The organism is Hyphobacterium sp. CCMP332 (genome assembly GCF_014323565.1).
In the GTDB taxonomy this organism is placed as follows: Bacteria; Pseudomonadota; Alphaproteobacteria; order Caulobacterales; family Maricaulaceae; genus Hyphobacterium.
Window position 1 is genome coordinate 704127 of sequence record NZ_CP058669.1, and the last position, 113971, is coordinate 818097.

Annotated in this window: 116 protein-coding genes (2 of these 116 only partly in view); 64 read left to right on the forward strand and 52 right to left on the reverse strand. The window is 60.7% G+C overall.

The features are described 5' to 3' along the window. A protein-coding gene (locus HXX25_RS03610; protein ID WP_187167150.1) for an RsmB/NOP family class I SAM-dependent RNA methyltransferase crosses the window boundary here: on the forward strand, window positions 1-1065 show its 3' portion. It extends 246 nt beyond the left edge of the window; 1065 of the gene's 1311 nt are visible here — the last part of the coding sequence; its start codon lies beyond the left edge, outside the window; its stop codon occupies window positions 1063-1065. On the opposite strand, the gene HXX25_RS03615 is transcribed toward HXX25_RS03610, so the two are convergent. Further along, on the reverse strand, window positions 1062-1784 hold the full coding sequence (locus tag HXX25_RS03615) for a sterol desaturase family protein (protein WP_187167151.1): 723 nt from the start codon (window positions 1782-1784) through the stop codon (window positions 1062-1064). The two genes, HXX25_RS03610 and HXX25_RS03615, sit on opposite strands and share 4 nt — an antisense overlap. A 745-nt stretch (window positions 1785-2529) precedes the next feature. On the opposite strand from HXX25_RS03615, the gene guaA reads away from it, so the two are divergent. The 4 genes from guaA to HXX25_RS03635 all read left to right on the forward strand — a co-directional run bounded on the left by guaA (window position 2530) and on the right by HXX25_RS03635 (window position 5639). Then, on the forward strand, window positions 2530-4098 hold the full coding sequence (gene guaA / locus HXX25_RS03620) for a glutamine-hydrolyzing GMP synthase (protein ID WP_187167152.1): 1569 nt from the start codon (window positions 2530-2532) through the stop codon (window positions 4096-4098). 4 nt (window positions 4099-4102) lie between these two features. After that, the gene (locus tag HXX25_RS03625) at window positions 4103-4303 is read left to right on the forward strand and encodes a SlyX family protein (protein WP_233346861.1); all 201 of its coding nucleotides are present in this window, start codon (window positions 4103-4105) and stop codon (window positions 4301-4303) included. A gap of 329 nt (window positions 4304-4632) precedes the next feature. Beyond that, on the forward strand, window positions 4633-4842 hold the full coding sequence (locus tag HXX25_RS03630; RefSeq protein WP_187167153.1) for a cold-shock protein: 210 nt from the start codon (window positions 4633-4635) through the stop codon (window positions 4840-4842). A gap of 284 nt (window positions 4843-5126) precedes the next feature. After that, window positions 5127-5639 (forward strand): TetR/AcrR family transcriptional regulator, encoded by a 513-nt coding sequence (locus HXX25_RS03635; protein ID WP_187167154.1) that lies wholly within the window; start codon window positions 5127-5129, stop codon window positions 5637-5639. Here HXX25_RS03635 and HXX25_RS03640 read toward each other — a convergent pair. Further along, window positions 5636-6037, reverse strand: coding sequence for a hypothetical protein (locus HXX25_RS03640; protein WP_187167155.1), 402 nt, complete (start codon window positions 6035-6037; stop codon window positions 5636-5638). The two genes, HXX25_RS03635 and HXX25_RS03640, sit on opposite strands and share 4 nt — an antisense overlap. Window positions 6038-6199: 162 nt before the next feature. On the opposite strand from HXX25_RS03640, the gene HXX25_RS03645 reads away from it, so the two are divergent. Then, window positions 6200-6556: a DUF1428 domain-containing protein gene (locus HXX25_RS03645; RefSeq protein WP_187167156.1), complete on the forward strand. Its 357-nt coding sequence runs from the start codon at window positions 6200-6202 to the stop codon at window positions 6554-6556. Here the strand turns inward: HXX25_RS03645 and HXX25_RS03650 are convergent. Continuing rightward, the gene (locus HXX25_RS03650; protein ID WP_187167157.1) at window positions 6553-8073 is read right to left on the reverse strand and encodes a LytTR family DNA-binding domain-containing protein; all 1521 of its coding nucleotides are present in this window, start codon (window positions 8071-8073) and stop codon (window positions 6553-6555) included. The two genes, HXX25_RS03645 and HXX25_RS03650, sit on opposite strands and share 4 nt — an antisense overlap. Before the next feature lie 138 nt (window positions 8074-8211). Here HXX25_RS03650 and HXX25_RS03655 point away from each other — a divergent pair, with 138 nt between their 5' ends. From HXX25_RS03655 to der, 14 genes are all read left to right on the forward strand, one after another. After that, the gene (locus tag HXX25_RS03655; RefSeq protein ID WP_187167158.1) at window positions 8212-9675 is read left to right on the forward strand and encodes an alpha/beta fold hydrolase; all 1464 of its coding nucleotides are present in this window, start codon (window positions 8212-8214) and stop codon (window positions 9673-9675) included. A gap of 315 nt (window positions 9676-9990) precedes the next feature. Next, entirely contained in the window at window positions 9991-10407 is a 417-nt protein-coding gene (locus HXX25_RS03660) for a hypothetical protein (RefSeq protein WP_187167159.1), read from the forward strand. A gap of 2 nt (window positions 10408-10409) precedes the next feature. Then, window positions 10410-10943, forward strand: a complete 534-nt coding sequence (locus HXX25_RS03665; protein ID WP_187167160.1) for an RNA polymerase sigma factor — start codon at window positions 10410-10412, stop codon at window positions 10941-10943. Continuing rightward, complete coding sequence (locus tag HXX25_RS03670; RefSeq protein WP_187167161.1) at window positions 10940-11257, forward strand: hypothetical protein; 318 nt, start codon at window positions 10940-10942, stop codon at window positions 11255-11257. Before HXX25_RS03665 ends, HXX25_RS03670 begins: the two co-directional genes overlap by 4 nt. A 70-nt stretch (window positions 11258-11327) precedes the next feature. Next, entirely contained in the window at window positions 11328-11585 is a 258-nt protein-coding gene (locus tag HXX25_RS03675; RefSeq protein WP_187167162.1) for a type II toxin-antitoxin system ParD family antitoxin, read from the forward strand. Beyond that, on the forward strand, window positions 11585-11923 hold the full coding sequence (locus HXX25_RS03680) for a type II toxin-antitoxin system RelE/ParE family toxin (RefSeq protein WP_187167163.1): 339 nt from the start codon (window positions 11585-11587) through the stop codon (window positions 11921-11923). Before HXX25_RS03675 ends, HXX25_RS03680 begins: the two co-directional genes overlap by 1 nt. A 112-nt stretch (window positions 11924-12035) precedes the next feature. Beyond that, window positions 12036-12596: an NnrU family protein gene (locus HXX25_RS03685; protein WP_187167164.1), complete on the forward strand. Its 561-nt coding sequence runs from the start codon at window positions 12036-12038 to the stop codon at window positions 12594-12596. Window positions 12597-12681: 85 nt separating this feature from the next. Beyond that, the gene (locus HXX25_RS03690) at window positions 12682-13068 is read left to right on the forward strand and encodes a DUF6249 domain-containing protein (RefSeq protein ID WP_187167165.1); all 387 of its coding nucleotides are present in this window, start codon (window positions 12682-12684) and stop codon (window positions 13066-13068) included. A 15-nt stretch (window positions 13069-13083) separates the two neighbouring features. Then, entirely contained in the window at window positions 13084-13632 is a 549-nt protein-coding gene (locus HXX25_RS03695) for an RNA polymerase sigma factor (RefSeq protein WP_187167166.1), read from the forward strand. Next, a complete protein-coding gene (locus HXX25_RS03700) occupies window positions 13629-13961 on the forward strand; it encodes a hypothetical protein (protein WP_187167167.1) in 333 nt (110 codons plus the stop codon). The genes HXX25_RS03695 and HXX25_RS03700 overlap by 4 nt, the downstream gene beginning before the upstream one ends. A gap of 47 nt (window positions 13962-14008) precedes the next feature. Then, complete coding sequence (gene panB / locus HXX25_RS03705) at window positions 14009-14836, forward strand: 3-methyl-2-oxobutanoate hydroxymethyltransferase (RefSeq protein WP_187167168.1); 828 nt, start codon at window positions 14009-14011, stop codon at window positions 14834-14836. A 72-nt stretch (window positions 14837-14908) separates the two neighbouring features. Then, window positions 14909-15778, forward strand: coding sequence for a tetratricopeptide repeat protein (locus HXX25_RS03710; protein ID WP_187167169.1), 870 nt, complete (start codon window positions 14909-14911; stop codon window positions 15776-15778). Window positions 15779-15782: 4 nt separating this feature from the next. Next, window positions 15783-17150, forward strand: coding sequence for a PQQ-like beta-propeller repeat protein (locus tag HXX25_RS03715; RefSeq protein WP_187167170.1), 1368 nt, complete (start codon window positions 15783-15785; stop codon window positions 17148-17150). 4 nt (window positions 17151-17154) lie between these two features. After that, complete coding sequence (gene der / locus HXX25_RS03720) at window positions 17155-18516, forward strand: ribosome biogenesis GTPase Der (protein WP_187167171.1); 1362 nt, start codon at window positions 17155-17157, stop codon at window positions 18514-18516. A 179-nt stretch (window positions 18517-18695) separates the two neighbouring features. Here the strand turns inward: der and HXX25_RS03725 are convergent, their stop codons facing one another. The 11 genes from HXX25_RS03725 to HXX25_RS03775 all read right to left on the reverse strand — a co-directional run bounded on the left by HXX25_RS03725 (window position 18696) and on the right by HXX25_RS03775 (window position 26902). Further along, window positions 18696-19415 (reverse strand): SDR family NAD(P)-dependent oxidoreductase, encoded by a 720-nt coding sequence (locus HXX25_RS03725; protein WP_187167172.1) that lies wholly within the window; start codon window positions 19413-19415, stop codon window positions 18696-18698. Then, a complete protein-coding gene (gene purF / locus HXX25_RS03730; RefSeq protein WP_187167173.1) occupies window positions 19412-20884 on the reverse strand; it encodes an amidophosphoribosyltransferase in 1473 nt (490 codons plus the stop codon). Before purF ends, HXX25_RS03725 begins: the two co-directional genes overlap by 4 nt. Further along, a complete protein-coding gene (locus HXX25_RS03735; protein ID WP_187167174.1) occupies window positions 20881-21495 on the reverse strand; it encodes a CvpA family protein in 615 nt (204 codons plus the stop codon). Before HXX25_RS03735 ends, purF begins: the two co-directional genes overlap by 4 nt. A gap of 3 nt (window positions 21496-21498) precedes the next feature. After that, complete coding sequence (gene radA, locus HXX25_RS03740; RefSeq protein WP_187167175.1) at window positions 21499-22875, reverse strand: DNA repair protein RadA; 1377 nt, start codon at window positions 22873-22875, stop codon at window positions 21499-21501. A 61-nt stretch (window positions 22876-22936) separates the two neighbouring features. Further along, a complete protein-coding gene (locus tag HXX25_RS03745) occupies window positions 22937-24421 on the reverse strand; it encodes a replicative DNA helicase (protein WP_187167176.1) in 1485 nt (494 codons plus the stop codon). Window positions 24422-24608: 187 nt separating this feature from the next. Next, a complete protein-coding gene (gene rplI, locus HXX25_RS03750; protein WP_187167177.1) occupies window positions 24609-25250 on the reverse strand; it encodes a 50S ribosomal protein L9 in 642 nt (213 codons plus the stop codon). A gap of 11 nt (window positions 25251-25261) precedes the next feature. After that, window positions 25262-25516, reverse strand: coding sequence for a 30S ribosomal protein S18 (rpsR, locus tag HXX25_RS03755; protein ID WP_109260157.1), 255 nt, complete (start codon window positions 25514-25516; stop codon window positions 25262-25264). A gap of 16 nt (window positions 25517-25532) precedes the next feature. Then, complete coding sequence (rpsF, locus tag HXX25_RS03760; protein WP_187167178.1) at window positions 25533-25886, reverse strand: 30S ribosomal protein S6; 354 nt, start codon at window positions 25884-25886, stop codon at window positions 25533-25535. A gap of 175 nt (window positions 25887-26061) precedes the next feature. After that, complete coding sequence (locus HXX25_RS03765) at window positions 26062-26355, reverse strand: type II toxin-antitoxin system RelE/ParE family toxin (protein WP_187167179.1); 294 nt, start codon at window positions 26353-26355, stop codon at window positions 26062-26064. Beyond that, window positions 26342-26623, reverse strand: coding sequence for a type II toxin-antitoxin system Phd/YefM family antitoxin (locus tag HXX25_RS03770; protein ID WP_187167180.1), 282 nt, complete (start codon window positions 26621-26623; stop codon window positions 26342-26344). The genes HXX25_RS03765 and HXX25_RS03770 overlap by 14 nt, the downstream gene beginning before the upstream one ends. A 63-nt stretch (window positions 26624-26686) precedes the next feature. Continuing rightward, window positions 26687-26902 (reverse strand): hypothetical protein, encoded by a 216-nt coding sequence (locus HXX25_RS03775; RefSeq protein WP_187167181.1) that lies wholly within the window; start codon window positions 26900-26902, stop codon window positions 26687-26689. 153 nt (window positions 26903-27055) lie between these two features. Here HXX25_RS03775 and HXX25_RS03780 point away from each other — a divergent pair, with 153 nt between their 5' ends. The 8 genes from HXX25_RS03780 (at window position 27056) to gmk (ending at window position 33457) form a co-directional block, all read left to right on the forward strand. Beyond that, window positions 27056-27448, forward strand: a complete 393-nt coding sequence (locus HXX25_RS03780; RefSeq protein WP_187167182.1) for an STAS/SEC14 domain-containing protein — start codon at window positions 27056-27058, stop codon at window positions 27446-27448. Window positions 27449-27502: 54 nt separating this feature from the next. Further along, entirely contained in the window at window positions 27503-28453 is a 951-nt protein-coding gene (gene fabD / locus HXX25_RS03785) for an ACP S-malonyltransferase (protein ID WP_187167183.1), read from the forward strand. Continuing rightward, a complete protein-coding gene (gene fabG, locus HXX25_RS03790; RefSeq protein WP_187167184.1) occupies window positions 28453-29190 on the forward strand; it encodes a 3-oxoacyl-[acyl-carrier-protein] reductase in 738 nt (245 codons plus the stop codon). Before fabD ends, fabG begins: the two co-directional genes overlap by 1 nt. Window positions 29191-29354: 164 nt before the next feature. Next, a complete protein-coding gene (locus HXX25_RS03795) occupies window positions 29355-29591 on the forward strand; it encodes an acyl carrier protein (protein ID WP_187167185.1) in 237 nt (78 codons plus the stop codon). 11 nt (window positions 29592-29602) lie between these two features. Then, a complete protein-coding gene (gene fabF, locus HXX25_RS03800) occupies window positions 29603-30883 on the forward strand; it encodes a beta-ketoacyl-ACP synthase II (protein WP_187167186.1) in 1281 nt (426 codons plus the stop codon). Between the two features lie 9 nt (window positions 30884-30892). After that, complete coding sequence (gene mltG / locus HXX25_RS03805; protein WP_187167187.1) at window positions 30893-31924, forward strand: endolytic transglycosylase MltG; 1032 nt, start codon at window positions 30893-30895, stop codon at window positions 31922-31924. Then, window positions 31924-32805, forward strand: coding sequence for a YicC/YloC family endoribonuclease (locus HXX25_RS03810; RefSeq protein WP_187167188.1), 882 nt, complete (start codon window positions 31924-31926; stop codon window positions 32803-32805). The genes mltG and HXX25_RS03810 overlap by 1 nt, the downstream gene beginning before the upstream one ends. Further along, window positions 32795-33457 carry a guanylate kinase gene (gene gmk, locus HXX25_RS03815; protein WP_187167189.1) on the forward strand — a complete coding sequence of 221 codons (663 nt, stop codon included), beginning with the start codon at window positions 32795-32797 and terminating at the stop codon, window positions 33455-33457. Before HXX25_RS03810 ends, gmk begins: the two co-directional genes overlap by 11 nt. Window positions 33458-33586: 129 nt before the next feature. On the opposite strand, the gene rsmA is transcribed toward gmk, so the two are convergent. From rsmA to HXX25_RS03845, 6 genes are all read right to left on the reverse strand, one after another. Beyond that, window positions 33587-34435, reverse strand: a complete 849-nt coding sequence (gene rsmA / locus HXX25_RS03820; protein WP_187167190.1) for a 16S rRNA (adenine(1518)-N(6)/adenine(1519)-N(6))-dimethyltransferase RsmA — start codon at window positions 34433-34435, stop codon at window positions 33587-33589. Then, window positions 34432-35415 (reverse strand): 4-hydroxythreonine-4-phosphate dehydrogenase PdxA, encoded by a 984-nt coding sequence (gene pdxA, locus HXX25_RS03825; protein WP_187167191.1) that lies wholly within the window; start codon window positions 35413-35415, stop codon window positions 34432-34434. Before pdxA ends, rsmA begins: the two co-directional genes overlap by 4 nt. Next, window positions 35415-36689 (reverse strand): peptidylprolyl isomerase, encoded by a 1275-nt coding sequence (locus HXX25_RS03830; RefSeq protein ID WP_233346864.1) that lies wholly within the window; start codon window positions 36687-36689, stop codon window positions 35415-35417. The genes pdxA and HXX25_RS03830 overlap by 1 nt, the downstream gene beginning before the upstream one ends. A gap of 40 nt (window positions 36690-36729) precedes the next feature. Next, a complete protein-coding gene (locus HXX25_RS03835) occupies window positions 36730-38940 on the reverse strand; it encodes an LPS-assembly protein LptD (RefSeq protein ID WP_187167192.1) in 2211 nt (736 codons plus the stop codon). Between the two features lie 73 nt (window positions 38941-39013). Then, window positions 39014-40117, reverse strand: a complete 1104-nt coding sequence (locus HXX25_RS03840) for an LptF/LptG family permease (RefSeq protein WP_187167193.1) — start codon at window positions 40115-40117, stop codon at window positions 39014-39016. After that, a complete protein-coding gene (locus tag HXX25_RS03845; RefSeq protein ID WP_187167194.1) occupies window positions 40114-41235 on the reverse strand; it encodes an LptF/LptG family permease in 1122 nt (373 codons plus the stop codon). Before HXX25_RS03845 ends, HXX25_RS03840 begins: the two co-directional genes overlap by 4 nt. 119 nt (window positions 41236-41354) lie before the next feature. Here HXX25_RS03845 and HXX25_RS03850 point away from each other — a divergent pair, with 119 nt between their 5' ends. From HXX25_RS03850 to HXX25_RS03875, 6 genes are all read left to right on the forward strand, one after another. Beyond that, window positions 41355-42827, forward strand: coding sequence for a leucyl aminopeptidase (locus HXX25_RS03850; protein WP_187167195.1), 1473 nt, complete (start codon window positions 41355-41357; stop codon window positions 42825-42827). Between the two features lie 4 nt (window positions 42828-42831). Further along, on the forward strand, window positions 42832-43284 hold the full coding sequence (locus tag HXX25_RS03855; protein ID WP_187167196.1) for a DNA polymerase III subunit chi: 453 nt from the start codon (window positions 42832-42834) through the stop codon (window positions 43282-43284). 72 nt (window positions 43285-43356) lie between these two features. Further along, a complete protein-coding gene (locus tag HXX25_RS03860) occupies window positions 43357-43878 on the forward strand; it encodes a hypothetical protein (RefSeq protein WP_187167197.1) in 522 nt (173 codons plus the stop codon). Window positions 43879-43958: 80 nt separating this feature from the next. Further along, a complete protein-coding gene (locus tag HXX25_RS03865) occupies window positions 43959-44543 on the forward strand; it encodes a hypothetical protein (RefSeq protein ID WP_187167198.1) in 585 nt (194 codons plus the stop codon). Between the two features lie 14 nt (window positions 44544-44557). Continuing rightward, window positions 44558-45085 (forward strand): hypothetical protein, encoded by a 528-nt coding sequence (locus tag HXX25_RS03870; RefSeq protein ID WP_187167199.1) that lies wholly within the window; start codon window positions 44558-44560, stop codon window positions 45083-45085. Window positions 45086-45094: 9 nt separating this feature from the next. Continuing rightward, complete coding sequence (locus HXX25_RS03875) at window positions 45095-45382, forward strand: I78 family peptidase inhibitor (RefSeq protein ID WP_187167200.1); 288 nt, start codon at window positions 45095-45097, stop codon at window positions 45380-45382. A gap of 121 nt (window positions 45383-45503) precedes the next feature. Here HXX25_RS03875 and HXX25_RS03880 read toward each other — a convergent pair whose 3' ends face one another. Then, complete coding sequence (locus HXX25_RS03880; protein WP_187167201.1) at window positions 45504-47381, reverse strand: ABC-F family ATP-binding cassette domain-containing protein; 1878 nt, start codon at window positions 47379-47381, stop codon at window positions 45504-45506. Between the two features lie 180 nt (window positions 47382-47561). Here HXX25_RS03880 and HXX25_RS03885 point away from each other — a divergent pair, with 180 nt between their 5' ends. Continuing rightward, window positions 47562-48284: a DUF2268 domain-containing putative Zn-dependent protease gene (locus HXX25_RS03885; RefSeq protein WP_187167202.1), complete on the forward strand. Its 723-nt coding sequence runs from the start codon at window positions 47562-47564 to the stop codon at window positions 48282-48284. A 108-nt stretch (window positions 48285-48392) separates the two neighbouring features. Continuing rightward, complete coding sequence (ndk, locus tag HXX25_RS03890) at window positions 48393-48815, forward strand: nucleoside-diphosphate kinase (protein ID WP_187167203.1); 423 nt, start codon at window positions 48393-48395, stop codon at window positions 48813-48815. Between the two features lie 58 nt (window positions 48816-48873). Here ndk and HXX25_RS03895 read toward each other — a convergent pair whose 3' ends face one another. Together HXX25_RS03895 and arfB are read right to left on the reverse strand one after the other, a co-directional pair. Continuing rightward, window positions 48874-49254, reverse strand: a complete 381-nt coding sequence (locus HXX25_RS03895) for an endonuclease domain-containing protein (protein ID WP_187167204.1) — start codon at window positions 49252-49254, stop codon at window positions 48874-48876. A gap of 85 nt (window positions 49255-49339) precedes the next feature. Then, on the reverse strand, window positions 49340-49759 hold the full coding sequence (gene arfB, locus HXX25_RS03900) for an alternative ribosome rescue aminoacyl-tRNA hydrolase ArfB (protein WP_187167205.1): 420 nt from the start codon (window positions 49757-49759) through the stop codon (window positions 49340-49342). 81 nt (window positions 49760-49840) lie between these two features. Here arfB and HXX25_RS03905 point away from each other — a divergent pair, with 81 nt between their 5' ends. Further along, complete coding sequence (locus HXX25_RS03905; RefSeq protein ID WP_187167206.1) at window positions 49841-50134, forward strand: YkvA family protein; 294 nt, start codon at window positions 49841-49843, stop codon at window positions 50132-50134. 13 nt (window positions 50135-50147) lie between these two features. Here the strand turns inward: HXX25_RS03905 and purN are convergent, their stop codons facing one another. Continuing rightward, window positions 50148-50720 carry a phosphoribosylglycinamide formyltransferase gene (gene purN / locus HXX25_RS03910; protein WP_187167207.1) on the reverse strand — a complete coding sequence of 191 codons (573 nt, stop codon included), beginning with the start codon at window positions 50718-50720 and terminating at the stop codon, window positions 50148-50150. After that, window positions 50717-51745, reverse strand: a complete 1029-nt coding sequence (purM, locus tag HXX25_RS03915) for a phosphoribosylformylglycinamidine cyclo-ligase (RefSeq protein ID WP_187167208.1) — start codon at window positions 51743-51745, stop codon at window positions 50717-50719. Before purM ends, purN begins: the two co-directional genes overlap by 4 nt. Window positions 51746-51877: 132 nt before the next feature. Here purM and HXX25_RS03920 point away from each other — a divergent pair, with 132 nt between their 5' ends. Genes HXX25_RS03920 through HXX25_RS03935 form a run of 4 tightly spaced genes read left to right on the forward strand, consistent with a single transcriptional unit; the run spans window position 51878 to window position 57369 of the window. Then, window positions 51878-52951, forward strand: coding sequence for a DUF2066 domain-containing protein (locus tag HXX25_RS03920; RefSeq protein ID WP_187167209.1), 1074 nt, complete (start codon window positions 51878-51880; stop codon window positions 52949-52951). A gap of 13 nt (window positions 52952-52964) precedes the next feature. Beyond that, window positions 52965-53642 carry a hypothetical protein gene (locus HXX25_RS03925; protein ID WP_187167210.1) on the forward strand — a complete coding sequence of 226 codons (678 nt, stop codon included), beginning with the start codon at window positions 52965-52967 and terminating at the stop codon, window positions 53640-53642. A gap of 44 nt (window positions 53643-53686) precedes the next feature. After that, window positions 53687-55855, forward strand: coding sequence for an RNA degradosome polyphosphate kinase (locus HXX25_RS03930; protein WP_370543755.1), 2169 nt, complete (start codon window positions 53687-53689; stop codon window positions 55853-55855). Beyond that, window positions 55852-57369 carry a Ppx/GppA family phosphatase gene (locus tag HXX25_RS03935; RefSeq protein WP_187167212.1) on the forward strand — a complete coding sequence of 506 codons (1518 nt, stop codon included), beginning with the start codon at window positions 55852-55854 and terminating at the stop codon, window positions 57367-57369. Before HXX25_RS03930 ends, HXX25_RS03935 begins: the two co-directional genes overlap by 4 nt. Here HXX25_RS03935 and rnd read toward each other — a convergent pair. From rnd to HXX25_RS03955, 4 genes are read right to left on the reverse strand one after another with little or no spacing between them, the layout of a single operon-like run. After that, complete coding sequence (gene rnd, locus HXX25_RS03940; protein ID WP_187167213.1) at window positions 57366-58517, reverse strand: ribonuclease D; 1152 nt, start codon at window positions 58515-58517, stop codon at window positions 57366-57368. The genes HXX25_RS03935 and rnd overlap by 4 nt on opposite strands. Before the next feature lie 46 nt (window positions 58518-58563). Continuing rightward, entirely contained in the window at window positions 58564-59874 is a 1311-nt protein-coding gene (locus HXX25_RS03945) for an MFS transporter (RefSeq protein WP_187167214.1), read from the reverse strand. Further along, window positions 59871-60578 carry a 1-acyl-sn-glycerol-3-phosphate acyltransferase gene (locus tag HXX25_RS03950; RefSeq protein ID WP_187167215.1) on the reverse strand — a complete coding sequence of 236 codons (708 nt, stop codon included), beginning with the start codon at window positions 60576-60578 and terminating at the stop codon, window positions 59871-59873. Before HXX25_RS03950 ends, HXX25_RS03945 begins: the two co-directional genes overlap by 4 nt. Before the next feature lie 11 nt (window positions 60579-60589). After that, window positions 60590-61252, reverse strand: coding sequence for a TetR/AcrR family transcriptional regulator (locus HXX25_RS03955; protein ID WP_187167216.1), 663 nt, complete (start codon window positions 61250-61252; stop codon window positions 60590-60592). A gap of 256 nt (window positions 61253-61508) precedes the next feature. Between HXX25_RS03955 and HXX25_RS03960 the strand changes: the two genes are divergently transcribed. After that, complete coding sequence (locus tag HXX25_RS03960; protein ID WP_187167217.1) at window positions 61509-62153, forward strand: hypothetical protein; 645 nt, start codon at window positions 61509-61511, stop codon at window positions 62151-62153. A gap of 150 nt (window positions 62154-62303) precedes the next feature. Beyond that, a complete protein-coding gene (gene aspS, locus HXX25_RS03965) occupies window positions 62304-64103 on the forward strand; it encodes an aspartate--tRNA ligase (RefSeq protein ID WP_187167218.1) in 1800 nt (599 codons plus the stop codon). Here the strand turns inward: aspS and HXX25_RS03970 are convergent, their stop codons facing one another. Both HXX25_RS03970 and HXX25_RS03975 read right to left on the reverse strand, forming a co-directional pair. Continuing rightward, complete coding sequence (locus HXX25_RS03970) at window positions 64104-65471, reverse strand: pentapeptide repeat-containing protein (RefSeq protein WP_187167219.1); 1368 nt, start codon at window positions 65469-65471, stop codon at window positions 64104-64106. A gap of 71 nt (window positions 65472-65542) precedes the next feature. Next, the gene (locus HXX25_RS03975; RefSeq protein WP_187167220.1) at window positions 65543-66028 is read right to left on the reverse strand and encodes a pentapeptide repeat-containing protein; all 486 of its coding nucleotides are present in this window, start codon (window positions 66026-66028) and stop codon (window positions 65543-65545) included. 217 nt (window positions 66029-66245) lie between these two features. Between HXX25_RS03975 and HXX25_RS03980 the strand changes: the two genes are divergently transcribed. Continuing rightward, window positions 66246-68138, forward strand: a complete 1893-nt coding sequence (locus tag HXX25_RS03980) for a hypothetical protein (RefSeq protein ID WP_187167221.1) — start codon at window positions 66246-66248, stop codon at window positions 68136-68138. On the opposite strand, the gene HXX25_RS03985 is transcribed toward HXX25_RS03980, so the two are convergent. Continuing rightward, window positions 68135-70450: a hypothetical protein gene (locus HXX25_RS03985; RefSeq protein ID WP_187167222.1), complete on the reverse strand. Its 2316-nt coding sequence runs from the start codon at window positions 70448-70450 to the stop codon at window positions 68135-68137. The genes HXX25_RS03980 and HXX25_RS03985 overlap by 4 nt on opposite strands. Window positions 70451-70599: 149 nt before the next feature. Here HXX25_RS03985 and HXX25_RS03990 point away from each other — a divergent pair, with 149 nt between their 5' ends. Both HXX25_RS03990 and HXX25_RS03995 read left to right on the forward strand, forming a co-directional pair. Further along, entirely contained in the window at window positions 70600-71004 is a 405-nt protein-coding gene (locus tag HXX25_RS03990) for an NADH:ubiquinone oxidoreductase subunit NDUFA12 (protein WP_187167223.1), read from the forward strand. Between the two features lie 47 nt (window positions 71005-71051). Continuing rightward, window positions 71052-71453, forward strand: coding sequence for a DUF2155 domain-containing protein (locus tag HXX25_RS03995; protein ID WP_233346865.1), 402 nt, complete (start codon window positions 71052-71054; stop codon window positions 71451-71453). On the opposite strand, the gene aat is transcribed toward HXX25_RS03995, so the two are convergent. The 4 genes from aat to aroQ are packed head-to-tail and all read right to left on the reverse strand — an operon-like array spanning window position 71420 to window position 74402. Further along, complete coding sequence (gene aat, locus HXX25_RS04000) at window positions 71420-72070, reverse strand: leucyl/phenylalanyl-tRNA--protein transferase (protein ID WP_187167225.1); 651 nt, start codon at window positions 72068-72070, stop codon at window positions 71420-71422. The two genes, HXX25_RS03995 and aat, sit on opposite strands and share 34 nt — an antisense overlap. Window positions 72071-72073: 3 nt before the next feature. After that, window positions 72074-73423, reverse strand: coding sequence for an acetyl-CoA carboxylase biotin carboxylase subunit (gene accC, locus HXX25_RS04005; RefSeq protein ID WP_187167226.1), 1350 nt, complete (start codon window positions 73421-73423; stop codon window positions 72074-72076). A gap of 13 nt (window positions 73424-73436) precedes the next feature. Next, the gene (gene accB / locus HXX25_RS04010; protein ID WP_187167227.1) at window positions 73437-73928 is read right to left on the reverse strand and encodes an acetyl-CoA carboxylase biotin carboxyl carrier protein; all 492 of its coding nucleotides are present in this window, start codon (window positions 73926-73928) and stop codon (window positions 73437-73439) included. 39 nt (window positions 73929-73967) lie between these two features. After that, entirely contained in the window at window positions 73968-74402 is a 435-nt protein-coding gene (gene aroQ / locus HXX25_RS04015; RefSeq protein WP_187167228.1) for a type II 3-dehydroquinate dehydratase, read from the reverse strand. Between the two features lie 80 nt (window positions 74403-74482). On the opposite strand from aroQ, the gene thiS reads away from it, so the two are divergent. Both thiS and HXX25_RS04025 read left to right on the forward strand, forming a co-directional pair. Next, window positions 74483-74683, forward strand: coding sequence for a sulfur carrier protein ThiS (gene thiS / locus HXX25_RS04020; RefSeq protein ID WP_187167229.1), 201 nt, complete (start codon window positions 74483-74485; stop codon window positions 74681-74683). A gap of 2 nt (window positions 74684-74685) precedes the next feature. Then, complete coding sequence (locus HXX25_RS04025) at window positions 74686-75459, forward strand: thiazole synthase (RefSeq protein WP_187167230.1); 774 nt, start codon at window positions 74686-74688, stop codon at window positions 75457-75459. On the opposite strand, the gene HXX25_RS04030 is transcribed toward HXX25_RS04025, so the two are convergent. From HXX25_RS04030 to HXX25_RS04040, 3 genes are all read right to left on the reverse strand, one after another. After that, complete coding sequence (locus HXX25_RS04030; RefSeq protein WP_187167231.1) at window positions 75456-76223, reverse strand: DsbA family protein; 768 nt, start codon at window positions 76221-76223, stop codon at window positions 75456-75458. The two genes, HXX25_RS04025 and HXX25_RS04030, sit on opposite strands and share 4 nt — an antisense overlap. A gap of 69 nt (window positions 76224-76292) precedes the next feature. Then, window positions 76293-77663 carry a M48 family metalloprotease gene (locus HXX25_RS04035; RefSeq protein ID WP_187167232.1) on the reverse strand — a complete coding sequence of 457 codons (1371 nt, stop codon included), beginning with the start codon at window positions 77661-77663 and terminating at the stop codon, window positions 76293-76295. Window positions 77664-77757: 94 nt separating this feature from the next. Continuing rightward, window positions 77758-80331 carry a ribonuclease E/G gene (locus HXX25_RS04040; protein ID WP_187167233.1) on the reverse strand — a complete coding sequence of 858 codons (2574 nt, stop codon included), beginning with the start codon at window positions 80329-80331 and terminating at the stop codon, window positions 77758-77760. A 427-nt stretch (window positions 80332-80758) separates the two neighbouring features. On the opposite strand from HXX25_RS04040, the gene HXX25_RS04045 reads away from it, so the two are divergent. From HXX25_RS04045 to prfB, 3 genes are all read left to right on the forward strand, one after another. Further along, window positions 80759-81979, forward strand: coding sequence for an N-acetylmuramoyl-L-alanine amidase (locus tag HXX25_RS04045; protein ID WP_187167234.1), 1221 nt, complete (start codon window positions 80759-80761; stop codon window positions 81977-81979). 119 nt (window positions 81980-82098) lie between these two features. Then, complete coding sequence (locus HXX25_RS04050; RefSeq protein WP_370543756.1) at window positions 82099-84615, forward strand: penicillin-binding protein 1A; 2517 nt, start codon at window positions 82099-82101, stop codon at window positions 84613-84615. Between the two features lie 80 nt (window positions 84616-84695). Beyond that, window positions 84696-85836, forward strand: a protein-coding gene (prfB, locus tag HXX25_RS04055; protein WP_187167236.1) for a peptide chain release factor 2 whose coding sequence is annotated in 2 segments (ribosomal slippage) — window positions 84696-84764 and window positions 84766-85836 — 1140 coding nt in all. Because the reading frame shifts where the segments join, the coding sequence is not laid out codon by codon here. Window positions 85837-85872: 36 nt separating this feature from the next. Here the strand turns inward: prfB and HXX25_RS04060 are convergent. The 3 genes from HXX25_RS04060 to HXX25_RS04070 all read right to left on the reverse strand — a co-directional run bounded on the left by HXX25_RS04060 (window position 85873) and on the right by HXX25_RS04070 (window position 88269). Beyond that, entirely contained in the window at window positions 85873-86379 is a 507-nt protein-coding gene (locus HXX25_RS04060; RefSeq protein ID WP_233346866.1) for a polymer-forming cytoskeletal protein, read from the reverse strand. Between the two features lie 61 nt (window positions 86380-86440). Further along, a complete protein-coding gene (locus HXX25_RS04065) occupies window positions 86441-87655 on the reverse strand; it encodes a M23 family metallopeptidase (protein WP_233346980.1) in 1215 nt (404 codons plus the stop codon). A 140-nt stretch (window positions 87656-87795) separates the two neighbouring features. Next, window positions 87796-88269 (reverse strand): peroxiredoxin, encoded by a 474-nt coding sequence (locus HXX25_RS04070; protein WP_187167239.1) that lies wholly within the window; start codon window positions 88267-88269, stop codon window positions 87796-87798. A 99-nt stretch (window positions 88270-88368) separates the two neighbouring features. Between HXX25_RS04070 and HXX25_RS04075 the strand changes: the two genes are divergently transcribed. Then, a complete protein-coding gene (locus HXX25_RS04075) occupies window positions 88369-91902 on the forward strand; it encodes an AsmA-like C-terminal region-containing protein (RefSeq protein WP_187167240.1) in 3534 nt (1177 codons plus the stop codon). A 1-nt stretch (window position 91903) separates the two neighbouring features. Here HXX25_RS04075 and tyrS read toward each other — a convergent pair whose 3' ends face one another. Then, window positions 91904-93154 (reverse strand): tyrosine--tRNA ligase, encoded by a 1251-nt coding sequence (gene tyrS, locus HXX25_RS04080; protein WP_187167241.1) that lies wholly within the window; start codon window positions 93152-93154, stop codon window positions 91904-91906. Window positions 93155-93222: 68 nt separating this feature from the next. On the opposite strand from tyrS, the gene HXX25_RS04085 reads away from it, so the two are divergent. After that, window positions 93223-94329, forward strand: coding sequence for an anhydro-N-acetylmuramic acid kinase (locus tag HXX25_RS04085; protein WP_187167242.1), 1107 nt, complete (start codon window positions 93223-93225; stop codon window positions 94327-94329). On the opposite strand, the gene HXX25_RS04090 is transcribed toward HXX25_RS04085, so the two are convergent. Next, the gene (locus HXX25_RS04090; RefSeq protein ID WP_187167243.1) at window positions 94326-95003 is read right to left on the reverse strand and encodes an alpha/beta hydrolase; all 678 of its coding nucleotides are present in this window, start codon (window positions 95001-95003) and stop codon (window positions 94326-94328) included. The genes HXX25_RS04085 and HXX25_RS04090 overlap by 4 nt on opposite strands. Before the next feature lie 212 nt (window positions 95004-95215). Here HXX25_RS04090 and HXX25_RS04095 point away from each other — a divergent pair, with 212 nt between their 5' ends. The 11 genes from HXX25_RS04095 to HXX25_RS04140 all read left to right on the forward strand — a co-directional run bounded on the left by HXX25_RS04095 (window position 95216) and on the right by HXX25_RS04140 (window position 103788). Further along, window positions 95216-95680 (forward strand): Rrf2 family transcriptional regulator, encoded by a 465-nt coding sequence (locus HXX25_RS04095; RefSeq protein ID WP_187167244.1) that lies wholly within the window; start codon window positions 95216-95218, stop codon window positions 95678-95680. A gap of 20 nt (window positions 95681-95700) precedes the next feature. Then, the gene (locus tag HXX25_RS04100) at window positions 95701-96843 is read left to right on the forward strand and encodes a cysteine desulfurase family protein (RefSeq protein WP_187167245.1); all 1143 of its coding nucleotides are present in this window, start codon (window positions 95701-95703) and stop codon (window positions 96841-96843) included. A 13-nt stretch (window positions 96844-96856) separates the two neighbouring features. After that, entirely contained in the window at window positions 96857-97393 is a 537-nt protein-coding gene (locus HXX25_RS13465) for a hypothetical protein (protein ID WP_233346867.1), read from the forward strand. Then, entirely contained in the window at window positions 97323-98360 is a 1038-nt protein-coding gene (gene sufB, locus HXX25_RS04105; protein ID WP_233346868.1) for a Fe-S cluster assembly protein SufB, read from the forward strand. The genes HXX25_RS13465 and sufB overlap by 71 nt, the downstream gene beginning before the upstream one ends. A gap of 205 nt (window positions 98361-98565) precedes the next feature. Then, on the forward strand, window positions 98566-99186 hold the full coding sequence (locus tag HXX25_RS04110) for a hypothetical protein (RefSeq protein ID WP_187167246.1): 621 nt from the start codon (window positions 98566-98568) through the stop codon (window positions 99184-99186). Further along, entirely contained in the window at window positions 99186-99935 is a 750-nt protein-coding gene (sufC, locus tag HXX25_RS04115) for a Fe-S cluster assembly ATPase SufC (protein ID WP_187167247.1), read from the forward strand. Before HXX25_RS04110 ends, sufC begins: the two co-directional genes overlap by 1 nt. Continuing rightward, window positions 99935-101044 (forward strand): SufD family Fe-S cluster assembly protein, encoded by a 1110-nt coding sequence (locus HXX25_RS04120; RefSeq protein WP_187167248.1) that lies wholly within the window; start codon window positions 99935-99937, stop codon window positions 101042-101044. Before sufC ends, HXX25_RS04120 begins: the two co-directional genes overlap by 1 nt. After that, a complete protein-coding gene (locus tag HXX25_RS04125; RefSeq protein ID WP_187167249.1) occupies window positions 101041-102279 on the forward strand; it encodes an aminotransferase class V-fold PLP-dependent enzyme in 1239 nt (412 codons plus the stop codon). The genes HXX25_RS04120 and HXX25_RS04125 overlap by 4 nt, the downstream gene beginning before the upstream one ends. Then, entirely contained in the window at window positions 102280-102705 is a 426-nt protein-coding gene (locus tag HXX25_RS04130) for an SUF system Fe-S cluster assembly protein (protein WP_187167250.1), read from the forward strand. It begins immediately after the preceding gene. Window positions 102706-102716: 11 nt separating this feature from the next. Then, window positions 102717-103070, forward strand: a complete 354-nt coding sequence (locus HXX25_RS04135; protein ID WP_233346869.1) for an iron-sulfur cluster assembly accessory protein — start codon at window positions 102717-102719, stop codon at window positions 103068-103070. A 124-nt stretch (window positions 103071-103194) separates the two neighbouring features. Next, a complete protein-coding gene (locus HXX25_RS04140; RefSeq protein ID WP_233346871.1) occupies window positions 103195-103788 on the forward strand; it encodes a glutathione S-transferase family protein in 594 nt (197 codons plus the stop codon). Here the strand turns inward: HXX25_RS04140 and HXX25_RS04145 are convergent. The 8 genes from HXX25_RS04145 to HXX25_RS04180 all read right to left on the reverse strand — a co-directional run. Further along, window positions 103758-104486 carry a TMEM175 family protein gene (locus tag HXX25_RS04145; protein ID WP_187167253.1) on the reverse strand — a complete coding sequence of 243 codons (729 nt, stop codon included), beginning with the start codon at window positions 104484-104486 and terminating at the stop codon, window positions 103758-103760. The two genes, HXX25_RS04140 and HXX25_RS04145, sit on opposite strands and share 31 nt — an antisense overlap. A 56-nt stretch (window positions 104487-104542) precedes the next feature. Next, window positions 104543-105592, reverse strand: a complete 1050-nt coding sequence (locus tag HXX25_RS04150) for a GGDEF domain-containing protein (protein ID WP_187167254.1) — start codon at window positions 105590-105592, stop codon at window positions 104543-104545. A 109-nt stretch (window positions 105593-105701) separates the two neighbouring features. Further along, complete coding sequence (locus HXX25_RS04155; RefSeq protein WP_187167255.1) at window positions 105702-107153, reverse strand: DEAD/DEAH box helicase; 1452 nt, start codon at window positions 107151-107153, stop codon at window positions 105702-105704. Window positions 107154-107272: 119 nt separating this feature from the next. Continuing rightward, entirely contained in the window at window positions 107273-108541 is a 1269-nt protein-coding gene (locus tag HXX25_RS04160) for an amidohydrolase family protein (protein ID WP_187167256.1), read from the reverse strand. Continuing rightward, a complete protein-coding gene (locus tag HXX25_RS04165) occupies window positions 108541-109962 on the reverse strand; it encodes an amidohydrolase (RefSeq protein ID WP_187167257.1) in 1422 nt (473 codons plus the stop codon). The genes HXX25_RS04160 and HXX25_RS04165 overlap by 1 nt, the downstream gene beginning before the upstream one ends. Before the next feature lie 73 nt (window positions 109963-110035). Further along, entirely contained in the window at window positions 110036-112135 is a 2100-nt protein-coding gene (gene parE / locus HXX25_RS04170; protein ID WP_187167258.1) for a DNA topoisomerase IV subunit B, read from the reverse strand. 38 nt (window positions 112136-112173) lie between these two features. Next, the gene (locus HXX25_RS04175) at window positions 112174-112782 is read right to left on the reverse strand and encodes a hypothetical protein (protein ID WP_187167259.1); all 609 of its coding nucleotides are present in this window, start codon (window positions 112780-112782) and stop codon (window positions 112174-112176) included. Window positions 112783-112821: 39 nt separating this feature from the next. Further along, window positions 112822-113971 carry the final stretch of an autotransporter outer membrane beta-barrel domain-containing protein gene (locus tag HXX25_RS04180; RefSeq protein WP_187167260.1) on the reverse strand. The gene runs 2054 nt beyond the window's last position, so the window shows 1150 of its 3204 coding nt (coding positions 2055-3204); the start codon falls outside the window, past its right edge — the gene reads right to left on this strand; the stop codon is at window positions 112822-112824.

A 113971-nucleotide genomic window follows, 5' to 3' on the forward strand; every position in this document is an offset into this window, starting at 1 on the left:
ATGGATGTCGAGGCGCTGAAAGAACAGCTCGCCGCTGACCCGCATTCACCTGATGCGCTGACCGAAGCCGAGATCGCCGCCTTCGCGCGCGATATCTCCGATGCCCCGGCGCATATCCTCGGTGATTATCCCGAATGGCTGGCCGCCTCCATGGCGCGCGCCTTTGGCAATACGGCGGCAGAGGAGGGCGCCGGCATGGCCGATCGCGCCCCGGTCGATCTGCGCGTCAATGAATTGAAGTCCGAGCCGGAAAAAGCGCTCGCCGCCGTGCAGTCGAAAATCCCGACCGCGCGCGCTGGCGCTCTGGCGCGCTCCTGCATCCGCATCCCTCTGGACGAGGCGACGGGCAAATCCCCGCCGGCGGATGCCATCCCCGCCTATGGCAAGGGCTGGGTCGAGGTGCAGGATGAAGGCAGCCAGCTGGCCGGGCTCGCCGCGGGTGTGAAGCCGGGCGACCAGGTGCTGGATTTCTGCGCCGGCGCGGGCGGCAAAACGCTGGAGCTTTCCGCCATGACCGGCAATACCGGGCAGATACACGCCTGGGACCATGACTGGCGACGGATGAAGGCTATCTGGCCAAGACTCCAGCGGGCGGGAGTCAGAAACGTACAAGTCCATGACGGGCCGGAAGACGAGCTCTCCGGGCTGGAAGGCAAGATGGATGTCGTCTTCGTCGATGCCCCCTGCACCGGCACGGGCACCTGGCGGCGGCGTCCGGATGCGAAATGGCGGGTCTCCGAAGGCGCCCTGAATCAACGCCTCGAAGACCAGGACGAAGCGCTTGATAATGCAGCCAAATATGTCAAGCCCGGCGGGCGGCTCATCTATGTCACCTGCTCCATTCTGCCCGAAGAAAATGGCGACCGGATCGAAGCCTTCCTCACCCGATACGCGAACTTTTCCCAAAACAATTCCCGCGACGCCCTGATCGCTTCGGGCGGGCTCGCTGAGGGGGCCGCGGACGTGCTCGCCGCGTGTGAACTCGAAAGCGGTGCGCTCCAGCTCACCCCGCACCGCAGCGCCACGGACGGCTTCTTCATTGCGGTGATGGAGCGGGCGGATTAGCCGTCGACATCCCTCATCAATAGCATATCCTTGATGCGGTATTCCTTTTCAGGCGGGAAACCGCATTCAACTTCGGAATATTCAGGATTCCGCCAGGTGCCAAACACCATGTCCCACATTGGCAGGCCGTAATTAGACCGATGAAGGCCACGCTGATGATGCAGACGGTGCATTTCCGGTCGTTGCAGAATGTATCCCAGCCATTGTGGCGTATGCAGGTCCGCATGCGCCACCAGATTGAATATCGCGACCCAGAACAGGGCGAGACCCGCCATAGCTGGTGAGGCGCCGAATAGTCCATACGCTACGAGTGCATTGATAAGCGCGGCCAAAAAACTGTCTAGCGGATGAACATAGAAGGCCGTAAGGGTTTCGATCCTTGAAGGACTGTGATGGAGCTGGTGGACAACCCGCCAAAGCGTATCGGAATGATGGGTCAGACGGTGCCACCAATAGGCGATCAAGCTGGCCGTCAGGAAAACAACAAAGCTGCCGACGATGGCACCAGTCTGCGATTCCAGATCAAATACGGCGAGCGCTGAAATCTGATCGTGAAAAATAAATCCCGCGAGCACAACAACAACGATATTGGCGGCGTTGAGAGACCCGGAATACAGCCGCCACCTTTTATCGCATGCTGCGCCTGACGCCGGCGCAATCACCTCCCGCGTGAACAGGAGTACAAATAGCCCGGCGGACAGAAAATAGATCACGATCATCTGGCTTCTTTATCACGCCCGACAGGACACGCCTACGGGACACATTGTAGCTTTACCGAAGGCTTCTTCATCTCCGTGATAGAGCGGGCGGGCAAACGTCGAGATTTTGCCGCTACCGCTTGCGCCGTCATCCCTGCGAAGGCAGGGACCCAGAGCAAGGGTGAAGCTGCGAATGTCCTGCCCTCAATCTGCGCAACGTTAGCGCAGCGGCAGGTTGGCGCAGGGTGCGAGGGTGGCCAAGTCGCAACTGGGTCCCTGCCTTCGCAGGGATGACGTTGAGTTGGGCGGCTTGATTGCCTTGCGTGCTTCGAGGCTGATCTGCGATCAGCACCTCAGCATGAGGTAACAACAAACCCGTCACCCTCCGACTTGATCGGAGGGTCTCTATAACGAGATCGTCCGGTCAAGCCGGACGAAGACGGCGCAAAAAGATAATGCATCATCCTGAGGAGCGAGTGCAACAAGCCTCAAAGGAGGGTTTTCAGTGAAGAATCGGCTTGAGGATCAATGGTTTCCTCCCCTGTTTACGGGGGAGGTGGCTGACGCGAAGCGGCAGACGGAGGGGGCAAGAACACACCCGCCATTCGCCCCCCTCGTCGCTACGCGACACTCCCCCCGCAAGCGGGGGGAGAAAGAGACGCATGCCTCCCCATTTTCATGAGGACACCCCGGAATGACGGGTAAAAGACAAAGCGGGTGCAACAACAGACTCGCCTTTCGCGGTGACTCGCGCTAACCGCCTGCCATGACAGACATCACCGCCCATCATGAAAAAGTCCTGATCGTCGATTTCGGCTCCCAGGTTACCCAGCTCATCGCCCGGCGCGTGCGCGAAAGCGGCGTGTTCTGCGAGGTCCACCCCTATAACCGGGCCGATGCCGCCTTTATCGATGAATTCGATCCCAAGGCCATCATCCTGTCGGGTTCGCCGCACTCCACGCATTGGGAAAATTCCCCGCGCGCCGATGAGAGCGTCTTCACCCGCGGCCTGCCGGTTCTGGGCATCTGCTATGGCGAGCAGACCATGATGGCCCAGCTGGGCGGGGCGGTGGAAGGCAGCGAGGACAAGGAGTTCGGCCGCGCCGACATCCAGATCGTCGCCGACAGCCCGCTGTTTGAGGGCTTTGGCGGCATCGGCCATGAAGAGCGCGTCTGGATGAGCCATGGCGACCGCGTCGCCAGCCTCGCGCCCGGTTTCTCGGTGATTGCGACCTCTCACCATGCGCCCTTTGCGGCGATTGCCGATGAAGGCCGCCGGTTTTATGGCGTGCAATTCCACCCGGAAGTCGTGCACACGCCGCGCGGCGCGCTGCTCCTGCGCAACTTCACCCACAATATTGCGGGCCTGAAGGGCGACTGGACAATGGCCGCCTTCCGTGAGGAGGCGATGGCCAAGATCCGCGAGCAGGTCGGCTCCGGCCGGGTGATCTGCGGCCTTTCCGGCGGGGTGGACAGCGCCGTGGCGGCCAAGCTGATCCATGATGCCATCGGCGACCAGCTGGTCTGCGTCTTCGTCGATACCGGGCTGATGCGTCTGAACGAGGCGGAAGAAGTCGTCCGCCTGTTCCGGGACTCCTTCAACATTCCGCTCGTCCATGCCGATGAGGGCGATCTCTTCCTGGGTGAGCTGGACGGCGTCTCTGATCCGGAAGCCAAGCGCAAGACCATTGGCCGGCTCTTCATCGACGTGTTTGAAAAGCACGCCAAAGCCGCGGGCGGGGCCGATTTCCTCGCCCAGGGCACGCTCTATCCGGACGTCATCGAGAGCGTCTCATTCGATGGCGGGCCGTCTGTGACGATCAAGTCCCACCACAATGTCGGCGGCCTGCCCGAGCGCATGAATATGCAGCTGGTCGAGCCCTTGCGCGAACTCTTCAAGGACGAGGTCAGGGCGCTCGGCCGCGAGCTGGGCCTGCCCGACGGCTTTGTCCAGCGCCACCCCTTCCCGGGGCCGGGCCTCGGCATCCGCATTCCCGGCGCGGTGACGAAGGAAAAGGCCGATATTCTGCGCAAGGCCGACGCCATCTATATCGACGAGATCCGCAAGGCGGGCCTCTACAACACGATCTGGCAGGCCTTTGCCGTCCTCCTGCCGGTGCAGACCGTCGGCGTGATGGGCGATGCCCGCACCTATGACAATGTGCTGGCCCTGCGCGCCGTCACCTCCGTGGACGGCATGACAGCAGACTATTTCCCCTTCGACCACGACTTCCTCGGCCGCACGGCCACGCGCATCATCAATGAAGTGCGCGGCGTCAACCGCGTCGTCTATGACGTGACGTCCAAACCGCCCGGGACGATTGAGTGGGAGTAGGGGTGTGAGCTCTGACCGCCTCGACACCCTGGAAATGCTCGTCGCTGAACAACAGCGCACGATCGAGGATTTGTCCGACGGCCTGTTACGTCAGCAAAAAGAGCTCGACCGGCTGACGGCGCGCCTGCGCGCCTCTGACGACCGCATCGCCGAGCTCGAATCCGGCTTGCCCTCGCCGGGCAATGAGAAACCGCCGCACTGGTGAGGCCCGCTTTCAACCTTACAGATCACCGCCTTCCTCCGACTTGATCGGAGGATCTCGATCCGACTGAGACCCTCCGGTCGAGCCGGAGGGAGACGGGAAGCGAGCCTCGAAGGAGGTATCCGGTGATCTGAAAACCCGGCACAATTGATCTCTCCTTGTTGTGGCCACACTTCAGGGCTAGACACTGCCCCACGATCTTGTTTGCCGAATGATTCCGGTGTGCCTGGCACGCCATTGACTGAATTCCTTCCAAAATCGTCTTTCAGGACCCACCGGCAATCGGCCGGCCCGGGCCTGATTTCTACGTGATTGATTGAAAGGAAATCGTCATGGCTACTGGTACCGTTAAATTCTTCAATACTTCAAAAGGCTTCGGCTTCATCCAGCCAGAAGATGGCTCAACTGATGTCTTCGTGCACGCGTCCGCTGTTGAGCGCGCTGGCATGCATTCGCTCGAAGAAGGCCAAAAGGTCAGCTTCGACGTGGTTGCTGACAAAAAGTCTGGAAAGAACGCCGCGGATAATCTCCGCGAGGCTTAATCCGAGACCGGACCTGCGCGAACACCAGCGCGGCTCCCACAGTGAAAAAAGGTCGGACAATTGTCCGGCCTTTTTTTGTGCGTGGCGGTCTTGATCTGTGACCGCGCCGGGCAATGAACAATCGCCGTATCGATAAGCCCGGTCACAAAAGATGGCGCCATCTGCCACACCTGCTAGTCTGGCGTCCATGAGGGGGAAACACCGATGATCCTGCGTCGTCTGAGCCAGGGTGAACTCACCAAAGACTCACAGGCTTTGTTTTCCGAAGAGTCGTGCGCGCTTGAATGACCGATAAACGCACCGTCCTTCTCGACAAGCTGGTCGACTACGTCCTGACCAAAGGGCTGGGCGCAGCCAGCCTGCGGCCCATGGCCAAGGCGGCGGGCACGAGCGATCGTATGTTGCTTTATTATTTCAAGGACAAGGATGCGCTGATCGCCGAAGTGCTCCAGCACGGGGCCGCGCGCCTGATGGAGGTGTTCAGCGCGCCGGGTGAGCTGGAAAAACTGCCGCGCGAAGCGCTGGCGCAAAAACTCTATGGTCTGATGACCAGCCCGGATGTCTGGCCCTATGCGCGTCTCTGGCTGGAGATCGCGGCCGGAGCCGCTGGCGGCGATGACACGCTGCGCGAGATTGGCGGTGCTATTGGGCGGGGTTTTATGGAATGGGGCGGCGCCCAGCTTGATTGCGCCGAGGCAGGCCGGACCGCCGAAGCGGCCCGCCTGCTGGTCACGGTCGAAGGCATGATTTTGCTGAAAAGCCTAGGGTTGGAAGACGTCAACGCCGCCCTGCGCTAGTCGGCCTTGTTCATGAAGAAGGCGATGACGAGCCCGACGCCACCACCCCACAGGATGGTGCCTCCCGCACCGGCGTGTAGCGCGACTGTCGGACCATAAAGCTGCGGATACCAGGCCAGCGCAGCCCCGTCGCACAGAATGGCCGCTGCTGTACCGACAGAGACGCCCAGCGCGACTTGTTGGCGGCTCAGTCCGGCAATCTTCTGAAACAGGATCATGAAGGGAATCGTGCCGGGAATGATCGCGATATAGAGCAGCACCCGCGCCAGTCCGTCATAAATACCCATCGGTCCCATGAAGCGCAGCATTATGGCGGCAACGAACCAGAGGATGACACCCATCAGGGCAGATAACCAGAGTTGACGGCCAGTCAGGCCAAGGCGGGAGGCGAGATTCATTGATGAGCTCCTGTAGCGATTGCTACAGACTCTCTATCAGAATGTAGCGTTCGCTACAATAATGAATTCACGACTGCGACCGTCATCGCTGTAAATGCGCGCATCATCTCGACAAGTCGATGGTTCTCGGCGTTTATTCCTCTCCAATCAGGAGAAAACATCATGACTTATGTGGATGGTTATGTGATCGCCGTGCCGATGGCGAATAAAGAAGCCTATCGGAAAGTCGCCGAGGCCATGGTGCCTATGTTCAAGGATCACGGCGCACTCAGTGTCACCGAATGCTGGGGCGATGATGTGCCGGCGGGAGAGGTGACGTCCTTTCCAATGGCGGTGAAAGCCACAGCGGATGAAACGGTGGTGTTTTCGTGGATCACCTGGCCGGACAAGGCGACGCGCGATGTCGGCATGAAAGCGGCGATGGAAGATCCGCGCATGGCAGGTATGGACCCGGCGAACATGCCCTTTGATGGCAATCGCATGATCATGGGCGGGTTTGAAGTGATTGTGGACGCCTAGTCCGCCAACGCGCTTCGCACCCGTGGCATGATGCGACGACTGACCGGAATTTCCGCGCCTGAGGAGAGCGTCAGCGTGCCGACGCCTGATGCATCACGCACCAGTTGATCAATAAAGGCGGTGTTGACGATGTGGGAGCGATGGACCCGCAAGAAGGTGTCCGGCAGCTTGTTTTCGATCTCGTTGAGGCTGCTGGTGAACAGCGCGGATTTTCCGCCTTTGAAGTTTAGCTCGACATAATCTCCCGCCGCCTGGATGTGGGCGATGCGCGCGGTGTCGATGCGCTCCACCTTGCCCGCGCTGGTCAGTTGAAGCTGCGTCGGGTCTGATTTCTGTTGCGCCTGTTGCAGCGCCATTTCCAGCCGTTCGGCGCGTGCCGTTTGCGATTTTGCGCTGCGTCGCGCCCGGATCAGGGCGATTGCCTGTTCGAAGAACAGCACCAGCATCAACGCCGCCGCGAAATAGTAGATATAGACGTCGAGTATCCAGAACGGGTTGATCCGGAAAGCGATGCCCGTTGCCAGTAGCAGCGCCAGATAGATCATCGCGGAGCGATCACGTTTCACACCGCGCATGATCAGGCCCGGTATCGTCGCGGCAGCGGGAATGACCAACGCCATAATAGTCTTGGGATCATAGCCGGGCGTGCTGAAAATCACGCCGAGTGTAAGGACCGCCACGAGCGCGGAAATGCCCCAGCGAATTTGCCACCGCCAACCGGAAAACCGTTTCAGCACATGCGCCAGAAAAAGCAGGCCGGAGCCAGCTGCAAAGCTGGTCACGCCTATCATGCGCCAGCCATGCAAGGGATAGGCATAGCCAAAAAGGCCGCGACTGGTCTCCGTGACCAGTTGAGCGGTGATGACAAGCGCAAATAGTGTGAGAATGATCCCGGCTTCCCGGTCTTCACCCCGCACCGCGGAAACACCGAAGATGACAATGCCCAGCGTCAGAATGCCCAGATTGATCAGGGCCGGCCAATAGGCCCGGATGATCCGTTCCGTTGGGCTCGCAAAGTCGCCAAGCGCCAGAATATGTATCGGGTTTTCAAACGCGATGGGGCCGTGATGGGCCGACATCAGCAGGGCTAGCTCATTGACCCCGGCATGAAGCGCGGAGGGCGGGACAAAGATCACCGAATCCATTGCGCCGGGAATTTCGCTCGCCCTGTTCTGTCCCGGTTGTCCGTTTTGTCCCAGAAACTGGCCATCCATATGAACCGCCGTCGACATGGCGCCGGAGACGAAAAAGCCGAGTGGCCGATCCTGCGTAATTTGCTCCTGCGTCAGGGTGAGTGTTCCTGCCACCCAGATCATCCGGCCTTGGGGGTCAACATCGGCCAGGGCTGTATCCGTGCAATCAGGTGCGGTGAAGTCCGGCACCTCGCGGTCATCGCTGGCCGGGCAGACCCGTGCCGTTTCCATATCCATCCAGATCAGGGATTGGGCTTCGGCCTTTGACCCGGTCACGAGAAGGCAAAGGATGGCGAGGGGGAGGAGGATTGGAACAAATCTCATGACCCATCCTAACCCCGTTCAACGGCAAGGTCCTTCCGTTTACCGAAAAGTCACTGCCGTTCGACGTTTTGACCCCGAACCGCGCCGGAAAATCGGGCAGGCATTTCTCCGTCCACAAATGGTCGATTGGAGATTGAAATGAAAACTCTGCTGATGGCCGGTCTGGCTCTTATCGCCGCTCCCGCGCTTGCCTTGGCTCAAAGCGGCCCGCGCCCCGGCGAGGTCGAAATCGAATTCACACCGGGCAATGGCGATCCTGTCACGGCGTATCAGGGCCACTTCGAGGTGCCGGAGTATCGCGCAGATCCGAATACGCGGATGATCGAACTTGGCTATGTACGCTTTCCTGCGACAACGAATAATCCCGGTTCGCCCATCATCTATCTTTCGGGCGGGCCCGGCGGCACCGGGACAGGAACAGCCCGCGGCCCGCGTTTCCCGCTTTTCATGGATATGCGGCAACACGCCGATGTCTACGCATTCGACCAGCGGGGAACGGGCCTGTCCGATAATGACATCCCGGTTTGCGTCTCCTCCGTCGCAGACACGGTGGCGCAGGCCGTAACCGATGCAGAATGGGCTGTTTCCCGTCAACGGGCGGCGGTGGAGTGCGCAGCATTCTGGGCGGATCAGGGCATTGACCTGCGCGGCTATACGACGATGGAGAGCGTCCACGATCTGAGTGATCTGCGTCGGCACCTCGGTGCGGACCGGATTTCCCTGTGGGGGATTTCCTATGGCAGTCATCTCGCACTGGCGGCTTTGAACACGATCGACGCCGAACTGGACCGGGTGATCATCGCCAGCGCCGAAGGCTTGGATCAGACCGTCAAACTGCCTTCGCGCACTGCCGCCTATTTCCAGCGCTTGCAGGATGCAATCAATGCCCAGCCTGCCGTTGCGGCTGCCTATCCGGATGTGGTCGGCCTGATGCACCGCGTCCATGACCGGCTGGATGAAGCGCCTGTCTTACTCGACATCCCGCAGGCCGATGGCTCGACCAAAGCTTTCATGCTGCAACGCCGCGATGTGCAGGCTCTGGCCGGTGGTGCCCTCGCAGACCCGACCAATGTCGGTCTTGTTCTGGCGCTCTATTCGGAACTCGATCGTGGCGGATACGTCATCATGACCGCGCTGATTCAGCGCTTCATGGAAATTCGCGAAACCATTGATTTCAGGGCAATGCCGCTGGCGATGGATCGCGCTTCTGGCATCACGGAGGAACGCCTGGCTTTGTTCAACGCTCAGCTGCCGCAATCGCCCATCGGGGCATTCCTCAACGCGCCGATGCCACAGCTTTTGCCTGTTCTGACCGAGCTGGATCTGGGCAATAATTTTCGCACGCAATTGTCAGGAGAGACACCGGTTCTGTTGCTCACCGGAACGCTGGATGGTCGCACCTATATCGAGGGACAGGCCGAGGCGGTGCAAGGGTTGTCAAATGTTACACAGATTATGATTCACAATGCCGGACACAATCTGTTCATGCTGTCTCCAGATATTCAGAGTGTCATGCACGCCTTCATGCAGGATGAAGCGGTGGCTGATTCAGATATCTGGCTAGATGCGCCGGACTTTCTTGCCAATCCATTCGCTCAATAGCCGGCGTGGCAGGTGACTTAGTGGCGGCAAGCTCGGAGCATTGCGCTTCAACCTGATTCAGAACTTCAACTTGAATCGATACTTGAAGGGCGGACGTTTAGGCGGCCGCCCTTTTCATGTCCGGCTCTGGGCGCGAAGCTGAAAAGCGATTCTTCGTCAGGGACCTGGGAGCAGACCCGGACTCATTTTCTCATCCTGATGCGGGAAGACGGTCACCCCGAGATGCGGTTTCTTCACACCGCCTGCCTCCAATCCGGTTTCCGGTGGCCACTTGTCCTGTGAACGGCGATATTGCCGGGTCGATTGGAGGGAATCATGGATACGTTCGGCGATCTTTTTGAAAGTTACTGGTGGCTGCTTTTCCCGCTCGCCTTCTTTGTGGCCGGCGGATGGAACAGTCTGATGGGCTATCAGCGCACCAAGGCAAAGGTCGAGGTGCTCAAGGCCTATGCCCAGTCCGGCAAGGAACCGCCCGCAGAACTGATCCGTGCGCTGGAGTCGGACAACGACAAGTCTGACGGCAATTGGTCAGACGACGGCAAGGACGAAGGCAGCGGCAGCGGCGTCTTCCTGGTCGTCCTGTTTTCCGGTCTCAGCGCGGTGTTCGCCTTTGTCGGCTATTCCGGCTGGCTGGGGGATGAAACCGCGATGTATTTCGTGTCGATGATCCTCGGCGTGCTCGCCCTGGCCTTCCTCGCCTCCTCGCTCTTTGGCAAACGCCGCAAGCGCTGATCATGTCAGCGGCGAGCGACGCCGATCTGGTGAACGCTGCACGGCTTGGGTCCGATGCGGCGTTCGGACAGCTCGCCCGGCGCCACAGCGCAGCCCTGCGGAGTTTTCTCCGCGGGGTTTGCCGCGATCACGCGCTGGCAGACGATATCGCACAGGACGCCCTGATCCGCGGCTGGCAGAGGCTGGATCAGTTGCGCGATCCGGCCGCGTTCAGAAGTTGGCTGATCGGCACGGGATGGCGGCTGGCCTCGGAAGAGCGCCGCGCCACCGGCCGGCGCGCCCGGCGCGAACAGGAATGGTCGGACACACAGGACCAGATGCGGCCCGAGGGCATCAGCCTCGGCGAGAATATGGCGCTGGAGGCGGCGATGCAGGACCTCACGCCGGACCAGCGCGCCTGCATCTCCCTCTGCCTGGCAGGGGGGTGGTCGCATGGCGAAGCGGCCGAGGCACTGGACATGCCGGTCGGAACGATCAAATCTCATATCAAGCGCGGCCGGGCCAGACTGCTCGCCGTGCTGGGAGGTGACTCATGAGCGCAGAGAACAAGCTGAACGCCTTTCTTCAGGCCGATGCCGCACCGGCGCGGGATCCGGCCTTCATGGCGGATCTGGAAGGGCGCATGGCCCGCATTCGCTTTGCCGCGCAGCTGCGCCGCAATGGCATCATTGCGATTGCCGCAACCGCCATTCTCTTCGGTCTGGTGAAAGCATCGGGCCTCAGCCTTGTGGGCGCCGCGGCACAATTTGCGGCGGATATGGCGGGCACGCCGGGCCTCGCGCTCGCCGCACTCATTGTCGCAGTCGCTGTGTGGCTGCCGCGGATATTGCCGCGAAGCGCGCGCGCCTGACGGCTTGCGGGCCGGATAGACGTCGCGGCAGTATTGGCATATATTGCCAACACCCTGGCAGGAGACCGAAATGGCCACGCGCAATGTCGTCTTGACCGAATCCCAGACACGGCTGGTCGATCAGCTGGTTGCATCGGGACGGTATCAGAATGCCAGCGAAGCGCTGCGCGCTGGATTGCGGCTGCTTGAACGTGAAGAGGCTGAAATCGGTGCCCTTCAGGTCCGGCTTCAGTCCGGCCTCGACCAGGTGCGCAGCGGTGATTTCGCGGCGGGCACCGGAGAGGACGCCATTCGCCGCGCCTTTTCGAGAGCCGGGAAGCCGGCCTGATGATCCGCCGCTGGCGGCTGACACGCCAGGCGGAAGACTCCCTCGCCGAAATCGCCGACTGGACCTTTGCCACATTTGGCACCCGTCAGGCGGAGGCCTATGCCGCCGATCTGATCGGGACCTGCCGGGAGATCGCCGCGGGCCATGTTATCACCCGTTCCTGCGGACAATTGGCGGGCAGTACCGTGCCGGAGGATTTGCGCTATGTGCGTTGCGGGCAACACTATGTTGTTTTTGTTGAAGCAGCGGACCAGATCAGCATCGTCGATTTCCTGCATGTCAGGGTCGATCTGCCTGGAAAACTCGCTGCGCTCTCGAGGGCTGAGCCCGGCAGATGAAGCCGACGGGTAGTAACAGTCTTGCCACGGATATGGCCGTTCAATTTTCTGCACAAACCTCGCCAAGCCCGGCAGACTCGGACTAGTCTCACCGGGTCGAGGGGGACATGGCATGATTTTTCTGATTATCGGTCTGGTTCTGTTTCTGGGCATCCATTCCGTCCGGCTGGTGCCGGGCGGACGCAACGCCATGATATCCGGCTTCGGGCCGGGCGGGTTCAAGGTCCTCTATTCGCTGATTTCGATTGTCGGCCTCGGCCTGATCATCTTCGGCAAGATACAGGCACATCCGTCCGATATGCTATGGGAGGCGCCGGAATGGGGCCGCCTGGCGGCGCTGATTGCCGTGCCGGTATCCCTGATCCTGATTGTGGCGGCCAATACGCCCAGCCATATCCGGCGCTTTGTCCAGCACCCCATGCTGATCGGTGTTCTGCTCTGGTCCGGCTCGCATCTGGCCGCGAACAGCGAACGCGCAGCGGTTTACATGTTCGGTGCCTTTTTCGCCTGGTCACTGGTCACCCTGATCGCTGCCTTCATCCGCGGGGACCACGCGCCCGTGCCGCCCAAGGGCTGGGGAGGGGATGTCGTGGCGATCGTGATTGGCGCGCTCGTGGCCGTTCTGCTGGCGCGGTTTCACCTTTACCTCTTTGGCGTCGGCATTATCGGATAGCGCGCTGCATCCAAAACCGATCGACGATGCATCTTGATTTCGAGAAGCGCAGTTGAGCGCTTTCGAGACACGAAAGGAAATCCCCATGGGACCCGATGTACTTGCCCCTCTTACCGTTTTTGGATCCGTCGTTCTGATCGTATGGATCGTCTATCATCATGGCGCAAAAAACCGCCGCGAGGTGTTGGAAACCGTCCGCCAGGCCGCCCAGAGCGGTACCCAGCTGACGCCGGACGTCATCAAGGCCCTCGGCATGCCGCAAAAGAAAAAAGGCGGCGACATCCGCGCCGGGATCATTCTTCTGGCCATCGCGGCCGCCTTCATCACGCTCGGTTACACGATCGGTGCTGTGGAAAATGATTTCGAGGCACTCGGCATCATGGCCGGCGTGGCGTCTTTCCCGGGTTTTGTCGGCATCGCCCTGATCGTCATGGGCGTAATGTTCCGCGACAAGCCGAACGACGCCGAATAACCGGAGGACGCTGACGTGTCTCGGGGCGCATCGGACGAGGAATTGATCGCATTGGTCGTCGCCGCCAGGGACGGCGCGGCCTTTGGCGAGCTCGTCCGCCGGCACCAGGGCGTTGTGCGAGGGATGATGACCCGCATGTGTGGCAATCACGCCCTCGCAGACGATCTGGCTCAGGAAGCCTTCATCAAGGCTTTTAACAAGATCAACAGCTATACGGGCAGTGGATCCTTTCGGGGATGGCTCTGCCGGATAGCCTACAACGAATTTCTGATGTCCGCGCGAAAGCGCAAGGCAACAGACAAGGCCATGGAACGCTTCAAGCAGGATGTCGATGATGTCGAGAAGCCGCGTGACATGGGATCGGTGGTCGATCTCGACCGCGGATTGAAAACACTGAAGGAAGACGAACGGGTGTGTGTTGTGCTGTGTTATGCGAGCGGAATGTCTCATGCCGAGGCATCGGAAGCGACGGGCATGCCTCTGGGAACCGTGAAGTCACACGTTAACCGGGGACGGGAAAAGCTGAAGGCCTGGTTCGAGGCCGAGGAGGCGATGGTATCATGACCATGAATGACCCATTTGAAGATCGTCTGCGTTCCGCGTTTGCGGCCGCCGAACCCGATCACAGCGATGCCGAAGACTTTGTCCGCAAGGTGCAAGGCCGGATCAAGCGCCCCGACCGCCGCCGCGCGCTGGTTCTGGGCGGGGCCGGTTCGACCGGGTCTGCTGTGGCCGGCACCCAGCTGGAAGGTTTTTTTTCCAACCCGGACCTGCTGCCCGTGGACGGGATTGCCGGACAGGTCTTCGCCTACACCTCCCCGGAAATGCTGGCGGCCGGTATCCTCGCGATCATGATCGCCGGATTTGCAATCGTCATTCCGAAGCAGATTTAACCAGCCGGACGCTATCGCCGGAGCGGCTCTTCGGTTATGACGCCGCCATGTCTGCTCAAAACAAGATCAAACGGATCGGAGTGCCGGATATTCGTGCCCGCAAGGGCGGCGAGCCTCTGGTCTGCCTGACCGCCTATGATGCGCCGATGGCGCGCCTGCTGGACCCGCATTGCGATGTGCTTCTGGTCGGCGACAGCCTCGGCATGGTCGTCCACGGCCTCGATTCCACCATTGGCGTCACGCTCGACATGATGATCCTGCACGGTCAGGCCGTCATGCGTGCCGCAAAACAGGCGCTGGTCGTGATCGACCTGCCGTTTGGCACTTACGAAATGTCACCGGAACAAGCGTTCGAGAGTGCCTCGCGTGTGCTCGCGGAAACCGGGGCGCAGGCGGTGAAGATTGAAAGCGGCGTCTATGCCGCCGACACGATCCGCTTCCTGACGGAGCGCGGCATCCCGGTGATGGGCCATGTGGGCTTACGCCCGCAGGCGGCCCTGAATGAGGGCGGCTTCAAGGCCAAGGGCCGCGATGACATGGAACGCACCCGCGTCTTCAATGAAGCCCGCGAAGCCGATGCCGCAGGCGCCTTTGCCATTGTCATCGAGGGCGTGGCGGAAAATCTGGCGCGGGAAATCACCGGCGCGGTGAAGGCGCCGACCATCGGTATTGGCGCCTCGGCCGCCTGTGACGGGCAGATTCTGGTGACGCAGGATATGCTGGGTCTGTTCGACTGGACGCCCAAATTCGTCCGCCGCTATGCGCAATTGTCCGGTGTGGTGGAGGCGGCGGTTGAAGCCTTCGCTGCCGATGTGAAATCGCGCGCCTTTCCGGCAGATGCAGAAACCTATTCCTTCAAGCCGAAGAGCAGTTAACCGCGGTTGCCGCTGGGGCGCAGCGCGGCTAGTGTCCGGCTCCGATTGACCAGAGATAACAGGGCGTTTCCCTTGGCCGACATTTTCCACGAAGTTGAAGAAGAGCTCCGCAAGGACAAGTATAACGATCTCCTGCGCAAATGGGGGCCTTTGGCCCTTGGCGGCGCATTCGCGATTGTTGTGACCGCTGCGGCCTGGCAAGGCTGGGACTACTGGCAGACCCAACGGTCACATGCCATGTCGGATCGTTATTTTGCGGCGCTGGAACTGGTTGAGGACGAGCGCCTGACCGAAGCCGATCTCGCCTTGCAGCAGATTTCCGAAGACAGCGCGAGCGGATATGCGGCCCTGGCGCTTATGCAGCGCGGTGAACTCGCGCTTCAGGGCGGTGATGCCGCAACGGCCGGCTATTTCTTCGAGCAGGCGGCGGACCGGTTTTCGACAGTCGCCTTCTCCGATCTGGCGCACGTCAAGGCGGCGATGGCCCAGTTCGAGGAATTGTCGATCGACGATCTGCAGAACCGTCTTGGTGACATGATGCAGCCGGAGCGCCCGTATCGCCTTCTGGCGATGGAAGTGATCGCGGCGAAAGCCTTTGCCGAAGGCGACCTTGATCGCGCCCATACCGAATACAGTGCGATTGCCGGCGATATTGACGGCCTCGCTCTTCCGGTGTCGCAACGCGCGCAAGCCGCCGTTGATCTGATCGAGCGCCTTCAGCAACAGGCAGCTCTGGATAGCCCGGTGACGGACGACGCCATGACGATGCCGGCACTGCCGGACACACCGGATGTCGATCCGGCGACTTTTGATCTGGGAGATGTGCTGGACCGCGTCGATGAAGAGACCGGCACGCTGACGACCGACAGCCCGCAATTGCCGGACGCTACCAGCTTGCTGGACACGAATGACAATGACTCTGCCGAAGACGGACAGGACTAAGCTGATGACATTTTCGAACCCGGGCCGGTATTTCCTGCTGGCCTCTCTGGCCTTCCTTGCCGGTTGTTCCACCATTCAGGACACGGCCGCTCAGATCAATCCCTTCGTTCTTCTGGAGGAAGAGGATCCCGAACGGCCACCCGAAGACGAACGCGTCTCCATCCTGTCCTTCGAGCAATCCTTGCAGGCCGACCCCGACGCAGCCGCGACGCCCGTTGAGCTGCCCACCGCCTATCGCAACACCATCTGGGCGCAGCCGGATGGCTATCCGACCCACGCCATGCAGCACACCCAGGCGACCGGAAATCTGGACGTTCTTTTCCGCAACCGGTTTGGCGAGGGCTCGGATCGCTCCAGCCGGATCAATGCCCGGCCGGTTTTTGCCGATGGCCGCGTTTACGCCATGGACGGTCGCGGCCGTGTCTTTGCTCTGGATCCCGAATCCGGTTCACAAATCTGGGAGGCCCGCCTGCGGTCCGGCTTCCGCAATGACCGCACAACATTCGGCGGCGGCCTCGCTTTTGACGGCGGCCGGCTCTTTGCGCACAACGGCAATCGTTTCATTGCAGCGCTGGATGCCGCCACGGGCGCCGAAATCTGGCGTACGGAATCCCTGACGCCTTTCCATTCCGCTCCGACAGCGGTCAACGGCATGATCTTTGTGTCGACCGATGACAATGAGCTTTACGCGATCGAGCAGGACTCCGGTGATATCGTCTGGAATCATCAGGGCATCTCCGAACCGGCGCGCCTTCTGACGTCACCGAGCGCGGCCGTGCTGGGTGAAACCGTGGTGGTGCCCTATGCCTCCGGCGAGCTCGTGGCGCTGCGTATCCAGAACGGCAATCCGATCTGGACAGATGCGCTGACCCGCACGGGCGGCCTGACCCCGATTTCCGCGATCAATGACGTGGCGGGCAGCCCCGTGATCGTCGATGATTTCGTCTATGCCATGAGCCATTCCGGCATTCTTGCGGCGTTCAACCTGCGGACGGGTGAGCGTCTCTGGACCCAGCCGGCGGGTGGATTGCATGCCCCGTGGGTGGCCGGCAACTATCTTTTCCTCGTGACGTCTGACGGCGAAGTCGTCTGTGTCGAGCGCGTCACCGGCGCCATCCAGTGGATCACCCAGCTGCAGCAGTTTGAAAGCGAACGCCGCCGCCGCGACCGTATCGCATGGTCAGGCCCGATCATGGCGGGTGGGCGTCTGGTTCTGGCCGGATCGCATGGCCGCGCCGTCATTCTGTCGGCAATTGATGGCAGTATTCAGCGAGACGTCAATCTGGGTGGTCCGGTCTTTGTCGCCCCGATCATCGTCAATGAAACGATCTATGTCGTGACCGATGAGGCACGTCTGGTCGCGCTGCGATAACGATATGGCTGTCCCCACAATTGCGGTGGTGGGCCGCCCGAATGTCGGCAAGTCGACGCTTTTCAACCGGCTTGCAGGCAAACCACTGGCCATCGTCGATGACATGCCGGGCGTCACACGCGACCGGCGCGAAGCGCATGGCCGCCTCGGTGACATTCCCTTGCGGATCATCGACACGGCCGGCTTTGACGACGCCGACGCCACCAAGCTCGGCACCGATATGCGCGCCCAGACAGAGCTCGCTCTGGCCGATGCCGATGTCTGCCTCTTCGTCATTGATGCGCGTGAAGGCGTTACCGCGCTGGATGAGGCGTTCGCCGATGTAATCCGCCGCTCCGGCACGAAGGTTGTGCTGGTCGCCAACAAGGCGGAAGGCCGTGCCGGTCTGGTCGGGATATCGGAAAGTTATGCGCTGGGCTTTGGCGAGCCGGTCGGATTTTCGGCCTCGCACGGCGACGGCATTGGCGATCTTTATGCCGCCGTTGGTGAAGCGCTGGGCGATTTTGAAAATCTCAAGGATGATCGCAGCGAGGAACCGCCGCTGCGGATCGCGGTCATTGGCCGCCCGAATGCGGGTAAGTCCACGCTGATCAATTCGCTCATCGGACAGGATCGCCTCATCACCGGTCCGGAAGCCGGTGTGACGCGGGATGCCATTGCCGTCGACTGGTTCTGGGACGGGCGGCGCGTGCGCCTCCACGACACGGCCGGGCTCCGCAAGAAGGGCAAGGTCAGTGACCGGCTGGAGCGGATGAGCGTTGCCGACACGCTGCGGGCCATCAAGTTTGCCGAAATCGTGCTTTTGCTGACCGATTCCGAACACCCGTTCGAAAAGCAGGACCTGACGCTGGCCGATCTGGTCCTGCGCGAGGGGCGGGGCCTGGTCATGGTGCTGGCGAAATGGGATCTCGTCTCCAACCGCCATGCCGCCCTGAAGGAGCTTCAGTACGAATTTGAACGCCTGCTGCCACAGGCCAAGGGCGCGCCCTTGGTGCCGGTCTCGGCGCTGAAGATGAAGGGGCTGGACGACATCATGCCGGCGGTCACCCGCTTGCACAAGGACTGGTCCGCCAAGATCAAGACCCGCGATCTCAATGACTGGCTGCAGGAGATGACGGCCCGGCATCCGCCGCCCGCCGTCAACGGCCGCCGCATCAAGCCGCGCTATCTGACGCAAACGAAATCACGCCCGCCGACCTTCGTTTTGATGTGTTCGCGCGCGGCGGACCTGCCGGAAAGTTACAAGCGCTATCTGGTCAACGGTCTGCGCGAAGCCTTCGACATGCCGGGCGTACCGATCCGCCTGATCGTGAAAGCCGGCAAGAACCCCTATACCGATGGCGCCCGCGGCGGCAGCGGGAACTAGTTTTGGTTCATTTCAGCTCACTAAAATAAAAACAAGATCAGGTTTGAATTAAAGGCCTCCTTCGAGGCTCGCTAACGCGAGCGCCTCAGGATGAGGTGTTTTGCAAATTCAAACTTACCTCATGCTGAGGTGCCGACCATTGGTCGGCCTCGAAGCACGACGGACCGAGAAAGCGGGAACTAGCTCTCGCTCGGAAAGTCCACCCATTCGCGGTGGCGCGTATTTTCCGGAGACACCAGCGACAGGACGAGCGGCACCAGCGCTTCGGGCGGGGGCAGAGCATCGCGGTCTTCACTGGGGAAGGCCTTCTTGCGCATGGCCGTCCGCATCGGGCCCGGATTGACCAGGTTGATCCGCAGATCGGACGTGTTGTGCTCGTCCGCCCAGGACATGACCAGCGCATCCAGTGCCGCCTTGCTGGCGGCATAGGGCGCCCAATAGGCGCGGCAGGATTTCGAGGCGCCGGATGTCAGGAATACGGCCCGGCCAGCCTCGGATTTGAGCAATAGCGGCTCGAAAGCCCGGATCAGACGGGCCGGGGCGATCGCATTCACGCCCATGACTTCATTCCAGGTTTTCGCCGTCACCTGATAGGCCGGCGTGAGTTCGCCGAGCTGACCGGCGGCCGCGACCAGAATGTCCAGCCGCCCCCAACGCTCGTTGATAACTTCCGACAGCTTTTCAATGCCTTCCGGATCCATCTGATCCAGCGGCACCAGCGTGCATTTGCCGCCCGCAGCCTTGATCTCGTCGTCCAGTTCTTCCAGCCCGCCCTGCGTGCGCGCTGTGGCGATCACATGCGCGCCGTCTTTGGCCAGACCAACCGCGATAGCGCGGCCAATACCGCGGGATGCGCCGGTGACCAGCGCAATCTTGTCATTCAACATCGGATTACTCATGCATCGACCAGCAGGGAAAGCTGCCGGTCCTTGTCGGAGGCCGCGCGCTCATGGTCGAGCAGGCGGGTCGGATACTGGCCGGTGAAGTAGTGATCGGCCATTTGCGGGGTTTTGTCGTTGCGCGCCTCGCCGAGCACAGCCTGATAGAGGCCGTTGATCGATAGGAAGCCGAGACTGTCGGCTTTCAGCGCGCGCGCCATTTCCTCGCAATTGAGAGCGGAGGCCATCAACTCGTCCGTGCGCGGCATATCAATGCCGTAGAAATCCGGGCTGACAATAGGCGGGCAGGCGGAGCGGAAATGCACTTCTGTCGCGCCGGCATCGCGCATCATGTCGACAATCTTCCGCGAGGTCGTGCCGCGCACGATGGAATCGTCCACCAGAAGCACGCGTTTTCCCGCGATGACGGACCGGTTGGCCGAGTGTTTGCGGCGGACGCCGAGATCACGCTTCGCCTGGGTCGGCTGAATGAAGGTCCGGCCGACATAGTGACCCCGGATAATGCCCATCTCGTACGGTACGCCGGCCGCTTGCGCATAGCCCAGAGCCGCGGGAACGCCGCTATCGGGCACCGGAATGACGACGTCCACATCCGCCGGGGCATCCCGGAAGAGCTGACGCCCCATTTCCTTGCGGGCTTCATAGACGCTGATCCCGGAAATGATCGAATCCGGGCGGGCAAAATAGATGTATTCGAACGCGCACGGCCGGGAGGGCTGAACCGGCGCAAAGCGTTCCGACTTGATCCCGTCCTCGCTGACGACAATGGCTTCGCCCGGTTCGATGTCGCGGATATATTTCGCTCCGATCACATCGAGTGCGCAGGTTTCAGATGCGAGGATGACCGCGCCGTCCAGATCGCCCAGCACCAGAGGCCGGATCCCGAACGGGTCGCGCGCCGCGACCAGCTTGCCATTGACCAGAGCGACAAGGGCAAAAGCCCCTTCGATCTGCTTCAGAGCCGACAGGAAGCGCTTGGACGCGCTGGTGCGTTCCGAACGCGCGGCGATCTGCAGAATGACTTCCGTGTCGCTGGTAGACTGGAAAATGGCCCCGCTGGCGACCAGATCATTCCGCAGCGTGCGCGAATTGGTGAGATTGCCGTTATGCGCCACGGCTATGCCGCCGCCACGGACATCGGCATAGAGCGGCTGAATATTGCGTGTGATCGTCGCGCCCTGCGTGGAATAGCGCACATGGCCGATGCCCACGGACCCCGGCAGGCGGTGATGGGTTTCGCCATCGGCAAAATGTTCGCCGACCAGTCCCATATGCCGTTCCGCATAAACCCGCGATCCGTCATGGGTGACGATGCCGCAGCTTTCCTGCCCGCGGTGTTGCAGGGCATGAAGACCCAGCGCGATCAGCAGTGCTGAATCAGCTGCGCCATACACGGCGAAAACGCCGCATTCTTCCCGCATATGGTCCGAAGCCGGATCATAGGCGAGGGGGGGAGCCGGAAATATCATCCGTCATCATCCTCACTGGCATTGCCAATTAATTCATCAAGCCGATTGCGGTCGCGGTCTTCATACGATCCTTCGTCCGGACTGTCCGGAATTTCTGCTGGTGATATGGGATCACTCCGGCCGATTTGCGAATCCCCCGGCGCAAGCGATTGCAGCAATCGGGCGGATGTATTCACCAGCGGATAGAGCCGCGCATCTGTCAGCTGACCCGGCGGCTGACCCTGATTGGCCAGACTCGCAATGATCAGGAAGAAGCCGAGCGCCAGCAATGCCCGCGCAATGCCGAAGAAAAACCCCAGCATGCGATCGAGAAATCCGACGTCGTCGCCGCGTTTGACATTGGCGCGCATCGGCGCGGTCAGGAAGCTGACGGCCATGAAAACCAGCGCAAACACCACCGCGAGCGTGATCAGATTGGCCATCCATCCCGACGGTACGAAATCATCGGCCAGTGTTACAAAGAGCGGTCGGCTCCACAGTGCCGCAATGGCGGCGACAATGGCAGCCGTCATCGACAGGGCTTCGCTGACGAAACCACGCACCAGCGCGTGATAGGCCGACGCTCCGATGAAGAGGAGGATGGCGCCATCGATCGGGGTCAGGCCGCCCATTCGTTATTCCTCCAGCTGCCAGGCGCTGATCGTGGCCACAAGATCAGCGACGCCGCCCAGTCCACGCACGGAAACGGGTGCATGTCCCTCGCTGGCGGCCAGCGGGGCGAGCGCCTGTAAAAAACCGAGTTTCGCTGCTTCTTTCAAACGCGCCTCACTCCGGCCTACGGCCCGAATATCACCCGAAAGGCTCATCTCGCCAAATACCACGGCATCCACGGGCAAGGGCGCGTTGAGCGCAGAGGAGATAATCGCCGCCGCTACGGCCACATCCGCCGCCGGTTCGCCGATCTTCAAGCCCCCTGCAACATTCAGATAAACGTCACGCCCGCCAAATGAAAGCCCGCATCGCGCTTCGAGGACGGCAAGCACCATGGAAAGGCGTCCGGAATCCCACCCCACAACGGTTCGGCGCGGTGTGCCCAGCGGCGAAGCCGCCACCAGCGCCTGGATTTCGGTCAGGACGGGGCGTGTGCCTTCCATACCGGCAAAGACCGCCGCCCCCGGTGTCTGGTTGCCGCGGTCATTGAGAAAAAGGGCGGAGGGGTTTTCAACTTCCTGCAGTCCGGCTTCGCCCATCTCGAAGACGCCGATCTCGTCAGTCGGACCAAAGCGGTTCTTGACCGCCCGCAGTATCCGGAACTGGTGTCCGCGCTCGCCTTCAAAATACAGGACGGCATCCACCATGTGTTCGACGACGCGTGGCCCGGCAATTTGCCCGTCCTTGGTCACATGCCCGACCAGCACGACCGCACTGCCCGATTTCTTGGCAAAGCGCACCAGCTCCTGAGCACAGGCGCGGACCTGCGCCACCGTGCCGGGCGCGGCAGCCAGCTGATCGGTCCACAGGGTCTGGATGGAATCGATAATAGCGATCTGCGGCTTTTCGGCTTTCAGCCCGTCGAGAATGTTTTCCAGATTGGTTTCCGCGGCCAGCGCCACCGGCGCATCCGCCAGACCCAGACGCCGCGCCCGCCGCCGGACCTGATCCACGGCCTCTTCGCCGGAGATATAGATGGTGCTGACATTATTGTTGGCGAGATTGGCGACGGCCTGCAGGAGGAGCGTGGACTTGCCAATGCCGGGATCGCCACCCACCAGCAGGGCCGAGCCGGGCACAATGCCGCCGCCGCAAACGCGATCGAACTCGGCAATGCGGCTTTCATGACGCGGCAACTCGCCGCCATCTCCATCCAGCGTGACCAGCTCCAGACGCCCGCGGCGTCCGGCCTTTTTTGTCTTGGCCGCTGTGCCGACAGGCGCCGAAGCGACCTCCTCGATCAGCGTATTCCAGGACCCGCAATCATCGCAGCGGCCGGCCCATTTCGCATGAACAGAGCCACAAGACTGACAGACATACTGATTGTCGGCACGCGCCATAACGAATCATCTCTCCCGAACGGGTGTCAGTGTCCGTTCCACCTTTCGCATCCGCAAGGCGCTAGTGCGCCGCCCCGTCATAGCGGTCATCGCGAATGCGGTCGGAGAATTTCGTCCGTGCACCATCAAAGGCCAGTTCGACTGTGCCAATCGGGCCGTGACGCTGCTTGCCGATAATGACTTCGGCATTGCGTTCAATCTGGCGGAATTCCTCTTCCCAGGCGAGATATTCCGGCGTGCCTTCGGTCGGCTTCTCGCGTTCCTTGTAATAGGCCTCGCGGTAAACGAACATCACCACGTCCGCATCCTGCTCGATCGAGCCGGATTCGCGGAGGTCAGACAATTGCGGCTTCTTGTCCTCGCGTTGCTCCACCTGGCGCGAGAGCTGGGACAGGGCGATCACCGGAACGGATAATTCCTTGGCCAGCGCCTTCAGCGCCTGCGTTACTTCCGAGACTTCCTGAACCCGGCCCTGACTGGCCTTGTTGGCGGACGCTGTCACCAGTTGCAGATAGTCGACCACGATGACGTCCAGCCCGTGCAGGCGTTTCAGGCGACGGGCCCGGGCGCACAGCGCACCAATGGACAGGCCACCGGTATCGTCGATGTAGAAGGGTAGGCTCTGGATATCGAGCACCGCATCGCGAATTTCTTCATACTGGGCCGGGTCGATATCGCCGCGGCGGATCTGATAACCGGGAATGCCGGTATAATCCGCGATCAGACGCGTCGCCAGCTGTTCCGCGCTCATCTCCAGAGAGAAGAAGCCGACCACGCCGCCGCTTTCCGTTTTCTTCGCGCCATCGGGCATCGTCTGATACTGGTAGGCGCGCGCGATCGAGAAGGCGATATTGGTCGCCAGCGCCGTCTTCCCCATGGAGGGGCGGCCGGCGAGAATGATCAGATCGGACGAGTGCAGACCGCCAAGTTTGGCATCCATCGCCTTGAGGCCGGAGGATATGCCCGACAGCCCGCCTTCGCGCTCATAAGCCGCTGCGGCCATGTTCACGGATTCCGTCAGCGCGTCCTTGAAGCTGATGAAGCCGCGCTGATTACCGCCGGTTTCCGCCAGCTCGAACAGCTTGCGTTCGGCGCTCTCGATCAGATGCCGCGCATGGGTGTCCGGCGTCGCGTCGGTGGCCTCGTGCGAGAGCTCCGCACTGACCCGGATCAGCGCGCGCCGCAGCGCCAGATCATAGATGAGCTGGGCATATTCAATGGCCGCAACCGCGTCCGAGGCACTCTCCAGCAAGAGCGCCAGATAGGAGGCGCCGCCGATCTCCTTCAGACCGCCATCGCGCTCGAAATCCGATTTAAGAACGATGGCATCTGCCAGTGCGCCGCGCTGGATACGATCTGAAATCGCCTGAAAGATACGGCCATGAACCGGGTCATAGAAATGCTCGGCACGAAGCCAGTCACTGACCCGGTGCAGCACTTCATTGTCATACATGAGCGCACCCAGAAACGCCTGCTCGGCCTCGATATTGTGAGGGGCCGCGTCGGTTCCGGTGTCGTCCGGATGGGGGAGGTCATGTATCGCCATGAGTGATGTCTTAACGATGTCTTAAGGCGCGACAAGCGCGCGTTTGGAGTTGACATTGGGGTTTTTCAGATCGCCAACAGGAAACTGCACGACTGTGGATAACTCGAGTCGTGAGTATCTGTCAGGCGCAAGAAAAAAGGCGGGCCAAGCGACCCGCCTTTGATCCGTGCAAGGATAGAGAAAAGGCTTACGCCTTGTCGTCTTCCCCGGCTGCTTCTGCCTCGGCTTCCGCCTCGATTTCAGCATTTTCTTCAGCCGCGATCAGATCTTCCGGCTCGGCACCGGCTTCAAACAGTTCGGCCGCCTGGGCTTCGGCAATGGCGCGATCTTCGTCAGCCTGCGCTGCGATCACGTCTTCACCCAAGGCCTGACGCTCGGCTTCGTCTTTGGTCCGTGCGATATTGATCGTCACGGTGATCGTCACTTCCGGGTGCAGCTTGATTTCGATGTCATGCAGACCCAGCGTTTTGATCGGGACGTTCAGAACGACCATGGAGCGGCCAACCTTGACGGCATCCGTGGACACAATGTCGGCAATGTCACGGCTCGTGACCGAGCCATAAAGCTGGCCGGTTTCGCCTGCCTGACGGATCATGATGAAGGATTCTCCATCAATGCCCTCAGCCGACTTGGCCGCTTCATCGCGACGTTCTGCGTTGCGCTTTTCAAGGATTTCGCGTTGCGCTTCGAAACGCTTGCGATTGGCTTCGTTGGCACGAAGCGCCTTTTCCTGCGGCAGAAGATAGTTGCGGGCGAAGCCGGCTTTCACCGTCACTTCGTCGCCAATACCGCCCAGTGTTCCGACGCGTTCAAGAAGAATAACTTGCATCGTCTCTCTCCTTAATCGACCGCGTAGGGCAGGATTGCCATCTGGCGGGAGCGCTTGATGGCGCGGGCCAGTTCACGTTGCTTCTTGGCCGAAACAGCGGTGATGCGGGCCGGGACGATCTTGCCCTTTTCCGACATGTAGCGCTGCAGCAGCTTGGGATCCTTGTAGTCGATCGCCGGCGCATGTTCGCCAGAGAACGGACAGACTTTCCGGCGGCGCTGGAATGGGCGGCGGGCCGGAATATTGGAAATATTCAGATCAGACATGTGTGTCTCCCTTCGCCTAGCGACGCTGTTCCCGGCGGCGCCGGTCGTCTTTTTTGGACAGGATGGCAGATTGCTCTTCCGTGTGCGCATCGACCTTCACCGTCATGTGACGGATCACGTCGTCCGACAGGCGCTGACGGCGGTCGAGCTCGTTGAGCACGTCGCCATTGGCGTCGATGTCGATCAGGCCGTAATGGCCCTTGCGGTGCTTGTTCACGCGGTAGGCGAGGTTGCGAAGACCCCAGTATTCGGTCTTGCCGACTTTGCCGCCTTTTTCCTCGATGAGGGTTTTGAGCTCTTCGGTCAGAGACTCAACCTGCGCCGGAGAAATGTCCGGACGCGCAATGAATACATGCTCATACAGAGCCATGTCGGTACTCCCTTCTCTCATGAATGCGGCGCGGATCAACCGAAGGGTCGGGATGATCTGCGGTGGCTCCTTTTCCCATGCGCCCGATGCGCACGTTACAGACGGGAGAAAGGACCGCATTCGTTCGAAGCCGGGCGTATAGGGGAAAGCCTGTGGCAAGGCAAGTGGGGAAGGGCTATTCGCGCAGCCGGTCGGGCAATTGGCTGAAATGCAGGATCGCCCGGATCAGTACACGATCAGCTTCGATGGAATAATATACGACATGATGGGCGATGATGAGTTTGCGGACGATATCATCGCCGATCATTATTTCCGGCGCTCCTTCGGGCCATTCCATAGCCTGTTCGATGCGTTGAAGCAGCTCACCTACATATTTATCGGCCTGCTGGGCACCCCAGTTAAGGATCGTATAGCGGCCGATGTCTTTGATATTGGCCCGGGCGCGCTCCGAATACTCAACTTTCGGCATCTAACTTGGCCTGTTCGAGCATTTCCCTGACCTCGGCGTGAACCTGTTCCATGGGAATTGTCCACCCGGCGTCGATATCACGCTGGCTTTCCGCCAGCATGTCCCGCAAGGCCCGTTCCTTTTGCGCTTGAACGATCTCGTAATCGGCTTCGGACACGACATAGGAGGAGCCCCGCCCGTGCTTTTCGATCCGCACCGGCCCGCGCTGGGCATCATCCAGCAATTGCCCGAACTTGTTCTTGGCTTCCGTCGCGGTGTAGGTCTTCATGGGCTTTGTCCAGAATAGCTAATTTAGCTAAAATAGCTTAAAATCGAAACACGATCAACGCCGTCATGAATCTTGTGAAGCATCCGCCTCCTCGCACCACCGTCCGTCCCAATGCCAGATGCCGCCGCGCTCCACGCAGCGCTCGGGCGGGTTCTGCCACCAGGCGATGGCCATCAGCACCGCCGAGCCGATCACGAAGAAGATCGCGGCGTAGAGGAAACGGCGGGCGAGGGGAGACCGGGTGCGCATGCCCGAATGCTGACGCATTTCCTGCTGCACACAAGCCTTGCCGTGCGGGCCGGGATCGGGCGATAGGCGCGGCCGCGGGCTGCAACCTTCACATGCTGGGCGGCAGCGGGGGCAATCTGTTAGTCTTTTGGTGCCGGGGGAGGGGCGCCAGCCGGTTTTTGATCCTGTGAAGGGATGACACTGATGCCCTGTACCATTCGATACCTGCCTGAACACAATGTCTTCGAAATGCGCACCCACGGCAAAATGACCGTGGACGAGATTGCCGCCTATATTCCCGACTGCATGGCGCGGCCGGAATGGAATGAAGATAGCCAGATCCTCGGCATTGCCAGTGCGGACGCCGATTTCAGCGATTTCACAATTCAGGGCTATAGTGATGTCCTCATACCGGCGATGGTGCAGGCGCGGGCGGGCAAGTACAAGGGATTGAAAGAAGCCATTCTGGTCGAAAAAGACCTCGATCTGGCCATTATCAAACTGTTCGAAATGATGGCCACCAGCGGGCCGGATCTGAAATGCTGCGTCTTCCGGGACCGCGATGAGGCCATCGCCTGGCTGACCTCCGGCGATTGATTAAACCGGCTGCGCTGTTTATCGAGTCCCTGCATGAAGTTGAGGGAGCACGCCATGACATTGGCATTCGTATTTCCGGGACAGGGCTCGCAGGCCGTGGGCATGGGCACGGAGCTGGCCGGAGCCTTTCCGGCAGCGCAGGACGTGCTTGACGAAGTCGACGAGGCGCTGGGCCAGAAACTCTCTCACCTGATGGCGGATGGTCCGATTGAAGACCTCACCCTGACAGAGAATGCCCAGCCGGCCATCATGGCCGCGTCTCTGGCTGTGATGCGGGTTCTGGAAACCCAGTTCAAGATAGATGTGTCCGCCGCAAAATTTGTCGCCGGGCACAGCCTCGGTGAATATTCCGCACTGGCGGCGGCCGGCTCGCTGTCCATCACCGATGCGGCCAGGCTGCTGAAGCTGCGCGGCAAGTCCATGCAGGCCGCCGTTCCGGTGGGCGAGGGGGCAATGGCCGCCCTGATCGGTGCCGAAATGGACACCGCCGAAGCGGCCGCAGCAGCGGGCGCTGAACATGGCGTCTGCCAGGTCGCCAATGATAATGCGCCGGGCCAGATCGTTATTTCCGGTGCCAAAGCCGCCGTCGATGCCGCCATTGCCTATGCCCAGTCGCAAGGCGTCAAACGCGCCATGACCCTGCCGGTTTCCGCACCCTTTCACTGCACGCTGATGCAGCCGGCCGCCGATGCCATGGCTGCAGCATTGGCCGCAGCAAAAATCAATGCGCCGCGCGTTCCGGTCGTCGTCAATGTGCGCGCCGCGCCGGAGAGCGACCCGGACACGATCCGCCAGCTTCTGGTCGAACAGGTGACGGGCCGCGTCCGTTGGCGCGAGAGTGTGCAATGGATGGCGGGCGAGGGCGGTATTACGGAATTTGCGGAAGCGGGCGGGAAAGTCCTGTCCGGCATGCTGCGCCGCACCGCACCGGATGCGAGTGGAACGCCGCTCATCACCCCTGAAAATCTGGAAGCCTTCGCCGCTTCCCTCAAAGGAGCCAACTGATGTTCTCACTGGATGGAAAAACCGCGCTGGTGACCGGCGCAACGGGCGGCATTGGCGGGGCGATTGCCAGGGCCCTGCATGCGCAAGGTGCAACGGTTACGATTTCCGGCACGCGTCAGGAAAAGCTCGACGAATTGAAAGCCGAGCTGGGTGAGCGGGTTCACGCTATTGCCTGTAATCTCGGCGATGGAGCGGCGGTCGATGCGCTGCCCAAACAGGCCGCAGAGGCCATGGGTGGTCTCGATATCCTTGTCGCCAATGCCGGCATCACCAAGGACGGCCTGTTGATGCGCATGAAGGACGAGGACTGGGAGCAGGTCCTGAAGATCAATCTGGAAAGCTATTTCCGCCTCTCGCGCGCGGCCATGCGCGGCATGATGAAGGCGCGCTTTGGCCGCATCATCGGGATCACCTCCGTGGTCGGCGTGATGGGCAATCCGGGACAGGCAAATTATTGCGCCTCCAAGGCGGGCATGATCGGCTTTTCCAAATCTCTGGCCCAGGAAGTCGCGGCGCGCGGCGTCACCGTAAACTGTGTGGCCCCCGGCTTTATTGCCTCTCCAATGACCGATGCACTGAACGAGCAGCAACGCGAGGCCATCCTCTCGAAAATCCCGGCCAATGATCTCGGCTCGGGCGAGGATATTGCTGCAGCAGTGGCGTATCTCGCGAGTGATGAGGCGCATTACGTCACGGGCCAGACCTTGCACGTCAATGGCGGCATGGCCATGATCTGATAACGTCCGGGCAGAGCAAGGCGCAGAGCGTCTGGTCAAGCTCGATTTTGCGTGCTAACTGCCCGGCACCATTTATTTCGGGGGAGAGGCGTCTGTACTCGGCGCTTCACGGCTCGCCCGGCCCCGCTTAAGGTTTCACGAAGGATTGCAGAAGGGAATCGCTTATGTCCGACGTTCTTGCCCGCGTTAAAAAAATTGTTGTCGAGCACCTCGACGTTGAAGAAGACAAGGTCACGGAAGCCGCGTCTTTCATCGACGATCTCGGCGCTGACTCTCTCGACAATGTCGAGCTGGTCATGGCGTTCGAGGAAGAGTTCGACATTGAAATCCCGGATGATGCTGCAGAGCATATCTCGACGGTTGGTGCTGCTGTGAAATTCATCAGCGAGAAAACCGGCTAGTCTCGGATATCATGCGCCGCGTTGTTGTTACCGGACTGGGAATCGTTTCGCCGCTGGGATGCGGAGTCGAGCCTGTCTGGAAGCGGCTTTTATCCGGACAATCGGGCGTAAAGCCCATTGAACATTTTGATGCCAGCGATCTCGCAAGCCGGATCGCTGGCATTGTTCCACGCAAGGATGGCCGGGGCGGCGGTGCGGATGATCCGCATGCCTTTGATCCCGATGCCACCATGGCGCCGCGTGAACAAAAGCGCATCGACGAATTCATTCTCTACGGCATTGCTGCGGCCGATCAGGCCATCGCACATTCCGGCTGGAAAGCCGAAACCGATGAACAGGCTGAACGCGCCGGCGTGATGATCGGGTCCGGCACGGGCGGGCTGAGCACCATCTATGAAACATCGGTCCTCCTGAATGAGCGCGGACCGCGCAAGATTTCGCCTTTCGTGATTCCCGGCATCATCATCAATCTGATTTCCGGCCAGGTCTCGATCCGGCACGGGCTGAAAGGCCCGAACCACTCTGTCGTCACGGCCTGTTCCACCGGCGCGCATGCCATTGGCGATGCCGCGCGGATGATCAAATACGGCGATGCTGACATGATGGTCGCGGGCGGCGCGGAAGCCGCCATCTGCCGCCTCGGCGTGGCCAGCTTCGTGGCGGCCCGCGCCATGTCAACCGGCTTCAATGACACGCCGGAGAAGGCCTCGCGCCCTTATGACAAAGATCGCGACGGCTTTGTCATGGGCGAGGGTGCGGGCGTGCTCGTGCTGGAAGAATATGAAAGCGCAAAAGCGCGCGGCGCGACCATCTATGCAGAGGTCGCGGGTTATGGCCTGTCCGGCGATGCCTTCCACATCACCGCCCCGGCGGAAGACGGCAATGGCGGCTATCGCTCCATGCGCGCCGCGCTCAAGGATGCCGGGATGGAGCCGTCAGATATCGATTACGTCAACGCCCATGGCACCTCGACCCCCAAGGGTGACGAGATCGAACTCAAGGCGGTGGAGCGTCTGTTTGGCGATGCGGCGGGCGATATCGTCATGTCCTCGACGAAGTCCTCCATCGGCCACCTTCTGGGCGCAGCGGGGGCGGTCGAGGCGATCTTCTCCATTCTCGCCATTCGAGATGGCATGTGTCCGCCGACGCTCAATCTTGACAATCCCTCCGTCGAGACCCCGATCAATCTCGCGCCGCATACGGCGGTGAAGAAGCCCGTGAAAGCGGCCCTGTCCAATTCCTTCGGATTCGGCGGCACGAATGCGTCTGTCATCTTCCGCGCTGTCGATTGATCCGCGGCGATGAGCGAGCAAAAGCCGAAAAAGAAATCCTCCGGCCTGTTGGGCAAAATCCTGCTCTGGCTGCTGGTCCTGATTGTTGTGGGCGCAATCGCCGTCGCCGCGAGCGCCTGGTTCAGCTGGCAATGGCTTCAAAACGAGGTGGCCGATAGCGGCCCCGCAGAGACCGAAACCGTGCTGACCCTGCCACGCGGAGCAGGCCTGATCGCCATCGCCAACCAGCTGGAACGCGAAGGTGTCATCGAGGATGCGCAAATCTTCCGGCTCTGGGTCACGATCGACGGTGGCGACCGTGATCTGCAGGCCGGGGAATACGCCATCCCGGCCCGATCGAGCATGCTCGACATCTATGATCAGCTCCGCGAGGGCGAGACGCTGTCCTATCCGGTGACCGTGCCGGAGGGCCGCACTAGTGCGATGATCGTCCGGATACTCGAAGACTCCGATGTGCTCACCGGCGCAATTGCGGAGACACCGCCCGAAGGCACGCTCCTGCCGGAGACCTATTTCGTGCAACGCGGCACATCCCGTCAGGATGTCCTGGATCGCATGCGCGCCGACCAGCAAGCCCTGCTGGATCAGCTCTGGGCCGGGCGCGCAGAGGATCTGCCGTTCGAGACGATTGAAGAGGCCATTATCCTCGCTTCCGTGGTGGAGAAAGAAACCGGCATCGCCTCGGAGCGTCCGCTCGTGGCCTCTGTCTTCGTCAATCGCCTGCGCCGGGGCATGCGGCTGGAAAGCGACCCGACCATTATTTACGGCATCACCGGCGGCGAACCGCTGGGCCGCGGGATACGTCGATCCGAACTGGATAATGCGAACAATCCCTACAACACCTATTTCGTCGATGGCCTGCCGCCGACGCCGATTGCCAATCCGGGGCGTGATGCCATTGCCGCCGTCCTCAACCCGCCCGAATCCGATTATCTCTTCTTCGTGGCGGACGGAACAGGCGGGCACGCCTTTGCCGCCACCTATCGCGAACACCAGCGGAATGTGGCGAACTGGCGCCGCATCGAAAGGGAGCGTCGCTGATGGCCCGGCTTTCCGGAATGACAGGCTTTGCCCGTGCCAGCGGGCAGTTGGCGCAATGGACCTTCATTTGGGAATTGAAGAGCGTGAATGGCAAGGGGCTGGAGGTGCGCTTTCGCACACCGCCCGGCTATGACGCGCTGGAGCAGGCAGCGCGCGAGCGCGCCAAGGCGACCTTCTCGCGCGGAAACATCCAGGCCAGCCTGACCCTGTCACGCGATCAGTCCGACGGCGCGATTGCCATCGACACGGCGCGTCTGGAAGGACTGATTGCGGCAAGCCGTGACTATGTTGCCCGCGGCGATGTCAGCCCACCGAGCTTTGACGGCCTGCTGGCGATCAAGGGTGTGCTCAGATCCGAGGAGGAGGCCAGCGAGGACGATGCCGAGGCCCTGCACGGTGCCATTCTCGTTTCTTTCGACGAAGCCCTCGCAGCGCTGAACGCGGCGCGCCGGGAGGAGGGGGCTGCCCTGTCTGGAATCCTGATCACCGTGCTGGACGAAATTGTGGCGTTTCGCGAACAGGCCGCCAGTCTGGCGGTGACCCGGCCCGACATGATCCGCGACCGGTTCCGCGCCAAGCTGCAGGACTTTCTCGACAGCGATATTCCCGAGGAACGTCTGGCCCAGGAAGCGGCCATGCTGGCGGTCAAGGCCGATATTCGCGAGGAACTGGATCGCCTCACGGCCCATATCGACAGCGCCCGTGATCTGTTGGCGCAAGGTTCCCCTGTGGGGCGCAAGCTGGATTTCCTGTCTCAGGAGTTCAATCGCGAGGTCAACACGCTATGCTCCAAGTCCGGCGATTCGGAGCTGACCCGTATCGGGTTGGCGCTGAAGGCGGCCGTGGATCAGTTCCGGGAGCAGATACAGAATGTCGAATAGCCGACCGTCCGCGCCGCGATTTCGTGGCGGCCGCCGTGGCATGATGCTGGTTCTGTCCAGCCCGTCCGGTGCCGGTAAGACGACCCTCTCCAAACGCCTGATCATGCATAATCCCGACGTTGTCCTGTCCGTTTCGGCCACAACGCGCCCGGCGCGGCCCGGCGAGGTCGACGGTGAGGATTATTTCTTCACCGATCATGCCGCCTTCGAAAAGCAGATCGCCGAGGACGGTTTCTTCGAGCACGCCAGGGTTTTTGACCATTATTACGGCACGCCGAAAGACGCGGTCGAGGAGGCCCTGTCAGTGGGCCGCGACGTGGTCTTCGACATTGACTGGCAAGGCGCCCAGCAGCTGGCCAAAAAGGCGCCGCGCGATGTTGTCCGGGTCTTCATCCTGCCGCCGTCGCTGAAGCTTCTGGAAGACCGTCTGCGCAAGCGGGCGCAGGACTCCGAAGAGACCATCAATGGCCGCATGGAACGCGCTGAAGCGGAAATCTCCCATTGGGAAGAATATGACTATGTCATCGTCAATGAGGACTTTTCCGGCGCTCTCGAAGAACTCGAAATGATCCTGCGCGCCGAACGCCTGCGCCGGACGCGCCGCCCGTGGCTGCGCGGTTTCGTCAAGGAATTGATGAAAGAGCGGGGCTAAACCTTGCGTGCTTCGAGGCTGACCTGCGGTCAGCACCTCAGCATGAGGTGGGCACATGAATTCACCTCACCCTGAGGTGTGACCCCGGATTTTATCCGGGGGAGCCTCGAAGGGCGAGGTGCAAGACCCTTAGCCTCTCGCCGCCCGCCACGCCTTTGCCAATGCAAAAAAACCGTCCGGCGGAATGGTTTCCGCCCGCGCACCGGGATCAATACCGGCGGCCGTCAACAAGGTTTCCGATGAGGTGTTGGCCCGGCCCGCGGCCACGCCGAGGCTTTTGCGCAGCGTCTTGCGCCGCTGGCCAAAGGCGCTCTCGGTAACCGCTTCCACTGCGGCAAGATCGGTAAAGCGCTGACCCTCTGGCAGCGGCTCGACAACGATCACTGCGCTTTCCACCTTCGGCGGCGGCGTAAAGGCCCGCGCCGGAGCTTTCAGGACGATGCGCGCCCTGGCCACCGCTGCTGTCAGAATGGCCAGCCGTCCGTAGGACTTGGATCCGACCGGCGCGACGATGCGTTCGGCGACTTCCTTCTGGAACATCAGGACCAGACGCCGCCAGAAAACGGGGTCCGCCTTGAGCCATTTGATGAAGAGCGGCGTGCCGACATTATAGGGCAGGTTGGAGGCGATAATGGCCGGGCCATCGCCAATGATGGCCGCTTCGTCCACTTTCAGCGCATCCCCTTCGATGATCTCGAACGGCGTCGCGTAGTATTCGCCGGTGGCTTCCAGCGCCGGAATGAAGCGCCGGTCCATCTCGATGGCGACCATCCGTTTCGGTCCCAGTTCCAGCAAGGGACGGGTCAGTCCGCCGGGGCCGGGGCCGACCTCGATCAGGGTGACATCGGAGACGTCTTCGCACAGGCTGGCGATCTTTCCCGTCAGGTTGAGATCGAGAAGGAAATGCTGACCAAAGGATTTGTCCGCGCGCAATCCGTATTCCGCGATCATGTCGCGCAGGGGCGGGGGCGTGGTCATGCCGCGCGCCGTGCGGCCATATCGGCGGCCAGACGGATGGCGGCGATCAGGCTGTCAGCCCGCGCCACGCCTTTGCCGGCGATGTCGAATCCGGTGCCGTGATCCGGCGAGGTCCGGATCACCGGCAGGCCAAGCGTCACATTCACGCCGCCCCAGAAATCCAGCGCCTTGAACGGGATCAGACCCTGATCGTGATAGAGGCAGATCGCGGCATCGTATTTCGCGCGCGCTTCTTCATGGAACATGGCATCCGGCGGCAGCGGGCCAACAATATCAATGCCTTCATCGCGCAGCGCATTCGCGGCGGGTTCTATAATGGTGATCTCCTCCCGCCCGAGCGAGCCGCCTTCACCGGCATGCGGGTTCAGGCCTGCCAGCGCCAGCCGGGGGGCCTTGATGCCGAAATCCTGTTGCAGGGTGTAGGCGGTGACGCGGGCGGTGTGGATGATGGTCTCCGCATTCAGACCGGAAATCGCTTCTTTCAGCGAGGTATGGATACTGACGAGGGCGACCCGCAATTGCTTTCCGGCCAGCATCATCACCGGACCGCGCGGCCCGGACTGTTTGAGATTTTGCGTCAGCATGGCCACAAATTCGGTATGGCCGGGATGCTTGAATCCCGCCGCATACAGCACGGATTTCGATATCGGATTGGTCACAAGGCCGGAGGCGAGGCCGCTGGCAGACATCTCGACTGCCATTTCGATGGACGAAAGGATCGCCGCCGCATGCGCGCTATCCGCTGCGCCCGGAATGGCCGGCTTTCGAAGCAGGACCGGCAGGACCGGCAAGGCCGAGGAAAAGATATCAGCGGCTTGCGTCGGGCTCTGAATGACTTTGACCGGGCTATCATAGAGCGCGGGATCACCGATCACGAAAAACGCGGGCCCGCCGTCCTTTAGTGCATTCCAGGCGACGGTCGTGATCTCGGGACCGACCCCGGCCGGATCGCCCATCGTCAGCGCCAGTGGCGCCGTCATTAGCGGATTTCGATCGTCGAATCGCGACGCAGGTCGCGCAACCAGCGGCGCGACAGCATGGAAAGCTGCTGATTGCGCAGCTGACGTTCGATATCGTCACGGCTGGGAACGCCCGGACCACCAATGGCGCGGTCACAGACAAAATAGACCTGCCGGCCGGCAGCCGATTCCAGCACCCCGGTATTCTCGCCGACGGCGAGGCCGGACAGCGGGTCGGCGACCTGCGGCAGCAGGGCATCGAGGGAAATCTGTCCGAGACGGGAAGAGAAGGCACCGTCGACATCTTCAATCGCAGCATCAATCTGATCGCAATTGGAAATCCGGGAAATCGCACGTTGAAGGGCGGCGACCGAGTCATCATTCACCCGGCTGGTCGGCATGGTAACCTGGACCAGATCATACATGATCGAGGTCGTGCCTTCGCGCTGGTCGATGAGGGCAATGATCATCAATCCACCCGGTACACGGAATGGACGCGAAAGCTGGCCCGGCTGCAGGGCTTGAGCGACCTGTGCGACTTCAGGGCGCATCTGGCCGGTCAGGAGCCAGCCGATTTCCCCGCCATTGGCGGCAGAGGGCGCATCCGAGAATTGCTGGGCGACGGCCTGGAACGGCGCGCCCTGGCTGAGCTGCGTCATCACCGCAACTGCGCGCTGCTGGGCTTGGCCTTCATCGGAGGAGACCGGGATCTCCAGGAAAATCTCGGCCAGCCGGTATTGCGGTTCGGAGGCAGATTCGGCAACGCGTTCCAGCGTGCCCTCAATCTGCTGGGTCGAGATCCGGATACGGCTATTGTATCGGCCGCCCACCAGAATCTGCCAGGCGATTTCGGCTTCCAGCTGACGGCGGAGTGTCGAAACGGCAATACCGCTTTGCGCCAGATCGCGCTCGATCTGAGCCGGATCTGTATCGTTCTGGACGGCGATATTCTGGATGGCGGCATCGACCTCGGCCGGGTCAACCGCGACTTCATATTCCACAGCCGCTTGTAATTGCAGGGTTTCATCGACCAGAGACCGGATCGCCTGATCCTGAATCCGGCCCAGCGCTTCCGGCGTGGGCTCAACCCCCGCAGAGGCAATGATCAACCGCATGCGGTCGCGCACATCCACAGTCGTGATGGGATAATCATTCACCAGAGCGGCAATGCCCTCAATTTGCTGGGCGTGGGCGCAGGCGCTGCCAACTGCGGAGAGCGCCAGGGCAATTGAGGCGGTTAAAAATCGTTTCATCATCAAGGCCGATTGTTTCTGGTCCGGTTCGAAAATACTCATACGCGCGCGCGGCGCAACGATGCCACGCTTCTCATGGCAGTTATTCGGAGCCAATACCACCAAGCGTGAACAGCGTAACGCGGAATTGGATCGATTCCGACGGGCCGAGATTGCCGATATTCAGGTTTTCGCGCTGATAGACGACTTCGAAGTCTGTGCAGAAGTCGCGATAGCGGAAGCCGATCTCCTGACGCCGGTTGACACCCTGATCCATGTCACGTTGCAGATTGTAGACAAGGCTCCAGTCGTCGGTCAGCCGGGTTTGGGACACCAGCTGGAGTTCCTCGCTGGTGCCAAGACGGTTCAGGGAATCGTCAAAGCTGAAATAGCGGATCTGTCCGGAAACCCGATCACCATAATAGGAGGCCACCAGATCAATGCGGTTCAGCGTGCCATCATCGGCATCGACGCGCGTCCGGGCCATGATGCCGAAGGAGCCCAGATCGATCTCTCCGGCAACGATGATGTCGGAATCATCCTCGAACAGGCCGCTATTGGTGGCGAAGACCGGATCGCCGTCGATGCGGCGGCTCTGGCCGATAAAGCCGCGCAATTGATTGCCATCGCCCCAGAAGGTTGTTGAACGCAGGCCATAGGTCAGCCGTGTGCCGCTTTCCCAGAGATCATAGCCCGCCGCGCGGTTGTGATCGAAGAGCAGGGTTTCGTCGAGCTCGGCCGTTCGGCTGTCCTCATTGATGATACGGGCCGATTCGCTGTCATCGGAAGCGACCAATGCCTGCACCATGGGTTCCAGAATGGTATCTGTTGCGCCGCTGGTATTGATCAGCGGCCAGCTCAACTCGGCGCCGGCATAGCCCAGAAAACGCCCGAAGGAGTCTGCGGTCACGGCGTTGCCCGGCAAAACGCCCGGAACATCCGAGAAGCTGTAATAATCGGCTCGCCCGGCGGCGAATGGTTCAAACACCAGTCCGCCCGGTGAGATGAACTGGGCCTGCCAGTCCACGGAGGCAGAGGCGCGCTGATAATCGACGCCATCATTTCGCGTCAGGACGGCGGTCGACGCAATCGTCCTCAGTCGGCCGAAATGTTCGCCTGCCGCCGTTGTCAAACGCAATTCGCCCAAGGGCGCCATGACCGGAAGCCGGTCATCGATTTCAAATTCACGCAGGCTTTGCACGCCGGACGCAATGACTTCGGCATAGTAGGTGTCGGTTCGGCCGCTGACATAAATCTGATTCATCAAACGGCGCGGGGCGGGCTGGATGATGCCTGGATATTCCTCATAGTTTTCAGAGATGTCGTAGGTGCGAAGATGGAAATCGTCCGAGGCCAGCTGGACGCCGAAGCCCCAGACCCAGTTTTCGGAAATGTCAAACCGACCGCCGCCAAAGATGTGCCAGCGATGCTCGGCATCATTCAACTTGTTACCGTCGCTATCGAGATCACGTTCATTCGTATAGCTGGTCTCGAACTCCAGATCGCCCGACCAGAAGCGGCGGCGGTATTGCAGTTCCACCAGGGGATTGGCATTGGCCATGGCGCGCGGTGTGAGGGTCAGATCCTGATGCGGCGAGATCACCCAGTAATAGGGCTGGCCGTAAAACGCCCCCAGACGCGATGACAGGCCGAATTCGGGAAACAGCAAGCCGGAACGGCGTTCTGATGACGGATCGGCGTGGGCGAAGGTCGGGGCATAGGCCACGGGCACGCCGAGTACTTCCAGTCGCACATCACGGTAATAGATCATTTCAGCTTCGGTATCCTGCACGGCGCGGGCGGCGCGCAGACGCCAGGTCGGCGCATCCCCGCCTTCTTCAAAGCGGCAGGCGGTGTAATAGGCGTTGGTCAGTTCCAGCGAGCCATTGGCGCGGCGCACGGCAAAGGCGGCAGCGGCGCGTCCATTATTCTCCAGCAAGGTGGAAAACCCGACGGCCAGACCTTCGCCCAGCGCGTCGTCCAGCTCGATTTCGTCGGCATATTGCGGCGGGGCATTGTCAGAGAAAATGGCAACATTTCCGCGCGCGATCACGCGGTTGGATCCGGGCCGGTATTCCAGCTCGTCGGCCTCCACGGTGCGGCCATTCTGACGTGCAACAACATTGCCGCGCGCAATATAGCTGCCGGCTTCCCGGTTTTCGATCAGCGTATCGGCTTCGATATAGACCGGTTGTTCGCCGGTACCGGACAGAAGTCCGCCGTCAGTATCCTGCGTCACCGCGCAAATGGCGGCGTCGGCTATGCCGGGAATGAGAGCGCTGGCACAAACCGCAGCGAGAAGCAGGGACCGCATACTAGACTCCTTCGGGGTGGGCCGGTGTCCAACCCGCATAAACACTTATACCGCGCGCGTCCACGCCGCGCTGCTAACCATCTTCTGTCGAGGCGATATAGGCAAGGGCCAGCAAGGTGGTGATCAACGGTGCCGCCCAGGCCGCCGTGAGCGGTGGCAGCGTGCCATTCTCACCCAGAGTGCGCAAAACCTCCTGCACGAAATAGACAAGAAAACCCGCTGCGCCCCCTGTCAGGGCGAACGCCGCCGCGCCGCCGAGCCGGTACAGCCGGAGCGTGGCCGCGGCTGCAATCAGGCTCGCCGCAATCAGGGTCAGGGGCAGGGTCAGCAAACCCTGCCAGCGAAGGACAAAGCGCTCGGCAGCAAGGCCGGAGGCTTCCGCCGAGGCAATCAGGCCCGGCAAATCCCAGAAAGACACGCCACGCGGCGACCGGATGCGTTCAAACAGGGATTGCCGGTCAATACTGGTTGGCAAGGAGACCGCGCCAATCTCGACCGGCTCGGCACCCGGAGTGCGCTCGACGGCCTCTTCCAGTGTCCAGAAACCGGCGGTCAGTTGCGCCGAGGAGGCGGATATACGGCGGTCCAGTTCCGGCCGGCCTGTCTCACTGGTCGTGTAGAAGTGGAAAACAGGGGCGTCCAGCTCGCGGGCATTTTCTTCCAGCTGCCGGGCATTGATGACGATGAAGCCGTCATTCGTCGTCTCCCGGAGCCAGACGGTTTGCGCCTGCGGCATGGCCGCCTGCACCTGTGTCAGCATATCCCGGCGGGCCTCGAACTGGGCATTCAGGGCTGACCCGATCGGATTGAGCAAGGTGGCGGCCAGGACGCCGAAGACAAGGGCAATGATGACTGCGGGAGAAACAATGCGCCAGGCCGAATAGCCCGAAGCGCGCATGACAATCAGCTCGCTGCGCCGGTTGAGCCGGAAGAGCGCGAACAGAACACCGAACAGGAAAATGAAAGGCAGCGTCTCCTCGACCAGCAGGGGCGCGCGCATCAGCGTCAGGATCAAAAGATCAAAGGCCGAGACATCGACCCGCGTACCGACGGCGCGCGATTGTTCCACAAAGTCGACCAGCAGAATGATCGTTGTCACAACGCCGGCCGCGACAAAAATCCCGAACAGGATCTGGACCGCCAGATAGCGGGCAAGGCGAGAGCGAAGCGGGTTCAAGCGCCCGCTCCAACCGGTTCGGCGGCGGCGCGCGGTTGGCCGCGTCTCCGCCAGATCAGCACCAGCGCGCCGATCATCACCACAAGCGGGATGGCATACTGGACAAGATTATAGCCAGGATCGTCCGTCGCAGCTGATTGGGCTGCAAAACCGGCCAACCGCACGGTCAGTGCTATACTGACGGCGATAATCACATTGCGGGAATTGCCCAGCCGCGAGTGCGTACCCGCCATGAACGCCGCCGCAGCAATCAGCGCGAGCGCGATATTGTAGAGCGGGGCGGACATTCGATAGTGCGCTTCCGCCAGCAGGCGTTCCGTGCCCCGGGCGCGGGAGAGGGCCGAGGAGTCCGGATAAAAGAGCTCATGCAGAAAGAGGTCGGATTCCTTGAAGAAGAAAATCAGCTGCGGGTCGACGAAATCGCCCAGATCGAATTCATACCGGTCGAAGGTCAGAAAGCTCAGCTCTCCGAATTCATCGACCTGTTGCACATTGCCGTCAATCAACACCATCGTCGGGCGTACTTCGCCGCGCACAATGACGCCTTCGCGGGCTGCATAGGTGGAGACATCGTCCGGATCACGGGAATCGTGGATGAAGATATCCGCCATGCGGCCACTGCCATCGGCTTCGCGGGCATAAAGCGTCACGCCTGCCGCCAGGTTGGCGAACTCGCCGGGGCGAACGAGGCTGGCGGCGACATCCGTGCGCAGCTCGTAAACGCTACGCCGCATTTCCTGATAGGCGAGGGGCTGGACGAAGAGATTGACGCCGAGATTGAGCATGGCCGCCAGAACCGCCAGCCGGATCACCGGCGACAGGACGCCCCAGCGTGACAGGCCCGCCGCGGATGCGACGGTCGCTTCCGAATCCGCATAAAGGCGCGACAGGCCCGCCAGCACGGCGATGAAAAGCGCGAAGGGCGACAGAAGCGCGACGAGTTGCGGCAAGGCCAGCAAGGTCACCTTGATGAAAGTAAAGGCGGTTTCGCGGTAATTCGAGATGAATTCGATATTCGTGAGACTCTGGGTCAGCAAGGCCAGCGCCGCAAACGCAGAGGCGGCGGTGACAAAGGGCATCAACAATTGCCGGAACATATAGCGCTGAACGAGAATCATCGGGCCTGCAGACTCATGCGGTTGTGGCCTTCTATAACACCCTGCGATCGGATACCACTTCGGCGACACAGCTTCGCACACCCATTCGGGGTGTGGCGATCCACAACAGAGGGTGAGGCATGAAAATCAAGTTTGCAGACGCTCCCGCCAAGGGTTCGATTGCGGTTCCGGCTTTTGAGAAGGCGGCCCTGTCCGATACGGCCAAGACCGTTGATACAGCGACCGCAGGCGCGCTGACCCGCGCCATCAAATCCTCCCGTTTCAAGGGCGGGGCCGGTGAGGCGCTGGTGATCAATGCGCCGTCCGGTATCGAAGCCGATCGTATCGTCGTGTTCGGCGTTGGCAGCAAGAAGACGGACGGTAATGCGCTGGAACAGGCCGGGGCCGGTCTGGTCAAGGCGCTGCTGACCACGGGCGAAAAGGAACTTCACGTCCATCTGGAAGGCATTGCCGATGCCGAAGGCGCATCGCGTTTCGCGCTGGGCGGCATGATGGCAGCCTACCGTTTCGACAAATTCCGCACCAAGCTGGCCGAAGACAAGAAGCCGTCGCTGAAATCCGTGACCATCTCGGCGGATGATCAGAAAGCCGCCAAGGCCGCCTGGAAAGACTGGTCGGCAGTGGCTGAAGGCGTCTATCTCGCCCGTGACCTCGTCAACGAGCCGTCCAACTTCCTGCGCCCGCCGGACTATGCCAAGCGCATCGAGAAGCTCGCCGATACCGGTCTTGAAATCGAAATCCTCGGCGAAAAGGAAATGACCAAGCTGGGCATGCACTCGCTGCTGGGTGTGGGGCAGGGCTCGGTTGCCGAGAGCAAGATCGCCATCATGAAATGGAATGGCGGCAAGAAGGGCGACAAGCCGCTCTGCTTTGTCGGCAAGGGCGTCACTTTCGACACCGGCGGCATCTCGCTCAAGCCGGGCGCCGGCATGGACGAAATGAAGGGCGATATGGGCGGCTCGGCTGCCGTTGTCGGTCTGATGACCACACTTGCCAACCGCAAGGCCAAGGTGAATGCGGTCGGCCTGGTCGGGCTCGTGGAAAACATGCCCGACGGCGACGCACAGCGTCCGGGCGATGTGGTTACCTCCATGTCCGGCCAGACCATCGAAATTCTCAATACCGATGCGGAAGGCCGCCTCGTTCTGGCCGATGTGCTCTGGTATGCGCAGAAAGAATATGATCCGGAATTCATCATTGATCTGGCCACACTGACCGGGGCGATCCTGATCGCGCTGGGTCATGAGCATGCGGGCATTTTCTCGAACTCCGACAAGCTGTCTGACCAATTGTCCAAGGCTGGTCTGGCGTCGGACGAGAAAGTCTGGCGTCTGCCGATCGGTCCGGAATATGACCGCCAGATCGACAGCCCCATTGCCGACATGAAGAATATCGGCGAGGGCCGCCTGGCCGGGTCCATCACCGCGGCGCAATTCCTCCAGCGCTTCGTCAACGACAAGCCCTGGGTCCATATTGACATTGCCGGCTCCGGCATGTGGTCGGGTGCCAAGGATGCGCGTCTGCCGACCTTCGGCACGGGCTATGGCGTGCGCCTTCTGGACCGCTTCGTGCGGGACAATTACGAGGGCTAGGTAAATGGCCGGCGAGCTGTGGTTCTACCATCTTGAGCGAACCACGCTCGCCGATGCCTTGCCGGAATTGCTGGAAAAGACGCTTGAAAAGGGCTGGCGCGCTCTGGTGCGCACCGGCCATGCCGATCATATCAAGGCGCTGGAATCGACGCTGTGGACCGCGAAGGAAGACAGCTTCCTCGCCCACGGCCGCGCCGACGAACCGGATCCGGACCGCCAGCCCATTCTTCTATCGCTCACCGAAGACAATCTGAACAAGGCGCAAATCCTGTTTGCACTGGATGGTGTGGATGTCGAGAACCCCGACGGGTTCGAGCGCGTCTGCGTCATGTTCGATGCCAGTGACGAGCCAGCGATTGCCGCCTCCCGCGCGCTCTGGAAACAAGCCAAGGCGGACGGGCGCTCCATCGCCTATTGGCAGCAATCCATTGAAGGGCGCTGGGAAAAGAAGGCCTAGGCTTTCTCGCCAAATTGTAAGTTGTAACGATCGCCTGCTTCCGGCAAGCCTCGAACAGGATCGGGGGCGAAGATGAAACATTTCATTCCATTATTGGCATTGCTGGCCGCCGCCTGCGGGCCCGGCGCGCCGCGCGAAGGCTCCATAGAGTATTTCGCCGAGGAAACGCGCGCGGCCATTCTGGCCCGCGACATGGATTTCTTCCGCGCCCACGGGGTCAGCGAGTGGCATTTCGAGGGCGACGGCTTTGCCGAGCCGGTCGAGGCATGGCTCTACGATGATACGTGGCTGGCCGGGCGGGAGGGCGATGATCGCTATACGTCCGTGGCATCGATCCTCGCACAGGAAGGCGGGGTCGAACTCATCCGCAGTCATCGCAATTTCAACGAGGACGGGCTCCGCACCGATCTGATCATCTTCTTCACCGGCGAGGATTTCTGGGATCATCACCCGGTCAACGACTACATGATCGGCTTTGCCATCGTCGAAGTGGTGCAACTGGACGGAGAATGGGTGTATATTGATCCCTTCTTTGCGTCGCTCCGAGGCCACTGGCTGCGTAGCGACTATGACCAGCCTCTGGAAGCACTTTGAGACTTTAAGTTTCAAGCTTAAGCTCGCGCCGGAACGACGCATGGATTGCGGATATTTTTCAGTGTCGAGGTAAAGCCCCCATGAACTCGCTTATTTTGCTGTTGATGTTCAGCGGTCAGTCAATGGGACTGACGCATGATGCCAGACTAGAATCATTTTTGGCCGAAACAGGCCGGGCCATCGTTGAGCGAAATGATGATTTCTTTACCCAAGATGATGAGCTCGACTTGCTGGCTGCCGAAACTCGCAGGGCCGTCCTTGAGCGGGATTATGAGTTCTTCCGGGCAAACGGTGCTGGGGAAGAGAGCTTCAGGATAGAGTTCAACAATCACTCACGGGATTTAGACGATACCGTTGTGGCAAGTTATGTCCCGTCGTTGGAAGGCTGGCTTTACCAGGGTAACAGCAATCGCCGTCCAGTCGCGGATATCCTGGCCAACCCCGACGTGAATGTTCGCATTGTTCGGCGTTACGGCGGTCTCGTGGACGACAATTTTGTTATGTTCATTTACTTTATTGGTGACGAATTGGCAGACATCGATGTGGTCGACGGTTACATGCAAACCTACTGCGTAACGCTGGTCTATGAGGTGATTGGTTTTCGCGCTTTCAGCTTCCCCCTGTTTCAATTTGAATCCGGCCACCCTTTTAAAGATGACAATTGAAGGAAGCCCAACGCATGAAACATCTGGTTTCCCTTCGGACTCTGACGGTGGTGATTGCGGCGAGCCCGGCCAATGCTAGAGCGCAAACACCCGACAATACTTTCGCAGAACAGACCCGGCAGGCCGTATTGAGCCGCGACTATGCTTTCTTCGGTGATCGGTTTTCCGACGTGGAAAGCTTTGCCGTTGAGCCGGCAAGCGATACCGTGGACAGTGACGGCGTTGCCGTCACGGGCTTTTCGGCTTCGGTCGCCGACTGGATTTATGAAGGTGGGCCGGACCGGAGGTCGGCCGAGGCGATTCTCTCCAGCCCGGACCTACGAATGGAATTGCTGGAAAACTGGATACAGTCAGAAAACCCGGACGAGGTCGTTCATCTGATCATTTATTATACGGGTGAGTTCGAAGATATTGATTGGGTCGCTGATTACATGCAGCGCTTTTGTGTGACGGAAGTATCGCTTGAGGCTGGGCAATGGCGATTTCGCCATTCGCTGTTCAGATCAGAATCGGGCCATCCATTTGTCGGAGACTATGGCTAGGATGAATTCATGAAAAAATATCTCGCTCTTGTTCCGATCCTCGCACTCGCCGCCTGTGCGACGCCGCAACCCGCCGAGCCCGGGATCGAGACGCCGGTGCTAGGCGAGGGCGGATGCGATGCCGAAATGCTGTTCTATCTGGTCGGCCAGGATATCAACGAGATCGATGTCGCCACCCTGCCGCAACCTCGCCGTATCATCCCGCCGGGCACGGCCGTGACGATGGATTACCGCGCCGATCGTACGAATATTGAACTCGATGATGGGGACCGCGTCGTGCGCGTCTATTGCGGGTAGGCCTTGCGTGGTTCGAGGCTCGCCTGCGGCGAGCACCTCACCATGAGGTAAGTTTGTTCTCCACCCACCTCATCCTGAGGTGCGATCCCGGATCGAGTCCGGGAGAGCCTCGAAGGACGGCTTAACTCTCCGCCGCTTCCAGCTTCTCCATCGCGTCGAGCCAGTTTGTCTCGGCGGCGTCAATCAGCTCGACAGCCTTTGCGCGTTTGACCTGAAGATCGGTCGCGGTTTTCGGGTCTTTTTCATAAAGCCCTGGAGCGGCGAGACCCCTGTCGATGGTCTCCAGAATACCGCGCAGACGCTCGGCTTCCTTTTCCCATTTGCGCGCTTCCAGTTTCAAGGGCTTGATCGCATCGCGCTGACTGGCCTTGTCGCGGCGGCGTTCCGATTTCTCGTCCGTGGCAGTGCGCGTTCGCGTGCCGCGGCTCTCCTTCGGCGCCTTGCCGGTGACCAGAAGGCGATAATCCTCCATATCGCCGTCATAGGGCTCGATGCCGCCATCGGCACACAGCCAGAGCCGGTCCACGCAGCTTTCCACCAGATGCCGGTCGTGCGCGATCAGGATCACCGCGCCGTCATAGGTGTTGATGGCATCGATCAGGGCGGCGCGCGCATCCATATCCAGATGGTTGGTGGGCTCATCGAGGATCAGAAGGTGCGGCCCGTCAAACACGATCAGATTGAGCAACAGGCGGGCCTTCTCGCCGCCGGATAATTGCTTTGCTTTGGTTTCCTGCAAATGGATGGGCAGGCCGAAACGGGCCAGACGCGCGCGGCGCTGGGCTTCGGTGGCATCCGGCATCCGGTCCAGTACATGGTCGTAGGCGGATTTTTCCGGCGGCAGCACATCCATCTGATGCTGGGCAAAGAAGGCGGTCTGGATTTTCTTGTGACGGCGGAAATGGCCCTGCATCGGCTCCAGCCGTCCCGCCAGCAGTTTGGCAAAGGTCGACTTGCCCGAGCCATTGCGGCCGAGCAGGGCGATGCGGTCATCCGGGTCTATGCGCAGATTGAGCCCGCGCAGGATGGGCTTGCCGGGCTCATAGCCGAGATCCAGCCCCTCGATCCGCATCAGGGGCGGGGCCATCTGTTTTTGCGGGGCCGGAAATTCGAACGGCGAGACCGGATCATCGACGATAGTCGCAACGGGTTGCATCTTTTCCAGGCGTTTGACCCGGCTTTGCGCCTGTTTGGCCTTGCTGGCCTTGGCCTTGAAGCGGTCGACAAAGCTTTGCAGGTGACGGCGCTCATCGTCCTGCTTGGCCTTCAGCTTCATCTGCAGGCGCTGATTTTCCGCCAGCTGGCGCTCGAAGACGTCATAGCCGCCTTCATAGATGCCGATCTTCTTCACCCGCAAATGCGCGATCTTGTCCATGGCATTCAGAAGGTCGCGGTCGTGAGAGATGACCAGCGCCGCACCGGGGAAGGTTTTGAGATAGCTTTCCAGCCAGATCGCGCCTTCCAGATCGAGATAATTGGTCGGCTCATCCAGCAGCAGGAGATCCGGCTGGGCGAAGAGGGTCGCGGCCAGAGCCACGCGCATGCGCCAGCCACCGGAAAATTCCGAACACGGCCGCAATTGTTCCGCGGCGGTAAAGCCGAGTCCTGACAGGATAATGCCCGCGCGCGCTTCGGCGGAATGGGCTTCGATATCCGCCAGCCGAGTCTGGATGTCGGCGATGCGGGTGGGATCGGTGGCGGTTTCCGCTTCGGCCAGAAGGTCGGCGCGTTCGGTATCGGCGGCGAGCACCACCTCCATCAGGCTTTCCGGACCGCCCGGCACTTCCTGATCCACCGTGCCGACGCGCGCGCCCTTGCGGATGCGGACATCGCCGCTTTCGGCCGCGAAGGTACCCTTGATCACCCGGAACAGGGTCGACTTGCCCGAACCATTGCGGCCCACCAGCCCCATGCGGCAGCGTGGCGGCAGATGAAACGTCGCCTGATCAATCAGCAGGCGGCCTTCCATCCGGCAGGTGAGGTTGTTGACGTGTAACATGGCGCATTGCGGGTAGCCGAGCGCGCAGCGCCATGCAAGCGGCAGGCTCGGGGGCTTCCTCCATTTGGATGCAAGCAAATTGCGGGATTGTCAGCCTGACCATCCCGCTACCGGTGGCCGGGGCCGCGGGGCAAGACGGTCCGGCGCTTGGGGGTGCACAAGAAAAACAAAGGAAAATCCATGTTGATCCTTGCCGCAGGTGCCGCTTTGGCGCTGATCCAGGCCGCCGACCCGGTCGCCACCGAATTCCAGTCCAACGAATACCACACCTTCACCGACGCCGAGATGAGCCTGATCGACGATGTACTCGACGCCACGCATGCCGAGGTCGAGGCCGTCTTCCCGGAACTGGCCGACACGATCTCCGTGACGGTCATGCCGGTTCAACGCCCGGCGCTGGATGCGCTCGGCGGAGTCACGGGCCGCGCCGAGCGGCCGGACGAGCTGATCATCGAGGTGTCCGTCACCTATCCCGGCGGCATCGAGGCGGCCATCGAGAACGGCCTGCGCGCCACGGTCGCGCACGAGTTGCACCATACGGTCCGCGGCTGGCTGATGCAGGGCAATCATTTCGGTCACGGTATCCAGATAGCTGTTATCAATGAAGGCCTCGCAACGGTGTTTGCCGAGGAGCTGACAGGTGAAACCAACCCGTCCGACCTTCCGCCGGCAAACGTCTCGGACTGGGCGCTGGAAGTCCTCGCCCTGCCGCAGCGGTCCGACTACGCGCAATGGATGTTCGTGCATCCGGATGGGCGCGAAGCGATCGGTTATCGCACCGGCCGCTGGGTGGTCCGTCAGGCGATGGCGAATTCCGGCTTGGATATCAGCGAACTAAGCGACCTGACACCGGCGGCAGTTTGGGCACTGGCCGGATTCGATTGGGATCGGGTGATGCGCTAGCCGCGTGGAGTCGTGACGAGCCGCGCACCCGGCTTCACAAGGAGCGAAAGCGCCTCTATAAGCCCGCGCGACTCGTCAAACCTCCCCGAACGCTACGGAGTTTCTCAAATGACCACGCAACGCACATTCTCGATCATCAAACCCGACGCCACCGCGCGCAATCTGACCGGCAAGATCAACGCCGTCATCGAAGGTGCCGGCCTGCGCATCATCGCGCAAAAGCGCATCCACATGAGCAAGGAGCAGGCTGAAGGCTTCTATGGCGTTCACAAGGAACGTCCCTTCTTCAACGACCTTGTCAGCTTCATGATCTCCGGCCCGGTCGTCGTGCAGGTGCTCGAAGGTGAGAACGCCATCGCGAAATACCGCGAAGTCATGGGCGCCACCAACCCGGAAAATGCCGATGAAGGCACGATCCGCAAGATGTTCGCCGAATCCATCGAAGCCAATTCGGTGCACGGCTCCGACGCCCCGGAAACCGCGGCAGAAGAAATCAAATTCTTCTTCTCCGACGAAGAAATCGTCGGGTAGAGTAGAACGAGCGCTAACCAGATTCCCTCTCCCTTGAGGGAGAGGGGGAGGATGGCTTTCATTCCTGAAAGCCGTCCTCAGGGTGAGGGGGTTGCTGGACGTGCTGCAACGCTCGCAATGCATCCGCGACCTGGTCATAAACGCCGTCCATGGCTTCATGGACGTCAATGTTCCAAAATCGGATCACTGTCCTTCCAGCCGCTTCCAGCTTGAGTGTCCGGGCGTCATCCTCGGCATTTTCGAAATGCTGCCCGCCATCGACCTCGATGATCAGCTTCACTTCAGAGCAAGCGAATTCAGCGATATGGCCTTCGACGGGTTGCTGCCGCCGGAATTTGAATCCCAGTGGCCGCTCGCGCAGCATGTTCCACACCTTGCGCTCTGCATGCGTTGCTTCGCGGCGTAGTCGCCGGGCGAGCGGTGTTAGACGTTCAGGCACTGGCGAAGGTTATCACAAAGACCCCTCACCCTAACCTTCTCCCTGAAGGGAGAGGGAAATAGCGCCGGGCTTTTTGTTTGCGGGACTAATCCTCCCGTCCCGGTTTGCGCCGCATCGCCTTTTTCTGCCCCTGCTTGGCCTTGGCCTCCTTGACCTTCCGGATCGACGACAGCGAGGGACGCGAAGCCTTGCGCGGCTTGGGCCGGTGCGAGGCCTTGAGGATCAGCTCCGCCAGTTTCTGACGCGCCGCCGCGCGGTTGCGCTCCTGCGATCGTGATCCGTCCGCCTCGATCACCAGCACCCCGTCCTTGGTCAGGCGGCGTCCGGCGACCCGCCTCAGGCGGAATTTGATCTCGGCAGACAGGCTGGGTGAGCTGGCGGCATCAAAGCGCAGCTGCACGGCCGAGGACGTCTTGTTGACATGCTGCCCGCCCGGACCGGAGGCGCGCACAAACCGCTCCTCCAGCTCGCTTTCATCGATGAATATGGCGTCGGTGATCTGCATGACGTCTCTGCCGGCTTTCCTATTTCTGCCTCAATTGGGCCTACCCTGTGCCGGGCTAAAGCGATCCGCAAGGAGCCCGTCATGGATCATGCCCGTCATTTCAGTGCCGGTAAATTCACCTCCAAGCTGAAGCATATCAGCGGTGTGGGGCAATTGGTCGACCAGGCCAGCTCGCTTTACGGCCTGCTGCGGGATCCCGAAACCCCGCGCTGGGTGAAAGCAACCTGCCTCAGCGCGCTGGGCTATCTCATCCTGCCGACCGATGCCGTGTCCGATTTCATTCCCGTGGCGGGCTATATCGATGATGCCGGCATGATCAGCGCGGCCATCGCGGCGCTGGGGAGTCAATGGCAGAAAAAGCAGGCGGCGCAATAGGCTAACGCGTTCGCTACGCCTGCGAGACAAGTCTCAGCAAGCAATCCGGATAGAGCGTGTGCTCGGCTTCGCGCACCCTGTCCTCCAGCGTCTCCGCCGTATCGCCGGGCAAAACGGGCACGCGCGCCTGACCGATAATCTCCCCCGCATCCATCTCCGGCACCACATAATGCACCGTGCAACCCGCCTCGGCATCACCGGCATCGAGCGCGCGCTGATGCGTTTTCAGGCCGGGATATTTCGGCAAAAGCGAGGGGTGGATATTGATCAGCTTGCCCGCCCATTTTTCGACGAAGCCGGGAGTCAGCAAACGCATGAAGCCGGCAAGGCAGATCAGGTCGGGCTGCGCTGCCGATAGTTCGGCATCCAGCGCTGCATCAAACGCCTCACGGGCCTCATATTGCGTATGATCGATAACGGCATGTGGAAGGCCCTCGGCGCGGGCATAGTCCAGCCCCGCCGCATCCGGGCGGTTGGAGAGGATCAGCACAGGTTTCGCCGGAAAATCCGGTGAGGCCATCGCCTCGCACAGTGCGCGCATATTGCTGCCGCGCCCGGAAATCAGGATGGCAACGCGCTTTGTCACTTGGCGACGAGTTGCCCGCACACGAAGGCGTCTTCGCCCGCATCATGCAATGCCACGGTGATCGCTTCGGCATCATCAGCCGCCACGGCCAGCAGCATGCCGATACCGCCATTGAAGGCCCGGCGCATTTCGCTTTCGTCGATCCCGCCAGTCTCGGCCAGCCAGTCGAACACGGCCGGGCGTTGCCAGCTGGAATAGTCCAGCTCGAAGCCCAGATGATCCGGCAGCATGCGCGGCGGATTTTCGATCAGCCCGCCACCGGTGATATGGGCGAGACCTTTGACAAGGCCTTCCTTGATCAGCGGCACAACGGATTTGATGTAGAGTTTTGTCGGCGTCAGCAGAGCTTCGCCTACTGACTGGCCGGGCGCAAACGGCGCATCATCCGTCCATGTCAGCCCGGACATCTCCACCACCTTGCGGATCAGCGAATAGCCATTGGAATGCGGCCCGGAGGAGGCCAGCCCGATCAGAACATCACCGGCCTGCATGTCATCGAGCCGCGGCAGGAGCGAGCCGCGTTCGGCAGCGCCAACGACAAATCCGGCGAGATCGAAATCATCGCCCGAATACATGCCGGGCATTTCCGCCGTTTCGCCGCCAATCAGCGCACAGCCCGACTGACGGCAGCCTTCGGCAATCCCGGCGACAATGGCTTCGCCGCGTACGGGGTCGAGCTTGCCGGTCGCGAAATAGTCCAGGAAAAACAGGGGCTCCGCACCCTGCGCCAGAACGTCATTGGCACACATGGCGACGAGATCAATGCCGATTGTGTCAAACCGTCCGGTTTCAATCGCGATGCGCAATTTTGTGCCCACCCCGTCCGTGCCGGAGACCAGGATCGGATCTTCATAGCCTGCCGCTTTCAGATCGAATGCGCCGCCAAATCCGCCGAGAGCGACCTCTGCGCCCGGACGGGCCGTCGACTTGGCGTGCGGCTTGATCCGGTCGACCAGCGCGTCCCCGGCATCAATGTCCACTCCGGCGTCGGCATAGGTCAGGCTGTTGCGGCGTTTGTCGGTCATGGCAGGCGCTTTCCTGAGTCGTTCGGGAGCTACTTCTCCCCAAAAGGCAGTTTTCGCGCAAGACGCGGGCTTCACCGCGCGCGTAAGGCGGGTATAACGGGGGATATATCCGAATGCGAAGAGGAACGCGCCATGATGCGTCAGATTTTTGCAGCCATTGCCGCGCTTACCGTCTGGACCGGCCTTGCCGCTGCCGACTCACCCTACACAGTTGTGGGCGTGCCGATTGATGCCACGGCCTCAAATGCTCTGGAAGCCCAGACACTTGCCATGCAGAACGGGCAGGTGGCCGCCGTCCGGGCGCTGGTTGAACGCCTGACCCTGCCGGAAGATCGAGCACTGGTGCCGGACATCAGCAATGATCAGGCCGCCATGATGATTGGCGGACTTCAGGTCCGCAACGAGCAACGCAGCGCCACGCGCTATCTCGGCGAGCTCACCGTCACCTTTGATCCGCGCGCCGTGCGCAGCTGGCTCAACGGGCTGGGCGTTCCCTTTGTCGAGGGGCAGGCCCGCGAGATTCTGGTGCTGCCGGTCCTGCAGACCGGCAATGGCTACTGGCTCTGGAATTCCACCAATTCCGAGACCGGCGAGACCAACGAAAATCCCTGGCTGATGGAATGGCGCACAGGCGGCTATCAACACGCCCTCTCTCCGGTCAGCGCGCCGTCCGGCGATGCGGGCCGCATGCTGATTGATGGTGCCGGCGCCGCACAGATGAATGAGGACCAGCTGCGTTCTGTCGCGCAGGCCTACGGCGTGTCGCGTGTGGCGGTCATGATTGCCAATCGCTCCGAAGGCGGTATTCGCGTTGACGGGCGTCTGTTTTCCTTTGATGGCAGCGGTGAGGTGACCAGCCTGTCCATCCCGACCATGGCGGCTCAGACCTACCGCACGGCGGCGCGCCGATTTGTCAGTGCGCTTGAAGCGGACTGGAAAGCGGAAGCCATTGTGCGCGGCGGCATGGCGGAAACCCTCACCGTGACCGTGCTCTATAATTCGCTCGCCGAATGGCAGCGTTTGCAAAACGCTCTGACCGGTGCGTCTCTGATCAGTTCGGCCCAGCTGGATGCCATCGCGCCGACCGGCGCCATGATGACGCTGCAATATCGCGGAGCCATGAGCCAGCTGCAACGCGAACTTGATGCCCGCGGTGCCCGCCTGATGGAAGATGCCGAGCTCGGCCTTGTGGTGCGTTCGCGCTAGAAAGTGAATACCAATGGGTGAACAGCTCGCGCTCGGCCTTCCGCCTCGTGAGGACTACAGCGCGGAAAGCTTCGTCGATGGCGAAGCCAATGCCTCTGCCCGCTGGGCGCTGGCGGGCTGGCGGGCATGGCCCGGCCGGGTATTGGTGCTTTACGGTCCTCCGGGCACGGGCAAGACCCATCTGACCCATATGTGGGCGCGCGAAAGCGGCGGTCTCGTATTGAGCGGCCGCGATCTGGCGAATGCGCTGGAGGGCCTGCCGGACGCAAAGCCTGTCGCGATCGAGGATGCCGATCGCTTTGCCGATCGGGCAGCCCTGTTTCATCTGATGAACCGGGCGCAGCGCGAAACCATTCCAGCGCTGCTTTTGACGGCGCGTGAAGCTCCGGCCCGCTGGCAGACTGATATTCCGGACCTGCAATCGCGGCTGAAAGCGGTCTCGACCGCCGAGCTGCAGGAGCCCGATGACGCCTTGCTGGCGCGCTTGTTGAAGAAGCTCTTCAAGGATCGGCAATCGCCGCTCGTGGAGGGTCTGATTGACTATCTTCTGCCGCGAATGGAGCGTTCGGTTGAAGGTGCGCGGCGTCTGGTGGACGAGCTGGATCGCGAAGCGCTGGCGCGCCGCACCACGATCAATCGCGGTGTTGCACGGCGCGTGCTGGACGAACAGGGCGCGGTTGGAGAGGATTGATGGGCGTTATTCCGGGCACGGCCTCGTCCGAATCGAGTGAAAGTATGATCATGGATGGCCAGCCGTCAGAATTGTCAGCGTCGACCGACCGGTTCTTGAACCGCGAATTGTCGTGGCTGCAATTCAACATGCGTGTTCTGGAAGAGGCCGCCAACAAGGATCATCCGGTTCTGGAGCGGCTGCGCTTTTTGTCGATTTCGGCCAGCAATCTGGATGAATTCTACATGGTCCGCGTGGCGGCCTGCCGGGCGCAGGTTCGCAATGGCGTCAACACGCCCTCCATAGATGGCCTGACCCCGGCCGAACAGCTGAAGCGGATCCATCAGTTCGCGGGCGAATTGATGGATGAACAGCTGATCCGCTGGCGGCAGCTGAAAAACGAACTGGGCCGTGCCGGCGTCAAATTGCTGAGCGAGACCGAGATTTCAAAGCAGGACAAGAATTGGCTGTCCGAGGATTTTCTCCAGCACATATTGCCGGTCATCACCCCGTTGGCCATTGATCCGGCTCACCCGTTTCCATTTATCCCCAATCTCGGCTTTTCGTTGGTCCTGAAGCTGCGCCGTCAATCCGACCGCAAATTGATGACGGCGTTGGTGCCGATGCCTAACGGGGTCAAGCGCTTCATTGAACTGCCAGATCGCCGCTTCAACAAGGCGGGTAAGCCGATCAAGCGCTATGTGGCGCTGGAAACCGTGCTGACGCTCTTCCTCGACAATCTGTTTCCGGGACATGACCTGGAAGGGAAGGGCACATTCCGGATCATTCGTGACAGCGATATCGAGATCGAGGAAGAAGCCGAGGATCTTGTTCGGGAATTCGAGCAGCTTCTGAAAGAGCGCCGTCGTGGTCAGCTCGTCCGGCTGAAACTCGATGCCGGTATGCCCGAGGATCTCAAACGCTTTATCGCCGGGCATCTGAAGGCGGATAGCGCAGACACGATCGAGGTCGATGGCATTCTGGGCATGGCCCAGCTTTCCCAGCTGATCCCCGAGGATCGCAATGACCTCGCCTTCGAGCCCTATGAACCGCGCTTTCCCGAGCGTATCAAGGACCATGGCGGCGATTGCTTCGCAGCCATCCGGGCCAAGGATATTCTGGTTCACCACCCCTATGAGAGTTTTGACGTGGTGGTGCAATTCCTGCGTCAGGCGGCCGCCGACCCCGAAGTCGTGGCGATCAAGCAAACGCTCTATCGCACTTCCAAGAATTCGCCGATTGTCGCCGCCCTGATCGAAGCGGCAGAAAGCGGCAAGAACGTAACCGCATTGGTCGAACTGAAGGCCCGCTTCGATGAAGAGGCCAATCTCAAATGGGCGCGCGATCTGGAGCGCGCCGGCGTTCAGGTCGTCTACGGGTTTATCGAATACAAAACCCACGCCAAGATCAGTCTTGTGGTCCGCCGCGAGGCCGGGGAGCTCCAGACCTATGCGCATTTCGGCACCGGCAATTACCACCCCATCACCGCCAAGGTTTATACGGATTTGTCGCTGTTTACGGCCGACCCGGCCTTTGGCCGTGATGCCGGGCGTATCTTCAACTATGTCACCGGTTATGCGCGTCCGGAAAACCTCGAACGCCTGTCGATCTCGCCGATCGGCATGAAGGAATTCCTGATCCGGCATATCGACCGGGAGATCGAGAATGCCCGTGCCGGAAAAGCATCCGGCATCTGGGCCAAGCTCAACTCCATCACCCACCCCGAAATCATTGATGCGCTCTACCGGGCCAGTCAGGCCGGCGTCCGGTGCGAGCTCGTCGTGCGCGGCATTTGCTGTCTTCGCCCCGGAATGCCGGGCCTGTCGGACAATATCCGCGTCAAATCCATTGTCGGGCGGTTTCTGGAACATTCGCGCATTGTCTGCTTTGCCAACGGCGCGGACATGCCAAGTCCGGCAACGAAAGTGTTCATCTCTTCGGCCGACTGGATGCCGCGCAATCTTGATCGCCGGGTAGAGGTGCTCACGCCCATCCAGAACCCGACCGTCCATCGCCAGATTCTGGACCAGATCATGGTCGCCAATCTCAACGATGATGACCAGAGCTGGTATATGCAGGCCAATGGCGAATACGAGCGCGTGGATACCGGCGACCTCAACAAGCGTTTCTCGGCGCATGATTATTTCATGACCAATCCGAGCCTGTCGGGCCGCGGACAGGCCTTAAAAAATGATCAGCCGCTGACCTTGCCGTATTCAGGTCCGCGTCTTTGACCCGACCGTGTAAAATTCTCACCGGCGAGAATGCCGTAGAGCATGATCTTGCTGTCATCGATATCGGCTCCAATTCGGTCCGCCTGGTGCATTTCCGTATTGAGGGCCGCGCGCTCTGGCCGGTTTTCAACGAGAAGACCAGCGCGGGCCTCGGCAAAGGGGTTGGCGAGACCGGCAAGTTGAACCCTGAAGGGGTGGAGGCGGCCTTACGCACGTTGCGCCGCTTTGCCATTCTGCTGGATGCCAAAGGGGTTAGCGACCGGATCGTGCTCGCGACGGCCGCTGTGCGCGATGCGAAGGACGGACCGCAATTCATCAAGCGCGCGAAAAAAGAGGCAGGCGTCGATATCGCCGTGCTGTCGGGCGCCGAGGAAGCGCATCTGGCGGGCATGGGCGTGATTGCCGGCGCGCCGGACGCGACAGGTGCCGCTGCTGATTTGGGCGGGTCGAGTCTGGAAATCGTGCCGGTTTCGCGTGGAATGCCCGGCGAGGGGATCACCCTGCCGCTGGGACCGCTGGCGGCGCCGGATAATCTGATGCTTGATCGCAAGGCCGCGAAAGCCTGGATCGACAGGATATTGAAACCGGCGACACCGGTTCTGAAGCAATGCGGCGACACGCTCTATGCCGTTGGCGGCTCATGGCGCGCGCTGGCGCATCTCGCCATTGCCGAAGCGGACTATCCCTTGCGCGTCATTCATCAATTCCAGCTCAGCCGGATGGCGGCCAGGGAGATTGCGGATCTGGCTTCCCGGCTCAGCGTGGTCTCTCTGACCGGCATCCCCGGTATTTCCGCGCGCCGCGCCGCCATGCTGCCCTATGCCGGGCTGTTGCTGAAACGCCTGATGAAGAAGGGCAAGTTCAATCGCGTGGTCTTTTCCGCTTTCGGGGTCAGGGAGGGCGCGGTCTTCAATACCCTGCCCGAAGCGGTGCGGGGTGTGGACCCGCTCCTGTCCGGCGCTGAAGCCGTTGCGCGCCCGGCGGCTCCCAGTCCGGGCTTTGGCCGGGCAATTGCCAATTGGCTGGAGCCGGTCTTTGTCGAACGCGATACGATTTTCGGCAATCGCAGCCCGTTGATCCGCGCTGCCGCTGCGCGGCTCTGCGATGTCGGGGCGCGCCATCACCCGGATCACCGCGCCGCACTGGCGCAGGAATTGGCCCTCTATGCACCTTTCGCCGGCATCGCGCATGCCGAGCGGGCCTATATGGGGCTGGCGCTGTACCATCGATATGATGGCAAGAAAGCCCCGGCGGATGACCGCGTCTTCCTGCATTTGCTGGATGAGGAAACCCGCCAATGGGCATTGGCCTATGGTTTGGGCTTGAGGTTCTCGGCGGCGCTGTCAGGACGCTCGGAAGCCTTGCTCAGCCGGTTCTCGCTGTCATGCCATGATCGCCGCCTTGTCCTCAGCGCGCCGCAAGCCGACGCTGATCTGGTGGTGGAACGCGCGCGTTATCGCTTCGAGCAACTCGCTGAATCGCTGGATCTGGAACCGGTGGTAAAGAGCCTTTAGAGCCGCTTTCCGACGACCTTGCCTTTTTCCAGAACCAGCCCGATCTTGCCGTGCTTGAGGGCGAGGGCCGCCTCGCCAAACAGCTCGCGCCGCCAGCCCTTCAGCGCCGGAACATCGGCGGTGTCGCTGGTGGCGATCGCTTCCAGATCGGGCACCGTAGCAATCAGCCGTGACGCCACATCGGCCTCTTCGGCAACCAGTTTCAGCAGGACTTTCAGCAATTCAACGATCGCGCTGGCACCTTCGGGACGCCGGGGCGGTGGCGGCACATCCGGCGCATAGGCTTTCGGATCGGCCAGCGCCGGGGCCAGCTTTTCGATCAGGCGCTGGGCCGGGGCCGAGCGCTCGAAGCCGCGCGGCAAAGCGCGCATGCCTGTAAGATCGTCGGGCTTGGTCGGGGCCGCATGAGCGATCTCATAGAGGCCTTCATCCTTGACGATGCGCTGTCGTGGAATGTCGCGGGTCTGCGCCTCTTCCTCGCGCCAGGCCGCAGCCGCTTTCAGCCCGGCCAGCCATTTAGGACTATTCTTGCGAACCTTCAGCCGTTGCCAGGCATTTTCCGGATGCTGTTCATAAGTCGCCGGATTGGTCAGGATCGCCATTTCCTCGGCCACCCAGCTGATCCGTCCGGCCTTTTCCAGCCGGTCGCGCAGGATCGGATACATGTCGCGCAAATGCGTCACATCGGCGAGCGCATAGCCCGATTGCGCCGGTGTCAGCGGACGCCGCGCCCAGTCGGTAAACCGCGAACCCTTGTCGATCGGATGCTTCAGCAGCGCCATGACCAGCTTGTCATAGGCAATTGAATCGCCGAGTCCGAGCGCCATTGCGGCGACCTGGCTGTCGAAAATCGGTGCCGGGATCATCCCGTCAGCCATGTGATAGAAAATTTCCAGATCCTGACGCGGCGCGTGGAAGACCTTCATGATCCGGTCGTCCGCCAGAACGTCGTAGAAGGGCTCCAGATCAATCCCCTCGGCGAGGGGATCGATGAGCACTTCGGTTTTGCCGCCGGCCGCCTGGATCAGGCAGAGCTGGGGCCAGAAGGTGCTTTCGCGTATGAATTCGGTGTCCACTGCAATGAAGTCACATTGCACCAGCGCATCACACGCGGCCTCGAGTTCCTGGTTCGTTGTAATCAGTTTCATCGAGACCGCGTTTAAACGCCTTCGCTCAACTTGGCGAGAGGCCTGTTCAGCCCGCTTCCTGCTTCAATTTGCGATGCCAGTAGAGCGTATAGAGGGCGATCATGGCGCTGATCGCTGCAACCAGCAGGAAGGCAGCCGGAATGGGCAAGGTGAGGGCCAGAACGGCGGGCAGGGCGAAATTGCCAATCGTGGCGGCACCCGCATTCAGAATGCTGCCAACCGACAGCAGCCGGCCGCGCAATTCCTGGGGCGCACGGCGTTGGGCCATGGCCTGTAACGGCACGACAAACAGACCGGCCGACACGGCGGCGAACACCAGATCGCCAAGGATGCGCCAATTGGCAGGATCCGCGATGAAGGCAGACACGCCCATCAGGGCAGCATCATCGGCCAGAACCGGCCGGTTCATCGTATAGAGCGCGATGTCGGTCGGGAATACGACAAGGCCGATGGCTCCGATGACACTGAAGATCAGCGCATTGCCCCGGCCGCTCAGCGCGCCGCAGAGAATGGCGCCCAGTGCGCCGCCAATCGTGAAGGAGGCATTGAACAGCGAGAGCACATTCTGATCGCCGCCCAGAACGCCGGAGGTAAAGGTCGGCATGACCGAGAATACAATCGCCGCGCCCAGCATCCAGAACCAGGCCACGCCCAGCATGGGCCGCAAAACGCGCGGATAGTCACCGGCAAAACGAAGCACACGCCAGGTCTCGCCGACAAAGTTCCAGCTCATTTTCATGTCGGGATTGGCGGCCGGAATGGATGGCAATTGCCGGATGCTGACCCAGCCCAAAATGGCAACCCCCACCAGAATGCCGCCAACAATCATCGCCCCCTGATGGGATCCGGCGAGTAATGTGCCAACCACGATCCCCAGCAGGATCGACATGTTCAGAGATCCGGAAAGGAAGGCATTGCCCGGCACCAATTCATGATCTTCCAGAAGATTGGGCAGGGCCGCATTCTTGGTCGGCGCGAAGAAGGCGGACTGCATGCCCATGAAGAACAGGGTGACCACCAGCAAAATGCCCGATTGCAGGAAAAACCCGACCGCAGCCAGCAGCATCAGCCAGATTTCCGCGAACTTCGTGAAACGTAGAATGCGCGTCCGGTCGTATTTGTCGGCCACGCGCCCGGCGATGGCAGAGAATAGGAACATGGCCAGCGTGAAGGCGGTGGCGGCCGTCGGGTTCATCCATTCCTCGCCGCGGCCAAGAAGCGTCAGCGAGCTGTAGGTCGCCAGCGAGATCAGTGAAAAGCGGAACAGATTATCGTTGAAGGCCCCCAGCGACTGGGCGACGAGCATGGGCCAGTAGCGGCGTTGACCGATCAGGCTGACAGCGATTTTTGCGCTCATGATTGCGCCTCCTCTTCAAGTTGGCGCGACCGCGCTTCAACTGTGGTTTCCAGCGTGGCCATGAAGCTGACCCCGTCAAGCTTGGGCGAGATCGGTTCCATGAATTCGATGATGGCGGTGCCGGGATGTTTGGCCCATTCCTGCTGGGCCCAGAAACAACCCAGATTGGTCGCGACCGGCACGACCGGGCGGTTCAGGCTGGTCGCGAGGCGATAGACGCCCTTGCGATAGGGTTTGCCGGTGCCGACGGGCGTGAGATGTCCTTCCGGATAGATCAGGATGGGGCGGGTTTCGTCTTGTGAGCGCGTGATGCCGTCATTCAAGGATTCGAGCGCTTTGCGGCCGCCATTATTGTTGACCACGATGGCCCCGGCGCGTTTCAGCACCCAGCCGATCAGCGGGAATTTCAGCATGTGATCCCCGACCACGAAATTTACATTGCCGGTCTTGGCGATCATCACGATGCCATCGCCCCAGGACTGGTGCTTGGCGGCGATGATGACCGCCTTGTTCTTTGGCCGCTGTCCGCGCACCTCGACCCTGATGCCGCAAATGACGCGCATCATCAGGACGACGAGGCGGCAATAGGACCGCACGCCATGCATCAGAAAGAATTTGCCGGGGATCAGGGCGAGAATGGCGCAAAGCACGCCGTACAGGCCGGAGACCGTCCAGTAGAGGATGTTGAAGATTGTCGAGCGCATGGGAAGTCTCCTTATGCGGCCTTCAGAACGGCCATGACGCCGTCGGTGAACGTATCGATGAGGTCGGTAAGGGGCGTCGTGATGCGGCCATAGAGGCGATATTCCGCCGCCTGCATGACCACGCCGAGCGCCATCGCCGATTTCAGTTCCGGATCGCCCTTGGGAATGTCGCCCGCACCCATGGCCGCCTCGATACGGCGTGCCATCAGGGAGGAGGGGTCGGCTCCGCCATCGCCGGCGCGCGCCAGCACGGTGTTGCGGGCGGTGAGGTGATAGGCGAAGGCGGCAGGGTCCTGCTCGGCCAGCTCGCAATAGGCGGTGACCATGGCGCGCACGGTCGCTTCCAGCCCGTCATGAGGCGAGACGTTCTCTTGCAGCATGGCCAGCAGATTGGCGTGGATCGCCTGGAACAATGTGTGTGCCAGCGATTCCTTGCTGTCGAAATGGCGATACATCGCCCCGTCGGAAATGTCGCACGCCCTGGCGATTTCCTTGATCGAGACGCCATCGACACCTTGTGCGGCAAACAGTTTCAACGCCGCACGCTCGATTCGCGCCTTGGTCGACCCCGGCTTTCCGGTAATACCGATACCGTCCGGGCCGCGCTCCAGAAGGGTTTTGTCGAGATAGGTTTCCATTTTTCTGGCCTCCAGAAGGGGTATGTGATCGTTCATTCACAATCTGGATAATCGACCCTGGAAAAGATTGCAAGTGAATAATCACTTACATTCTGGATATTCTCAATTTGGGTTTCTGGGAGAGGGGCTGTGATCAGGTGGACAAGCGAATTTCGCGAACTTTCCACGCCGATGGAAGCAGCAGGAAATTCGGTGCGTGCGATAAGAGTTGACCCGCAAACGAGGCCTCGGGCAATATTGGATGTGTCGGGGGACTTTCGCCTGATAAGTTCAGATAATTCAGGAACCTCCAATGTTGTCCACGCAGTCGCTACGAACGCCCCTGTTTTCCCTGTCGGCTTTGACCGTCATCGCCATGACGCCTCCGCTCAATGCGCAAGAGATCACGGTCACGCCTGCGCCAGAGGTTTCTGCCTTGATGGCCGTCTGCACCCCGATCGATGCCCAGGGACCGGCCATTCGCGATCACATGATGGAGCGCGGATGGACTTCCGTTCCGTCCGAGGATCAAGCCACCGTTATCCCGGCTTTCAGCGCCGCGCTTTTCTGGTCGTTCATGCCGGATCTGCCGCCAACGGCCCGTGAGGCAAATTTTGACCGGCTGATCGCGGGCGTGACCGGCGCGGTCAATTCGGAAACATCCAGCTTCCTGTCCCATAACGGTGAGTACGTGCTGCTTTTGTGGAATGGCGACAGCCTGTCTTGCATCTGGGCCGGGCCTCAGACCGACGCCATCGACACGCTGGCTGTCCAGCTGGGCGGATTTCCGGCAAGCGACGGTGTCACGACAGCCGGTATCCAACAGCGCGTCGAGGCGGGTGGGCGCGAATGGGCGCGCGGCATGTCCGTCGGGCGCACGCCAGTGGACGATTTGCCGGCAGCCGTGGCCGGAAGCACGATCACCGATTCCGCCCGGCTCGACAGGTCACCGCTCTGACGCGCCGCACGCTGATTCCATTTTCGGACCTGTTCCCGTCTTACGCGCACTTGGACCGGCCCGAAACACACCCCAATTCTTGACAACAGGCGGGCTTCTCCGCCATGTCGCGCCGATCAAATTCACGCGCTTTCCGGAACGGATTTCACCATGCACGCTTACCGCTCGCACACTTGCGCCCAGCTTCGCGCCAGCGACGTTGACACCACGGCCCGGATTTCCGGCTGGATCCATCGCAAACGTGACCATGGCGGCCTGCTCTTCATCGATTTGCGCGACCATTACGGCCTGACCCAGTGTGTGCTGGAGCCGGAAAGCCCGCACTTTGAATTGCTGGAGCGCGCGCGCGTTGAAAGCGTGGTCACCATCACAGGCAAGGTCGTGGCGCGGTCTTCCGAGGCGATCAATCCGAACCTTCCCACGGGTGAGATCGAATTGCGCGTCGAAGACGTCGCCGTCCAGTCGGCCGCCGAAGAATTGCCGATGCCGGTGTTCGGCGAGCCGGAATGGGCCGAGGAAGTGCGCCTGAAATACCGATTCCTCGATCTGCGCCGCGAAACGCTGCATTCCAACATCATGAGCCGCGTGGCGATCATTCGCGCCATGCGCGACAAGATGGCGGCGGCCGGTTTCTTCGAATTCGCCACGCCTATCCTGACGGCCTCGTCACCCGAAGGCGCCCGCGACTTCCTCGTGCCCAGCCGCATCCATCCGGGCGAATTCTACGCCCTGCCGCAGGCCCCGCAGCAATACAAGCAATTGCTGATGGTCTCCGGCTTTGACCGCTATTTCCAGATCGCACCCTGCTTCCGGGATGAAGATCCGCGCGCAGACCGTCTGCCGGGTGAATTCTACCAGCTCGATGTCGAGATGAGCTTCGTTGAAGAAGAAGACGTCTTCACGACGATGGAGCCGGTTATCCGCTCCGTCTTCGAGGACTTTGCCAACGGCAAGCCGGTGACCGCCGACTTGCCGCGCATTCCCTACGATGTTGCCATGGCCAAATATGGCAGCGACAAGCCGGATCTGCGTAACCCGATCGAGATGCAGAATGTGACCGAGCATTTCGCCGGCTCCGGCTTCAAGATTTTCGCCGGCATGATCGAGAAGAACCCGAAAGTGGAAGTCTGGGCGATCCCGGGGCCATCTGGTGGCTCTCGTGCGTTCTGCGACCGGATGAATGCCTGGGCGCAGAAAGAAGGTCAGCCGGGACTGGGCTATATCTTCTTCCGCGACGGAGAGGGTGCCGGTCCGGTCGCCAAGAATATCGGTGAAGATCGCACCGCGGCGATCCGCAATCAGCTCGGTCTGGACGATGGCGACGCCGTCTTCTTTGTCGCCGGTGTACCAAAAGACTTTGTCAGCTTTGCCGGCAAGGCGCGGGATCGCGTGGGCGCGGAGCTGAATCTGGTCGACCAGGACCGCTTCGCCCTGGCGTGGATTGTCGACTTCCCGATGTATGAGTGGGATGAAGACCACAAGAAGATCGATTTCTCGCACAACCCCTTCTCCATGCCCAAGGGCGGCATGGCGGCACTGGAAGCCGCCGAGGCCGAAGGCACGGATGCCTTGCTGGCGCTGAAAGCCCAGCAATACGACCTGGTCTGTAACGGGTTTGAAATCGCGTCCGGCTCTATCCGGAATCACATTCCGGAGACCATGATCAAGGCCTTCGGCATCACCGGCCTCGGTCCGGACGTGGTGAAGGAGCGCTTTGGTGCACTCTATCGCGCCTTCAAATATGGCGCGCCGCCGCACGGCGGTATGGCCGCCGGCGTGGACCGCATCGTCATGTTGCTCGTTGGTGCGAAAAATCTGCGCGAAGTCTGCGTCTTCCCGATGAACCAGCAGGCCGCAGATTTGCTGATGAATGCGCCGGCGAAAGCCGACCCGGCGCAGCTGAAGGAACTCAGCCTTCGCGTGGTCGCTCAGGACCCCAAAAAGAGCTGATCAATTCGGGTCTGAAGGTTCGGGCATTTCGCCCGGACCCTTCGGGCCGAGCGGGTCGACAGGCGCTTCGGGCCGGGACGGTGTGCTCGGCGGTGCCGGCATTTCAAAAACCCAGCGATACCGGCCATTCAGCTGATAGCGATTGCCGTCAATGACGACAGATCCGCTATTGGCATTGCCGGAGATGATGTCGGCATCTTCACGATAGACCAGCCGCTCTCCGGAGTTGCGCACAACCCGCAACAGATCCGGGTTGTCGCGCAATTGCTCGACGATTAGGGCGCGCTGTTGCTGGAGTTCTGCCTCGGCGGATTCGACCTCTTCCATGCGCCGTTCGGCCGCCTGCATCATCTCTTCGCGTATTTCGGCATCAACATGTTGCGTGGCAACCTGAGCCTCGGCGATAGCTCTGCGGGTCATTTCCAGCGCTTCGCGGGTGACCTCGAATTCTGCAATGGCGCGTGCCTGCTCTTCGCGGATCAGCTCCAGTCGAACGACGCCGTCGCCCCGCGGTGCGGCGGGGCTGGCCTCATTGATCCGCCGCTGCGATACGGTGAAGGTCAGGGTCTGGGGCCGGTTGCCGGAAGACGCAGCCTCCATCGGCAATTCGCCGCAATCAGACAATTCCAGCCCTTCGGGCAGGCGGCTCTCGGCATCCCGGCAGGCGTCCTGCACGGCATCCGGCGTCAGTCCTCGGACATCAATCAGAATCGCACCGGCCAACCGGGCGCCACTCAGATTGGCACCTTCGAAATTCGCCTCGGTCAGATGTGCGCCTGACAGGTCGGCACCGCGCATGTCCGCGCCGACAAAAAACACATTATGACCGTGTGAATTGCGCAGAATGGCTCCCGGCAATCGCGCATCGGTGAAGTCGGCCTCGTCCAGAATTGCCGCATCAAACCGGGCATTGAACAGCCGCGCCGAGCTGAAGTCAGCGCGGCTGAGATCGGTTTCGATAAAGCTGGCCAGAATCATCAATGAACGTGTCAGGTCGGCATCCGCCATGTCAGACGCATCAAAGCGGACCCGTTCGCCCCGGGAATGAGAAAAATCCGCGCCCTGAAGGGATGATCCGTGAAAAATCACACCGGACAATCGGGACCGCGTAAAATCTGCCGCGTTCAATTGCGATCCCATGAAGCGGGACTCGACAATGACGGACTGGGTCAGATTCGCGCCATCAAAATCGGCATCGACAAACAGGGCGCCGAGAATTTCCGCCCCGTAGAGGTTTTCCCGCGCAAGCTCGCAACTGCGGCATTCACCTGAAATCGTGATGGTTCTGTGCGGATGTTCGTCGCCTGCAAGGGCAGACCCCGCCAGAAGGCCAAACAAAGCCAGAAGAGAGAGGGTAATTTTTTTCACGGGTTAAGGAAGTAGAGCAATTTCAGCAAAAATTCGACTTAAATCGCTGTAAGTCATCGGTTAGCTGACGGTTAGCAAACCGGAATACGCAAGCCGGCCGGAAGCCGTGTCTCCTGATCCCCGCAGGCCGTGTCCAGTTGCGCTTGTGTCAGGCCCCCGACCCGCTCCATTTCGGCGCCGGAGAGAATAGCGCCGGTCAGATCCGCACCTGCAAAGTTGGCGCTGCCGAAATAGGCACCGACCAGATTGGCGTTTTGCAGATTGGCGTGGGCGAAACTCGCCCCTGTGAAGCGTCCCCCGAACAGATCCGACACCGACAGGTCAGCGCGGCTGAAATTGGCCCCGTTCATGGTGGAGAGACTGAGATTCGCCTGCCGCAGGCGAGCGCCCGACAGGTTCACGTTCGGCAGGTCCCGATAGGCCAGGTCGGCCTGAAACAGATTACATCCCGCACAGGACGAGCCGGCCTGCACACGGGCAATCTCGCCGGCGTTCTGGCCCATGGCCGGTGCTGCGAGCGTAACGATGGCGGCGGCGATGAGTGCAAGGCGTTTCATTCTGGATCGCTCCCTTCAGGATTTCGCCTGAGACGTGCAAGCCCGGTGCCGGACTCAACTCCCGCATTATTACCGGAATTCGTTGAGTTAATTCTTAATCCGTGTCATTTCAGGGAATAGGGGGAAATCCATGAGTCAGCTTTTGCGGGAATTGCAGCGCCGGAACGTCATCCGCGTGGCCAGACTTGGCTGTTCCCCGCTGAAGGCCCATTAACGGATGGGACGGTTTCTGCTCGAGCTCAAACGCCGGAATGTGTACCGGTTTGCCGCCGGGTATCTGGCGGTGGCCTGGGTGACATTCGAGGTGGTGCAGGGTGTCGAGGGCGCCGCCGGCCTGCCGGTCTGGGCCGATAGCGTGGCGCTGATCCTTCTGGTGGCCGCATTCCCGGTCGTCCTGTTCGTTGCCTGGACGTTCGAATTGACGCCGGACGGCATACGCGCCACGCGCCGCCTTGATGCCGATGAAGCCGAGGCATTGCCGCCACCGCGCCCCATCGATTATGTGATGATGGGCGGTATTGTGCTGTTTGCAGGCTTGCTCGCCTGGCAGCCCGTCAGCCACACGATTCGCACCGGCGCACCACCTCTGGCGCGCAATGACAGCGAGGTGAACATTGTAACCCCCGCTGCCGGCACAGCCACCCAGGCGAGTGAATTGGTGCCGCCAGTGCCGCCGGAACTTTCCGTTGCCGTATTGCCCTTTCTGCCCTTCACCGATGACCGGGATGATGCCTATTTTGCCGATGGCCTGACCGAGGAAATTCTGAATTCCCTGGCAGCTTTGCCGGATCTGCGCGTGACGTCGCGAACCTCGGCTTTCCAGTTTCGCGGCCGCGACCTGCCGTCCATTCCGGAAATCGCGGCCAGCCTCGGCGTCGCGCATGTCATGGAAGGATCGGTCCGCCGGTCCGGTGAACAGGTTCGCATCACCGTGCAGCTGATCCGCGCATCCGACGATGTTCATCTTTGGTCCCAGACCTATGACCGGACCATGGAGAATGTTTTCGAGATACAGGAAGACATCGCTGAGAATGTCGCGGCCGTGCTTGATGTCGTGCTCAGCGAAGAAAACCGCCGCCAGATGCGCAATTCCGGAACGCGCAATATCGATGCCTTCATCGCATTCCAGCAGGGCCAGCGCCTGTGGGACCGGGCGCACGAGGAGGAGGACACCAATCGCTTTCTCGAACAGGCAGATGCGTTTTTTGCCCGCGCCACCGAACTCGCGCCGGATTTCTCCGAAGCCTATCTCCTGCAGAGCGACTGGTACGGTCATCTTCTCAGCGAGGGCACGCTGGCCGACGATGAGGCGGCGCGTGAGCAGGCGCGGGCCCGCCACGGTGAATTGCTGCAGCTCGCCTATGATACGGCGACCAGTGACGCAAGGCGCGCCATCGCCTCGGTGAATGACCTGTTATTTGCTGACAACTGGACCTATGCCAGCGAAACGCTAGAGCTGGCGGTCACGTCGGACATCTGTGCCCATGACAACTGGACCCAGGATTTCGCCTATCTCTACGGCAATCTGGACCAGCGCCTGGCCTATGCTGCCCGGCTGGTCGCCTGCGATCCGCTCAACCCCTTAACCCGGCTCTATTATGGCAACACGCTCCTCGTGCGCGGCGATTTTAATGCGGCCCTCGAATGGGCCGAGGATTTGAGCGCGCGCGGCATGGATTATGAGGCGGAAGTGATCGGCTTTGATGCGCTCCTGGGCCTCGGCTTGCTGGATGAGGCCGAGGCTCAACTGCAGCCGCACTGGGAATGGGAATCGCTCCGGCTGGCCGCCCGCCGCGGCGGCGATACGGCCAGAGAGGCGCTGACGCCATTCCTGTCCGAGGACGCTGACTGGTTCAATCTCATTCTGCTGGCCTGGATGGGCGACACGGAGGCAGCCAACGCCGTGGCGGCCGAAATCGACGCCCGGCCCTATGGTTATCTTGATCTGATGACCGCCATCGATTCCTGCCGATGCGGCGCGCCCTTTGATCGCGATGCGGTTCCGGATTTTTCACGCCGTCTGGCTCAGGGCGGTTTCGACTGGCCGCCGGAAGGCGATCTGGGCTTTCCACGCGTCCCGTTCGGTCGTGTCGAAGTAATTGAAAACTAGCCGCTATTGCTGCCGCTGATCTTGGTCCACCCGCAGGCCTGACAATCCAGAGTGCCGTCATTCAGGCGCGCAACGGTGAAGTGCCCGCATTCCGGGCAGGGATCGCCATCATAGCTGTCAGGCGGCAGGACGTCCTGCGCGATCGGCGCCTCGGCCTCCCGCTCGTCCGCCTTGGCCTTGCGCATATCCGCCGTCAGCATGACCACATTGTCGGGCAGCTGGCCGCGTGAAAAGCCCTTGGAAATATAGCGCAGCGCGTCTTCCTGCAGCGTTTTCTCCCGGGCGACACCGCGGCCGATCCCGCCAGTCATGTCCGGCTGGACCTCGGCCAGATCATTGCGCCCCAGATAGGACACGGCCAGTTCACGGAAGAGATAGTCGAGGATGGAGGTGGCATGGCGGATGGAGTCATTGCCTTCCACCTCGCCGGCGGGCTCGAAGCGCGTGAAGACGAAGGCATCGACGAATTCCTCCAGCGGCACGCCATATTGCAGGGCGATGGAAATCGCGATGGCGAAATTGTTCATCAGCGAACGGAAGGCCGCGCCTTCCTTGTGCATGTCGATGAAGATTTCACCCAGCTCGCCGCTGTCGAATTCGCCGGTGTGCAGATAGACCTTGTGGCCGCCGACGGTCGCTTTCTGGATATAGCCCTTGCGGCGATCCGGCATTTTGCGGCGATTGACCGGCTTCTCGACGATCTTCTCGATGATTTTTTCAACGATCCGTTCTTCGCCGGGCTCCAGGTCTTCGTCAATCTCGTCCAGAAGGCCCGTCAGACCGGCTCCCTGATGCTCGATCTTCAGGCTCGAAAGCCCGGCCTTGCCAGCCTGCCGCATCAGGCGGGCGACCTGATCCGGCCCGGCATCAGCCGGAAGTGTGAGGATGGCGGGGGCCGGTCCGTTGATGTCAGCTTCCAGAGCTGCTGCGAGCGCGATCACGGCGTCCGGTGCAGGGCGCGCAAAAGCGGTCATGGCGCCCTTGTCAGTCAGGCCGAGGCCAAGGTGTTTCAATCCGGTGATGACGCTCGGTCGCAATTCCCGGCCGGTGGCGGTCTGCACCAGAACGTCATTCAGGGGCGCGATGCCGCGCGAATCCGCCTCCATCAGACGCGCGACGACGCCCTCGGGCTCTATCGCGGAAATGGTGACGCGTGCGCCCGCGGCCAACATCGCCGCCCGGGCGATATCGGCGGCGAGGTTGCGCGCTTCATCGCTGTCATAGGGGAGGCCAAGCTGCGCAAACAATGCGGCAAAGCCGGTCAGTGAGATCGTGCCGGCGGGGGCCGATTTCCGGGCGCCTACGCGCAGGGCGCCGGCCCAGAGCGCGATGGTCTTGCCGATGGCTTTCATATCCGTGCCGAACAGCGGCAGGTTCAGATAAAGGACAGGTCCCGGTGAGGGGCGTTCGCCCGCAAACCGAAATTCCGGCGCGCCAAAGCTCCAGACCGATTGGGCAATCTGGTTCCACCATGTGCGCGCTGCGGTCTCCGTGCCGTCATGGAAGGCCCAGACCGCATCATCAGCTTCGGCTTCCAGAAGCGTGGCCGGAATCTGCAGCACCGGGGCAGGCGGCGTTACCGATGGCACAAATCCGAGATCCGGCTCGTCAAACTCGCCCTGACGCGCCAGAGCGAGCGCATGCTCGATGGCTTCATCGGGCGCACCGTCGCGTCTGGCGGCCTGCAGAGCGCGCTTCAGCGCCGGATTTTGCGCCGGATCAAGACAGTCCTCGGCCTCTCCGGCGCATTGCGCCACGGCATGACCAATCGCCATCAGCCGGTCACGCAGAACGCGCGCGCCGACATCACTGACGGCCGCTTTGAGGCGGGCATTGCTGATATCCTGAGGCAGAGACCGGGCTTCGCCGCTATCAGCAGCCACCGGCAGGATTTTCTCACCTGCATCCAGCGCCGGAATGGCATCGCCATAGGCGATATCAACGCCTGCATGCTGGATGAGTTCAGAGGCGGGCAGTATGCGGCGCGCCAGAAGATCCGATTTGAGGGCGGCGTGGATGGCCGCGTCTTTCATTGGTGCGGCAAAATGCACGGCAATACGGTCAAAAACCGCCTCGGCATCGCGTTCCGGGGCGCCGTCGGTGCCGACCGGGCTGCGCTTGCGCAAGATGTCAGGGCCCTTTGTGCCGGGCTTCATCCGGGATTCGACAGGCCGGGCAATGGTGCAGAGCTCGGCCAGAGCGGCGGCTGCGCTGACATTCCAGTCCTCCGGCGCCCGCAGGGCATCGCCCGTCCCGCCATCCGGGTCTGCAATATCAAATGTTGAAAAAACCGGTGTCTTTGTCTTGGCCATGGCCGCCCCGCCGCATCAAGAGAATCAGTTACATCAGGTGAAAGCATACGCGCCGGAGGGGAACTGCCCAATGGACACACAGCGCACTGGACCTATCGGGTGTGGATAGGCATATTCTGGCCCGACTCTGACCCTTGAAGGATCGCGGGATGCTCGGCTTTATCGGAAAAATTTTCGCCTGGTGGGATGATGCGACGCCCGGCACCTATCTGACGCTATTCGCCAAAGGCGCCACAAAAGTTGGCGAGGATGAATTCGGCAACAGGTATTTCGAGGAAAAGAAGGCGACCGGTTCCGACGGCCGCATCCGCCGTTATGTGGTTTACAACGGTTATGCCGATGCCAGCCGCGTTCCGATGGCCTGGCATGGCTGGCTGCATCACACCTATGAAGATGCGCCCACCGGCGATGAGGCCGCCTATGCTTGGGAAAAGGGCCACGAGCCGAATCTGACGGGCACACTGCATGCCTACAAGCCGGCCGGCGCGTTGTCGCGCGGCGGAAAGCGGCAGGCCAATAGCGCTGATTATGAAAGCTGGTCGCCTGAGGGGTGAGCTGGCTCGACGTGGACGCCGCTTCGCGGCATCATGATGGAATGTCTGTGATCAAACGTCTTCTCCTTTGTGTCCTTCTTGCCTTGCCGCTGGCCTCTGCGGGGGCGCAGCAGGACAATCAGCGCTCCAGCCTGCCGGGAAGTGTTCTGGTGATGCGCGGTCTCGACAAGGTTACGGCGCGGACGGTCGATTTTGAAATCCCGATCGGCGAGGAATATCAATTCGGATCCCTGACAATCCTGCCGCGCTATTGCCGGGAACGTCCGCCGGAAGAAACTCCTGAGATTTTTGTCTTCGTCGAGGTGTTCGAACGCCGCGCCGAAGATGGCGGTATCATCGAGGATGGCGGAGACCGGATATTCTCTGGCTGGATGTTTGCGTCCAATCCGGCGCTCAATCCGCTGGAGCACCCGGTCTACGACGTCTGGCCGATCGACTGCAGGGCATAGTCGCCGCTGGCGCCTTCGGGCATCTTGAAAAAATCCGCTTCCTGCGCCACCGCGACCGCCAGCCGTTCACGGTAGACTTCGGCGGGCACTTCTTCCGTGCCGAACTGGCTGAGATGATCGGTCATGAATTGCGCATCCAGCAATGTGAAGCCGCCCGTTTTCAATCGCGCGACCAGATGCACGAGCGCGACCTTCGAAGCATCGGTGGCATACGAAAACATGCTCTCGCCGAAAAACGCGGCCCCGAGAGACACGCCATAGAGCCCGCCTGCGAGCTGGCCGTTGATCCGGCATTCGACGGAATGCGCGTGACCCATATTGTGGAGCTCTGAATAGAGCCAGCGGATGGGCCCGTTGATCCAGGTCTGCCGGCGATCCGGAGCGGGCGCGGCGCAGGCGGCCACGACCGCGTCGAAGTCCTGATTGATCGTGATGGCAAACTTGTCCTGCCGGACCGTACGCCGTAATCGCCGGGGCAGGTGAAATCCCTCCAGCGGGATATTAGCGCGTTCCGGCGGCTCGATCAGATACAGGCGCGGGTCGTCAGCGGAATCCGCCATCGGAAAGACGCCGGTACGATAGCAGTCGAGTAATTCGCCCGGTCCGAAGCCCGGCATGGTCTAGCCCCTGGCGCGGTCTGCGAGCCAGTTTTCCAGCCAGCGGATATGATAATCGCCTGACAGGAACGCCTCTTCCTCCAGCAGTGCCAGATGCAGGGGCTTCGTCGTCTTGATGCCGCCGATGACCATTTCTTCCAGAGACCGCTTGAGGCGCAGCAAGGCTTCTTCGCGGGTCTTGCCATGGACGATCAGCTTGCCGATCAGGCTGTCATAATAGGGCGGAATGGAATAGCCGGCATACAGCCCGCTATCGAGGCGCACGCCGAGCCCGCCCGGAGCATGAAACTCCGTCACCTTGCCCGGTGATGGCGCAAAGGTTTCCGGGTCTTCCGCATTGATGCGGCATTCGATCGCCCAGCCCTCAAAGGTGATGTCTTCCTGCGTGTAGCCCAGCTTTTCGCCCGCGGCGATGCGGATCTGCTCGCGCACCAGGTCCAGCCCGGTAATTGCTTCGGTGACGGGATGCTCGACCTGAAGGCGGGTATTCATTTCGATGAAATAGAATTCGCCATTCTCGTAGAGATATTCGATCGTGCCGGCGCCGCGATAGCCGATCGCCGCGACGGCATCGCGTGTGACGCGTCCGATCTTCTCGCGCTGTTCCGGCGTCAGGGCCGGTGAGGGGGCTTCTTCGAGAATTTTCTGATGCCGGCGCTGCAGCGAGCAATCGCGCTCGCCCAGATGGACGACATTGCCATGTGTGTCGGCGAGAATCTGGATCTCGATATGGCGGGGCTGTCCCAGATATTTTTCCAGATAGACGGCACCATCGCCAAAGGCGGCTTCCGCCTCGCGCGAGGCAGTTTCAACGGCTTCACGGAAATCCTTGGCCGTATTCGCGACCTTCATGCCGCGTCCGCCGCCGCCCGCCGCAGCCTTGACCAGGACCGGATAGCCGATCCCGTCCGCGACTTTGCGGGCTTCGTCGATATCGCTGATACCGCCGTCAGAGCCGGGCACGACCGGAATGCCGGCCTCTTTCACGGCCTGCTTGGCGGCAATCTTGTCGCCCATCAGCCGGATGTGATCCGCCGTCGGGCCAATAAAGACCAGGCCGTGCGCTTCGACGATCTCGGCAAAACGGGCGTTTTCCGAAAGGAAGCCATAGCCCGGGTGCACAGCCTGTGCGCCGGTAATCTCGCACGCGGCAATGATTTGCGGAATATTCAGATAGGATTGCGAGGCGGGGTTGGGACCGACGCAGACACTTTCATCCGCCAGCCGAACATGCATGGCGTCCCGATCAGCCTCCGAATGGATCGCGACGGTCTTGATACCCATTTCGCGACAGGCGCGGTGCACCCGGAGCGCGATTTCGCCGCGATTGGCGATGAGGATTTTTTCAAACATCAGGTCTCGCCGATCAATCGATCACAAAGAGGGCTTCGCCGAATTCGACCGGCTGGCCATCTTCCACCAGCATGGCCGACAGCTTGCCGGATTTGGGTGCAATAATCGGATTGAAGGTTTTCATCGCTTCAACCAGCAGTATCGTGTCGCCCTCCTTCACGGCATCGCCGACATTGAAGAAGGCATCCGCATCCGGGTTGGGGCGAATATAAACCGTGCCGACCATCGGCGAAGGCGTCGCATTGGCGGGCGCTTCGCTTGCGCTTGGCGCCGGAGAAGCGGCCGCAGCAGGGGCCGCCGCGGGAGCGGGCGCAGCGGCTGGTGCTGCCATGACCTGTTGAACAGGTGCAGCGGTCAGCGTGCGCGCAACGCGCAGACGCAGATCGCCGCGTTCGACCTCGATCTCGGTCAATTCGGTATCGCGCAGAATGTCGGCAAGCTCCCGCACCAGTTTCGGATCGAATGCGGATGCGGATTTCGCACCGGACTTGGAAGACGTGGTCATGCGTTTTTCGTCCCTCGGCTCGGATTCGGTAGGCGTGTTCTAGATCAGACTGGCGGCAATCTCCACCGCCTCGACATAACCCGCCGCACCGCGTCCTGCGATTGTTCTGGTCGCGACAAGACCCACGAAGGAATGATGCCGGAATGGCTCCCGCGTGGACGGATCGCTGATATGCACTTCTATGACGGGTATGGAAACCGCCTTTAAAGCGTCATGTAAAGCAATGGATGTATGCGTATAGGCGGCCGGATTGATGATCAGAGCCGCGAATCCCTCGCGGGATTCGTGAATCCAGTCGACCAGAACGCCTTCGTGATTCGATTGCCGGAAATCAATCTCCAGCCCGTGAGGCGAGGCCGCCGTAACGCACATGGACTTGATGTCGGCCAGGGTTTCGTGGCCGTAGATCTCCGGCTCGCGGCTGCCGAGCAGGTTCAGATTCGGCCCGTTGAGGATCATCAGTCTGGCTGCCATGAATGCGCCTTGCCCCTTGACGTGGAGGCCGCGTTCTACGACCTCCTGACAGAAGAATTCAAGTAGGCGAGGCGGTTGGCGTGAAACTGACCATCAATGGCGAGATTCAGGACTTTGCAGACGGGCTGACCATTTCCGGCCTGGTTGAAGTGCTTGGATTGCACCCTAAAAAGGTGGCCATTGAACGCAATCTGGAAGTCGTGCCCAAATCCCTGCACCCGGAAACCGTGCTCGCCGATGGCGACCGGATCGAAATCGTCCAGTTCGTGGGCGGAGGATAATCATGGAAGATACCCCCCTTGTTGTCGCCGGCCGGACGCTGAAATCGCGCCTCATCATCGGCACCGGAAAATACGAGACCTATGAGCAGAATGCGCGGGCGCTGGAAGCGTCGGGCGCCGAGATGATCACCGTCGCCGTGCGGCGCGTAAATCTCACCGATCGGGACCAGCCCATGCTGGTCGACTTCATCGATCCGGAAAAATACATTTTCCTTCCCAATACCGCCGGCTGTTTTACCGGTGAAGACGCTGTCCGCACGCTGCGTCTGGCGCGGGAGGCCGGGGGATGGGATCTGGTGAAGCTGGAAGTCCTGTCAGACCCGAAACACCTCTATCCCGACATGGAAGAAACGCTCCGGGCCGCGAAATTGCTGATCAGGGACGGCTTTCAGGTCATGGTCTATTGTTCGGACGATCCGGTCTACGCAAAGAAACTCGAAGAGGCGGGCTGTTGTGCGATCATGCCGCTTGGCGCGCCGATCGGCTCCGGGCTGGGTATCCAGAACCCGGTCAATATCCGCCTGATCATCGAAGAAGCAAAAGTGCCGGTCATCGTCGATGCCGGAGTCGGCACGGCCTCGGACGCGGCTGTGGCAATGGAACTGGGCTGTGACGGTGTGCTGATGAATACGGCCATCGCCGAAGCCAAAGACCCCATCCGCATGGCGTCAGCGATGAAGCATGCCGTGATTGCGGGCCGCGAAGCCTATCTGGCCGGCCGTATGCCGAAAAAACGCTATGCTGATCCGTCCAGTCCGCTCAGCGGGTTGATCTAGCCGCCCTGGCGAACGCGGCTCAGCTCCGCCGCCAGCAACTCATCCAGCATATCGCGGTTGGCGCCCGGAACGGCGCGGCCATTGATGATGAAGAAGGGCGTGCCTTCGGCCCCGATGGCCCGTCCGAGGGCATAGACCTGTTCGATATGTTGCTGGATCGCCGGGTCATCCATGTCTTCCAGCATCTGCGGGACATTGACACCGGCGAGGCGGGCAAAATTCTCGATCCGGCCCTGAGGCAAGGGGCCGCTGGATTGCACCATGGCGGTATGGAAGCGCCAGTAGACATCCTCGCCCTGACGCAGGGCGGCGAGAGCGGCGCGGGCTGCAACGCGGGATTCCTCGCCAAGGATCGGGTATTCCTTGAACACAAAGCGGATCTGGTCGCCATAGGCCTGACGGGCTTCTGCCACCCATTCCGATGCAATCCGGCAATAGCCGCACTTGTAGTCCATGAATTCCACGATCACGATCGGCGCATCGTCCGGGCCAATCGAAGGGTCGCGCGCATCGCTGTAGATGAGGTCGGCATTGGCGCGGATGGCCGAAGACGTTGCTTCGCTTTCGCGCTGACGGGCACGACGTTGCAGCTCGATCAGGGCTTCTTCGATGATTTCGGGGTTTTCGAGAATATAGTCGCCGATCATGCTCTCGATTTCGGCGCGTTCGGCCTCGGTGAATTCACTGTCAGACTGGGCTGTGGCCGGTGCCGCAAAAACAAGCATCGCAAACAGGCCGGTCAAGGCGGCAAAAAACGCTTTCATCAAACTTCCCCGAAATTGGTCCAGAACCGTATCTAGCGTTCCTGCTCGGCCGTGCCAATGACGATGCTGTTACCGGTTCAAGCCCAGGCGCCGTTCGCGGCGTTCTCCGGGGGCGGGCGCACTGGCCTGAGCGACGCCGATGAGCTCGTTGGCGCGATACCAGTCCGGCGTACCGCGTTCCAGTTGCGGTGCGGCGCGCACGGCAAATTGCAGGGCCCGCCCGCTATTGCCGAGGGCATAGGATTGTTCCGCGATGGCCAGCTGCGCCCGGGCGGTATCGCCGTTGCGTTCATGCACAATCGACAATTGGTACCAGGCAAAGGAATTGTCCGGCTCGATATCGAGCGCGACACGTAAATGCTGGCCCGCATCTTCCAGATAGGCATCATCGTCTGTTGCAATCATCGACATGGCCAGATTGATCCGCAAAAGCGGCGCTTGCGGCATCAGATCGACCGATTGCTGGTGGTACTGGATGGATTCAGCGGCGTGCCCGCTTTCAAACAGCATCTGGCCATAGAGTTCATAGAAAAACGGATTGTCCGGCTCTTCGGCAATCAGCGATTCGATTTCCTCGCGGGCCTCGGCCATGCGGGCATCATGGTAATAGGCGACGGAACGGGCATAGCGCGCCGGCAGGCTCTGATCCGATTCCGGATAACGGTAGAAGACATGACCCGGTTCAGCCATGAAGCCGTAGATTTTCGCTTGCAGCCGCTCAAGGCGCGCAATCTCTTCCGGGCTTTCGGGCTGATCGGCATAGGGAGATCGCGCCACGGCCTCTCTCAGCGCGGCCACGCGGGCCGAGGAGAGCGGGTGGGTCCGGAAATAGGGATAGCGGCGGGCCGGGCTGAAGGCTTCCTGATAGCGAAAGCGCTCGAAGAATTCCATCAGGCCTTCGGCGGAGTTACCGGTTTCTTCCAGAAAACGTATAGCAGCCTGATCAGCCGCCGATTCCTGTGTCCTTGTGTAGGTAAAGAATTGCAGGGCCCCGAATTGCTGGCTGGACGCCATCAAGGCACCGGCTGCACCGCCTTCACCGGCAAAGGCCGCCAGAACACCCAGGCCGAGCGTCGCAAACATCGGAATGGCGGCCTGGTTCATGGCTTCGCCGGTGCGCGCAAGGTGCGCCCCGGCAATGTGTCCGGTTTCATGCGCCAGAACGCCCTTGATCTGGAGCGGGTCGGTCGCTTCCAGAATGGTGCCGGTATGCATGAAGATATTCTGTCCGCCCGTGACGAAGGCATTGATGGCCGGGTCGGCGATAATGTAGAGGCCCACATCGCTGGGTTCGAGGCCGGCTGCGACCAGAAACGGGTCGGTATAATCGCGCAGCATTATTTCGATTTCGGTATCGCGGATCAGGCTCTGGGCCGTGGCCGAGCCTGAAAACCCGAAGACTGAGACAATTCCGGCGAAAAAAGCGATCAGGGCACGCATACAATTATCCTTCGAACAGCCCCCGCTGAACCCGAACTCTAGCACATGCAACGGATGGACCAAGTCCTATCCGTTGCCCCTGATGTGCGAAATGTCAGCCGCCAAAGAGCTTGGCACCCTTCTGCCACCAGCCTGAACGCTTGGGTGCATTGTCCTTTGCGTCCTTTTCGGCAGGTGCCGACTCGGCGGGAGAATCGGCCATTTCATCAGCCTTGGCCTCGGCTTTCGGTTCGGCCTTGGCGGCGGGCTTTTTGGCCGCACGGCGCGGCTTTGGCTTGTCCTCGGGCGCTGACTCGTCCGCCGGGGTTTCCGCCTTGGCTTTTGCGGCTGCGGTTTTCCGGGGCGCACGCTTGGGCTTGGGCTTCTCGTCTCCGGCGTCAGCCGGAGTCTCGTCTGCCGCCGAATCGGTTGCGGTCGCTTTGCCCTCGGCAACGGCGTCCGGCTTCTTGCGCGGCTTGCGCGTGCGCTTCGGCTTGGCATCGGCTTTTGGACCGGCATCCGCCTCAGGGGCTTCCGCAGCGGCATCGGCCGGCGCGTCCGTCTTTTTGCGGCGTGTCCGGCGCTTTGGCTTGTCGGCTTCCGCGGGTTCCGTTGGCAGGGCCACCGCTTCGGCGGCCGGATCGATCACCGCCATGCCCGCGGGTGCCTCGGCGATATCCGTGGCCTCGTTGGAGTCGGGTTGGCCTTCCTGGTTGGTGTTGGCATCGCCCTGTTCATTGCCACGACCGCGACGCCGGCCCCGTCCACCCCGGCGGCCACGGCGACGGCGCTTGCGCGGCTGACCGTTCTCGTCAAGCTCGGGACGTGCGGCGGGCCTGGCCTCGCCATCATCATCGCTGTCTTCGCCATCCGCTTCAGCAGCCGCCTGATTTTCCGTCGAGGCAGCTCCATCATCTTCTGTCCGGCGCCGGCGGCGACCGCGGCGACGGCGGCCATCGCCCTCATTGCCGCTGTCTTCGACCGGCGTGTCTTCCGGCTCGGAAACAGGGACCGGCGTATGCTGGGTAATCGGAGCCGCTTCAACTTCGGGTTCATCAGAGCGATCGCGTGCCTCAATGACCTCGACATTGCAGTCGGGCGGAATGAGGTCCGGATCAGCGCCGATGAGAACGCGGAAATCATAGCGCTGTTCGAGCGCCAGAACATGATCGCGCTTTTCGTTCAGCAGATAGAGCGCCACATCGGTCGGCAAGGTGATACGCACCTTGGCGGCGCGTTTGCGGGCCCCTTCTTCTTCAAGGGCGCGGAGCGCGACCAGTGCGCTGGAGGACGGCGTCCGCTGATAGCCTTTGCCGCCACAATGCGGGCAGGTCTTGGTCGAGCCTTCCAGAATGGAGGTCCGGCGGCGCTGACGGGAAATTTCCATCAGGCCAAACTGGGAAATCCGGCCCATCTGGAGCCGGGCCCGGTCCTTCTTCATCGCATCTTTCATGCGCTTTTCGACAGCCCGGATATTCCGGTTTTCTTCCATATCGATGAAGTCGATAACAACCAGACCTGCCAGATCGCGCAGGCGCATCTGGCGCGCGGCCTCATCGGCCGCTTCCAGATTGGTCTTCAGGGCGGTGTCTTCGATATTGCGTTCCTTGGTGGAACGCCCGGAGTTCACATCGATCGCCACCAGGGCTTCGGTCTGGTGGATCACCAGATAGCCACCCGATTTCAGCTGCGTCTCGGCATTATACGCCGACTCCAGCTGGTCCTCGACATGATGCCGGACAAAGAGCGGCATCGGTTCTTTATACTGCTGGACCTTGGAAGCATGCGACGGCATCAGGAGCTTCATGAAGCCCTTGGCATCCTTATAGCCTTCCTCGCCCTCGACCAGCACGATCTCGACATCACGGTCATACATGTCGCGGATGGCGCGGCGAACGAGGTCACCTTCCTCGTAAACAAGGGCAGGGGCCACCGATTCCAGCGTCTTGGCGCGGATGTCGTCCCAGACGCGGCGCAGATAATCGTGGTCACGGCGGATTTCCGCCTTGGTGCGGCTGGCGCCGGCGGTGCGGACGATCAGGCCCATACCGGTCGGTAGGTCCAGCTCGTTGGTAATTTCCTTCAGGCGCTTGCGATCACTGCCATTGGCGATCTTGCGGGAAATCCCGCCACCGCGAGGTGTGTTCGGCATCAGCACGCAATAACGGCCGGCGAGCGACAGATAGGTGGTCAGCGCTGCGCCCTTATTGCCGCGCTCTTCCTTGGCGACCTGGACCAGCAGCACCTGGCGGCGCTTGATAACTTCCTGAATCTTGTATTTCCGGAAGAAATTCCGGCGTTTGCGGGCAACGGCCTCGACTTCGACATCGGCGTCGTCTTCCGCGCCGTCTTCGCCTTCCGTCTCGTCGGCCTCATCAGCCTCAGCCATCGCTTCTTCGACAGCTTTTTCTTCCTCTGCCTGCAAGGCGAGGCGATCCTCATGAGGGATCTGATAATAATCCGGATGGATTTCGTTGAAGGCGAGGAAGCCGTGGCGATTTCCGCCATATTCTACAAAGGCCGCTTGCAGAGAAGGCTCTACGCGCGTGACTTTTGCCAGATAGATGTTTCCGCGGATGGGTTTCTTGGCCGCGGATTCGAAATCAAACTCCTCGACGCGGGACCCTTCGACGATGGCGACGCGAGTCTCTTCCGAGTGACTCGCATCGATCAGCATTTTCTTTGACATGCAAATTTGCTCCTGCACGCATCCCAAGTGGACGCGGCGGCGCGGCGCAGCAGACAGACCCGTCTGTATCAGATTGTAGGGGCTGGAAAATCGGCGCGACGCGCATGTTAAACTTTCCTGGTGTGAGGGGCTCCTGATGAGCCGCCTCACGGACGGTTCGGGCGCAGGCCGCAACAGATTTGGCCTGCGGGATGAAGTGCGTTTTGGCGGACATCCGCCTCGGCGCGTTCCGGACCGGGACCTCAGTCAGGCGGCGCAAGCGCTTCACCTTCCGGAACTTTTCACAACATGCCCGAAAGCGTCCGCAATGGAAAGCATTTGATCAGCAAGCCGGAATTACGGCTGTCGTCAACGAAACGTCAATGCAAACGGGGTAACACTGGAAAAAAGCCGTGCACCGAATCACGGCGTTTGCGATGGTGGTGTCATGGGCAGAACGTCCTCATTCCTGATTTCGCTCCTGATGTGGGGCTTGGCTGTCGGCGCGGCGGCAGACGCGCGAGATGCGTCTGAAATCCGTCAGGTCCGCTTTGGCGGCGATGATGGCGAGACCCGTATCGTAGTAGAGCTGTCCTCGGAAATGGAATTCCGCGCCTTCACGGTCTCTGATCCATCCATGCGCCTGGTCGTTGATCTGCCCCGCGCTGCCTGGTCGGTTTCGGGGCTCGAGACCGGTGAGGGACTGGGATATGGTCTCGTTGAAGACTTCCGCTTCTTCGACCGGTCCGCCAATGCGTCTCGCATTGTATTTGAGCTTGATGGCCCGTCTGTGATCACCGGGCAATTCGGCATTCCCGCGAATGCCGACAATCCCCATCATCGTCTGGTGGTTGATCTGCGACGGGTCGAATCGGTTCAGGCTGAGGCAGAGGCCGGATTTCCCGAAGCCTCAAATCTCAGCCAGCTGATCGCCGAACGTGTCGAGGCCGTTTACGTTCCGCCACCGCGCGAGCGCCGCGTTATCGTGCTGGATGCCGGCCACGGAGGCCATGACCCGGGTGCGCTCGGGGCGGCTGGAGCCGAGGAGGCCGATGTGACTCTTGCGGCGGCGCGCGAACTGCAGCGTCAGCTCGAAGCGACCGGTCGTTATGTTGTCTACATGACCCGGAACAATGACACCTATCCGTCGTGGGAAGAGCGGGTCGGTGTTATGGCCGAACAGCGCGCTGACCTGTTCCTGTCCATTCATGCCGATTCCTCACCGAGCGCTCAGACGCGGGGGGCCGCAGTCTACACGCTCAACGACCGTGCCGAGAGCCGGGCGCGACGGATTGCACGGCAGGGTGCGAACCACACAAATCTTGTTGAAGTGAATAATATCCTTGTCGAGCTGGAGCTGCGCGAAAAGCGCAATCAGTCTGCCGCGTTTGCCGAAGTCATGCTCCAGCACCTCGCAGAGGCCGGGCCTCTGCTTCAGAACCCGCATCGTCAGGCCAATCTCTTTGTTCTGCTTGACCCGCGTGTGCCGGCAGTGCTTCTGGAAATGGGTTTCATGACCAATGCTGCCGATCTTGCCAATATGCGTTCGGAGCGCGCGCGCGCGCGCCAGATGGCCGCCGTGCTGAGTGCCATTGATGCCTACTTCGAGCGGAATGAGGAGCCGGGACGCAATCCGGTACGGGCTGCACAGCTGACGCCCATTCCCTGATACGCCTGAGACGATAAACGGCTTTCGTTCCATTGCAGGCTTCGCCATAATGTTGACAACAGACGAAGCAATACAACCGGTCTGACGGGAGCGGCATGAAACTCTTTACCTGGCGAAATATGTTCCGCGCGATCATCTGGGGCGGTGGAGCGGCAGTGGCCGCCGGACTGATAGGTCTGGTGGTCATCGTTGTTTATGTGGCGCGTGTCTCCCAGGATTTGCCTGATTACACGCAGCTCGCAGAATACGAGCCGCCGGTCACCAGCCGCGTGCATGCCGGTGATGGTCGGCTGATTGCCGAATTCGCGCGCGAACGCCGGATATTTGTGCCGATTGATCGCATTCCACCAACCCTGTCCAACGCCTTCCTGGCTGCTGAAGATGCCCATTTCTATGAGCATGGCGGGCTGGACTTCCTCGGCATTGTCCGCGCCACGATCAACAATATCGGCAATGTATTGCGCGATGACCGGTTGGAGGGTGCATCGACGATCACCCAGCAGGTGGCCAAGAACTTCCTTTTGTCGTCCGACCAGCGTCTGGAACGCAAGGTCCGGGAAATGATTCTCGCGCGCCGGATTGAGCGTGCCTTCGAGAAGGACGAAATTCTCGAACTGTATCTGAACGAGATCTATTTCGGCCGCCGCTCCTACGGCGTTGCGGCGGCGGCCATGAATTATTTCGGCAAGTCGCTGGATGAGCTCACCCTGGCCGAGACGGCTTTCCTGGCCGCGGTCGTCAACGGCCCGTCGCGCTTCCACCCGATCCGTCATCCGGAACGTACTCTGGACCGGCGCAACTGGGTGCTGTCGCGCATGGCGGCAGAAGGCTTCATCACGCAGGAAGAGGCCGAGGAGGCCGCCCGCGAACCGATGCAGGTCATCGAGCGCTTCAGCGGTGAAGAATATGTCGCGGCCGAATATTTCGTCGAGGAAGCCCGTCGCCAAATGTTCGATACCTATGGCGACGATCAGCTTTACAATGGCGGTCTGTCGATCCGCACCACACTGGATACAAGATTGCAGCTGGCCGCGCGCAACGCGCTCCGCAGCGGTCTGGAAGACTATGACCGCCGTCATGGTTATCGCGGCGCGCTCGGTCAGATCGAGGCCGGTGAGGGCTGGGCCGAGCGTCTGGACGCTTTCGAGGGAACCCCGCCCGATATCAATGAAGGCTGGATGCCCGCAGTCGTGCTGGAAGTGTCGGACGACAGTGTGCGTATCGGATATCTGATCCAGCCGGAGGATGACGGCAACAATTTCATCGACGTTGAAAATCAGGAGACGGAAGAGGATGCCGCCCCGGAACCGGCCGAAGGCATAATCGCCCTGTCGGAGCTGGAATGGGCGCGGCAATCCCTCGAGGATGGCCTGATGGGCCCCACGATCAACCGGCCGTCAGATGTGCTGTCGGTGGGCGATGTTATCCTGACCGAAGCCCTTCTCGATGAAGATGGCAATGCGGCGGGCTTTGGCCTGCGGCAGGTGCCGGCGGTCAATGGGGGTCTGCTTGCGTTGGATCCGCACACAGGCCGCGTGCTGGCCATGGCGGGCGGATATTCTTTCCGGCAAAGCCAGTTCAACCGAACGACACAGGCGCGGCGTCAGCCGGGCTCGTCCTTCAAGCCCTTTGTTTATGCGGCGGCGCTGGACAATGGCTATACGCCGGTCTCGATGATCCTGGATGCGCCCTTTGTGGCCTCAGGCGGACCGGATCTGCGCTTCTATCGGCCGCAGAACTATTCCGAACGTTTCTACGGCATGTCGACGCTCCGCCTCGGACTGGAATTGTCGCGGAATGTCATGACTGTGCGCCTGGCGCAGGAAATGGGCATGGAACCCATTGCCGAATATGGCGAGCGTTTTGGCATCTATGATGATCTTGAACCGGTTCTGGCCATGTCGCTCGGGGCCGGGGAGACCACGCTCTGGCGTCTGGTGACCGCCTATGGCGCACTGGTGAATGGCGGGGCGCGAATCGAGCCCACCATTATCGACCGCGTGCAGGACCGCGACGGGAATACCATCTATGTGCATGACCCACGCGCAAGCGACGAATACGACGTCGATGAGTGGCAACCGCGTATGGACGAACCGGAAGTGCCCGAACTGGGCGAGGAAGTCATCAGCCCGGTAACGGCTTATCAGGTGGTCCACATACTTGAAGGCGCCGTTCAGCGCGGCACGGGCACGGCCTTGAGATCGCTCGGGCGCCCGCTGGCGGGTAAAACCGGTACGACAAATGATTTCCGCGACGCCTGGTTTGTCGGCTTTGGCCCGGACATTGTCGTTGGCGCTTATGTCGGCTTTGATTCGCCCCAGCAAATGGGCGCGGGCGAGGCCGGGGGTCGGGTGGCGACACCCATCGTGCGTGATTTCCTCGAAGTGGCCCTGCAGAACTATCCTGTCGCGCCCTTCCGCGTGCCCGAGGGCGTCAGCCTGGTGCCGATTGATGCGCGCACCGGAGAGCCGTCCGTGCTCGGCCGCCCGGGGACCATTCTGGAGGCGTTCCAGCCGGGAACCGAACCCAGCCGCAGCGGGAATAACCAGGAAACCGGGCTGACCTTTACCGGTAGCACCGTGCCTGGAGACGCAGACGACGAGTCCACCGACGAGGATCTGGGCGGAATTTACTGACTTTCTGAAATGACGCAGTTGCCCGCTTGATAGAGCGGGGCGCTACGGCTATCCGGAAGACTGAAACGGGGAAATGATCCATGCGCGCCGATGTGCAAAAACTGTCAGACGAAATCGAGCGGTCCGTAGGACTGCTGAGGAGGCGTCTTTGACTGGCCTACAGCGGAAAAACGGTTCGACGAATTAAGCGCCCGCGCGGAACATCCCTCATTCTGGGATGATCCCGTCAAGGCTCAGGCCCTGATGCGCGAGCGCAACAAGCTGGAATCATCCATGAAGGTGATCCAGGAGCTTGAATCCGAACTCTCGGACAATGCGGAACTGGCTGAGCTGGCCGAAGCCGATGGTGATGACGAGTTGATGGCGGAAGCCATTTCGGCGCTGGAAAAGGCCCGCGAGCGGGCCGCCCGTGCGGAACTGGAAGCACTGCTCTCAGGCGAAGCCGACGGCAATGATGCCTACATCGAAATCCATCCTGGTGCCGGGGGCACAGAGGCGACGGACTGGGCCGAGATGTTGCAGCGCATGTATATGCGGTGGGCCAATGCGTCGGGCTACAAGGTCGAGGTGATCGAGGAGCAGGCCGGCGAGGAAGCCGGCATCAAGTCGACGACGCTTCTGATCAAGGGCGAGAATGCCTATGGCTGGCTGAAAACCGAAGCCGGCGTCCATCGTCTGGTGCGGATTTCGCCCTTCGACTCCAATGCGCGCCGTCATACGAGCTTTGCCAGCGTCTGGGCCTATCCGCTGGTGGATGACACGATCGAGGTCGACATTCCCGAGAGCGAGGTTCGCACCGACACTTATCGCGCTTCCGGGGCAGGCGGCCAGCACATCAACAAGACCGATAGCGCTGTGCGCCTGACCTACACGCCACGCGGAGAAACCGATCCGATAGTGGTGCAATGTCAGAATGACCGCTCCCAGCACAAGAACCGCGCTACGGCCTGGAACATGCTGCGCGCGCGGGTCTACGAACTGGAATTGCAGAAACGGGAAGCGGCAGCCCAGGCCGAAGCCGATTCAAAGACCGAGATCGGCTGGGGACGGCAGATACGCTCCTATGTCCTGCAACCCTATCAGATGGTCAAGGATTTGCGGACCAATGTCGAAACCTCCAATACGCAAGGCGTGCTGGATGGTGACCTGGATCAGTTCATGGCTGCGGCCCTGGCTGCGCAGCTGGGCGAAAGCGCAGACGAAAACGCCGCCGACGATTAGTCAGCGGCGGTTTCAATCAGAAAGTCAATTTGTGGCTCAGGCCGAGCTTTTTGCCTTCGGCAGATCCAGTGATGGATTGTTGGTCGAGTCGCTGGTCTTCGGCGGTGACGACGGCGCGCTGCTGCTCGACGAAGATGGCGGCGGCGCTGATGCGCTGGAACCGGCGGATGGTGCGGCAGAAGCCGGGGCTTTTGCGCCTGGGGCTTTACCCGCATCAGCGACCGGATCCGACGAATGGCGGCAATGGCCGTCAAAGAAAGCACCGCTTTCCATCGACAGGGCGGAATGGACGATATCGCCTTCAATGCGCGCGGTCGCCGCGAGTTGGACCTGACGTGCGCGAATGGAGCCCTTCACCTTGCCGCGAACGATCACGGTCTCGGCAATGACTTCACCGTCAACGGAGGCTTCTTCGCCAATGGTCAATGACCCGGCGCGGATATCACCTTCGACGGAACCGTCCAGCTGAACTTCGCCTTCGGAGGTGATGGAGCCTTGAAGCACCATATCGGCGCTGATGATGGAGGGAGCTTTCGATTTCATGGCGGACCTTTTGACGGGGGAAGGTTGAGGGGCGCTGACAGCGCCGTCTGACGAATTATCTTTAGTTCTGTTGAACATATTGTCCGGCTCTCAGGAAGCGTTCAGGGTCAAGCGTTTGGCGATTATTCCAGACTTCATAATGCAAATGCGTGCTCGTGCTTCGGCCGGTTGAGCCCATGCGGCCCACCTGCTGTCCGGCACGAACCGTATCGCCACGTCTCACCTCTATCGAGGAAAGGTGAGCAAAACGCGTCATGAAGCCATAGCCATGGTCAATTTCTACAGTGCGACCATAACCCGAGCGCCAGCCAGCGTAAACGACGCGGCCCGGCCCCGTTGCATAGATGGGAGTGCGGTATTCCGCAGAAACAAAATCCTGCCCGGAATGATAGGCCGGCCGGCCCGTGAAGGGATCCATCCGGGGGCCGTAATCGCTGGTTTCACGATATTCGCCCCGGATCGGCACGCCCAGCGGCAGGGCCATCACGGCAGTTTCGATTTCGCGGGCTTCGATCAGCCGCGTTGCAATACGGGCAACTCGCGCAGAAAACGCGTCATCCATATCCAGTTCGGCACCAAAAGCCGAGCTGGCGATCGACAGGAAGGGACCGCCGCTTTCTTCACTGTCGCGGTTTTCCGCGAGAACATCATCCAGGCGAAGCCCGGTCAGTCGAAGAACAGCGCGAAGGTTTTCAAGCCGCGCCTCGGCGGCGTCCTCGGCTTCCGCAAGCACGACATCCTGTTGCTGGATCAAGGAGACAACCCGGTCTTCCGGCTCGTTCGGGGCGTTATGCTCTGACAGGGTCAGCTCTTCCCGCGCTCTTCGCGGTGTCGGATCTGCGGGTGTTGCCGCCATGAGAAGACGGCCGCCATCCAGAGCCGGCGAGGGATCGTATTCGTCTCCGTCAATATCCTCGACCAGCTGGATCAGCTGGCTGAGTGTTTCATGCCGTGACTGGAATTCATTGGCGGTCGAGCGAAATTCCTCGACCTGGGATTCAAACATGGCCTGCGTCGCGGCTTCATTCGCCATCGCTTCGCTGACCATGCGGGAAGATTCTATGCGGACGCGGTCCATGGCGGCGCTCTGTTGAGACATCTGGTAGCCATGGAAGGCGACGGAAATCGTGGTGAAGCACAGCCAGCCGGTCAGGACCACGACGCTGGTCAGGGCCCCGACCTGCATCGATGTTGTCAGCTCGAAATATCGAACCTGCCCGTCACTGCGATGGTAGATCTGGCGTCCCGGAAACCATTGTTCCGCCAAATCCCACACCTTCTGAAATACCCCAGAAATCATTTAACTGGTCCGCACCTGCGCTTGGCCACCCCGACCTGCTCGGGCATAGGACACGATCACGTCCTACTTATCAATATTTCGTTATGCAATCAGCGCGCCAAATAACACACGCAAATTCAGTCAGAAAGCGATTGTGCTGCGGCGAGAACGTCCGCTGCATGGCCCTTTACTTTGACCTTTGGCCAGATATTTCGAATTAAACCTTGCGAATCAATCAGAAAGGTTGCGCGCTGGATTCCCATATATTTGCGGCCATACAGGCTCTTCTCGACCCAGACGCCGTAGTCCTCGGTCACCTTGCCATCCAGATCAGCGCCCAGGATCACGTCCAGTTCATTCTTGGTCTTGAAATTATCGTGCCGTTTGACGCTGTCGCGTGACACACCGACGACAACGGCATTCGCGGCATCGAAGTCTTTTTTCAGCGCAGAGAAGTCGATGGCCTCGGTTGTGCATCCCGGCGTGGAGTCTTTGGGATAGAAATAAAGGACAACCGTTTTGCCCGCGAGTTCCGACAATCTGACTTCACCGCCACCATCCGTTGGCATATGGAATTCTGGGGCTTTCATGCCTTCGCTTAACGTGCTCATTTACTGTCCTCCTGTTTCCGCCGGGTGCAATGCCCGTCTCACTGTCTTACAAGATTTGGAGCCGACGACAGCCCCGCTGACTGCACGAGATGTGTCCTTATGATCAGGCGTTCCTTCCGGTTCCTTGTGATTTACGCGCTGGAAGCGATTGCCGTTCTGTTTGCCGTGACATTGTTTGCTGGCGGAGCTTTGATCTGGCGGTTGTCGCAAGGCCCGATGGAACTCGATTTCCTTTTGGCGGATGCGCAGTCGCGTCTGGCTGAGGCATTCGAGGGCGACCTTGTTTCGCTAACGTCTCTGGAAGCGCGTTTCGATACCGATTCAGGATTGTTGATCATTGCGGCACGCGAAGTGACCGTCGCGGAGACGGGCGGAAACCTGATCACCCGCGCACCCCTTATAGAAGCCGGGTTCGGACTTGATGCCTTGCTTAATGGCCAGATTGCCCCGACCAGCGTCACGATCGAGGGTGGGGCGGTCTCTATTGTCCGCCGAGCAGATGGGGCGGTGGGTGCTGGCCTGGGATCGCCGGCGCGGGTTGCTGAAGATGCGCGCCCCGCCGGTAGCGATCGTAATGTCGATGCCGTACTCGAACTCCTCCGCAATCCCGATGACAATGCACTGCTCGGACGTCTGACACGTGTGTCTATTCATTCGGCATCGGTCCGTGTTGTCGATGAGGTCAATGAACTGGACTGGTATATCGATCAGGCCGAATTGCGGCTCGATCGCGACACCACACGGCTTCAGGCCGAACTGTCGGGCCGGTTTGCCACAACCGCCGGGTTTGCCCCCGTCGCCATGCGCCTTGAAGCGGGCGCTGATCTCAACACATTCCTGTTTGAAGCGCGGGCCGAGAATCTGTCACCACGCGCGATCGCGCCGCTTTTCGGTCCCTTTGCCAGGGCGGGGGACATCAATGCGCCGATTTCCGTTGAAATGTTCGCCAGCGCGTCGCGGAGCGAGGGTATCCGCGCCGCCAGCCTGAATTTGAATGTTGGCGCGGGGCAGTTGGGGCGCGGCCCATCGGCGCAGGCTATTCGCGGGCTGACGGCCATTATCGAATACGAGCCGATTGATGGCGCGATCAGGATCAACGAACTGAACATTGATGCAGACCGTCTGACGACGCGGATGACCGGGCGTATCTTCGATATGCGCGAGTTTGACGATGCCTTTCCGCGGCGATGGAATTACGATCTCAGCATTGGCCCCGGGCGGCTGGATCTCGGCGGCGTCTTCGAAGCGCCGCCGGAATGGGCCGGCGTTGAACTTTCCGGCCAGATGAATGCCCGTAATATCGAGATCAGCTTTGAGCGCCTCGATGCCGAGATCGGACCCATCACGGCGCGGCTGATCGGCTTGGCCCGATTGCGTCAGGTGGAAGACGGAAGCTGGCTGCCCGATATCCAGTTGACAGGCCCTGTGGAGGGAGATGTGCCGCCGGATCTGGTCTTGCGCTACTGGCCAGTGGAACTTGCCGATGGCGCCCGCCGCTGGATTGAAGAGTCGATCATTTCGGCGAGGGTTTTTGATGCCCATCTGGAGTTGGATCTGAACGCAGAAGCGCTCGTCGAAAAGCGTCTTGCCGATGAGAGAATGACGCTCACCTTCGGTTTCGAAGACGCCGCCTTCCGCTATATCTCGACGATGACGCCGATGACGCGGGCCCGCGGCCGGGCGACGCTGTTCGGCAATTCCTTTGTTCTGAACCTGGACCGCGGCTTCATCGGCGAAACGCCGGTTCGCAATGGTTATGTCGATATTCCCTATCTTAATCCCCGTGGCGCGCTGGCAACATTCGGCGGTGAAGCCACGGCGGGCGCTCAAGCGGTTCTCGCGCTGATTGACGAGCCGCCGCTGAATCTGGTGTCGAGCTATGGGCTTGATCCGCAGGCCGTTACCGGCCAGGGCGACGTGCAGTTCGAAATCCAGCGTCCCATGCTGGAAGATGTCCCTGTTGAAGATATCGGTTTTGATATTCGCGCCGAGTTTGCCGATGTCTCGATGGACACCGGCATCCGCGATCTCGTTCTGTCCAATGGTGACGTGCTTGTTACCGCCACACCACAAGCCCTGGAAATCTCTGGCACGGCTGAACTGGCGGGAACAGAGGCCCGAATTCGTTGGGTCGAAAGCCTCGGTCTGCCTGACGGCGAACCCTCTACCGCGCTGGAGATGGATGCGCGTCTGGATCCGGTGACGCTGGACCGTTTGGGCATTCCACTGCGCCGCTATCTGGATGGAAGTATCGATGTTCGCCTCCAGACACTTGGCGAGGCATTTGCGTTTGACACCGTGACGATGGCCGCTGATTTGCGCGCAGCTCGGGTTGAATGGCCCGGCGGGTTGTTCATCAAACCGGACGGCGAGCCGGCACTTGCCGAGGCCGAATTGCGCTTTGACGATACCGGCACTGTGAACATCGAACGATTCCTGATGGAGGCGGACGGTCTGTCGGCGGCAGCATCAGCACAATTCGGCAGTGATGGACGCCTTCTGGCGGCGGATGTGTCGCGCCTGTTTCTGGACGGATTTGTTGATGCGGCGGGCAGTGCCACCCGCCCGCAGGGGCCTGATGGTCCGCTGGCCTTCACCCTGACCGGCCCGTTTTTCAATGCGACGGACTTGTTGCCGGGCTTGACGGATTTCTCGGGTGCTGGCGGCGCGCCGCCTCCGCTCGGTCTGTCTGTTGTTTTTGACGCGGTGCAGGTGACGGATGCGACGCGCTATAACGACGTGCGTCTGGACTGGCAGTCCGACGCGGCAGAGGGCGAGTTGCTGACTGTCCGGGCCAATACACCGGCGGGTGATTTTGCCCTCGATCTTGCCTCGGAAATTGGCGGACGGCGGGAAATTGCTTTGAATACGGCTGATTTTGGCGAGTTTCTGCGGCTGCTGGATCTGTATGACAATGTGGCGGGCGGCACGCTCAGCGTGACGGGCTCCACGCCGCCGCCGGGAACACAGGGGCGCACCGAATTTCATATCGAGTCCGGCGCTTTCAACCTGATCCGGATGCCGGTTCTCGCCCGGGTGCTGGCAGCGGGCTCGCTGCCCGGGCTGGCGGCGCTGCTCAGTGGTGACGAGGGCATCTCCTTTGATGTGCTTCAGGCGGACATCGTGATTGAAGACGGCAATATCAACATTTCCGAGGCGCGCGCGAATGGCCCCTCGCTGGGGGTCACCACGGACGGCACCATCAATATGGTCGAGGATCGCCTGGCTCTGGATGGTGTGCTCGCCCCGTCCTATGGTCTCAATTCCTTCGTCGGAAATCTGCCGCTTGTGGGGGAGGTGCTGGTATCGCGTCCGGGCGAAGGCGTTATCGGCATCACGTTCTCGGCGGAAGGGCCATTCGATCAACCGACGGTCATCGCCAATCCGCTCTCTGTCCTTGCACCGGGCCTGCTGCGCCGCCTGTTTGAAGGCTCCGCAGCTGATCGCGAGCGCGCGCGTCAAGCTGAGGAAGATAACATCGAAAACGCGGCCCCGGTTGAAACCTTGCCCGAAGCAATGCCGGAATCCGAACCCGCTATTCAGCCGGATGCCGGTGACGGCGAGCCCGAGATCACGCTTGAACCACAGGGCGATGCTGCGGACGAAACCACGGACGACGGGCCGGATAACTAGGTCAGGCGAGCTTTCCCAGCGCGTGGCGCTTTTTCCCGGCGGACACCTTGATCGCGCCATCCACCAGGTCCTTCGTTGTCACGACGGCTTGTGGGTCGGCCACGACCTCGCCATTCACCCGGACACCGCCGCCCTTGACCAGACGTTTGGCTTCGCCGTTGGAATCAGCAAATCCGGCTCCGGTGAGCAGAGAGAGCACCGGAACGCCGTCTGAAAGCGCTGCAGTGTCGATTTCGAATGACGGCAAGGCGCCGCCGCTGCCGCCGGACGCAAAGGTAGCCCTCGCGGTTTCCTCTGCCTCTTTCGCCGCCTTTGCACCATGCAGCATGGCGGTGGCTTCGTTGGCAAGGCGGACCTTGACCTGATTGAGCTCGGCGCCTTCGGCTGTTTCCAGCTCTGCGATCTCGCCCAGCGGGACATCGGTGAAGAGCCGCAGGAAGCGGCCGACATCGGCATCCTCGGTATTGCGCCAGAATTGCCAGTATTCGTAGGGGCTGAGACGGTCATCATTCAGCCAGACGGCACCGGATTCGCTCTTGCCCATCTTCGCGCCGGACGCTGTGGTGATCAGCGGTGTGGTAAAACCGAAGACCGGCTTCTGATCGATCCGCCGGCAAAGCTCGACACCATTGATAATATTGCCCCATTGGTCGCCGCCGCCGAGCTGCAGCGTGCAATTATAGCGGCGTGACAATTCCAGGAAATCGACCGCCTGCAAGAGCATGTAGTTGAATTCGAGGAAGGTGAGCGGCTGTTCGCGCTCCAGCCGCAATTTCACGGATTCAAACGTCATCATGCGGTTGATGGTAAAATGGGGGCCGTATTCGCGCAGAAATTCCAGATAGCCGAATTTGGAAAGCCACTCGTCATTGTCGACCACGATCGCATCGGTGGGCCCGTCGCCGATGGTCAGCAGTTTGCCGAAGGCCTTCAGAATCCCGACCTTGTTCGCAGCAATGTCTGCGTCTGTCTGCATCTTGCGCGACTGGTCCTTGCCCGACGGATCGCCGATCTTGGTGGTACCGGTGCCTACAAGAATGATCGGTTTGTGCCCCGCCTGTTGCATGCGGCGCAGCATCATGATCTGCACGAGGGAGCCGACATGAAGGGAGTCAGCCGTGATATCAAAGCCGATATAGCCTGTGACCGGCTGGCTTGCGGCCGCCTCATCGAGCCCCTCTATGTCAGTCGCCTGATTGAGATATCCGCGGGAAACCAGCGTTTTGATAAGATCGGACTTGTATTCGGTCATGGCTTCGGCCTGATTAGGGGTTGGCCGCGTCTTTTAGCGGCGCTTTACCGAACCCGGAAGGGGGCAGCATGTATCGCGTGATCGGATTGATGAGTGGCACGTCTCTGGACGGCGTCGATGCGGCGCTGATTGAGACCGATGGCGGCCTGTGGATCACCCCGGTGGCCGGCGCCGAGCAGCCTTATTCAAAGGCTGAACGCGCGCGCCTGCAAGCCGCCGTCGATGCGGCGCTCAAGTGGAAGTTTGAAGGTCCGGAACCGGCCGAATTCGCCGACGCGGAAACAGCCCTGACCGAGGCGCATGCGCGCGCTGTGGAAGGTGTCATCGCGGCAGCAGGGCTGACAGCCGGTGATATCGATCTGGTCGGCTTTCATGGCCAGACGGTTTTGCATCGCGCGCCAAACACAGAGCGCAAGGGTGCCACACGTCAGATTGGTGATGGCGAAGCGCTGGCCAGGCAATTGGGGATTGATGTCGTCTATGATCTGCGCAGCGCGGATGTCGCGGCCGGTGGCCACGGCGCACCTCTGGCGACGCTCTATCATGATGCCTTGTTCAAACGCGACAAGCTGGACGGTCCGGTCGCGGTTCTGAATCTGGGCGGTGTCGCCAACGTGTCCTGGCTGGGCGAGGGGGATCCGGTTGCCTTTGATACCGGGCCCGCCAGTGGCCTTCTCGACGCCTGGTGCGAAGAAACGATTGGCGAAACCTGTGACCGTAACGGTGCTCTGGCGGCGCGTGGCACGGTCGACGAATCCGCGCTGTCCACTTTGATGGCGCATCCCTATTTTGCGCTGACCCCGCCCAAATCGCTGGATCGCTGGGATTTCTCGCTGGATCCGGTGCGCGGCCTGTCGCCGGAAGACGGAGCGGCCACGCTGACGGCCTTCACGGCCCAGACGGTGGCCGATGCGATTTCCGGGATGGGACAGCCGCAACGCATTCTGGCGACCGGGGGCGGCCGCAAGAACCCGGTCATGACGGCTGCCATCGCCGAGCGGCTGGGCCATGCCGTCGAGCCGGTCGAAGCGGTGAACTGGAATGGCGATCTCATGGAGGCGCAGGCCTTTGCCTGGCTGGCCGTGAGGTCACTGAAGGGATTGCCGCTCAGCCTGCCGTCGACAACCGGTGTCCCGGTGCCGGTGACAGGTGGACGTCTGGCGAAAGCGGCCTAGCGGCGCGGACGAACCGCCTTGCGTTCCTCGAAGACGAGGGGCAGGCGGCGGTCGAGATAGGCCTCGATCCGCTGTTCCAGTTCTTCAAGATGATTGGCGAACATGTGGCCGGCACCCGGCACTTCCTCGCGCTCGATCACAATGCCCTTCTGGACCCGGACCTTGCTCATCATGCGTTCCATGTCGTCATAGGGCACGATCTTGTCGTCCGAGCCGTGAATGATGATGCCGGACGCGGGGCAGGGAGCGAGGAAGTTGAAATCATACATATTGGTGGGCGGGGCCACCGAGATGAAACCACCCACTTCCGGGCGGCGCATCAAAAGCTGCATGCCGACCCAGGCACCGAAGGAATGGCCGGCGACCCAGCTGAAAGGGGCATTGCTGTTATAGGCCTGCACCCAGTCGAGCACGGTGGCCGCATCTGACAACTCGCCCAGACCCTGATCATAGCTGCCCTGGCTGCGGCCGACACCGCGGAAATTGAACCGCAGAGTCGCAAAGCCGCGCTTGCGGAAAATGTCATACATCATCACCGAGGTATGGTTTTCCATATTGCCACCACCCAGCGGGTGCGCATGGCAGATAAGGGCGATGGGCGCATTGCTTTCTTCACCCGGTGAATAGCGGCCTTCAAGGCGCCCTTCCGGGCCGGGGATGATGACGTCAGGCATGGCGATATCGCCTTTCTTTTTCAATTCCCATGTTGCCAACGCGGTTTATCAACTGCAATCAGCAAAAAACTTCATGTTTGCGGGCGAGGAAAAGTTGACTAAAACACTCGGAGATCTACGTCCCACTGCGTTATGGTCCAGCCGCCCTGGCTAAGATGGCGCGTGATAACACAAGCCACCTTGTAAATGCGAGGGTTTTGGGGAGTGAAGACATGAAGTTAAGCACTAAAGGCCGATATGCGGTTATGGCAATGGCAGATCTGGCCCGCAAATCCGTGCGGAGGCCGGTGACTCTGGCCGACATCGCCTCGCGTCAATCCATTTCGTTATCCTATCTCGAACAATTGTTCGCCCGGCTGCGTAAAGCCGAGCTGGTCGAATCGGTTCGCGGTCCCGGCGGCGGATATTCATTGGCCCGGGCGGCCGAGGAAATCCGCATTTTCGATATCATGTCGGCGGTCGATGAAAGCGTCGACGTTACACGCTGCGAAGGTGAGGCCAAGGGCTGTATGGATGACGGCCGCCGCTGTATCACCCATGATCTGTGGGATGAGTTGAGTCGTCATATTTACCTGTTTCTCGGCTCCATTACGTTGGAAGACGTTATAGCCGGACGGGTCATGGGCTCCGCTCGCGGCGCGAATGAACATGCGGCAGACGCAATCGCCGCCGAATAAGCGAGGACACAAGGCAGAAAATGGCAGTCTATCTCGATCATAATGCGACAACGCCGGTGCGCCCCGAGGCGCGCCAGGCTCTGCTCGACGCCATGGATCGCGGTGGAAATGCGTCTGCCGTTCATACGTCCGGACGTGGTGCGCGCGCGATTCTTGAACATGCGCGCCTGTCGATTGCCCGGTCTGTCTGCGCCCAGCCGAATGACATCATCTTCACCGCCGGCGGCACCGAAGCCGACAATCTGGCGATCGAGGGGGCCGTGCGCGGTGGCGGGGTGACCCGCATCATCCACACGGTCAGCGAACACGAAGCCGTGGCCCGTTATGCGGAGACCACGGACCGTCCGGTCGAGCTGTGGCCGATCCGGCGGGACGGCATTGCTGATCTCGACTGGCTGAAAGCGCGTCTGGCCGAACTGGGTGAGGGTGAAACCGTTCTGGTCTGCCTGCATGCGGCCAATAACGAGACCGGCGTGATCCAGCCCTTTGCCGAGGCCGGGCAGATGATCCGCGAAGCGGGCGGGCTGTTCCACATTGATGCCGTGCAGGCGCTCGGCAAAATCCCCTTCGATTTTGCCGCCTCCGGCGCCCATTATGCGGCGGTTTCGGCACACAAGGTCGGCGGGCCGCAGGGGGTGGGGGCTTTAATCCTCGCCTGCGACGCCCCATTTAGTGTTCCCAAGCGGGGTGGTGGTCAGGAAAAGGGCCGCCGCTCTGGCACGGAAAACGTGCCGGGGGCCTATGCCTTCGCCAAGGCGCTGGAGGCCTGTCTGGCCGATCCTGACAAGTGGAAGCAGATCGAAATCTGGCGTGACCGGCTTGAATCGCAATTGCAGGAAATGGACCCAAGTATCTGTTTCCTTGGCAAGAATGCGCCGCGCACGCCGAACACATCGGCCATCTGCCTGCCGGGCTGGGAAGGTGGCATGCAGGTCATCGCGCTGGATCTGTCCGGCATTTGCGTCAGTTCCGGCTCGGCCTGTTCATCGGGCAAGACCGGCGTGTCGAAGACATGGTCGTCGATGATGTGCGAGAAGACGGCCAATTGCACGATTCGTGTCAGCCTGGGCTGGAATTCGACCGAAGCGGATGTCGAAGCCTTTGTGAAGGCCTGGTCAGCGGAATTTGCGCGGGTCAAACCGCGTCTCAAGGAAATCGCCTGAGCGAAAGAAAATCATGGTAGCGGTCAAGGAAACCATCGCAGACGTCAAACGTCTGGAAGCGGACAAGTACAAGTACGGCTTCACCACCGAGGTGGAGCAGGAACGTGCGCCGAAAGGCCTGTCCGAAGACACGATCCGCTATATTCCGCCAAGGAAGCGAGCGCCCCAATGGATGCTCGACTGGCGGCTGGAGGCCTACAAGCGCTGGCTGGAAATGCGCGAGCCGGACTGGGCCAAGGTTAATTATCCGAAGATCGATTATCAGGACATCTATTATTACGCCGAGCCATCCTCGGGTGCGAAATACGAGTCCATCGATGATGTGCCGCCGGAAATCCTTGCTGACTTTGAACGCCTGGGCATTCCGTTGCGAGAGCAGGAAGTTTTGCTGGGCGTTGCGGGTGCAGCTGAAACCGCGGCCGAAGCGCGCGAGAAGCCGCGCGTGGCGGTCGATGCGGTGTTCGATCAGTGTTTCGGTCGTGACCACCTTCAAGGAAGAGCTGTCGAAGGCCGGCGTGATCTTCATGTCGATCTCCGAAGCGATGCGTGAGTATCCGGAACTGGTGCAGAAATATCTCGGCACCGTGGTTCCGGTCACCGACAATACTACGCCACGCTCAATGCGGCAGTGTTTACCGATGGGTCTTTGTCTACGTGCCCAAGGGCGTTCGCTGCCCGATGGAGCTGTCGACCTATTTCCGCATCAATGCGAGAAGAACACCGGTCAGTTCGAGCGCACTCTGATCATCGCCGAAGATGGCGCCTATGTGTCCTATCTCGAGGGCTGCACAGCGCCGCAGCGCGATGAGAACCAGCTGCATGCCGCCGTGGTCGAGCTGATCGCCATGGATGACGCCGAGATAAAGTACTCGACGGTGCAGAACTGGTATCCGGGCGACAAGGACGGCAAGGGCGGGATCTACAATTTCGTCACCAAGCGGGGCGATTGCCGCGGCAAGAACTCGAAAATCTCCTGGACCCAGGTCGAGACCGGTTCAGCGATCACCTGGAAGTACCCTTCGTGCATTTTGCGTGGCGACGGCTCGCGCGGAGAGTTCTACTCGATTGCGGTGTCGAACGGCTATCAGCAGATCGATTCGGGCACCAAGATGATCCATCTGGGCAAGAACACCTCGAGCCGGATTATCTCCAAGGGCATCTCGGCGGGCCATTCGTCCAACACCTATCGCGGCCAGGTCTCGGCCCACCGCAAGGCGTCGAATGCGCGCAATTTCACCCAGTGTGACAGCCTGCTGATAGGTGATCAGTGCGGCGCGCACACGGTGCCCTACATCGAGGCGAAGAACTCGACGGCTCAGTTCGAGCATGAAGCGACCACCTCGAAGATCGCCGAGGATCAGCTCTTCTATGCCCGCCAGCGCGGTCTCGACGAGGAGACTGCCACAGCCCTGCTCGTGAACGGTTTTGTCCGCGAAGTGCTTCAGGAACTGCCGATGGAGTTTGCGGTGGAAGCCCAGCAATTGCTCAAGGTTTCGCTCGAAGGGAGTGTGGGATGATGGTTTGCCGCGCTTCTACTCACCGTCATCGCCCGGCTTGTCCGGGTGATCTCGAGATCCCCCGAATAAATCGGGCGATGACGGATTGGGTGTACAGCAAACTCTACCCGCGTCCCTCGGGCTCGACCCGAGGGTCCATCAATAATGATCGATGGATACCCGGGTCAGGCCCGGGTACCCCGGTTATGGATGGGAGCGCTTCATCATGATCGAACTCGCACTCGCGGCAGCGCTGATGGCGCAGGACGCAGGTCTGCCGTCATGCAGCGAGCTGGAAAGCGGCACGCCCCACCAGAATTGCTCGCTGCAAACAGTGGGCGATCACGCCTTTATCCTCACCTTCGAATTCTCGCCGCTGGATGATCGCCGTGAGATGATTGATGCGACGGTGCGATATGCCGACGGTATGCTGGCCCAGACGATGAGCTATGCCACGGAAAGCTTTTTCTACCCCAGCCTGATCGATCTGAATGGTGACGGCATGGAAGAATTGCTCGTTCCGCTGGAAACCGGCAACGTCAACACGACCTACAGCCTCGCCATAGGCACGGAATACGGCTTTGAATGGACGTCCTACGAGCTGAATGGCTATGGCGTGGACCCGCTTGGCGACGGCATGTTCAAGGTCTCGGCGCGCGGCAGCGCGATTGCGCACTATGTCGAGTTTTACCGCATGGACGGCACCGTGCTTGAGAATCTCGCCTCGATTGAACTGAGCTATGACGGCGTAGAAACCGAGGATGACGGACCCAATTGCCGCCTGACAAATGGCGGCGAAGATTTAGGAGAGGCGCACTATTGCGGCCTCGCAATGGATAATCAGTAATGCTTGAGATCACAAACCTCCACGCGACTGTCGGTGACGACAAGCCGATCCTGAAAGGCTTGGACCTGTCCGTGCCCAAGGGCGAGGTGCACGCCATTATGGGCCCGAACGGCTCGGGCAAATCGACCCTGTCCTATGTGCTGACCGGCCGGAATGGCTATGAAGTGACGGACGGCACGATCATTTACGATGGCGAGGATGTCGCCGATATGGCGCCGGAAGAACGGGCGGCCAAAGGCCTCTTCCTGTCCTTCCAGTATCCGGTGGAAATCCCCGGCGTGCCGACCCTGACCTTCATGAAGGAAGCGCTGAACGCGCAGCGCCGCGCCCGTGGAGAGGATGAAATGTCCGCACCCGATTTCATGAAGCATGTCCGGGAAAAGGCAAAGCTTCTAAATATTTCTGGCGATATGTTAAAGCGGCCTGTGAATGTCGGCTTCTCGGGCGGCGAAAAGAAACGCTTGGAGATTCTGCAGGCCGCTGTTCTGGAGCCGCGTTTCCTCATTTTGGATGAAACCGATAGCGGGCTGGACATTGACGCGCTGAAAGTTGTCTCCGATGGCGTCAATGCCCTGCGCGCTCCGGAGCGCGGCATGCTGGTCATTACCCACTATCAACGCCTGCTGGATCACATCGCCCCCGACGTCGTCCATGTGATGAGCGACGGGAAGATCGTGGCATCCGGCGGCCCGGAGCTCGCAAAGGAGCTGGAGGCCGAAGGCTACGATAAATATGTGAGGGCGGCCTGATGGCTGTACTGGAACCGACAAATACGCTGGATCAGGTATTAGCCCCGTTCAAGGGTGCTACCGGCTGGCGCGGTGAATTTGCGAAACGTCTGAAAAAGGACGGTTTGCCGACAAAGCGCGATGAGGACTGGAAATGGTCGGATGTGGCGCGGGCCACCAAGGGCATAACCGGCTATGGCAAGGTTCAGTTCCGGTCGTCGGTCAATCCGGAGTGGACCGAAGTGCGCCGCTCGGCCAGCCAGGACTTCTTTGCCAATCTGCTGGCTTTCGCCGGTGTGATGAATGTCACCTATTTCGAGCCCCGGAATTTGACCGTGCTCGATCTCGATTTCCGTGCCACACGCGGGGTGTCGCAGGCCGCCGCCTCCATTGTCGGCGCGGCGGGCAATAATATCCGCGTGCATGAACACTATTCTTCCGAGGAACAGGCATTCAGCGCCATCGGCGTAGATTATGTGGTCGGGCCGGGCGCGCGCGTCGAACGCGTCATCCTTATTGATGAAGCGCCCAAATCCGTTCTGCTCCTGTCGAGCGGCGTCACGCTGCACGAGACCGGTGAATTCATCCAGACCGTTGTCACCCAGGGCGGCAAGCTGGTGCGTCACGAAACCCAGCTGCATTCCGCTGGCAAGGGCGCCAAGGCGACGCTGAACGGCGCGTATCTGGTCGGAAAGGGCGCCCACGCTGACCTGACTACACGGGTCAAGATGCATGGGCCCGGCGGTACGCTGTCCCAGCTGACCAAGGGCATCGCCTATGGCGGGGGTCATGGCGTCTTCCAGGGCAAAATCCATGTCGATCAGGCGGCCCAGAAAACCGACGCGAAAATGACCCACAAGGGTATGATCATCGACGAGAAATCCGAGATTGATGCCAAGCCCGAGCTGGAAATCTATGCCGATGATGTCGAGTGCGCGCATGGCAATGCCATCGGCACGCTGGATGAAATGGCGCTCTTCTACATGCAGCAGCGCGGCCTGCCGGAAGCCGAGGCCCGACGCCTGCTGGTGGAAAGCTTCCTCGACGAAACACTCGCTGAAATCTCGCATGAAAAAACGGCCGGGACGATCCGCGGCCTGATGTCGAAACGCTTGAAGGACCTAGTATGACCGCACACACGCCCATAAAGGCGCTGGATATCGCGGCGATCCGGTCGGAATTTCCGATCCTGAAGCGCGAGATCAATGGCAAGCCACTGGTCTATCTCGACAATGCTGCCTCGGCCCAGAAGCCGGAAGCCGTGATCGAGGCGGTCGCCGACGTCTATCGCCATTCCTATGCCAATGTGCATCGCGGCCTGCATACGCTCGCCAATGAGGCCACAGAGGCGTTTGAAGGCGCACGGGGCAAGATCGCATCCTTCCTGGGTGCGGACCGCGCTGAGCAGATCGTCCTGACCCGCGGAGCGACCGAAGCCATCAATCTCGTCGCCAATTCCTTCGGGCAAACCCTGAGCGAAGGCGACGAGATCATCATCAGCCAGATGGAGCACCACGCCAACATCGTTCCCTGGCAGCTGGCCGCAGAGCGCAGCGGCGCGGTCGTGAAATGGTGCCCCGTCACGGAGACCGGCGAGCTGGATTATGACGCGCTGGCCGGGCTGATGAGCGCGAAAACGAAGCTCGTCGCCATGGTGCACATGTCCAACGTGCTGGGCACGGCAAATGATGCGGCCCGTATCGTGCAGCTGGCCCATGACAATGGCGCGGCCGTGCTGCTCGATGGCTCCCAGTCCGCTGTCCATATGCTGGTCGATGTCGCCGAGCTGGGCTGTGATTTCTTCGTCTTTACCGGCCACAAGCTTTATGGTCCGTCCGGCGCAGGTGCGTTGTATGCGTCCGGCGACTGGCTGGATCGCCTGCCGCCCTGGCAGGGCGGCGGTGAAATGATCGCCGATGTCTATGAGGACCGGTCGACCTGGGCGGATGTCCCGCACAAATTCGAGGCCGGAACGCCCGCCATCGCTGATGTGATCGGACTGGGCGCTGCGATCGACTGGGTGGGCCGCTTTGACCGCATCGCCGTGATGGAGCATGAGCGCGCCTTGCTCGACCGCGCCACCCGCGGCGTCGCCGCCATGGACGGCGTAAAGCTTATCGGCACAGCGCAGGACAAGGGCGCGATCCTGTCTTTCGCCATGGAGGGGGCTCACGCCCACGATTTGGCGCAATTGCTGGACAAGTATGGCGTCGCCGTACGCGCCGGCCATCACTGTGCCCAACCGCTGATGCGCCGCTTTGGAGTCGACTCCACTGTGCGCGCCAGTTTCGCCATTTACAACACAACCGACGAAGTCGATGCCTTTCTCGAGGCATTGAAAAAAGCGAAAAGCTTCCTCATCTAGATGACTGATATGACAGATAATGCCCGCGATATGATTGACCTGTCTGCCAGGCCGAATGCCGACCCGGTGACGGAAGCGCCGTCCGCGCCTTCTGCACCGTCCAGCATCCCGGCCGACGAGCTGGAACGGATCACAGCAGACGTCGTCGAGGCCATGAAAACCGTGTTCGATCCGGAAATCCCGGTCGACATTTACGAGCTGGGTCTGATCTACAAGGTTGATCTCGACGATGACCGCACCATGCACATCACCATGACGCTGACCGCCCCGGGTTGCCCGGTGGCCGGCGAAATGCCGATGTGGGTCCACGACGCGGCTCAGGCCGTGAAAGGCGTGGAGCGCGTAAAGGTCGACCTCGTCTTCGAACCGCCCTGGACGCCGGATCGTATGACCGATGAAGCGCGGCTTGCGCTGAACATGCTATAGGCAAAATGAAAATGACCCAGAAACAGGCCCTCACCATTTCCGAAACTGCCGCCGCGCGTGTCAAGGACATCATGGCCTCGCGCGGCGCGGGGTATCTGCGCGTGGGCGTCAAGAAGGGCGGCTGCGCCGGTATGGAATATGTGATGGACTACATCACGGCCCCTGAACCGCTGGACGAGATCGTCGAGGACAAGGGGGTGACCATCGTCGTGGATGCGACATCGCTCCTGTTTCTCCTCGGGTCGGAAATTCATTGGGATGTCACGCCGATTTCCTCGAAATTCGTTTTCCGCAATCCGAACGAGACCGATGCCTGTGGCTGCGGTGAAAGTGTCACGCTCGTTCCGGCCCAGCAGGCGTCCTGAGAGACCTCTGCTTGAATGCTGTTAAAAGGCATTCGCCGCAGGGCCCGTTTCGAATTAAGTAGATGGATGTGCGGAGGTTAGCTGAGCCTTGCGCCGAGTTGAGGGATGTCCATTGAAACTTCTGATGACCGAAACCTCCCCCTATGCGCGGAAGTGCCGGATGCTGATCCGCGAACAGGGCCTGACCGCGCGGATCGAGGAAGTGGAAGCCTTGCCGCTGGATGATCCCGACGATTTGCTGTCCAGCAATCCGCTGGGCAAGGTCCCGGCGCTGATCCGCGACGGTGCGACCTCTCTGGTCGACAGTCCGTTGATCTGTGAATACATCGACAGCCTCAATGAAGACCGCTGGATCCCGAAATCCGGGACGTCGCGCTGGCGGGTTCTGCGCTTTCAGGCCATTGCCGACGGCATTCTCGATCTCGCCGTGGGCCGCCGCGTGGAGATGACGCGTCCAGAGGACAAGCGTTTCGACTTCTGGATCGAGCGTCAGGAGAACGGCATACGCCGCTCGCTCGACCTGCTGGAATCCGAAGCCGACAAATTTGCCGGCGGCTTTGATCTGGGCGGAATGGCGATTGCTGTTGCGCTTGGCTATCTCGATTTCCGCTATCCGGAGAGCGAATGGCGGACCGGCCGCGATCGTTTGACGGCCTTTCATGAAAAATGGGCGGAACGCCCGTCCTATCAGTCGACAGAGCCACCCGCCGCGGCCTGAACCGCATCCGCCCGCTGTCGGGCGCGCCGCGTCAGAAAGATCATTACTGGACCGATCAGGAAATAGACGCAGCCGCCCATGGGCGAGAACTGATCCGGCAGGAGCAGGGCGGTCAGTGCAGCGAGGCCTGAAATGGCAATGGCGGCCAGCCCCTGATGAACTTCCAGTCGCGTCAATATGCGTTCTGCCGGGCTCAGTTCCAGATCATCCGCGCGTTTCAGTGCATGCGCGTAGAGCAGGGCAAAAACGCCAAAGACCGCTGCATATCCCAGCGCATAGATTACGATAAACCACTGGACCTGTTCGAGCGGCAGCACCGCGGCGATTTCCGCTCCGGACCGGTAGTATCCGGTGAAGAAATTCACCAGGAAAAGCGCCAAGAATTTCAGCGGATAGGCGAAGATCATGATCAGAAACAGCACGACGGCGTTCAGGAGCACTGTCGGGCCATCATCTAGCCCATAGCGACGATGAAAGGCGTGGTGCTTGGACCAGATCAAAAGGACGAGCGCGAAACACATCGCGACTGCGATCGCCTCCCGCCACAGGCTGATCAGATTATCGAAAGTGGTCGGAACCGATGACGCGACAATCAGCGTCAGCGACAGGGCGAATACAATGTCGGAGAAGTTCTCGACCCGCGTGACGTCGCGTCCGCGCCAGACAAAATGCGTCTCGGAGGAGGAGTGTTTGGTCAAGGAAAAAGCCCCGGCTGGTTACCGGGGCTCAGACTAAAGTGAAATTCTCTTTGTCGCTAGGCGGCAGACTTGACGCTGTTCGACGTTTCCGTCGTGACGCGGTTGCGGCCAGCCTTTTTCGATTTGTAAAGATTGGCATCCGCGCGTTCGATCAATTCTTCGATGGCTTCGCCATGCCGGTAGGTCGCAACGCCCAGAGAGATTGTGATATTCCCGAGATCTTCACTCGTTGATTTTCGCAGCAGGCGTTTACCTTCGACCGTCATGCGGATTTTCTCGGCAACGGCATTGGCTTCCATCAGGCTGGATTTCGGCATCACGACCGCGAATTCCTCGCCGCCATAGCGCGCCACCGTATGCGTGTCGCCGGCATTACGGGTCATGCAGCCAGCAACAAAGCGGATGATCTGATCGCCCGTTTGATGGCCCCAGGTATCGTTGAACCGTTTGAAGTGGTCGATGTCGCAAAGAATAAGGCACATGGATTCATTGTTTGAATCAGCAGACCGGCGGCCCTTGCGCAGCATTTCGTCAAACCGCTTGCGGTTGGCAATGCCGGTGAGGGCGTCGGTCATGGATTCTTCGCGGACCCGCTCGAGGTTCGAGCGCAGCTTGACCACTTCGCTCGACGTCTCATGCAAGCGCCGCTCGAGTTCGCGCGACCGTTCCTGCATCCGATTGGTTGCCGCCACCAGAGACTGGACCACGCTGCGAACCTGTGACGGATCGGCGTTTTCGTCGAACGCGCCCTCGGCACCGGCGAGTGTCTCGCCATATTCCGCCGTGTGCTGTTCGGCCGCTTTCAGGGTTTCGCGGACCTGGGCCAGTTCTTTGCCCATTGCGCCGGAGCTGGCCATAACCGCTTCCTGGATTTTGGCGATGGCGAAGTGTTCGTCATACATCCGGTCGCAGAAAGTCTGATTGAAGGGTTCGCCCTTTTCGAGGCGCGCCGTCATGGCATCACACAGTTCAGGGATGGAGTCGGATGCGAAACTGGAGAACACCGCATAGTTTTCCGGTGTCGGCGCGACGTCATACCGCTCCATCATTTCGAGCGTTTCTTTCGCGAGTGTGCGACCTTCTGGTCCTTGCAATCGTCCGTTCACGGCCAACCCCTTGATATCCGGCTTCACGGTGAAGCGCGACAGAATCGCGATTCGAGTTGCATTAAATATGGATCAGAAACGGAAAGAAGCGGTAAACAGCAAAGGGAAATCAGCCTTCGATGTTGAAAAAAGCGGGCACGTCGTTGCCAAAGCCTTTGAACCGATCGCCATCCTGTTGCGCGTTTCGTCCGGACCGTTCGCGCCGGGGCGCAGGCTTGTCCGGCTTTTGCGCGGGCTTCGGGGCCGAATGGTTCTTGTCACGGTTGGAAACCGGTTCGGCTTTCGCGGGCGCGTCTGCTTCGACGCTAACGGTTTGATCTTTCCTGGGGCGGCGGCCTCGGCGGGAACGGCCGGCTGGCTTTTCCTCTGCGTCGTCGGCTTCAGGCTCTGCAGGCGATGCCGGCGCGGCTTTGGCAGGTGCGGAATGACCTGATTTGCCAAAATCCACCGCTTCGATTTTCTTGCCCAGCATTTTCTCGACAGCTGCGAGATTTTTCTCGTCTGCCGGTCCCACAATCGTTACCGCTTCGCCTGCAAGGCCCGCGCGGCCCGTTCGGCCAATGCGGTGGACATAGTCCTCGGCATTGTGCGGTACATCAAAGTTGAAGACGTGGCTCACCGCCGGAATATCCAAGCCACGGGCCGCGACATCGCTGGCCACAAGGAAGCGGAGCTTGTCGGACTTGAAGTCATCCAGCGTCTTGGTGCGTGTAGACTGATCGAGGTCGCCGTGAATCGGAGCGGCTGACAGGCCATGCTTGACCAGAGAGCGGGCGACAATGTCGACATCGCGCTTGCGGTTACAGAAGATGATGCCGTTCTTGACGCCGTCGCGATCAAGCGCCTTGCGGAGCATGTCGCGCTTGGCGGCGGGCGTTTTGTCTTTTACCCGCGCCTGAAGCTGGGTGATGGTTGTGGCGGTTGAGGCCTGACGCGAGACTTCGACGCGTTCCGGTTCGTGCATGAAACGGTCAACCAGTGACTTGATTTCCGGCGGCATGGTGGCCGAGAAAAATAGGGTCTGGCGTTTGGCAGGCAGGGTTTTCAGAATGCGCTCGATGTCCGGAATGAAGCCCATATCCAGCATCCGGTCGGCTTCATCGATCACCAGAATCTGGACGCCGTTCAGCAAAACCTTGCCACGCTCGAACTGGTCGAGCAGGCGGCCCGGTGTCGCGATCACGACATCGGCACCCTTGTTCAGGATTTCTTCCTGCGGGCCAAAGGCTACGCCGCCGATCAGCAGGACTTTCGTCAGCTTTGTATTCTTGGCGTAATTGTCAAAGTTTTCGGCGATCTGGGCCGCCAGTTCCCGCGTCGGTGACAGAATCAGCGAGCGGGGCATACGCGCCTTTGCGCGGCCCTTGGACAGGCGTTCGATCAGGGGCAGAGTGAAGGATGCCGTTTTTCCGGTGCCGGTCTGGGCAATGCCGAGAACGTCCTTGCCGGCCAATGCGTGTGGAATGGCGCCCGCCTGAATAGGGGTTGGCGCTTTGTAGCCAACTGCATCTAGGGCATCGAGTAGTTTCTGGCCGAGGCCAAGGTCCGAAAAGGATGTCATGAATTAGGTATCTAGCCGTCCAAAAAGGGTTACGGTCGCGCCTCAAACAGAAACGCGACCGTCCATAAAGTTGGCGGCACCATACGAATGGCGCCGGTTGTGTCAATCAGTGTGACCCTTTAGTCGCGATATCCAAAGGGCGTTGTGTCTTCCATGTCAGTATAGCGATCCCGCAAGCGGGTCTGACGAGACGTCAAATCCGTGTCCTCGCCATCTATGATGACGTGTGTCGGGGCCGACATCACCTCCAGCGGATCACCGTCCCAGACGACCACATCCGCCATATAACCCGCAGCCAGAGCGCCATACTGGTCACCCACGCCATAGATTTCGGCCGGCGTCAGTGTAATGGCCCGGAAAGCGGCATCCCAGGAAACGCCATTGGTCACGGCGTTACCGGCATGTTGCGGCAGCAGGCGGGCATTGAAATATCCGTCTGCGGTTTGCGTTGTGTAGGCGACCGTAACGCCGGCCTGATCGAGACGCGCGGCTGATTCCAGTGTAGAGCCCAGTGCATCGAAAGAGGAGGGCAGGTTGCGCATGGGATCCATCAATACCGGGATTCCCGACGCGGCCAGTTCCTCGGCCACCATCCACGCTTCGGCACCGCCTGATATCACGAGGCGCAGAGGGGCATTTTCCGCCGCGAACCGGATCGCCCTTCGGATGTCTGTCGCCCGGTCAACTTCAAGGATGAGCGGAATACGTCCGCGGACCACATCGACCAGTGCCGCTGCGTCATAGCGGTTCAGCGCATCGCCATGACCGGACGCATAGCGGCCCGGATAGGCGCGGGCATCACCGAATGCCGCTTCCAGATAGGCCCAGGCCGCAGAGCGTGATCCGCCTGCTGTACCGGCACCGGACTGGCTGAGATCGGCAAAGACGAAACTTTGCGTCTCGAACAGGGCATCCATGTCTCCGCTGGCATTCCCCAGAGCGCCCAGACCCGCGAACAGGTTGGAACCGGTCGACGGAACGACGGCAAAACGGGTGATGCCTTCCATCCGCGATGTGGCGAGATAGGTGCCATTCGGATTGAAACTGTCGGCGACATCCAGCGCGACAGAGAAATCGCTGCTCGAGGCCGAGGCATCATTTGTGGCATCTTCGAGTGCCACTTCGATCAGGCCCAGCTGGGTATACGGCGCAAAAATGCCGGGTGTGATCCAGCCACCATTGGCATCAATTGTCTCGATGCCATCCGGCACCTCGATATCGGCACCCACAGAGACGATAACGCCATCGCGGATCAATACGCCGCCAGATGATATCTGTCCCTGATCGGTATTGGTGACGATCCGGCCATTCAAAATGGCGAGATCCTGTGCCGTCGCGGCGCTGGTCAGTGCCGCTCCGGCGGCGAGAAGTGTAACGAGCGTTCTCATCAGTCGTCTCCCTCACCAATCTGTCCGAGGTCAAAATCGCTGACCGGTTGCACGCCATTGGCGCGGTCATACATCAATGCACCGTCGATAAAGACCTCATCCGCCTGTGCGTAGGTGGAGAAGGGGTGGGCCGACCAGATTACCAGATCGGCGCGCTTGCCCACTTCCAGAGAGCCGGTCTCATCAGCAATCCCCAATGCCTGTGCGGGGTTTGATGTGAACCAGGCGACCGCCTCGGCATCGGAGATTTCAAGTCCCATACGACGGCCATCGGACAGAGCCTTCGCGACCTCCTGATTGAGCCTTTGAATGCCCAGCGCATCATCCGAATGGATCATCGCGCAGGCGCCGTTGGCGTGGGTGAGGGCGAGGTTTTCGCGGATCGTATCATAAGCTTCCATCTTGAAGCCGCCCCAGTCTGCCCAGACAGCAGCGCAAATGCCGGCTTCCGCGAGAAGGTCGGGAATCTGATAGGCTTCCACAGCGTGGTGGAAGGTTGTGACCTGGTAGTCGAATTCCTGGCTGAGATCGATGATCTGTGCCATCTGGTCGGCACGATAGCAGTGCATCTGAACCAGAATTTCGCCTTCCAGAACCCCCATCATGGTCTCGAGCTCGAGATCACGGGTCGGCGGAGAATTGTTTTCGGGATCGTCCCAGTATTCATGCCAGCTGTCGCGATAGTCGGCTGCCCGGATCCAGTTGGCACGGTAACCGGCCATATTGCCCATATCCGTCGCCGGAGAAGTATTCCGGTTGCCATAGACGCGCGACGGATTTTCACCGCACGCCATTTTCAATGTGTAAGGCGCGCCCGGGAATTTCATGTCCTGCACCGTCCGGCCCGCGACATTGCGAAGCGTGACGCCGCGACCGCCGAACAGATTGCCGGAGCCCGGCAGGACGTGAAGCGTGGTGACGCCGCCCGCCAGTGCCCGGGCAAATCCGGGGTCCTGGGGCCAGACCGAGTGCTCAGCCCAGACTTCGGACGTATTCGGTTGCGTCAGTTCATTGCCGTCAGAATGTGCATCGACTTGCGGCGAGGGATAATCGCCCAGATGGGAGTGAATATCGATGACGCCGGGTGTGATGTACCGGCCTTCCGCATTGATCACAATCGCGCCTTCGGGCGCTTCCAGGCCCTGTCCAACGGCGGAAATCCGGCCATTTTCCAGCAGGATGTCGCCACTATCGATCTGGTTGCCCGCGCCATCAAAAATGGTCGCGCCGGTAATCAGCGTGGTTTCGCCCTGTGGGGGTGAATAGGTTGAGGGGTAGGGATCGAGATCAACGCGAACGATGTCTGTCGCCGCGTCATCATCCGCGTCCGCACTGCCGGCGCCGCTATCCTGACCGCCCGAGCAGGCCGCCAATAATCCCGTGGCCAGCACAGCTGTCCATCGCTTCCAGTCCAGTGACATTATTTTTCCATCCCCTTTTTGAATTCATACTTTGAACGCGCATTGCCATTGAAACGGGTGCAGCGGCGTTGAGTCAAACGTCCAGTTCGGTTTCGGCAAATTGCGGCGCGTGATCCTGAATATACTGGAAGCGCAGTTCCGCTTTCTTGCCCATCAGTGTCTCCACCAGATCGGCAAAGGCCGGACGTCCCGAGGCCTCGAACGTAATGCGTGCCATCTGGCGTACAGACGGGTCCATTGTCGTTGATTTCAGCTGCGCCGGCGTCATTTCGCCCAGACCCTTGAAGCGGCCGATATCAACCTTTGCCCCGGTCTTGAATTCCGTTTTCAGAAGCGTTTCGCGATGCGCTTCGTCCCGGGCATAGACCGTCTTCGAGCCTTGCGTCAGACGATAGAGCGGCGGTTGAGCCAGATAGAGGCGGCCCGCTTCGATCAGGCGCGGCATGGCCGTATAGAAGAAGGTTATCAGAAGAGCCGCAATGTGCGCACCGTCCACATCGGCGTCGGTCATGATGATAATGCGCTCATAGCGCAAATCGTCCGGATTGAATTTCGCACCGGTCTGGACGCCCAGCGCCAGAAGAAGATCGCTGATCTCCTGATTGGCCGCCATCTTGTCAGCTGTCGCCGATGCCACATTCAGGATTTTCCCGCGCAGGGGCAGGATGGCCTGGGTTTTCCGGTCGCGCGCCTGTTTGGCAGAGCCACCAGCCGAATCGCCCTCGACCAGGAAAAGTTCGGTATTGTCAGAACCGGCTCTGGAACAGTCGGCGAGTTTGCCGGGTAGGCGCAAACGGCGCGACGCGGTTTGCCGCTTGACCTGCTTTTCCTTGCGGCGGCGCATGCGGTCTTCCGCGCGCTCGATGACCCAGGACAGGAGGATGTCGGCTTCTTTCGGCGCGCCGCCAAGCCAGTGATCAAACCGGTCGCGCACGGAATTTTCGACGATTCGGGTCGCTTCTGCGGTTGCAAGGCGATCCTTGGTCTGCCCCTGGAATTCAGGATCGTGAATAAAAACAGACACCAGCGCACCGGCGCCGCCCATCACGTCTTCCGGCGTAATGAGATTGCCTTTCTTGACTCCGGCCAGTTCGGCATAGGCGCGCAGGCCCTTTGTCAGCGCGTTGCGCAAGCCCTGCTCATGCGAGCCACCCTGAGGCGTTGGCACGGTATTGCAGAAGGACTGAACAAAGCCGTCCGCATCGCCAAAGCCGACGAGCGACCAGCTCACAGCCCATTCGACGGCACCGTGACCGGCTTCCTTTTCGATACGCCCGGCAAACTGGGATTGCGTCACCTGACTTTTCTTGCCGACGATCTCCGTCAACCGGTCTGACAATCCGCCCGGGAAATTGAGAACCGCCTGTGTTGGCGTATCTGTGCCGGCGACCAGTTCGGGATCGCAGGACCAGCGGATTTCAACGCCGCGGCGCAGGAAGGCTTTCGACCTTGCCATGGCAAACAGGCGTGCTGGTTTCAGCGTGGCCCGGCCATGGAAAATATCATCATCGGGTTTGAATCTGACGCTTGTGCCGCGCCGGTTTGGTGCCGCGCCGACTTTCTCCAGCTTGCCGATAGGTATCCCGCGCTCGAAAATCTGCCGCCAGAGCGTTTTTTCGCGGGCGACCTCCACTTCCAGCCGCTCGGAAAGCGCATTGACCACGGCCGCGCCGACTCCGTGAAGGCCGCCTGCGGTTTTATAGGACTTGTCGGAGAACTTGCCGCCCGCATGGAGCGTGGTGAAGACCACTTCCAGAGCGGATTTATCCTTGAATTTCGGGTGCGGTCCTGTGGGGATGCCGCGTCCATTGTCGGTGACGTTGACAAATCCGTCGGCATCGAGGCGGACTTCGATCCGGTCAGCCCAGCTGGCGACGACTTCATCCATGGAGTTGTCGAGCACTTCGGCAAACAGATGATGCAGGGCGCGCTCATCCGTGCCGCCAATATACATGCCCGGCCGGCGGCGAACGGCTTCCAGCCCTTCAAGCACCTCGATCGAGTCCGCATCATAAGCGGCCCCTCCCGGATTGGGTGCCGGACCGTCCGATGACATCGCGACAGGCTTCCCGGAGGGCGTTGCCGCGGGCTGGTTGTCAACGCTTTCAGCCGGCTTTTTGGCCGGCGGCGTCGGGGCAGAAAACAGGTCGTCTTGTTCAGGTTTGGCGCTCATTCGGCGATATTGCCCGAGTCGCAAACAGAAGGGGAGATTTAGAACACTCCCAGGAAGCGCCGATTCAGCCGGCGGCGGCAGTGCGAGATCTGGCTGTCATAGCGGGCGGCATCCGTGGCCACCTGATCTGCGGCGCGATTGAGCCAGCTGATATTGCGGTAGCTGCCATTATTATAGCCCGTATGGCCCTGATGATAGGCGAGGTATTGGCTGCGCGCATCCGTTGCCGCGATGCCGGACAGGCGTCCGCTCATATGTCCGTACCAACCGATAAAATCGACCGCATCGCCAAAATCATCCCGGTCCGCGAAACGCCGGCCGGTCTCTTCGCGATACCAGTCCCATGTGCCGTCCAGGGCTTGGGCATATCCGTAAGCGGATGAGGGGCGGCGGCCCGGAATGAAGCCCAATAAGCGTTGCCGGGCAGGGCGCGCATTGGCATCGAATGAGGATTCGCGTTTCAGAATAGCCAGCTGAATGCCCGGCGAAATGCCCCAGCGGTCTTCGCTCTGGCGAAGGTCGCGCCACCAGGCGCGATTGTCCTCGAGGATCAGACAGGCGTCATGCGTCTGTTCCGGCGGCGCGTGGCCGCACCCGGCAAGAACGCCTGTGATCAGGCAAAAGAGAAGGGCACGCAATGACTGCATGCCCCTTCTTTGACAGAAAGACGGTTAACCGCCGGTTTCCTAGAAGACCAGCCGTAGGACCAATCGGGCCGTGTGACGCACAAAGCCATCCCGCAGGTCGGCATCGTAATCAAACGAGAAGGTCGAATAATCTGAACCGGCCTGAAGGGCAAAACCGACAATGAACCCGCTGCCCGGCAGATCTTCGGACCGGAAGGAGAATTCATTGTTATAGCCGGCAAAGCGGGCGTTTGTGATCATCGGATCGCCGCTGAAGTCGTTGCGATAGCCAACCCGCATTTGCGGCGACCACCAGCTGGACGGCGAACCATAGAGCCCACCGACTGTAAAGCTGGCCGTCGAGGAGAAGGTCGAGCTTTCCCGATCATCCACGATCAGATCAATCCCGGCACCACCACCGGTTTCGGAGTAAGCGCTTTCATAAAGGCGCAGATAGTCGACGGACAGGGACGGACGTGCATACCAGCGGCCCATCTCGAAATCGCGAGCAAATCGCGCAGATGCGGCGTAATGATAGCCGGTCCAGTCCGCAATCGAGGTCTGGTCGAAAACGCCAATCAGCACCCGGCGCTCGGTCTCGAAACTGTCGACACCCGCGCCGGCGTAGAATTCACCGGCAAAAGCGCCGCCGAAATCGACACCGCCATAGACGCCCAACTGACCGGTCAGAGCCGTCATGGGCTGGTCAACACCATTGGATTCTTCAATCTCGCTGGCCGCGCCGACAAAATTCACACCCACAGCATAGAAGGGGCCCATCGGACGATCGACGCCACCCGCAATCCCGACGCCTTGTCCGCGGTATCCCGGGCCAAAGGAGGTTTGCTCCCGATCCGCAAAATAGCCGAATTCCTGCACCCAGATGCCGCCGGTTCCGTCCGGGCTGCGCCGGGCCGAGTCAAGTCGGCTTGAGAGGGCACCAATCGCACTGTCATTACTGGCGACAGCGAACTGGATGGCGCTGGCCGCATATTCCGGCAGAAGCTGGTCATAGGCTTCAAAGAAATCGGTTGAATTGCTCAGCGAGGCGAAAGCGGCACCCAGACGATCATTTTCTGACCAGGCTGTGAAGGCGGCATCATAAGCGGCCGCTCGGTTTTCATGCATACCCAGCTCGTCAGTTGTCTTCCTGCGGAGCGTCAGGACCAGCTGGTTAGGGTTGCTCGCATCGCGCGCCAGGGTTGTATTA

Coding starts and splice junctions, on each gene's coding strand:
- HXX25_RS04130 (WP_187167250.1), top strand. CDS start 102,280: ATGACTGATATGACAGATAATGCCCGCGATATGATTGACCTGTCTGCC.
- HXX25_RS13465 (WP_233346867.1), top strand. CDS start 96,857: ATGGTAGCGGTCAAGGAAACCATCGCAGACGTCAAACGTCTGGAAGCG.
- HXX25_RS03745 (WP_187167176.1), bottom strand. CDS start 24,421: ATGGCGATACATGACCTCCCCCATCCGGACGACACCGGAACCGACGCG.
- HXX25_RS03770 (WP_187167180.1), bottom strand. CDS start 26,623: ATGAAGACCTACACCGCGACGGAAGCCAAGAACAAGTTCGGGCAATTG.
- rnd (WP_187167213.1), bottom strand. CDS start 58,517: ATGAAACTGATTACAACGAACCAGGAACTCGAGGCCGCGTGTGATGCG.
- panB (WP_187167168.1), top strand. CDS start 14,009: ATGTCTGCTCAAAACAAGATCAAACGGATCGGAGTGCCGGATATTCGT.
- HXX25_RS03880 (WP_187167201.1), bottom strand. CDS start 47,381: ATGTTACACGTCAACAACCTCACCTGCCGGATGGAAGGCCGCCTGCTG.
- der (WP_187167171.1), top strand. CDS start 17,155: ATGGCTGTCCCCACAATTGCGGTGGTGGGCCGCCCGAATGTCGGCAAG.
- HXX25_RS03905 (WP_187167206.1), top strand. CDS start 49,841: ATGGATCATGCCCGTCATTTCAGTGCCGGTAAATTCACCTCCAAGCTG.
- HXX25_RS03615 (WP_187167151.1), bottom strand. CDS start 1,784: ATGATCGTGATCTATTTTCTGTCCGCCGGGCTATTTGTACTCCTGTTC.
- purF (WP_187167173.1), bottom strand. CDS start 20,884: ATGATATTTCCGGCTCCCCCCCTCGCCTATGATCCGGCTTCGGACCAT.
- HXX25_RS03870 (WP_187167199.1), top strand. CDS start 44,558: ATGAAACATCTGGTTTCCCTTCGGACTCTGACGGTGGTGATTGCGGCG.
- HXX25_RS03650 (WP_187167157.1), bottom strand. CDS start 8,073: ATGAGATTTGTTCCAATCCTCCTCCCCCTCGCCATCCTTTGCCTTCTC.
- HXX25_RS04085 (WP_187167242.1), top strand. CDS start 93,223: ATGTATCGCGTGATCGGATTGATGAGTGGCACGTCTCTGGACGGCGTC.
- purM (WP_187167208.1), bottom strand. CDS start 51,745: ATGACCGACAAACGCCGCAACAGCCTGACCTATGCCGACGCCGGAGTG.
- HXX25_RS03660 (WP_187167159.1), top strand. CDS start 9,991: ATGGATACGTTCGGCGATCTTTTTGAAAGTTACTGGTGGCTGCTTTTC.
- HXX25_RS03655 (WP_187167158.1), top strand. CDS start 8,212: ATGAAAACTCTGCTGATGGCCGGTCTGGCTCTTATCGCCGCTCCCGCG.
- HXX25_RS04090 (WP_187167243.1), bottom strand. CDS start 95,003: ATGCCTGACGTCATCATCCCCGGCCCGGAAGGGCGCCTTGAAGGCCGC.
- HXX25_RS04175 (WP_187167259.1), bottom strand. CDS start 112,782: ATGCAGTCATTGCGTGCCCTTCTCTTTTGCCTGATCACAGGCGTTCTT.
- HXX25_RS03640 (WP_187167155.1), bottom strand. CDS start 6,037: ATGAATCTCGCCTCCCGCCTTGGCCTGACTGGCCGTCAACTCTGGTTA.
- HXX25_RS03765 (WP_187167179.1), bottom strand. CDS start 26,355: ATGCCGAAAGTTGAGTATTCGGAGCGCGCCCGGGCCAATATCAAAGAC.
- gmk (WP_187167189.1), top strand. CDS start 32,795: ATGTCGAATAGCCGACCGTCCGCGCCGCGATTTCGTGGCGGCCGCCGT.
- accC (WP_187167226.1), bottom strand. CDS start 73,423: ATGTTTGAAAAAATCCTCATCGCCAATCGCGGCGAAATCGCGCTCCGG.
- HXX25_RS04070 (WP_187167239.1), bottom strand. CDS start 88,269: ATGAGCACGTTAAGCGAAGGCATGAAAGCCCCAGAATTCCATATGCCA.
- HXX25_RS04050 (WP_370543756.1), top strand. CDS start 82,099: ATGTTCCGCGCGATCATCTGGGGCGGTGGAGCGGCAGTGGCCGCCGGA.
- HXX25_RS03865 (WP_187167198.1), top strand. CDS start 43,959: ATGAACTCGCTTATTTTGCTGTTGATGTTCAGCGGTCAGTCAATGGGA.
- rpsR (WP_109260157.1), bottom strand. CDS start 25,516: ATGTCTGATCTGAATATTTCCAATATTCCGGCCCGCCGCCCATTCCAG.
- tyrS (WP_187167241.1), bottom strand. CDS start 93,154: ATGACCGAATACAAGTCCGATCTTATCAAAACGCTGGTTTCCCGCGGA.
- HXX25_RS03715 (WP_187167170.1), top strand. CDS start 15,783: ATGACATTTTCGAACCCGGGCCGGTATTTCCTGCTGGCCTCTCTGGCC.
- HXX25_RS03675 (WP_187167162.1), top strand. CDS start 11,328: ATGGCCACGCGCAATGTCGTCTTGACCGAATCCCAGACACGGCTGGTC.
- HXX25_RS03950 (WP_187167215.1), bottom strand. CDS start 60,578: ATGCGCTCGACAATCTTCAACATCCTCTACTGGACGGTCTCCGGCCTG.
- HXX25_RS04155 (WP_187167255.1), bottom strand. CDS start 107,153: ATGACATCCTTTTCGGACCTTGGCCTCGGCCAGAAACTACTCGATGCC.
- rsmA (WP_187167190.1), bottom strand. CDS start 34,435: ATGACCACGCCCCCGCCCCTGCGCGACATGATCGCGGAATACGGATTG.
- aat (WP_187167225.1), bottom strand. CDS start 72,070: ATGCCGGGCTTCGGACCGGGCGAATTACTCGACTGCTATCGTACCGGC.
- HXX25_RS03685 (WP_187167164.1), top strand. CDS start 12,036: ATGATTTTTCTGATTATCGGTCTGGTTCTGTTTCTGGGCATCCATTCC.
- HXX25_RS03670 (WP_187167161.1), top strand. CDS start 10,940: ATGAGCGCAGAGAACAAGCTGAACGCCTTTCTTCAGGCCGATGCCGCA.
- HXX25_RS03925 (WP_187167210.1), top strand. CDS start 52,965: ATGGGTGAACAGCTCGCGCTCGGCCTTCCGCCTCGTGAGGACTACAGC.
- HXX25_RS03835 (WP_187167192.1), bottom strand. CDS start 38,940: ATGCGGTCCCTGCTTCTCGCTGCGGTTTGTGCCAGCGCTCTCATTCCC.
- HXX25_RS04120 (WP_187167248.1), top strand. CDS start 99,935: ATGGCTGTACTGGAACCGACAAATACGCTGGATCAGGTATTAGCCCCG.
- HXX25_RS04165 (WP_187167257.1), bottom strand. CDS start 109,962: ATGTCACTGGACTGGAAGCGATGGACAGCTGTGCTGGCCACGGGATTA.
- rpsF (WP_187167178.1), bottom strand. CDS start 25,886: ATGGCTCTGTATGAGCATGTATTCATTGCGCGTCCGGACATTTCTCCG.
- mltG (WP_187167187.1), top strand. CDS start 30,893: ATGAGCGAGCAAAAGCCGAAAAAGAAATCCTCCGGCCTGTTGGGCAAA.
- arfB (WP_187167205.1), bottom strand. CDS start 49,759: ATGCAGATCACCGACGCCATATTCATCGATGAAAGCGAGCTGGAGGAG.
- HXX25_RS03985 (WP_187167222.1), bottom strand. CDS start 70,450: ATGGCCAAGACAAAGACACCGGTTTTTTCAACATTTGATATTGCAGAC.
- HXX25_RS04040 (WP_187167233.1), bottom strand. CDS start 80,331: ATGTCAAAGAAAATGCTGATCGATGCGAGTCACTCGGAAGAGACTCGC.
- HXX25_RS04035 (WP_187167232.1), bottom strand. CDS start 77,663: ATGCGTGCCCTGATCGCTTTTTTCGCCGGAATTGTCTCAGTCTTCGGG.
- HXX25_RS03855 (WP_187167196.1), top strand. CDS start 42,832: ATGGCCGGCGAGCTGTGGTTCTACCATCTTGAGCGAACCACGCTCGCC.
- rplI (WP_187167177.1), bottom strand. CDS start 25,250: ATGCAAGTTATTCTTCTTGAACGCGTCGGAACACTGGGCGGTATTGGC.
- HXX25_RS03780 (WP_187167182.1), top strand. CDS start 27,056: ATGCCCTGTACCATTCGATACCTGCCTGAACACAATGTCTTCGAAATG.
- guaA (WP_187167152.1), top strand. CDS start 2,530: ATGACAGACATCACCGCCCATCATGAAAAAGTCCTGATCGTCGATTTC.
- aspS (WP_187167218.1), top strand. CDS start 62,304: ATGCACGCTTACCGCTCGCACACTTGCGCCCAGCTTCGCGCCAGCGAC.
- HXX25_RS03960 (WP_187167217.1), top strand. CDS start 61,509: ATGTTGTCCACGCAGTCGCTACGAACGCCCCTGTTTTCCCTGTCGGCT.
- HXX25_RS04075 (WP_187167240.1), top strand. CDS start 88,369: ATGATCAGGCGTTCCTTCCGGTTCCTTGTGATTTACGCGCTGGAAGCG.
- HXX25_RS04140 (WP_233346871.1), top strand. CDS start 103,195: ATGACCGAAACCTCCCCCTATGCGCGGAAGTGCCGGATGCTGATCCGC.
- parE (WP_187167258.1), bottom strand. CDS start 112,135: ATGAGCGCCAAACCTGAACAAGACGACCTGTTTTCTGCCCCGACGCCG.
- HXX25_RS03975 (WP_187167220.1), bottom strand. CDS start 66,028: ATGAAACGCCTTGCACTCATCGCCGCCGCCATCGTTACGCTCGCAGCA.
- fabD (WP_187167183.1), top strand. CDS start 27,503: ATGACATTGGCATTCGTATTTCCGGGACAGGGCTCGCAGGCCGTGGGC.
- HXX25_RS03875 (WP_187167200.1), top strand. CDS start 45,095: ATGAAAAAATATCTCGCTCTTGTTCCGATCCTCGCACTCGCCGCCTGT.
- HXX25_RS04030 (WP_187167231.1), bottom strand. CDS start 76,223: ATGAAAGCGTTTTTTGCCGCCTTGACCGGCCTGTTTGCGATGCTTGTT.
- HXX25_RS03885 (WP_187167202.1), top strand. CDS start 47,562: ATGTTGATCCTTGCCGCAGGTGCCGCTTTGGCGCTGATCCAGGCCGCC.
- HXX25_RS03990 (WP_187167223.1), top strand. CDS start 70,600: ATGCTCGGCTTTATCGGAAAAATTTTCGCCTGGTGGGATGATGCGACG.
- HXX25_RS03680 (WP_187167163.1), top strand. CDS start 11,585: ATGATCCGCCGCTGGCGGCTGACACGCCAGGCGGAAGACTCCCTCGCC.
- HXX25_RS03980 (WP_187167221.1), top strand. CDS start 66,246: ATGGGACGGTTTCTGCTCGAGCTCAAACGCCGGAATGTGTACCGGTTT.
- aroQ (WP_187167228.1), bottom strand. CDS start 74,402: ATGGCAGCCAGACTGATGATCCTCAACGGGCCGAATCTGAACCTGCTC.
- HXX25_RS03945 (WP_187167214.1), bottom strand. CDS start 59,874: ATGAGCGCAAAAATCGCTGTCAGCCTGATCGGTCAACGCCGCTACTGG.
- fabF (WP_187167186.1), top strand. CDS start 29,603: ATGCGCCGCGTTGTTGTTACCGGACTGGGAATCGTTTCGCCGCTGGGA.
- HXX25_RS04095 (WP_187167244.1), top strand. CDS start 95,216: ATGAAGTTAAGCACTAAAGGCCGATATGCGGTTATGGCAATGGCAGAT.
- fabG (WP_187167184.1), top strand. CDS start 28,453: ATGTTCTCACTGGATGGAAAAACCGCGCTGGTGACCGGCGCAACGGGC.
- HXX25_RS04025 (WP_187167230.1), top strand. CDS start 74,686: ATGGAAGATACCCCCCTTGTTGTCGCCGGCCGGACGCTGAAATCGCGC.
- HXX25_RS03845 (WP_187167194.1), bottom strand. CDS start 41,235: ATGATTCTCGTTCAGCGCTATATGTTCCGGCAATTGTTGATGCCCTTT.
- HXX25_RS03635 (WP_187167154.1), top strand. CDS start 5,127: ATGACCGATAAACGCACCGTCCTTCTCGACAAGCTGGTCGACTACGTC.
- HXX25_RS04160 (WP_187167256.1), bottom strand. CDS start 108,541: ATGAGAACGCTCGTTACACTTCTCGCCGCCGGAGCGGCACTGACCAGC.
- HXX25_RS03850 (WP_187167195.1), top strand. CDS start 41,355: ATGAAAATCAAGTTTGCAGACGCTCCCGCCAAGGGTTCGATTGCGGTT.
- HXX25_RS03830 (WP_233346864.1), bottom strand. CDS start 36,689: ATGAGTATTTTCGAACCGGACCAGAAACAATCGGCCTTGATGATGAAA.
- HXX25_RS03810 (WP_187167188.1), top strand. CDS start 31,924: ATGGCCCGGCTTTCCGGAATGACAGGCTTTGCCCGTGCCAGCGGGCAG.
- HXX25_RS03645 (WP_187167156.1), top strand. CDS start 6,200: ATGACTTATGTGGATGGTTATGTGATCGCCGTGCCGATGGCGAATAAA.
- radA (WP_187167175.1), bottom strand. CDS start 22,875: ATGGCGCGTGCCGACAATCAGTATGTCTGTCAGTCTTGTGGCTCTGTT.
- HXX25_RS03795 (WP_187167185.1), top strand. CDS start 29,355: ATGTCCGACGTTCTTGCCCGCGTTAAAAAAATTGTTGTCGAGCACCTC.
- HXX25_RS03930 (WP_370543755.1), top strand. CDS start 53,687: ATGATCATGGATGGCCAGCCGTCAGAATTGTCAGCGTCGACCGACCGG.
- HXX25_RS03920 (WP_187167209.1), top strand. CDS start 51,878: ATGATGCGTCAGATTTTTGCAGCCATTGCCGCGCTTACCGTCTGGACC.
- HXX25_RS04100 (WP_187167245.1), top strand. CDS start 95,701: ATGGCAGTCTATCTCGATCATAATGCGACAACGCCGGTGCGCCCCGAG.
- HXX25_RS03665 (WP_187167160.1), top strand. CDS start 10,410: ATGTCAGCGGCGAGCGACGCCGATCTGGTGAACGCTGCACGGCTTGGG.
- HXX25_RS03955 (WP_187167216.1), bottom strand. CDS start 61,252: ATGAACGATCACATACCCCTTCTGGAGGCCAGAAAAATGGAAACCTAT.
- ndk (WP_187167203.1), top strand. CDS start 48,393: ATGACCACGCAACGCACATTCTCGATCATCAAACCCGACGCCACCGCG.
- HXX25_RS04045 (WP_187167234.1), top strand. CDS start 80,759: ATGGGCAGAACGTCCTCATTCCTGATTTCGCTCCTGATGTGGGGCTTG.
- accB (WP_187167227.1), bottom strand. CDS start 73,928: ATGACCACGTCTTCCAAGTCCGGTGCGAAATCCGCATCCGCATTCGAT.
- HXX25_RS04135 (WP_233346869.1), top strand. CDS start 102,717: ATGACCCAGAAACAGGCCCTCACCATTTCCGAAACTGCCGCCGCGCGT.
- HXX25_RS03690 (WP_187167165.1), top strand. CDS start 12,682: ATGGGACCCGATGTACTTGCCCCTCTTACCGTTTTTGGATCCGTCGTT.
- HXX25_RS04060 (WP_233346866.1), bottom strand. CDS start 86,379: ATGAAATCGAAAGCTCCCTCCATCATCAGCGCCGATATGGTGCTTCAA.
- pdxA (WP_187167191.1), bottom strand. CDS start 35,415: ATGACGGCGCCACTGGCGCTGACGATGGGCGATCCGGCCGGGGTCGGT.
- HXX25_RS04125 (WP_187167249.1), top strand. CDS start 101,041: ATGACCGCACACACGCCCATAAAGGCGCTGGATATCGCGGCGATCCGG.
- HXX25_RS03700 (WP_187167167.1), top strand. CDS start 13,629: ATGACCATGAATGACCCATTTGAAGATCGTCTGCGTTCCGCGTTTGCG.
- HXX25_RS03860 (WP_187167197.1), top strand. CDS start 43,357: ATGAAACATTTCATTCCATTATTGGCATTGCTGGCCGCCGCCTGCGGG.
- HXX25_RS03735 (WP_187167174.1), bottom strand. CDS start 21,495: ATGGGCGGCCTGACCCCGATCGATGGCGCCATCCTCCTCTTCATCGGA.
- sufC (WP_187167247.1), top strand. CDS start 99,186: ATGCTTGAGATCACAAACCTCCACGCGACTGTCGGTGACGACAAGCCG.
- HXX25_RS03630 (WP_187167153.1), top strand. CDS start 4,633: ATGGCTACTGGTACCGTTAAATTCTTCAATACTTCAAAAGGCTTCGGC.
- HXX25_RS04110 (WP_187167246.1), top strand. CDS start 98,566: ATGATCGAACTCGCACTCGCGGCAGCGCTGATGGCGCAGGACGCAGGT.
- HXX25_RS03725 (WP_187167172.1), bottom strand. CDS start 19,415: ATGAGTAATCCGATGTTGAATGACAAGATTGCGCTGGTCACCGGCGCA.